General features: G+C 43.2%; 105 protein-coding genes, 1 pseudogene and 2 other annotated features (1 of these 108 cut by a window edge). Of the genes and pseudogenes, 16 read left to right on the top strand and 90 right to left on the bottom strand.

Translation table 11 applies throughout. The annotated features are described in order from the left end of the window. Nucleotides 1-611 precede the first annotated feature (611 nt). From BM003_RS07845 to BM003_RS07635, 42 genes are all read right to left on the bottom strand, one after another. The gene (locus tag BM003_RS07845; protein ID WP_093671811.1) at nt 612-923 is read right to left on the bottom strand and encodes a hypothetical protein; all 312 of its coding nucleotides are present in this window, start codon (nt 921-923) and stop codon (nt 612-614) included. 16 nt (nt 924-939) lie between these two features. Further along, entirely contained in the window at nt 940-1647 is a 708-nt protein-coding gene (locus BM003_RS07840; protein WP_093671809.1) for a VanZ family protein, read from the bottom strand. Between the two features lie 230 nt (nt 1648-1877). Continuing rightward, nucleotides 1878-2549, bottom strand: a complete 672-nt coding sequence (locus tag BM003_RS07835; RefSeq protein ID WP_143128439.1) for a YgjV family protein — start codon at nt 2547-2549, stop codon at nt 1878-1880. 443 nt (nt 2550-2992) lie between these two features. After that, nucleotides 2993-3874 (bottom strand): helix-turn-helix transcriptional regulator, encoded by an 882-nt coding sequence (locus BM003_RS07830; protein ID WP_093671805.1) that lies wholly within the window; start codon nt 3872-3874, stop codon nt 2993-2995. Nucleotides 3875-4353: 479 nt separating this feature from the next. After that, nucleotides 4354-4998 carry an orotate phosphoribosyltransferase gene (pyrE, locus tag BM003_RS07825; RefSeq protein WP_093671803.1) on the bottom strand — a complete coding sequence of 215 codons (645 nt, stop codon included), beginning with the start codon at nt 4996-4998 and terminating at the stop codon, nt 4354-4356. After that, nucleotides 4980-5708: an orotidine-5'-phosphate decarboxylase gene (pyrF, locus tag BM003_RS07820; protein ID WP_093671849.1), complete on the bottom strand. Its 729-nt coding sequence runs from the start codon at nt 5706-5708 to the stop codon at nt 4980-4982. The genes pyrE and pyrF overlap by 19 nt, the downstream gene beginning before the upstream one ends. After that, nucleotides 5705-6613, bottom strand: a complete 909-nt coding sequence (locus BM003_RS07815; protein WP_093671801.1) for a dihydroorotate dehydrogenase — start codon at nt 6611-6613, stop codon at nt 5705-5707. Before BM003_RS07815 ends, pyrF begins: the two co-directional genes overlap by 4 nt. Continuing rightward, the gene (locus tag BM003_RS07810; RefSeq protein WP_093671799.1) at nt 6607-7389 is read right to left on the bottom strand and encodes a dihydroorotate dehydrogenase electron transfer subunit; all 783 of its coding nucleotides are present in this window, start codon (nt 7387-7389) and stop codon (nt 6607-6609) included. Before BM003_RS07810 ends, BM003_RS07815 begins: the two co-directional genes overlap by 7 nt. Next, nucleotides 7386-10628, bottom strand: coding sequence for a carbamoyl-phosphate synthase large subunit (gene carB / locus BM003_RS07805; protein WP_093671797.1), 3243 nt, complete (start codon nt 10626-10628; stop codon nt 7386-7388). The genes BM003_RS07810 and carB overlap by 4 nt, the downstream gene beginning before the upstream one ends. Further along, nucleotides 10621-11712, bottom strand: coding sequence for a glutamine-hydrolyzing carbamoyl-phosphate synthase small subunit (gene carA / locus BM003_RS07800; protein ID WP_093671795.1), 1092 nt, complete (start codon nt 11710-11712; stop codon nt 10621-10623). Before carA ends, carB begins: the two co-directional genes overlap by 8 nt. Before the next feature lie 48 nt (nt 11713-11760). Further along, nucleotides 11761-12684, bottom strand: coding sequence for an aspartate carbamoyltransferase catalytic subunit (locus BM003_RS07795; RefSeq protein WP_093671793.1), 924 nt, complete (start codon nt 12682-12684; stop codon nt 11761-11763). 201 nt (nt 12685-12885) lie between these two features. Then, entirely contained in the window at nt 12886-13422 is a 537-nt protein-coding gene (gene pyrR / locus BM003_RS07790; protein WP_093671847.1) for a bifunctional pyr operon transcriptional regulator/uracil phosphoribosyltransferase PyrR, read from the bottom strand. A 277-nt stretch (nt 13423-13699) separates the two neighbouring features. Beyond that, the gene (locus tag BM003_RS07785) at nt 13700-14620 is read right to left on the bottom strand and encodes an RluA family pseudouridine synthase (protein ID WP_093671791.1); all 921 of its coding nucleotides are present in this window, start codon (nt 14618-14620) and stop codon (nt 13700-13702) included. Further along, nucleotides 14620-15075 (bottom strand): signal peptidase II, encoded by a 456-nt coding sequence (gene lspA / locus BM003_RS07780; protein WP_093671789.1) that lies wholly within the window; start codon nt 15073-15075, stop codon nt 14620-14622. The genes BM003_RS07785 and lspA overlap by 1 nt, the downstream gene beginning before the upstream one ends. 165 nt (nt 15076-15240) lie before the next feature. Beyond that, on the bottom strand, nt 15241-15927 hold the full coding sequence (locus BM003_RS07775) for a TraR/DksA C4-type zinc finger protein (RefSeq protein ID WP_093671787.1): 687 nt from the start codon (nt 15925-15927) through the stop codon (nt 15241-15243). A 119-nt stretch (nt 15928-16046) separates the two neighbouring features. Beyond that, nucleotides 16047-18818, bottom strand: coding sequence for an isoleucine--tRNA ligase (gene ileS / locus BM003_RS07770; protein WP_093671785.1), 2772 nt, complete (start codon nt 18816-18818; stop codon nt 16047-16049). Between the two features lie 68 nt (nt 18819-18886). Continuing rightward, nucleotides 18887-19115, bottom strand: a binding site (T-box leader). Nucleotides 19116-19198: 83 nt separating this feature from the next. Then, a complete protein-coding gene (locus BM003_RS07765) occupies nt 19199-19714 on the bottom strand; it encodes a DivIVA domain-containing protein (protein WP_093671783.1) in 516 nt (171 codons plus the stop codon). Nucleotides 19715-19750: 36 nt separating this feature from the next. Next, entirely contained in the window at nt 19751-20524 is a 774-nt protein-coding gene (locus tag BM003_RS07760; RefSeq protein WP_093671781.1) for a YlmH family RNA-binding protein, read from the bottom strand. A gap of 9 nt (nt 20525-20533) precedes the next feature. Continuing rightward, entirely contained in the window at nt 20534-20800 is a 267-nt protein-coding gene (locus tag BM003_RS07755) for a YggT family protein (RefSeq protein WP_093671779.1), read from the bottom strand. A gap of 16 nt (nt 20801-20816) precedes the next feature. After that, a complete protein-coding gene (locus BM003_RS07750; RefSeq protein ID WP_093671777.1) occupies nt 20817-21242 on the bottom strand; it encodes a cell division protein SepF in 426 nt (141 codons plus the stop codon). 15 nt (nt 21243-21257) lie between these two features. After that, on the bottom strand, nt 21258-21938 hold the full coding sequence (locus tag BM003_RS07745) for a YggS family pyridoxal phosphate-dependent enzyme (protein ID WP_093671775.1): 681 nt from the start codon (nt 21936-21938) through the stop codon (nt 21258-21260). Beyond that, complete coding sequence (gene pgeF / locus BM003_RS07740; protein WP_093671845.1) at nt 21935-22774, bottom strand: peptidoglycan editing factor PgeF; 840 nt, start codon at nt 22772-22774, stop codon at nt 21935-21937. The genes BM003_RS07745 and pgeF overlap by 4 nt, the downstream gene beginning before the upstream one ends. An 80-nt stretch (nt 22775-22854) precedes the next feature. Next, entirely contained in the window at nt 22855-23121 is a 267-nt protein-coding gene (locus tag BM003_RS07735; RefSeq protein ID WP_093671773.1) for a YlmC/YmxH family sporulation protein, read from the bottom strand. A gap of 194 nt (nt 23122-23315) precedes the next feature. Continuing rightward, complete coding sequence (sigG, locus tag BM003_RS07730; protein ID WP_093671771.1) at nt 23316-24095, bottom strand: RNA polymerase sporulation sigma factor SigG; 780 nt, start codon at nt 24093-24095, stop codon at nt 23316-23318. Between the two features lie 167 nt (nt 24096-24262). After that, on the bottom strand, nt 24263-24973 hold the full coding sequence (sigE, locus tag BM003_RS07725) for an RNA polymerase sporulation sigma factor SigE (RefSeq protein WP_093671769.1): 711 nt from the start codon (nt 24971-24973) through the stop codon (nt 24263-24265). Nucleotides 24974-25002: 29 nt separating this feature from the next. Continuing rightward, nucleotides 25003-25935 carry a sigma-E processing peptidase SpoIIGA gene (spoIIGA, locus tag BM003_RS07720; RefSeq protein ID WP_245734149.1) on the bottom strand — a complete coding sequence of 311 codons (933 nt, stop codon included), beginning with the start codon at nt 25933-25935 and terminating at the stop codon, nt 25003-25005. Nucleotides 25936-26305: 370 nt separating this feature from the next. Continuing rightward, complete coding sequence (gene ftsZ / locus BM003_RS07715; protein WP_093671765.1) at nt 26306-27478, bottom strand: cell division protein FtsZ; 1173 nt, start codon at nt 27476-27478, stop codon at nt 26306-26308. 37 nt (nt 27479-27515) lie between these two features. Further along, on the bottom strand, nt 27516-28802 hold the full coding sequence (gene ftsA / locus BM003_RS07710; RefSeq protein WP_093671763.1) for a cell division protein FtsA: 1287 nt from the start codon (nt 28800-28802) through the stop codon (nt 27516-27518). Nucleotides 28803-29211: 409 nt separating this feature from the next. Continuing rightward, on the bottom strand, nt 29212-29982 hold the full coding sequence (locus BM003_RS07705; protein WP_093671761.1) for a cell division protein FtsQ/DivIB: 771 nt from the start codon (nt 29980-29982) through the stop codon (nt 29212-29214). 164 nt (nt 29983-30146) lie between these two features. Beyond that, nucleotides 30147-31244 carry a stage V sporulation protein E gene (spoVE, locus tag BM003_RS07700; protein WP_093671843.1) on the bottom strand — a complete coding sequence of 366 codons (1098 nt, stop codon included), beginning with the start codon at nt 31242-31244 and terminating at the stop codon, nt 30147-30149. A 64-nt stretch (nt 31245-31308) separates the two neighbouring features. Then, a complete protein-coding gene (murD, locus tag BM003_RS07695; RefSeq protein WP_093671759.1) occupies nt 31309-32673 on the bottom strand; it encodes a UDP-N-acetylmuramoyl-L-alanine--D-glutamate ligase in 1365 nt (454 codons plus the stop codon). Then, complete coding sequence (gene mraY, locus BM003_RS07690) at nt 32670-33647, bottom strand: phospho-N-acetylmuramoyl-pentapeptide-transferase (RefSeq protein WP_093671757.1); 978 nt, start codon at nt 33645-33647, stop codon at nt 32670-32672. The genes murD and mraY overlap by 4 nt, the downstream gene beginning before the upstream one ends. 76 nt (nt 33648-33723) lie before the next feature. Beyond that, nucleotides 33724-35112: a UDP-N-acetylmuramoyl-tripeptide--D-alanyl-D-alanine ligase gene (locus BM003_RS07685; protein ID WP_093671755.1), complete on the bottom strand. Its 1389-nt coding sequence runs from the start codon at nt 35110-35112 to the stop codon at nt 33724-33726. Between the two features lie 37 nt (nt 35113-35149). After that, entirely contained in the window at nt 35150-36625 is a 1476-nt protein-coding gene (locus tag BM003_RS07680; RefSeq protein WP_093671753.1) for a UDP-N-acetylmuramoyl-L-alanyl-D-glutamate--2,6-diaminopimelate ligase, read from the bottom strand. Nucleotides 36626-36811: 186 nt separating this feature from the next. After that, nucleotides 36812-38752: a stage V sporulation protein D gene (locus tag BM003_RS07675; protein ID WP_093671751.1), complete on the bottom strand. Its 1941-nt coding sequence runs from the start codon at nt 38750-38752 to the stop codon at nt 36812-36814. 155 nt (nt 38753-38907) lie between these two features. Next, nucleotides 38908-41103, bottom strand: coding sequence for a penicillin-binding protein (locus tag BM003_RS07670; RefSeq protein WP_093671749.1), 2196 nt, complete (start codon nt 41101-41103; stop codon nt 38908-38910). Between the two features lie 14 nt (nt 41104-41117). Continuing rightward, nucleotides 41118-41471, bottom strand: a complete 354-nt coding sequence (ftsL, locus tag BM003_RS07665; protein ID WP_093671747.1) for a cell division protein FtsL — start codon at nt 41469-41471, stop codon at nt 41118-41120. Continuing rightward, nucleotides 41468-42424: a 16S rRNA (cytosine(1402)-N(4))-methyltransferase RsmH gene (gene rsmH / locus BM003_RS07660; protein WP_093671745.1), complete on the bottom strand. Its 957-nt coding sequence runs from the start codon at nt 42422-42424 to the stop codon at nt 41468-41470. The genes ftsL and rsmH overlap by 4 nt, the downstream gene beginning before the upstream one ends. Nucleotides 42425-42662: 238 nt before the next feature. After that, entirely contained in the window at nt 42663-43094 is a 432-nt protein-coding gene (gene mraZ, locus BM003_RS07655; RefSeq protein WP_093671743.1) for a division/cell wall cluster transcriptional repressor MraZ, read from the bottom strand. Between the two features lie 740 nt (nt 43095-43834). Beyond that, entirely contained in the window at nt 43835-44407 is a 573-nt protein-coding gene (locus BM003_RS07650; protein WP_093671741.1) for a hypothetical protein, read from the bottom strand. A 548-nt stretch (nt 44408-44955) separates the two neighbouring features. Beyond that, nucleotides 44956-45129: a 50S ribosomal protein L32 gene (gene rpmF, locus BM003_RS07640; protein ID WP_093671737.1), complete on the bottom strand. Its 174-nt coding sequence runs from the start codon at nt 45127-45129 to the stop codon at nt 44956-44958. Between the two features lie 24 nt (nt 45130-45153). After that, entirely contained in the window at nt 45154-45669 is a 516-nt protein-coding gene (locus BM003_RS07635) for a YceD family protein (protein WP_093671735.1), read from the bottom strand. A 183-nt stretch (nt 45670-45852) separates the two neighbouring features. On the opposite strand from BM003_RS07635, the gene BM003_RS07630 reads away from it, so the two are divergent. Next, the gene (locus tag BM003_RS07630; protein WP_093671733.1) at nt 45853-47100 is read left to right on the top strand and encodes a nucleotidyltransferase; all 1248 of its coding nucleotides are present in this window, start codon (nt 45853-45855) and stop codon (nt 47098-47100) included. A gap of 54 nt (nt 47101-47154) precedes the next feature. Here the strand turns inward: BM003_RS07630 and BM003_RS07625 are convergent, their stop codons facing one another. Continuing rightward, nucleotides 47155-48168, bottom strand: a complete 1014-nt coding sequence (locus tag BM003_RS07625) for a SepM family pheromone-processing serine protease (RefSeq protein WP_177184698.1) — start codon at nt 48166-48168, stop codon at nt 47155-47157. Nucleotides 48169-48355: 187 nt separating this feature from the next. Between BM003_RS07625 and ylbJ the strand changes: the two genes are divergently transcribed. Next, complete coding sequence (gene ylbJ, locus BM003_RS07620; RefSeq protein WP_093671731.1) at nt 48356-49564, top strand: sporulation integral membrane protein YlbJ; 1209 nt, start codon at nt 48356-48358, stop codon at nt 49562-49564. Here ylbJ and coaD read toward each other — a convergent pair. From coaD to cyoE, 10 genes are all read right to left on the bottom strand, one after another. Beyond that, nucleotides 49553-50050 (bottom strand): pantetheine-phosphate adenylyltransferase, encoded by a 498-nt coding sequence (gene coaD / locus BM003_RS07615; RefSeq protein ID WP_093671729.1) that lies wholly within the window; start codon nt 50048-50050, stop codon nt 49553-49555. The genes ylbJ and coaD overlap by 12 nt on opposite strands. After that, the gene (gene rsmD, locus BM003_RS07610) at nt 50043-50627 is read right to left on the bottom strand and encodes a 16S rRNA (guanine(966)-N(2))-methyltransferase RsmD (protein WP_093671727.1); all 585 of its coding nucleotides are present in this window, start codon (nt 50625-50627) and stop codon (nt 50043-50045) included. Before rsmD ends, coaD begins: the two co-directional genes overlap by 8 nt. 459 nt (nt 50628-51086) lie before the next feature. Beyond that, a complete protein-coding gene (locus BM003_RS07605; protein ID WP_093671725.1) occupies nt 51087-51359 on the bottom strand; it encodes a YlbG family protein in 273 nt (90 codons plus the stop codon). A 151-nt stretch (nt 51360-51510) separates the two neighbouring features. Next, on the bottom strand, nt 51511-51951 hold the full coding sequence (locus BM003_RS07600) for a YlbF/YmcA family competence regulator (RefSeq protein WP_093671723.1): 441 nt from the start codon (nt 51949-51951) through the stop codon (nt 51511-51513). A 77-nt stretch (nt 51952-52028) separates the two neighbouring features. Further along, nucleotides 52029-52286: a YlbE-like family protein gene (locus BM003_RS07595; protein ID WP_093671839.1), complete on the bottom strand. Its 258-nt coding sequence runs from the start codon at nt 52284-52286 to the stop codon at nt 52029-52031. Nucleotides 52287-52291: 5 nt separating this feature from the next. Then, entirely contained in the window at nt 52292-52750 is a 459-nt protein-coding gene (gene ylbD, locus BM003_RS07590) for a spore coat protein YlbD (RefSeq protein WP_093671721.1), read from the bottom strand. 107 nt (nt 52751-52857) lie between these two features. Then, nucleotides 52858-53916, bottom strand: a complete 1059-nt coding sequence (locus tag BM003_RS07585; RefSeq protein ID WP_245734147.1) for a CAP domain-containing protein — start codon at nt 53914-53916, stop codon at nt 52858-52860. A gap of 106 nt (nt 53917-54022) precedes the next feature. After that, complete coding sequence (locus BM003_RS07580; protein WP_093671719.1) at nt 54023-54559, bottom strand: spore germination YkwD domain-containing protein; 537 nt, start codon at nt 54557-54559, stop codon at nt 54023-54025. Nucleotides 54560-54659: 100 nt separating this feature from the next. Continuing rightward, nucleotides 54660-55193: a GNAT family N-acetyltransferase gene (locus BM003_RS07575; protein ID WP_093671717.1), complete on the bottom strand. Its 534-nt coding sequence runs from the start codon at nt 55191-55193 to the stop codon at nt 54660-54662. A 163-nt stretch (nt 55194-55356) separates the two neighbouring features. Then, a complete protein-coding gene (gene cyoE, locus BM003_RS07570) occupies nt 55357-56283 on the bottom strand; it encodes a heme o synthase (RefSeq protein WP_093671715.1) in 927 nt (308 codons plus the stop codon). Nucleotides 56284-56619: 336 nt separating this feature from the next. Here cyoE and BM003_RS07565 point away from each other — a divergent pair, with 336 nt between their 5' ends. After that, nucleotides 56620-57543, top strand: coding sequence for a COX15/CtaA family protein (locus BM003_RS07565; RefSeq protein WP_093671713.1), 924 nt, complete (start codon nt 56620-56622; stop codon nt 57541-57543). 97 nt (nt 57544-57640) lie between these two features. On the opposite strand, the gene pyc is transcribed toward BM003_RS07565, so the two are convergent. The 3 genes from pyc to BM003_RS07550 form a co-directional block, all read right to left on the bottom strand. Beyond that, nucleotides 57641-61084: a pyruvate carboxylase gene (gene pyc / locus BM003_RS07560; RefSeq protein ID WP_093671711.1), complete on the bottom strand. Its 3444-nt coding sequence runs from the start codon at nt 61082-61084 to the stop codon at nt 57641-57643. Next, nucleotides 61065-62231: an FtsW/RodA/SpoVE family cell cycle protein gene (locus tag BM003_RS07555; RefSeq protein WP_093671835.1), complete on the bottom strand. Its 1167-nt coding sequence runs from the start codon at nt 62229-62231 to the stop codon at nt 61065-61067. Before BM003_RS07555 ends, pyc begins: the two co-directional genes overlap by 20 nt. Nucleotides 62232-62432: 201 nt before the next feature. Further along, a complete protein-coding gene (locus BM003_RS07550) occupies nt 62433-62714 on the bottom strand; it encodes an Fpa/YlaN family protein (RefSeq protein ID WP_093671709.1) in 282 nt (93 codons plus the stop codon). 178 nt (nt 62715-62892) lie between these two features. Here BM003_RS07550 and BM003_RS07545 point away from each other — a divergent pair, with 178 nt between their 5' ends. Together BM003_RS07545 and BM003_RS07540 are read left to right on the top strand one after the other, a co-directional pair. After that, entirely contained in the window at nt 62893-63105 is a 213-nt protein-coding gene (locus BM003_RS07545; RefSeq protein WP_093671707.1) for a YlaI family protein, read from the top strand. 476 nt (nt 63106-63581) lie between these two features. After that, nucleotides 63582-64184: a helix-turn-helix domain-containing protein gene (locus BM003_RS07540; protein ID WP_093671705.1), complete on the top strand. Its 603-nt coding sequence runs from the start codon at nt 63582-63584 to the stop codon at nt 64182-64184. Nucleotides 64185-65175: 991 nt separating this feature from the next. Here BM003_RS07540 and typA read toward each other — a convergent pair. Next, complete coding sequence (typA, locus tag BM003_RS07535) at nt 65176-67029, bottom strand: translational GTPase TypA (RefSeq protein WP_093671703.1); 1854 nt, start codon at nt 67027-67029, stop codon at nt 65176-65178. Between the two features lie 194 nt (nt 67030-67223). Between typA and BM003_RS07530 the strand changes: the two genes are divergently transcribed. Next, nucleotides 67224-67406 (top strand): hypothetical protein, encoded by a 183-nt coding sequence (locus BM003_RS07530; protein ID WP_093671701.1) that lies wholly within the window; start codon nt 67224-67226, stop codon nt 67404-67406. A 14-nt stretch (nt 67407-67420) separates the two neighbouring features. Here BM003_RS07530 and BM003_RS07525 read toward each other — a convergent pair whose 3' ends face one another. Further along, a complete protein-coding gene (locus tag BM003_RS07525) occupies nt 67421-68251 on the bottom strand; it encodes an inositol monophosphatase family protein (RefSeq protein ID WP_093671699.1) in 831 nt (276 codons plus the stop codon). A 210-nt stretch (nt 68252-68461) separates the two neighbouring features. After that, nucleotides 68462-68650, bottom strand: a complete 189-nt coding sequence (locus tag BM003_RS07520; RefSeq protein WP_093671697.1) for a hypothetical protein — start codon at nt 68648-68650, stop codon at nt 68462-68464. A gap of 218 nt (nt 68651-68868) precedes the next feature. Between BM003_RS07520 and BM003_RS07515 the strand changes: the two genes are divergently transcribed. Next, nucleotides 68869-69528, top strand: coding sequence for a YktB family protein (locus BM003_RS07515; protein WP_177184696.1), 660 nt, complete (start codon nt 68869-68871; stop codon nt 69526-69528). A 60-nt stretch (nt 69529-69588) separates the two neighbouring features. On the opposite strand, the gene lpdA is transcribed toward BM003_RS07515, so the two are convergent. The 4 genes from lpdA to pdhA form a co-directional block, all read right to left on the bottom strand. Beyond that, nucleotides 69589-70998 (bottom strand): dihydrolipoyl dehydrogenase, encoded by a 1410-nt coding sequence (gene lpdA, locus BM003_RS07510; RefSeq protein ID WP_093671693.1) that lies wholly within the window; start codon nt 70996-70998, stop codon nt 69589-69591. A gap of 2 nt (nt 70999-71000) precedes the next feature. Beyond that, nucleotides 71001-72284, bottom strand: coding sequence for a dihydrolipoamide acetyltransferase family protein (locus BM003_RS07505; RefSeq protein WP_093671691.1), 1284 nt, complete (start codon nt 72282-72284; stop codon nt 71001-71003). Between the two features lie 63 nt (nt 72285-72347). After that, on the bottom strand, nt 72348-73325 hold the full coding sequence (locus BM003_RS07500) for an alpha-ketoacid dehydrogenase subunit beta (protein WP_093671689.1): 978 nt from the start codon (nt 73323-73325) through the stop codon (nt 72348-72350). Next, nucleotides 73322-74422: a pyruvate dehydrogenase (acetyl-transferring) E1 component subunit alpha gene (gene pdhA / locus BM003_RS07495; RefSeq protein ID WP_245734145.1), complete on the bottom strand. Its 1101-nt coding sequence runs from the start codon at nt 74420-74422 to the stop codon at nt 73322-73324. Before pdhA ends, BM003_RS07500 begins: the two co-directional genes overlap by 4 nt. Before the next feature lie 379 nt (nt 74423-74801). Here pdhA and def point away from each other — a divergent pair, with 379 nt between their 5' ends. After that, nucleotides 74802-75359 carry a peptide deformylase gene (def, locus tag BM003_RS07490; protein ID WP_093671687.1) on the top strand — a complete coding sequence of 186 codons (558 nt, stop codon included), beginning with the start codon at nt 74802-74804 and terminating at the stop codon, nt 75357-75359. A gap of 280 nt (nt 75360-75639) precedes the next feature. Here def and BM003_RS07485 read toward each other — a convergent pair whose 3' ends face one another. Next, nucleotides 75640-76428 carry a Cof-type HAD-IIB family hydrolase gene (locus tag BM003_RS07485; protein ID WP_093671685.1) on the bottom strand — a complete coding sequence of 263 codons (789 nt, stop codon included), beginning with the start codon at nt 76426-76428 and terminating at the stop codon, nt 75640-75642. Nucleotides 76429-76729: 301 nt separating this feature from the next. Here BM003_RS07485 and BM003_RS07480 point away from each other — a divergent pair, with 301 nt between their 5' ends. Both BM003_RS07480 and rnjA read left to right on the top strand, forming a co-directional pair. Beyond that, nucleotides 76730-76939, top strand: coding sequence for a DNA-dependent RNA polymerase subunit epsilon (locus tag BM003_RS07480; RefSeq protein WP_093671683.1), 210 nt, complete (start codon nt 76730-76732; stop codon nt 76937-76939). 3 nt (nt 76940-76942) lie between these two features. After that, nucleotides 76943-78649 (top strand): ribonuclease J1, encoded by a 1707-nt coding sequence (rnjA, locus tag BM003_RS07475; RefSeq protein ID WP_093671681.1) that lies wholly within the window; start codon nt 76943-76945, stop codon nt 78647-78649. 94 nt (nt 78650-78743) lie between these two features. Here the strand turns inward: rnjA and BM003_RS07470 are convergent, their stop codons facing one another. From BM003_RS07470 to BM003_RS07435, 7 genes are all read right to left on the bottom strand, one after another. Beyond that, a complete protein-coding gene (locus tag BM003_RS07470) occupies nt 78744-79760 on the bottom strand; it encodes a cytochrome d ubiquinol oxidase subunit II (protein WP_093671679.1) in 1017 nt (338 codons plus the stop codon). 161 nt (nt 79761-79921) lie between these two features. After that, on the bottom strand, nt 79922-81733 hold the full coding sequence (locus BM003_RS07465) for an ABC transporter ATP-binding protein (RefSeq protein ID WP_093671677.1): 1812 nt from the start codon (nt 81731-81733) through the stop codon (nt 79922-79924). Next, on the bottom strand, nt 81733-83502 hold the full coding sequence (locus tag BM003_RS07460) for an ABC transporter ATP-binding protein (RefSeq protein WP_093671675.1): 1770 nt from the start codon (nt 83500-83502) through the stop codon (nt 81733-81735). The genes BM003_RS07465 and BM003_RS07460 overlap by 1 nt, the downstream gene beginning before the upstream one ends. Nucleotides 83503-84116: 614 nt before the next feature. Next, nucleotides 84117-84665 carry a peroxiredoxin gene (locus tag BM003_RS07450; RefSeq protein WP_093671671.1) on the bottom strand — a complete coding sequence of 183 codons (549 nt, stop codon included), beginning with the start codon at nt 84663-84665 and terminating at the stop codon, nt 84117-84119. 361 nt (nt 84666-85026) lie between these two features. Beyond that, nucleotides 85027-86136 (bottom strand): N-acetyldiaminopimelate deacetylase, encoded by a 1110-nt coding sequence (locus BM003_RS07445; RefSeq protein WP_093671669.1) that lies wholly within the window; start codon nt 86134-86136, stop codon nt 85027-85029. Between the two features lie 41 nt (nt 86137-86177). Then, nucleotides 86178-86888 (bottom strand): 2,3,4,5-tetrahydropyridine-2,6-dicarboxylate N-acetyltransferase, encoded by a 711-nt coding sequence (gene dapD / locus BM003_RS07440; protein WP_093671668.1) that lies wholly within the window; start codon nt 86886-86888, stop codon nt 86178-86180. A 44-nt stretch (nt 86889-86932) separates the two neighbouring features. After that, entirely contained in the window at nt 86933-87802 is an 870-nt protein-coding gene (locus BM003_RS07435) for a transcriptional regulator CcpC (RefSeq protein ID WP_093671666.1), read from the bottom strand. A 153-nt stretch (nt 87803-87955) separates the two neighbouring features. Between BM003_RS07435 and BM003_RS07430 the strand changes: the two genes are divergently transcribed. Then, on the top strand, nt 87956-88165 hold the full coding sequence (locus tag BM003_RS07430) for an aspartyl-phosphate phosphatase Spo0E family protein (RefSeq protein ID WP_093671664.1): 210 nt from the start codon (nt 87956-87958) through the stop codon (nt 88163-88165). Nucleotides 88166-88497: 332 nt separating this feature from the next. On the opposite strand, the gene BM003_RS07425 is transcribed toward BM003_RS07430, so the two are convergent. Next, nucleotides 88498-89505, bottom strand: coding sequence for an inorganic phosphate transporter (locus BM003_RS07425; protein ID WP_093671662.1), 1008 nt, complete (start codon nt 89503-89505; stop codon nt 88498-88500). A 115-nt stretch (nt 89506-89620) separates the two neighbouring features. Continuing rightward, a complete protein-coding gene (locus tag BM003_RS07420; RefSeq protein ID WP_093671660.1) occupies nt 89621-90241 on the bottom strand; it encodes a DUF47 domain-containing protein in 621 nt (206 codons plus the stop codon). Nucleotides 90242-90522: 281 nt separating this feature from the next. On the opposite strand from BM003_RS07420, the gene BM003_RS07415 reads away from it, so the two are divergent. Both BM003_RS07415 and BM003_RS07410 read left to right on the top strand, forming a co-directional pair. Next, nucleotides 90523-91752 (top strand): MFS transporter, encoded by a 1230-nt coding sequence (locus BM003_RS07415; protein ID WP_093671658.1) that lies wholly within the window; start codon nt 90523-90525, stop codon nt 91750-91752. 88 nt (nt 91753-91840) lie between these two features. Next, complete coding sequence (locus BM003_RS07410) at nt 91841-92440, top strand: TetR family transcriptional regulator (RefSeq protein WP_093671656.1); 600 nt, start codon at nt 91841-91843, stop codon at nt 92438-92440. 65 nt (nt 92441-92505) lie between these two features. Here BM003_RS07410 and yfkAB read toward each other — a convergent pair whose 3' ends face one another. The 12 genes and pseudogenes from yfkAB to BM003_RS07350 form a co-directional block, all read right to left on the bottom strand. Further along, nucleotides 92506-93636 (bottom strand): radical SAM/CxCxxxxC motif protein YfkAB, encoded by a 1131-nt coding sequence (yfkAB, locus tag BM003_RS07405; RefSeq protein ID WP_093671654.1) that lies wholly within the window; start codon nt 93634-93636, stop codon nt 92506-92508. A gap of 115 nt (nt 93637-93751) precedes the next feature. Next, nucleotides 93752-94021 carry a hypothetical protein gene (locus tag BM003_RS07400; RefSeq protein ID WP_093671831.1) on the bottom strand — a complete coding sequence of 90 codons (270 nt, stop codon included), beginning with the start codon at nt 94019-94021 and terminating at the stop codon, nt 93752-93754. A 261-nt stretch (nt 94022-94282) separates the two neighbouring features. Further along, nucleotides 94283-94348 (bottom strand): annotated as a pseudogene (locus tag BM003_RS07395) (YjcZ family sporulation protein); the annotation flags it as partial. 133 nt (nt 94349-94481) lie between these two features. After that, nucleotides 94482-96434 (bottom strand): ABC transporter permease, encoded by a 1953-nt coding sequence (locus BM003_RS07390; RefSeq protein ID WP_093671652.1) that lies wholly within the window; start codon nt 96432-96434, stop codon nt 94482-94484. Then, the gene (locus tag BM003_RS07385) at nt 96421-97182 is read right to left on the bottom strand and encodes an ABC transporter ATP-binding protein (RefSeq protein ID WP_281242878.1); all 762 of its coding nucleotides are present in this window, start codon (nt 97180-97182) and stop codon (nt 96421-96423) included. The genes BM003_RS07390 and BM003_RS07385 overlap by 14 nt, the downstream gene beginning before the upstream one ends. Nucleotides 97183-97294: 112 nt before the next feature. Continuing rightward, nucleotides 97295-98338, bottom strand: coding sequence for a sensor histidine kinase (locus BM003_RS07380; protein WP_177184694.1), 1044 nt, complete (start codon nt 98336-98338; stop codon nt 97295-97297). Continuing rightward, nucleotides 98335-99009: a response regulator transcription factor gene (locus tag BM003_RS07375; protein ID WP_093671646.1), complete on the bottom strand. Its 675-nt coding sequence runs from the start codon at nt 99007-99009 to the stop codon at nt 98335-98337. The genes BM003_RS07380 and BM003_RS07375 overlap by 4 nt, the downstream gene beginning before the upstream one ends. A 17-nt stretch (nt 99010-99026) precedes the next feature. Then, nucleotides 99027-99629, bottom strand: coding sequence for a response regulator transcription factor (locus BM003_RS07370; protein ID WP_093671644.1), 603 nt, complete (start codon nt 99627-99629; stop codon nt 99027-99029). Next, nucleotides 99626-100762 (bottom strand): sensor histidine kinase, encoded by a 1137-nt coding sequence (locus tag BM003_RS07365; RefSeq protein ID WP_093671642.1) that lies wholly within the window; start codon nt 100760-100762, stop codon nt 99626-99628. Before BM003_RS07365 ends, BM003_RS07370 begins: the two co-directional genes overlap by 4 nt. Before the next feature lie 83 nt (nt 100763-100845). Beyond that, on the bottom strand, nt 100846-101574 hold the full coding sequence (locus BM003_RS07360) for an AAA family ATPase (RefSeq protein ID WP_093671640.1): 729 nt from the start codon (nt 101572-101574) through the stop codon (nt 100846-100848). Between the two features lie 10 nt (nt 101575-101584). Next, complete coding sequence (locus BM003_RS07355) at nt 101585-102340, bottom strand: hypothetical protein (RefSeq protein WP_093671638.1); 756 nt, start codon at nt 102338-102340, stop codon at nt 101585-101587. 255 nt (nt 102341-102595) lie between these two features. After that, nucleotides 102596-103855: a coiled-coil domain-containing protein gene (locus BM003_RS07350; RefSeq protein WP_093671636.1), complete on the bottom strand. Its 1260-nt coding sequence runs from the start codon at nt 103853-103855 to the stop codon at nt 102596-102598. Nucleotides 103856-104181: 326 nt separating this feature from the next. On the opposite strand from BM003_RS07350, the gene BM003_RS07345 reads away from it, so the two are divergent. From BM003_RS07345 to BM003_RS07335, 3 genes are all read left to right on the top strand, one after another. Beyond that, the gene (locus tag BM003_RS07345) at nt 104182-104688 is read left to right on the top strand and encodes a hypothetical protein (protein ID WP_093671634.1); all 507 of its coding nucleotides are present in this window, start codon (nt 104182-104184) and stop codon (nt 104686-104688) included. A 406-nt stretch (nt 104689-105094) separates the two neighbouring features. Continuing rightward, on the top strand, nt 105095-107053 hold the full coding sequence (ltaS, locus tag BM003_RS07340) for a lipoteichoic acid synthase (RefSeq protein ID WP_177184703.1): 1959 nt from the start codon (nt 105095-105097) through the stop codon (nt 107051-107053). 137 nt (nt 107054-107190) lie between these two features. Next, nucleotides 107191-107916, top strand: coding sequence for a metallophosphoesterase family protein (locus BM003_RS07335; protein WP_177184693.1), 726 nt, complete (start codon nt 107191-107193; stop codon nt 107914-107916). A gap of 256 nt (nt 107917-108172) precedes the next feature. Here the strand turns inward: BM003_RS07335 and BM003_RS07330 are convergent, their stop codons facing one another. The 5 genes from BM003_RS07330 to BM003_RS18090 all read right to left on the bottom strand — a co-directional run. Beyond that, nucleotides 108173-108406, bottom strand: a complete 234-nt coding sequence (locus BM003_RS07330) for a YtxH domain-containing protein (RefSeq protein WP_093671628.1) — start codon at nt 108404-108406, stop codon at nt 108173-108175. Nucleotides 108407-108576: 170 nt separating this feature from the next. Further along, nucleotides 108577-109827, bottom strand: a complete 1251-nt coding sequence (gene tyrS, locus BM003_RS07325) for a tyrosine--tRNA ligase (RefSeq protein WP_093671626.1) — start codon at nt 109825-109827, stop codon at nt 108577-108579. A gap of 89 nt (nt 109828-109916) precedes the next feature. Then, nucleotides 109917-110134 (bottom strand) — a binding site (T-box leader). Nucleotides 110135-110333: 199 nt separating this feature from the next. Further along, a complete protein-coding gene (locus BM003_RS07320) occupies nt 110334-112535 on the bottom strand; it encodes an ATP-dependent Clp protease ATP-binding subunit (RefSeq protein ID WP_093671624.1) in 2202 nt (733 codons plus the stop codon). Between the two features lie 173 nt (nt 112536-112708). Next, on the bottom strand, nt 112709-113146 hold the full coding sequence (locus tag BM003_RS07315) for a universal stress protein (protein WP_093671622.1): 438 nt from the start codon (nt 113144-113146) through the stop codon (nt 112709-112711). A 595-nt stretch (nt 113147-113741) separates the two neighbouring features. Further along, nucleotides 113742-114528: the 3' portion of a CDP-glycerol glycerophosphotransferase family protein gene (locus tag BM003_RS18090; protein ID WP_281242877.1), read on the bottom strand. The gene runs 1457 nt beyond the window's last position; the window shows 787 of its 2244 coding nt (coding positions 1458-2244); the start codon falls outside the window, past its right edge — the gene reads right to left on this strand; it ends in the stop codon at nt 113742-113744.

Raw genomic sequence — 114528 nt, 5'->3', positions numbered from 1 at the left:
GAAAAGCCGAAGGCTTTTTGAATTCCTGCCTGACGTAAATGTTTTAGAATCCTCAACTCATTAAAATTCACTTTTATTTCTGATGGCAGTTGATTATTTTGACCTTTTTTCGCTATCATATAGAGGGCACCTCTTCTTTTTGGTAGTGTATTTCGTCAAAATCACTATACCAAAAATTGAGGTGTCTTTCTATTTTGTCAAGGAGTGTAATGAATAGGCTACAAAGCACGTTATATCAAGGGCTATTTCGGATTTTTACTCTGCGAAAGTTGAGTATTTTATAACCTACCAAAGATCACTGAACAAACAAACAGAATATTCCTAAAGTCCACATTACTGCCGCACCAACTAACCACAACAATAATTTAGTTTCTTTACTGAAGCAAAAGGTCCCATAGCAAAAATTTCCAATCGTTAAACCTAGTATAAATAGCGAATTAAAGATTATTTCTTTTTGATAAATACTCAATAGCACCAGAACCAGGATTGAGACTAATAAACCAAAAAAAGCTACTTTCACTGAATCATAAAATACTTTTTTTGTCATTTGTGAAACCTACTTTCTCACGTAAGATTATCAAGTGCATGCAGTACATAGCTCATTCTGTACTTCAAAAAATAATATCGTAATTATCTCGATCCTGCCAGTCATCTAATAGGTCAAAAGAAAGAATGATCAGTTCAACCGCCACTGCAATTTGATCAATCGACTTGTTTTCACCTTTAAGAATGTCATGGTGTAACACAGCTAAAGCACCGAACGGAAAATCATTTTTTTCATGGTAAAACGCGTACTCATGTGTCCTTTTTCGCATTTCATCAGAAACGATAGAGTGATCAATCAATTGATGCATTGCGCTTTTTATATGAGGTGAAGCTCGATGAGTTGCGTTGATGTTATCCCACTCCGATCCATATTTCATTCAAACATTGCACAAATCAATTAGCTTCATTTCCTTTAATTGGCGACTCCTTCCGCACAAAACGACGGCAGAGCGCAGCTAATCCAAGATAGAACACGTAAGCTAAAATTCCCAAAGCAACTCCGGCGGTGTTGAGAATCACATCATCAATATCCATGGCGCGAGCCTGAAAAAAGAGCAGATCCGATAAGAATTGCAGTACTTCGATAGATAATGAATAGAGAAAAATGATGAGAAACGCGCTTTTAAATGTAATTCGTCCAAAATAGAGCAGAAAAAAGCAGAACGGAGCCAGTACAATAATATTCCCTATAATTTGATGCGTCGCAATATTGACTGATGGAAACCCGGAAAATTGTGTAATAAGCGTTCGAAAGGGAATCACATTGATCATTGATAGAAAATTTCGTTCAAACTGATGATCAAACAACCCGAACCATAACTGCTGTACATCAATACCCAGCAACAGCAAAAAGGCAATCCACGCGTACAGTTGAAACGCCAAGAAAAACAGCATCTGACTGATCCCGCGAATGACTATTTTCCTTGTAATGAACAAAAAAATCAGCGTGAACATAATGAGATTAAACAAAGTGGCCAGATATTCAATGATCGTATAACGATAAAATCCCTCAGTTAAAATGACAATTAAATAGAACAAGGCAATCGCAACAGAAAATAGACCGATCACTCTAATATTCTTCATTTCAAAATAATTTTTCATAAAAAAATCCTTTCCAACATGATTATTGAAATGAGAGGCAAGTCCATGTGTATCCTCTCGTTCTACTCACCACACTAAAAAAATCCTAATCATCTTTACCAAAGTTTCATACAAATGGCAGCAATCAGTGCCACGAGGCAAAGTAAGAAACCTGTAATGATCCAAGGCATAACATTGGTGATATATATGAGCCAGTTACTCATACTGCATTCACTCCTTTACCTATTTGCTCAATTGATGTCATTAATTTGATACAGACCAAGCGGATGATGTTTGGATTCTAGCCGTTTTTGACGCTGAATGCTTTCGGGCACTGGTTCCTTTGTCCATTTTTTATAATTCTTCGACTCATTTGAGGAATCCTTTTTTAATTGACTGTATTCTCGTTCATTGAACACTTCTCGAATTTTCGCATCTTTATAATCTGCATAGGATCGGTTCTTCGATACCTCAAAGAAAACACCGCTTCTTTGAATCAAGTATCCATACAAATACTTCTTGTCCGTTTTGAATTTCACTTCGTAATAATAACCGTCCATTTTCAGATTGGGAAATGCTCTGTATTTGGCGATGTCTGCTGTCGATTGACCTTGCTCCGCTAAATAGTGAACAAAAACAGGATAGGTCTTAGCTGCAGTCCAAGGATAGAGGTACAACCAGTGACTAAAGGGGAGAGCGGAAAGAATCAAGACAAGCACCCATTTCCACCACTGTTTCCATGTCCGGTAAAAAAAGATTGTTAAGCAATTGAGTAACAAAAAAAGAGCGCTAAAAAGAATGGTTGCAGCGAGCATGCTGTTGAGCGCAGCGGTTAATGACTCTGCACTAAGAAAATGACTAAAATAGATCACATAAATAACGGATACTAAGAACAGAACGATACATTGCTTTACATACTTCATTCCGGACTCCATTCATTACTTTCCCTCTATTGTAAAGCATTTCTTCGCAAATAAACCCGCATACTTTATCGATAAGTCCGCATTTTTTCGTGCGGAGTCACGCACGTTTTAATGCGGGGCATTCGGATAGTTACCTAAAGAAAGCAGCTTTCTCGTGACTAACAGCAGTGGGGCAATCAATCAAACCGATATAATCCATTATTTCGTGGATAATTGTTAAGCTTGATACCAATTAAAAATTAGCGTAAGGAAACACCCTTACAGAGGAATTCCAGAAGGGTGGTATGTAAAAAATGAGCGCAGTAGTATGCAGATAATTGTATGATTATTTTAAAGAGATTATAGAAGAGAGGGTTCGAATACATCCGTCCATCATGGTTAGGTGGCCTCCGTCATGGGCAGGATATTTTTATTACGAATACCTTGTTTGGTCATGCGATAAATCAAATTTCTTCAAATAATGGATTTAAAAGATGGTCGGGAAAAACTTCTTCAGGAACAAATTCGGTTGTTGGCGTATTGTTGTCAACTTCTTGAAAGCTGACATTATCAAGCCATGTTTGCCCTTTTCCATACAACAAGATACCAATGTTAATAATGGCTCCGTTTTCAGGTATATCCAATACACAGGAGTAATTATTCCATTCAGTTGTTCCCGTAATTGACCTACTTTGCATATTATCCAGCTTTAATGTATCTCCTAAAGCGCTGTCTACCCTAAACCATAACCCACACCAGCCTTCCACATCATGAGTTTTTACAAAGCCAGAAAGACGCATTCGTTTACCAATGAAATTTTTTGCGCTCATTTGCTGCATTATGGTACCATATTCACCATTGGAAAATTCGTCTGTAAGGGAGTAAATCGTTGCTGATTTTGAACCCATGTGGTAAATGCTGGTGTCAATTCTAGCTTGGTATTTGTCGGGCGCGGTTCCTGTAATAATCCAGTCTTTTATTTCGTTTTGCTTAGTCACACTGATCCCTCCTGTAATTAGATCCTTAATAGCCGACCGGTATCTACCCGGTGGCAATTGATAAATACTTTTGAAAGCTCGCGTAAAGGATTCCTGAGATTCAAAATGGTAGGTCAAGGCAATATCCAATATCGATATATTTGTGTTTAGCAAAGTAGAAGCAGCGCTAGCGAGTCTTCGTTTTCTAATGAAAGCATAGAGTGAAATGCCGACTTCTCTTTGAAAAGTACGATGAAAATAAAATTTTGAAAATCCCACTACTTTAGAAATTCCATCTAAAGTCAATTGTTCGCATAAATTCATTTCAATGTATTCTAAAGCTGTTTGAATTTCTTTGCTATGCGTCACCAATCTCACCTCCTCGCAATTATTATGACACAAGTTCAAATTTGATTTTTGATGGTTCTTGCCCTTTTTCTAAACCATTGCTTCCCTTCCCCGTCGCCCTTGAGCATTCATCTAAGTAAAAAATAAGCGGAGATATTCCGGTTATTTGCACCCTGGAGCTTGTTTCGCGGGCAAATAAGGGTAATTTCTCCGTCTATGCAAAGCAAAACGCTCCATTTTCACGTTTTTCGATTTGATAAGCGGAATTTTTCCTTCTATTTAAGCTATATTTTCGTTCATTTTCTAATTAAGCGGAGTTTTTCCGTCTATTTTCAGATTAGGCACTTTACCTGATCGCCCAACCGCGATAAGTGCGGATTGTTAATCAGCCTCTTATCGTCGTACCAGCGAGGCGATATCTTAAACTTTCTTAACTTGTAAAAAAAGAGCCTCCAATAAAAAGAGGCTCCTAACGAGAATATAAATTTTATATGTTCCCTTTATTTCTTTTGCGTGCGCCAATCTTCTGATGTTGGATCCGCATACCACAGTTTAAGCTGTTCAAGCTGTGCACCGCTGATTTTGCCCTGCTCTTCCGCCAGATGAATGAGCGTATCAAAATCGGTGAGCGTATTCAGTAGCACGTCCTCATTTTCAAAATTAATGGTTGCTTGCGGTAATTGATATGTAAAAATTGCGGCAACGCCAAGTACTTCTGCTTCCGCTGCTTCAACCGCTTGAACTGCGGTCAATACACTTCCGCCTGTTGAAATCAAATCGTCAATGACAACGACTTTCTGTCCCGGATTAATAATGCCTTCGATTTGTTTCTTACGGCCATGTGATTTAGCTGATGAACGAATATAAGCCATTGGAAGTCCCATTCGTTCCGCGATCAATGCCGCATGTGGGATACCCGCAGTTGCCGTTCCGGCGATGACTTCGGCATTCGGATAAACCTTTTCGATTAAAGCGACGAAGGCATTAATAACATCCTTACGTACATCCGGATAAGCAAGTGTTAATCGATTGTCGCAATAAACCGGGGATTTGATGCCGGATGCCCATGTAAATGGATCGTCCGGACTCAAGACGACAGCGTTTATTTTCAAAAGATCTTGTGCAATTAGTTTATTGTTTTCCATGTTTGGTTCCTCCAATCATCAAGTACCCGCTGATAAGCCTCTGCGGGGTCGGCCGCGGCTGTGATGCTTCTGCCGACAACGATATAGTCGCTTCCAAGGTTTCGTGCCTGCGAAGGTGTCGCGACGCGCTTTTGATCACCTGCATCATCATCGGTCAATCGAATTCCCGGTGTCACCGCGAGAAACTCGGGAGAAGTTTGATTCTTTATCTTTTGTGCTTCCCAAGCCGAGCAGACAACACCGTCCATTCCGGAAGAATAGGCAAGCGAAGCATACTGAGTGATGACCTCGTCAATCGGTCGTTTAATTAACAACTCATTTTCAAGCATTGTCTGATCGGTGCTCGTCAACTGTGTGACTGCGAGGCAGATCGGACGGCCTGATCGTGCGCCTTCGCCGAGTCCTTCAGCAGCTGCGCGCATCATTTCGGCGCCTCCTGCGGCATGGACATTAATCATGTCCGCTCCAAGAAGAGCCAGCCCCTTCATCGCCCGATAAACCGTATGAGGAATGTCATGCAGTTTCAAATCCAGAAAAACTGAATAACCTTCTGATTTAAGTATACGAACGATATCCGCGCCATTTTGAAGATAAAGTTCCATGCCTACCTTTACATAGCAGCCGGGACGATGGATCTTCTTAAGCATTTGCAGCATCTCATCATTCGATGCCACATCCAATGCGACGATCACCTGTTTTTCTTCATTCATTTCTTCCAGCTCCTTCCAACGAGTTCATTGATATCAGAAACTCCCATTGCGTTCAGTTTCTCGGGAAGCTCTGTAATAATTTTCGGGCAGACAAAAGGATCAACGAAATTGGCCGTCCCTACTGCAACGGCGCTCGCTCCCGCTAGGAAGAATTCAATGACATCATCGGCATTCTGAATACCGCCCATGCCGATGATTGGAATCGATACTTTTTGGCTGACTTCATAGATCATGCGTATGGCAACCGGCTTGATTGCCGGACCGCTTAATCCGCCGGTCAGATTAGACAAAACCGGTTTTTGCGTTCTCAAATCGATGCGCATGCCAAGCAGCGTATTGATCATCGACAGCCCGTCTGCCCCTGCCTCTTCAACTGCCTTCGCCATAGCGACAATATCAGTAACATTCGGGGACAATTTTACATAAACAGGCTTTTCCGAAACAGCCTTCACCTTGGCTGTCAGTTCTGCGGCAACTTCCGGAACCGTTCCGAACGTGATCCCGCCGTGCTTCACATTCGGGCAGGAAATGTTCAGTTCCAGTGCATTCACAGCGGATTGCTGCGACATTTTTTCTGCTGTCAAGACGTAATCATCCATCTCACTGCCTGCAATATTCGCAATGACTGGAACTTTATTTTCCTCAAATCGAGGTAATTCTTTTCTAATGATTTCGTCAACCCCAGGATTCTGCAAGCCGATCGCGTTCAGCATCCCCCCGGGTGTCTCAGCAACACGCGGTGTCGGATTTCCATATCTAGGTGCCAAAGTCGCGGCTTTAATCGTTACCGCGCCAAGTACCTTTAGGTCATATAAATTGCTGTATTCCGCGCCAAAAGCGAAGCATCCGGAGGCCGGCATAACCGGATTCTTTAATTTCAGACCGGGCAGATGAACGTCTAGCATAACTCAACCTCCCTCGCTTTGAATACAGGTCCATCGCAGCAAACGCGTCGATAGCCTTTTGCGTCATTGGGATCAGTAGTGTGTGTGACACATGCCATGCATGCACCGATGCCGCAGCCCATACGCTGTTCCAATGAGACAAAGAGCGGTTTTTCAGTAATTGCATGTTCAAGCGCTCTTAACATCGGGATCGGTCCGCATGTATAAGCGGCATCAAAATCGACTGAATCAAGTACATCGGTGACTCTGCCCTGCTTCCCGCTTGTGCCATCCTCGGTCATCACAATTGTTCGTCCCAATTTTTCAAATTCCGCTTGGTAGAAGACATCCTTCGCGGAGCGGAATCCAAGTACATGTGTAACGTGTACTCCTCGTTCAATCAATGCCTGAGAAAGGCCGTAAAGTGGAGGCACACCCACGCCGCCTCCGATAACTAACGCTTTGCCTTTTAAAGGCGTCGCGTCGACAGGAAAACCGTGGCCGAGCGGTCCAAGCACATCAATTTTTTCACCAATCTTGGTCTCAGACAACAGACTGGTTCCTAAACCGCCGCTTCGATAAATCAGCGTCATCGTTTTTGTCGATGGATCAGCCGAACTGATGCTTATCGGTCGCCGCAAGAGCGGCGCAATGGATTGCGATTCTCCGCCCACCCTTATGTGGACAAATTGTCCGGGTTCAGTAATTGTCTGAACCATTTCGCCTTCCAGCTTCAACTTAAAAATTTGATCGGCGATTTCTTCATGCGCGAGTACCCGCATGTCTTCCTGCATCATTGAACGACACCTGCTTTATTGCCGCTCGCTTCCAGGGTCGCCGAACGATCGTCCATCTGTGGCATGCATTCGGTTTGAAAAGCAAGTGATTCAAGAACAGTAAGAAGCGCTTCGGTCGTGTCGAGCGATGTGAGACAAACAACACCGTTCTCAACCGATTCACGTCGAATTCGGAATCCATCTCGAGCGGGACGCTGGCCTCTTGTCAATGTATTGACAACAAATTGCGCACCGCCGTGGCGGATCACATCGAGAAGATTCGGTGATTCCCCTCCGATTTTGTTAACGGTTGTGACCGGAATCTTACGTTCTGCAATCATTGCAGCCGTGCCTTCAGTAGCCAATATGTTGTAGCCAATATCATAGAACCGCTTAACGAGTGCCAGAGCCTCTTCCTTATCTTTATCAGCAATCGTGAAGAGCACAGAACCATGCGCCGGAATTGTCATTCCGCTGGCAAGCAGCCCTTTGTAGAGCGCTTTTTCGAGAGTGACATCCTGTCCCATAACTTCTCCGGTCGATTTCATTTCCGGTCCTAATGTGACATCGACACGGCGCAGCTTAGCGAACGAAAAGACCGGAACTTTGACAAACACGCCTCGTTTCGGCTCAGGATGTATGCCTGTATGATACCCAAGCTTTTCTAGATGTTCTCCAAGAATGAGTTTCGTTGCAACTTTTGCCATCGGCACGCCTGTGATTTTGCTCAAAAATGGAACAGTACGACTTGCTCTAGGATTTACTTCAATAACATACACATGATTATTATGAATGATAAATTGGATATTCATCATACCGACAACCTTGAGCCCTCGAGCAATTTTAATCGCCGTGTCGACAACCTCTTGTTTCACTTCGGCGGTTAAGGTCTGCGCCGGATAGACCGCAATCGAGTCTCCTGAATGGACGCCTGCTCGTTCAATATGTTCCATGATGCCTGGGATATACACATTTTCACCATCTGAAAGCGCATCAAGTTCAATCTCTGTTCCGATCAGGTAACGGTCAACAAGTACCGGATGGTCCGGATTAATCAGAACCGCGTGATCCATATAATGCTTGAGTGAGGTTTCATTATAGACAATTTCCATCGCGCGCCCGCCAAGCACATAAGAAGGTCGTACAAGCACCGGATAGCCGAGTTTATTTGCGATTTTCACCGCTTCTTTCGTTGAGAACGCTGTGGCTCCAGCTGGATGATCAACGTTAAGTTTGAGCAGCAGCTGTTCGAAGCGGTCACGGTCTTCCGCTTGATCCATCGCGTCCAGTGTCGTTCCGAGAATTTTCACACCATTTGCTTCGAGTCCGGAAGCCAGATTAATCGCGGTTTGCCCGCCAAATTGGACGACAACGCCCTTCGGCTTTTCCAAATCAATGACATGCATGACGTCCTCAAGCGTCAGAGGTTCGACATACAACTTATCCGAGATGCTGAAATCTGTAGACACAGTTTCCGGATTGTTATTGATCATGATCGCTTCGTAGCCTTGCTGCTTAATCGCCCATACGGCATGAACCGTCGCATAATCGAATTCGACACCTTGACCGATACGAATTGGTCCGGAGCCGAGCACAATAACACTCTCGCGTTCAGACACAACCGACTCGTTTTCTTCCTCATAACTGCTGTAATAATATGGCGTTTCAGAAGTGAATTCTCCGGCACATGTATCCACCATCTTGTATACAGGGCGAATGCCGAGTTCTTTGCGCCATTCGGAAACTGCCTTGTCAGTTGTTTTCCAGCATTGTGCAATTTTCCAGTCGGAAAAACCGTGCTTTTTGGCATTAAGTAATGCTTTCTCGTTTTGAGGTGCTGCTTCAAGCTCTTTTTCAATTGCGACGATATTGGCGATTTTACTCAAGAAGAAACGATCAATCTGTGTGCAAGCCCAAATTTCTTCAATATCGGCACCGCGTCTCAACGTTTCGGCAATCAGGAATAATCGTCGATCATCTTTTTTCTTTATAATATTGAACAGATCTTCCATGCTCATTTCATCAGTTTCTTTAAGCTCAAGGTGCAAGGTACCATTCTCAAGCGAGCGTACTGCCTTAAGTATCGATTCTTCAAAATTACGGCCCATCGCCAAAACTTCGCCGGTGGCTTTCATTTGTGTACCGAGCGTCCGTTTCGCATCGTCAAATTTATCAAATGGCCAGCGCGGTATTTTCGTTACGACGTAATCTAACGTCGGTTCGAAGCTTGCGTAAGTGGTTCCGGTGACCGCATTCTTAATTTCATCGAGATGATAGCCGACCGCTATTTTCGCTGCTACCTTGGCAATCGGATAACCGGTCGCTTTTGAAGCAAGTGCCGAAGAACGGCTGACACGCGGATTAACTTCAATAATGTAATAGCGGTCGCTGTGCGGATCTTGAGCAAGCTGCACATTGCAGCCGCCTTCGATTTTCAGTGCGCGCACAATCTTTAACGATACGCTTCTGAGATGCTGCAGGTCTCGGTCGCTCAGGGTCTGGCAAGGGGCCGTTACAATTGAGTCACCGGTATGAATGCCGACCGGATCAATATTTTCCATATGGCAGACGGAGATGGCACCATCATTCGCGTCGCGCATGACTTCAAATTCGATTTCTTTGAATCCGGCGATGCTCTTTTCAATGAGTACCTGTGTAACCGGGCTCAGCTTCAATCCATTTTCCGCAATTGTATCCAGTTCTTCATCTGTCGAGGCAATACCGCCGCCTGTTCCTCCTAATGTAAAGGCAGGACGGATAATAACCGGCAAGCCGACTTTGTTTACAAAAGCGCGTGCTTCTTCTAAGCTCGTGACGATTTCACTCGGTGGAACCGGTTCATCAAGCTCAATCATCAAGTTACGAAATTTCTCACGGTCCTCTGCTTTCTCAATCGTATCAAGATTCGTTCCGAGGAACTGAACCTTTAATTCATCCAATATCCCCGATTGATGTAGTTGAACGGCGAGATTCAAGCCGGTTTGCCCGCCTAATGTAGCGAGGAGTCCATCCGGATGCTCCTTACGAATGATCTTGCTGACAAATTCTACGGTCAGCGGTTCAATATAGACGCGATCTGCAATGTCGGTGTCGGTCATGATTGTTGCCGGATTTGAATTGACGAGAACGACTTCATAGCCTTCTTCGCGCAATGATTGACAGGCTTGCGTGCCGGAATAATCAAATTCCGCAGCCTGTCCAATAATAATCGGTCCTGAACCGATAACCAATATTTTCTTTATATCTGTACGCTTAGGCAAGCTCTGCACCCTCTTTCTTGTTCGTTTCCATCATGCTGAGAAATTCATCGAATAGATCCTGGCTGTCATCCGGTCCCGGAGAGGCTTCCGGGTGGTATTGAACACTGAACGCCGGATACTTGGTGTGGCGCAAGCCCTCGATTGTTCCATCGTTAATCGCTACATGGGTGACTTCCAAGTCTGTACTGTTAAGTGATTCTTTTTCCACTGTAAAGCCGTGATTTTGTGATGTAATGACAAATTTTCCAGAACGCAGATTTTTCACCGGATGGTTGACGCCGCGGTGGCCGAAGCGCATTTTAACCGTGTTTGCACCTGCCGCAAGTGCGAACAGCTGATGACCAAGGCAAATACCGAATACCGGGATTTTGCCAAGCAATTCACGAACTGTTTCAACTGCTTCAGGTACTTCTTTAGGGTCCCCAGGGCCGTTACTAAGCAAAACACCATCCGGATGAAGTTTTAAAATATCTTCGGCTGATGTTTGGTAAGGAACGATAACAACATCAAAATTTCGTTTGATGCATTCGCGAAGGATACCTTGTTTCGCGCCAAAGTCGACTAAAACCACGCGCGGTCCTGAGCCTGGGGTGACGTAAGCAGATTTCGTCGAGACACGACTGATCTGGTCGGTTGGCAACGGCCATTTTTTTAATTCCTCTGCTACAACTGCAGGATCCGCGTCAACAGGCACAATCTTGCCGCGCAACGTACCGTATTCACGAATAATTTTGGTCAGTTTGCGCGTGTCGATTCCTTCAATTCCCGGGACATCATAGTCGTCGAGCCATTCACTAAGCGTTTTTTCCTTTTGCCAATGGGAAGGCGCTTTGGCGACTTCTTTTACAATCAATCCGGAGATACTTGGTCGTGCGGATTCGTTATCTGAACGGTTAATTCCATAATTGCCAATGAGTGGATAAGTCATGGTCACAATTTGTCCGCAGTAAGATGGGTCGGTAATGAGTTCCTGGTAACCGGTCATCCCGGTGTTGAAGACGACCTCACCTTTCATCTCAGAGCTGCTACCGAATCCTTCTCCGACGAATGCCGCTCCGTTTTCCAATACAAGCTGTCTTTTCAATTCATTGCCACTCCTTCTATGTCAAATGAGCGATCTCATTTGCTTCTCTTACAACTTTTCTGCGATGCGTTCGTCAGCCAATTGAATAGGTGTTGCACTGAGCGCCCACTCCAGTGCGGCCATGCGCGCGTAGACACCGTTCTTAATTTGCTTGAAATACCTGGAACGGCCGCATTCTACGAGCTCGTCATCAAGCTCGACACCGCGGTTAATTGGACCGGGGTGCATGATGATGCTTTCCGGTTTCATACGAAGCGCGCGTTCATGTGTCAATCCGTAACGTTCATGATACGCTTCCTTTGTCATGTTCATCGCCTGTTCATGACGCTCGTGCTGAATCCGCAGCATGATTACCGCATCCGCTGCTTCAATTGCTTCATCAACGGTCACATAAGTTCCGGGAAGCGACGCGTTCTGCCATTCTTTCGGTCCGGAAAGCAGCACACGGCAGCCCAAACGATTTAGAATTTCTGCATCTGATTTTGCCACTCTGCTGTAACGTAAGTCACCGATGATTGCGACCGTTAATCCATGAAACATCATAAATTCTTGGCGGAGCGTCAGGAGATCAAGCAGTGCTTGAGTCGGATGATCCCCCGCTCCATCACCGGCATTAATTATGGATACACCGACACCTTCAAGCGCTCGATAATAACCGACATCTTGATGGCGAATAACCGCCGCTTTCGCACCGAGAGACTCCATCGTTCGTACCGTGTCATAAAGGGACTCGCCCTTCAGCGCGCTCGATGTCTTACTGCTGAAGTTAAGCACTTGATAGCCGAGTCTCTTCTCAGCCGTCTCAAAGCTGAAGCGCGTCCGGGTACTCGGTTCATAGAACAGATTCGCGACCAAGGTATGATTCGGAGCAAACCAGCCTTCTTCGTTCATTTCATGTATTTGTTCCGCACGATCAAGAATCGTATTCATTTCTGTTACCGATAGATCATTCAAGCTGAGCAGATTGGCCATCGAAAATCCTCCTCTAATCGTTAATGTGCGCCTTAATCGCGCCGCCTTTGCATGTTTTTAATAACTTTTTTCTGCATTTAAAAAACCTCTTCGCCAGAATTCTGACAAAGAGGTTGTGTAAAAAACCGCACTGCACTAAATCACTCTTTATCAGTCTCACTGGACTGCCTTTAAAAGGTGTTATACGTTAGTTTCCAATTATTAACTTGTCGCTCGAATAGTCACTGTGTCCATGCCATCAATCTCGGTTAATTGAACAGCAATTTGTTCTTCTTTAGAAGTTGGAACATTTTTTCCAATGTAGTCGGGACGGATTGGCAATTCGCGATGCCCGCGATCAATCAGTACCGCTAGTTGGATACGCTGCGGGCGGCCAACGTCCATCAATGCGTCCATCGCCGCACGGATCGTACGTCCGGTGTAAAGTACATCATCGACCAAAATCACCGTTTTCGATTCGATCGACATTGGGAGGATACTCCCAATCAATTCCGGTTCATCTGTTTTTTGTTTTAAGTCGTCTCGGTAAAGGGTGATGTCCAATTCCCCTACTGCAACATCCTTGTTTTCGATTGATTTGATACGATCGGCAAGCCGTTTTGCCAGATAAATGCCTCGTGTCTTAATGCCGACCAATACAACCGAATCCACACCCTCGTTACGCTCGATCACTTCATGTGCAAGTCGTGTCAGCGCTCGTCCGATCGCTTTTTCATCCAATATTTCTTTTTCTTCCAAAAGCTCTTCACCCGCCGTTTTGCTGCGGCCAATTGTTTGATCATTTATTAATGATTTCTTGCTGACGGCATAAAAAAAGTCTTGCCGTTTCGAGCAAGAGACCGCAGTGTTGCCAATAGTCATTGACAATCATCACCCTTCTTAGTCTCTCGGGACTAAATTTAAAAGGAATTCATTTGGTTCATTTTTAAGCTATACTAAGTATGCCAAACAGAGTCTGTTTTGTCAATTGCAAACAGACGATTGACACCACTTTTCCGGAAATCTTTTCGCTATATTATTGATAGTGATTTTCACGCAGTCCTTCAAGAAGGCGTTCCATGTCAACCGGCAGAGGAGCGCGAAAAAGCATAAATTTCTTAGTCACAGGATGCACGAACCCAAGTTCAGCCGCATGCAATGCCTGTCCTTGAATAGGCAACGTCTTACGCGGACCATATTTCGGATCGCCGGCAAGCGGATGACCAATAAACGCCATATGGACGCGAATCTGATGCGTCCGTCCGGTTTCCAAACGGCAAGCGACAAAGGTAAACTTTGAGAAACGTTCCAGCACCTTAAAATGGGTGACCGCCTGCTTGCTGTTCTTGTCCGTCACGGCCATTTTCTTTCGATCCTTGTCCGCACGACCAATCGGTGCATTAATCGTGCCTTCATCGTGAGGAAGACTGCCGTGAACAATGGCAAGGTATAATCGCTTCGTTGTCTTATCCTTCAGCTGCGCGGCAAGCGAATGATGCGCCTCATCGGTTTTCGCCACCATCAAAAGTCCGGACGTTTCCTTATCAATTCGATGCACAATACCGGGACGCATCACACCGTTGATACCCGATAAATCATGACAATGCCCAAGCAATGCATTGACCAGAGTGCCGCTCATATGTCCCGGAGCTGGGTGAACAACCATCCCTCTAGGTTTGTTCACCACAATGACTGACGAATCTTCATAGACAATGTCTAAAGGGATATTTTCGGGAGTAACATCGAGCGGTTCCGCTTCCGGCATATGAACGCATACCTCATCACCTGTTTTCATTCGGTAGCTTGTTTTAACACTTAATCCATTAACCAAGATGTTCCCACTCTTAATTAATTGCTGAAGTCTGCTTCTTGATTCTTTCGAAATCTCATCGCTTACCCAACGATCAATTCGTTTTCCATCATCTATTATCTCAATCGTTCGAACAATAGTCGGCATTACTGTTCCTTCTTTCCGTCAAGAAACAAATAAATAACAAGAAGAACAACACCGATAAAAAGTGATGAATCAGCAATGTTAAACACCGGAAAACTATAATTGATAATGTAGACGTGAATGAAATCGACGACTTCTCCACGTATCAGCCGATCCGCAAAATTCCCCAATGTCCCGCCAATAATAAATCCCAATGATATGCCGAGGAGCGGCTGTTTTCTCCCTAATTTCTGCATGTAATAAACAACAACCGCTAGGACGACAACGGTAATAATGAAAAAGAAAATAAATTGTCCTTCCAGCATACTCCAGGCGGCGCCATTATTTCGGACTGAGGTAAAATAAAAAATGCCGGGGATAATCGGAATACTTTGTCCCAATTCCATATTATGTACGACCATCCATTTGGAGCATTGGTCAATAATTAATAGCAGAACTGCCAGTGCATAGTAAATCATTAATAAATTCCTCCAACACACGTTGATTTCCGAGTGACGCATGGAAACAAAGCTATTGTTTCTCGAATCAACCCGATCATGTTTTATCTTTTTAAATTCTAGCATAAATTTTCTAAAAAAAATATGTATGCAGCGGGTTCGTTTACACCCGCTGCACAAAGTGAATTAACGTTCTATGGGATCTAAGTAGTCATCTTCATTCTTTGCCGACCAATGATCATAGTGATGATTTTTCAACACGTGAATCTCGTCATCACCCGAGAATCCACCAATATCTGTGGCAGCAAAGGACTCGTACTCCTCCACAAAGCCAATGCCTTCTTCGTCATCACTATACGGCGCATCCTCATAGATACCTTCCTGATCATTATACTGCGAAACAAGATCGAAAGCGTTTTGCTCATTAAAACCGTCACTTTCAAAATCCGTAACACCTTGTTCCTCCAAATCGATGATGACTGATTCTTCAACAGGACGCAAATTGTGGTGATGCACTGTCTCTGATTGACACACCACAGTTCGTGCCGTCGGCAAAGCATTTAAGCGCGCGCGGGGTATTTTCTCGCCGGTTTTCTCATCGTACCCGTAACTGCCATCTCTCATTTTTTCTAAGGCGTGATTAATTTCTTCGAGTTCATTTTGTTCCAACTTGTGAAAAGCTAAGTCTTTTTCCCGATCATACAACTGTGTCGCTGATTCAGCCGGGTGATTATCATAAGACGACAATTCCCCAGATGCAATATCAGATACAGAACCAAGCTCTGCAGCTGTTTCCATATCGCTTTTCAGCTTTCGTTCGAGATCCAGTTTGCGGCTGAGCAGCCTCTTTTTGATTTTCCTATAACCCCACATCTATATAAAAATCCCCCTTATTGCTCCCGCGCACATTAATTAGTGTGGGATAAAGGGGGATTTTTAGACTGCGTAATATTTACGCAATATGGGAATCATTTTCTTGGTGAATCGCAATATCAGTCGAGCGTTACATCTGCGTAATCATGACGTACGGTTTCCGCACAGTGCGCGCACAATGTCGGGTGTTCCTTGTCTTCTCCAACGCTTGGCAGAATCGACCAGCATCGTTCACATTTTTCACCCTTAGCAGGCTCAACCGAAACGGCCAGCCGCGCGTACTGATCTGCCGCTTCCGGAACCTCACCGTCTTCTACAACCGTAACTTGAGATACAATCAGCAATTTGTCGAGATCAGCTGTATCTTTTAAGAAAGCTGTTTCCGGTTTAACATAGAGCGTTACGGCCGCTTCAAGTGATTTACCAATCAGCTTCGCATCACGCGCTTTTTCGAGTGACTTTAGTACATCGTCACGAACCGCGATCAGTGATGACCATTTCTGTTCCAGTGCATCGGAATCAGCAATTTTCTCGAGTTTCGGCATATCCGTTAACTGGACATAAGATGCGATCTTATCCGTACCCGGAATATGCTGCCAAATTTCTTCAGTTGTATGCGGGACAATTGGCGACAAAATTTTGGTTAACGCAACTACCGTCTTATACAGAACGGTTTGCGCGGAACGGCGAATCAGCGAATCCTTCGGTTGAACGTAGAGCGCATCTTTCGCGATGTCCATGTAGAAAGCACTCAAATCGAGCGAGCAATAATTCTGTAACGCTTTGTAAACGTTCAAGAACTGGAATTCTTCATAATTTTTCAGGCATGTGTCGATGAAGCCATTGAGCTTCACAAGCATATAACGTTCAAGTTCCGGCATATCTTCTGTAGGAACAATCTTATCGACAGTAAAATCATTAAGATTTCCGAGTATAAAGCGTACCGTATTGCGGATCTTGCGATATACTTCGGCGACCTGTCCGAGAATTTCATTGGATACTCTGGCATCAGCTTGATAGTCAACCGAAGCCACCCATAAACGGATAATGTCCGCACCATACTGCTGCATGACCTTCATCGGATCAATGACGTTTCCTACGGATTTGCTCATTTTCAAACCTTTTCCATCAAGAGTAAAACCATGACTCAATACTTGTTTGTAGGGCGCGTGACCCGTTACGGCAACAGATGTGGCTAGTGACGAATTAAACCATCCACGATATTGATCCGATCCTTCAAGATACATATCCGCCGGGCGGCGTAACCCTTCACGCGTGGTCAATACGCCTTGGTGGGATGAACCAGAGTCGAACCAAACATCCATGATATCGGTTTCCTTCTTAAAGGTACCGTTCGGGCTATGCTCCGAAGTAAAGCCCTCAGGCAGCAAGTCTTTGGCATCCCATTGGAACCAAATGTTCGAGCCGTGTTCGCGGAACAGATCCGCTACATGCTGAATCGTTGCATCCGTGATGATCGGTTCGCCGTCTTCACCATAGAATACCGGAATCGGAACACCCCATGCACGTTGACGCGAGATACACCAGTCTTCACGATCCTTGATCATATTCGTCATGCGGACATCGCCCCATGATGGAACCCAACGCACTTCATGAATTGCTTTTAAGATATCGTCCCGATAAGCTTTGATCGACGCGAACCATTGTTTTGTCGCTCTCCAAATCACCGGTTTTTTCGTACGCCAATCATGCGGGTAGGAGTGAGTAAACGTGCCGACTTTAAGTAATGCGCCGACCTCTTTCAATTTCTCGATTACCGGTTCATTAGCCTTTTCATAAAACATACCTTCAAAACCTGGTGCTTCGTCGGTCATGCAGCCGCGGTCGTCCACTGGGCAAAGGATATCGAGACCATATTTTTTACCTACATAAAAGTCATCGGCACCAAAGCCCGGGGCAGTATGGACGCATCCTGTACCGGCATCCAAAGTGACATGGTCTCCAAGAATCATCACGGACGCACGATCATAGAATGGATGGCGGCAAACAACATGTTCCAGGTCTTTACCGTTCACATTGCGCAGTACCTGTGGATTTTCCCATTCGAATGTTTTTGTCAAGGATTCAACCAAATCGGCAGCTACAACAAATTTGTGACCCGCCACTTGAACAACACTATAGTCAAATTTCGGATTGACAGCAATCGCAAGGTTCGCCGGCATCGTCCATGGCGTCGTCGTCCAGATGATGACCTCTTCATCCGAATTCAATACCCCTTTTCCGTCTATCACATGGAAAGAAACGAAAATGGAATACGACTTAACATCTTTATATTCGATTTCCGCTTCAGCAAGTGCAGATTCAGAGGAAGGCGACCAATAAACCGTCTTTTTGTCTTTATAGATATAACCTTTCTTTGCCATTTCACCAAAAACTTCAATTTGTTCAGCCTCGTACTCTTTGTGCAAGGTCAGATACGGATGATCCCAATCCCCACGAACGCCTAGCCTTTTAAATTGTTTCTTCTGATGTTCTACTTGTCCGAGCGCGTATTCTTTACATTTTTCACGTAGATCGGCAACCGACATTTTTTTTCGATCGATCCCTTGCTTTGCGAGCTGCTGTTCAATTGGGAGTCCGTGTGTATCCCAACCCGGTACATAATAAGCTTTATAGCCGGTCATCGACTTAAAGCGAGTAATCATATCTTTTAATACCTTGTTTTCCGCATGTCCAATATGGATGTTTCCATTAGCATACGGTGGGCCATCGTGAAGGATAAATGTTGGTTTCCCCTCGTTGACCTTTAATGACTGTTCATAAATATGCTCCTGATCCCATTGTTCTTGCATACGTGGTTCTTTCGTTGGAAGACCGCCGCGCATTTTAAAATCTGTTTTCGGCATCAGTAGTGTCTTCTTGTAATCCATTGAAAAACGCCTCCATCATCTTTCTGTTTTATTTCTTTTCTGACCTATATAAAAAGGTCCTTCTATCCCAAAGGGACGGAAGGACCGCGGTACCACCCTAATAGCAGAGCAAATCTGCCACTCATGATTTTCTTAACGCGAATCAACGTTGGTTCTTACTTAACTCCTGTCATGCAGGAGTCGTTCGGAATCAAACTCAAGGGTGATTTTCCTTACCGCCGTCCGCACCGGGCTCGCACCGTATCCCGGCTCGCTGCGCGACCTTGCGGCGAGTACTTTCCCTCTCATAGTATTTAAAAATATGATTTCATTTTAAATGTCTGTACATTATGGCGCAAGCATCTTATGTATGCACAGTATATGCAATAAGAGTCTCCGCGTCAAGCTTGCGTACGAATCATTCCATCGTTTTGTTCACTATCTGCGTCTTCATCGCCCACAGACATGCTTTTCCAATCATCACTCTTTAACAATTCCAATTGCGCTTCAATCAGCATCTGGAAGCGTGTCCGGTATACATTGGCTTCTTTTTTCAATTCTTCAATATTCAAGGTTACCTTGCGTGATTTCTCAAGCGCTTCATTGATAATGCGATCAGCGTTTTTCTTTGCTTCCATTACAATCAGTTTAGCTTCTTTATTCGCGTTCTGCTTCACTTCCTCAGCTGTTTCCTGAGCGACAAGAATACTCTTGTTCAGAGTTGTCTCAATATTAGAGAAGTGATTAAGCTTTTCATCTGAATTCTTGTTCTTTTGTTCAAGATCCTTTTTCTCGCGAATAAGCGCTTCATAATCCTTGATCACCTGGTCAAGAAAATCATTCACTTCATCTTCATCATACCCACGAAATCCTCGTGAGAACGATTTATTATGAATATCCAAGGGTGTCAATGGCATCCCGGTCACCTCCAAGTCATTTTACAAACAATTCGTTTAGTTAAGTTTACCATATTGTATACGGATTTTGTTCTTTTTTGTCAAGCCGCTGTTCGATATTATTTTACTGCGGCCATATCCGCGGAGAGAAAGACAATCGCCTTCATGTATCTCGTAGTCACGTTTCTCAACAAGTTCCCAATTTACTTTTGCAAGCCCGCGTGAAATAGCCTCTGAAGCCTTCGTTCTTGGCAAATGATAGATTTCTGACAAAACTGTATCTAGCCTCATAGAGGAAATTGTCCCATCACTCTCTTGCCATTCATCGTCACTATGTATTAAAGCTTGCTGATCAACCGACTCGCAGGAGACACCCATTCTCCCTACGGAACTTAAATTAAGCATAAAATAAGGCTCAAGCTCTTTCACACAAATAAATTGAGCACGTCCCTCACCGATCAGCAAATCACCGATTTTGCTTCTTGACACGCCAGAACCGACAAGTGATCCGAGCAGTTGGGGATGTGCAATGGATCCGAACTTGGACGGATACCGAACTTCTAGGTAAGCGAGTTGAAACGGATCTTCGTCCGCTTCAACATACGGTGGAAGTAACAGCGCGCGCGCCCGTTCAGCTTGAGCATAGCCGCCGGAAAAGGACAGACGAATTTCCTCGTTATTTCCTATCAGTGATTTTAGGATTATCTGCTGCCTGGGATCGAGAAAATCGGTCAGTTTCGGTATATAATTTACGACAACTTGATCTTTCAAATCAAGAAAGTGATCGACCAGTGCATGCTCTTCAGGTCTGAAATGTTCATAGAGTGACATATGCCAGCCTCAGACAAATCTCAAGAGAATACTTTGAATACCAATTTGGGCAAACCAAAGAACGACAAAAGCAACCATCGGAGATATGTCGATCACGCCGCCAATTGGGGGTATGATTTTTCGAAAAGGGGACAAAAACGGCTCACATACTCGTTCAAAGAGCCTGCCGATTGATGAATCCTGTACGCTTGGTACCCAAGACATCAAAATATAAATTATTAATATCCATTTATAAATATTGATAGCCTCTGATACGATGAATGCAATCAAATACATAATTTCACCTCTGTAATTAATCTTCCGGCCAATTGCTGATCATGCCGGATATGTCCACTTGTTCCGGTGCGAAAAGAAATGTGTTCTTTCCAATTTTACGAATCTGCCCATTCAGCGCGAAGGATGTGCCGCCAATAAAATCAAGAATTCTCTGTCCTTGATCCTTGCTTGTCCCTTGGAGGCTACAAATAATCGTCTGTTTATTTTTCAAATAACCGACGATTTCCTCGACCTCTTCAAAACGCTTCGGCTCAACCAGAACAACTTTATTTTGCTGATGAACATTTTTAATGGCGACAATTCTGCCGCTTTTCTCCAGTCTGTGCTGACCCTGTACCGGTTTGCCGGTTTCCTCATCATGTGATACCGGCAGGTGGTTTTCTGAGCTGTTCACGGTCTCCTCAAGATCAAAGAATCGTTTCAATGTGCCTTTAAGACCCATGATTCCGTTCTCCTTTCATTCATTACCTACGAGTGACGTGCCAATTCTCACAAATGTTGCTCCTTCTTCAACAGCGATTTCATAATCATGCGACATACCCATGGAGAGCTCTGTGCATGGCGCATAGTCGATGTTTCGATCACGAATTCGGTCGCGTAGAATGCGCAACCGATGAAACACATGGCGAATCACATCTCGATCTTCTGTATTCGGTGCCATCGTCATCAAACCGACAATGCGAAGATGCTCAAATTCGGCTAATGCATCAATGAAAGAATCAAGTTTCTCTTCAGTAATGCCATGTTTGGATTCCTCGCCAGAGATATTCATTTCGACAAAACAATTTAAAGTTCCTTTTTTCATGCGTTTATTTAGTTCATTTGCCAATTTGAGACGGTCCAGGGCGTGAAAATAGTCTACTTTTCCAACAATATCTTTCACTTTTCTCGTCTGCAAGGTCCCAATCAGATGCCATGTCACACGGTCATCATGAATGAACGCCAGTTTCTCCAGCAAACCTTCTTTCCGATTTTCAGCGAGATGCGTAATCCCACTGTCTACAGCCTCCTGAGCGCGTTCGGCGGAAACGTATTTTGTAACGGCAATTATGGTAACGTCTTCGGAGTGCCGTCCTGAGCGTTCACATGCGTCCTCAATGAGGGACTGTACTTGTCTAAGATTATCCGCAACTTTCACGATTCATTGCTCTCCTTTTTCTTCATTCCGATATACCCCATCATCCGCCCTGTTTTTCCATGATCATGTCGAAAAGAAAAAAACAGATCGGGACGTGCGTACGTACTATAGCCGGTTATTTGTATCTGACGTTCAGGTACACCGCTCGCAACAAGAATTGATCGGTTCAAAGTTCGTAAATCAAGCAGATAGCTTCCGGAACCTTTGGAAACTACGGACTGCTCCCAAAGCGAATGGTCAAGCGTGCATACCTGATCAATCACTTTTTGATCAACCTCATAATCCTCGCCGCTTATTGATGGACCAATGACAACATGCAATGCTTCAGGTGTAATGTCAAGGTCACGCGTCATGCGTTCAATCATATGCGCAGCACCTCGGGCAACGGTTCCACGCCATCCGGCATGCATGATTCCAATCGCGTTAGGATTTTGCGCCTGATAAAAAATGGGAACGCAATCGGCGAAGCAAAGAGCGAGCAATATGTCCGGGTCAGTTGTAAACAAACCATCCACACCCTTGACAACCGAATCAAAGGACATTGCGCCTAATCCTGCAGATTTGTGCGTTACCCGGGCAATTTCCGTGCGATGCACTTGCTCCGCGCACACCCAGCGTTCAAGTGGAATGCCTATTCTCTGCGCGACAAGATGTCGATTTTCGAGTACATCGTCCGAACGATCACCGACATGAAGACCCAAGTTCATTGATGTGAAAGGTCCTTGACTCGTACCCTCCGTTCGAAGTGTAAATCCTGAATGGATTTCTAGATCGCCGGCATCGATTGTTTTCAAGCGCAACAAAGGTCCGCTTCGAAATGAAAAGGGTTCACTCACCGTTCTCATCCTTTCCTCATCAAAATGACCGGACTTTTCTTTTTATTTTACCATAATCATCGAGAAAACTCCTTAATTAGTTAATCTTCGCTCTTAATCGTCGAATCATGTTCGTTATAAAACCGGACAAGAATGACGTCAGCTCCAATTCTCACAATATTGTTCCATGGGACAACAATATCGTCCTCTTTCCCAAACAAGCCCATAATTTTTCCCGCTCCAGGTATAATCAAGTGATCAATTTTGCCCGAAGACAGATTCACATCAAGATCACCGATATGTCCCAATCGCTTTCCATTTTCGACATTCACAACTTCTTTGGTCTGAAAATCAGAAATTCTTGGCATTCATACCCCTCCTCGTACTGTCCCTTAATATATATGGGCGGAAGCAGGCGTTGAGAAGTATAAAATTGATCCTTTCCATTACCCCGGAAATAATCACTATGACATTAAAGAGCTCATCAGCTAGCTGTGTGCGGCGAACGCGTATCTGCCATCTTATTTTTCTGCGCAAAAAGAAACACTTGCAAGTGCAAGTGTTAGGGACCGATATCCTGATTCATTTCCTTTATGGCCATTTTCTCCAATCTTGATACTTGAGCCTGTGAAATGCCAATTTCTTGTGCGACTTCCATTTGCGTTTTCCCATAAAAAAAGCGCATCGCGACAATTCGCTTTTCACGGTCATGAAGTTTGTTCATCGCTTCTTTAAGTGAAATATTATCAACCCAATCCTTGTCTTTATGCTTATCATCACTAATTTGATCCATGATGAATATTGGATCCCCGCCATCACTGTAGATCGGTTCAAACAATGAAACCGGATCCTGTATCGCATCCATTGCGAACACAACATCTTCCACCGGTAAATCAAGCATTTTCGCCAGCTCAGCGGTTGTCGGTTCAGTTGAATGTTTCGCTATGTAACGCTCTTTGGCCTGAAGTGCTTTATAGGCCATATCCCGCAAAGATCGAGAAACACGAATTGGATTATTATCTCTTAAGTAACGACGAATTTCACCAATGATCATGGGAACGGCGTAGGTTGAAAACCGAACATTTTGACCCAAATCAAAATTGTCGATAGATTTCATTAAACCAATACAACCGACTTGAAATAAGTCGTCAACGGATTCCCCGCGGTGATAAAAGCGCTGAATGACACTCAGAACAAGGCGGAGATTCCCATTCACTAGCTTTTCTCTGGCCTCGAGCTTGCCTGATTGAAGTTCCGCGAAAAGCTTTCGCATTTCCACATTGGTCAGGACAGGAAGCTTCGACGTGTCCACTCCGCAGATTTCCACTTTATGCCGTGCCATATAAGATGACCCCCCATTGTCGAAAACTTGCGTTAGCGGGCTGATGAAAGAAAACACCGTGATCCATTTAAACGGCTTCTTTTTCAACCTCTGCTATATGGTCAAGTATCTCCGTAGGCAACCATTTTATGCACAGCAAAAAAGTGGAGATTTGCGAACACGTACCACTAAGCCATTTTGCTGAATTCTTTTTTTAGGCGTTTTATTATTCTTTTCTCAAGCCTGGAAATATACGATTGGGAAATGCCCAACTCATCGGCCACATCTTTTTGCGTTTTTTCCTTGCCTCCTGATAACCCAAATCTTAGTGTCATAATCTCTTTTTCACGATCATTGAGCATCAGCATTGCCTTCTTCAAAAGTGTGCGCTCAACTTTCCGCTCCATATTTTTCGTTGTTATGTCATTTTCCGTGCCTAGTACATCGGACAGGAGCAATTCATTGCCGTCCCAATCCACATTCAGAGGCTCATCTAACGAGACTTCAGAGCGTGTTCGACTGTTTCTGCGTAAATACATGAGTATCTCATTTTCAATGCAGCGTGAAGCATATGTGGCAAGCTTTATTTTCTTCTCCGGATTGAACGTGTTCACAGCTTTGATGAGCCCAATAGTACCTATGCTGATCAGATCTTCAATATTGATCCGTGTATTATCAAATTTACGAGCAATGTAGACGACCAAACGAAGATTTCGTTCGATAAGAGTCGCTCGCACTTTGGGGTCTCCTAAGGGAAGCATTTTCATTAATTCGGCCTCTTCTTCTTTTGACAAAGGCGAAGGAAGTCCTTCACTCCCACCGATATAATAAATTTCCTTTGGTTTCACACCAAGTTTAATAAGTACCCAACGCCATAGCTTCAAAAAAGTGGTTTTCATCCGGAATCAACCTCCCTATTTTTTTCATGTCATGAAGCCGTTTCAATGATCTTTCCATGCAGCAGCATGTCCGGGTTCAGAATACTGTTGAAGTCGCCGGAAGAACTCAGTGAATGATCGACAAATGCCACAAGTGATTTCGTACATTCGATCTGCTTGCCGTCAAGAAGGATTAGTACTTGATCAGGCCGCGCCGCGAGGGTTAACTGACCGGTACCATCAACAGCGCGATATGGAACCCATGCAATTCGGTTTCTCCAGTCATCCGGAATCCCCTCTAAGTTCAAAGAGGGCGATGATGCATTGTCTTTTTGAAACAACTCTTCCGGCACTCTCCCGGCACAAACGCTTTTTTCAAGAAACATCACAGGCGCTCGCGTCAACGGATCAACTAATTTATTCCCGCTATCAATCATCGCTTTTGTCTCAATGCAAACATCTAAGAAACGCACCGTGACATCCGCAAGTGTTGTACTGTTCCACTTTCTTACAACTGTCTGATCAAGACGCTTCTTCGAAAAGTACCAGAGAGCGGGAAAACCTACGATCACTGTGATCCAACTAATCGGATCACCATAATTCATAGTATTTAAAAAGCGGCTGTTCGCATAAAATGAACCGTCCTGAAAAAAGTAATGAACAGCGAATAATCCGCCTCCAATCGCAAAAGAAGTGAAATAAAATGCAGCAAGGTTTTGAAGAAAAACAGAAATTCGATGAAATCCGAACGCGACAAAAATAATCATGGCAGAATATAGCAATTTGCCAAACGGACCATCAACTACGAACGCGGCTGGTGTAAAAAGAATAAGCACAATTGCTGAAGCAATAAACGCCCCGGACCAAAATCGAAGCCGACTCGTCTGTCTTTTAAGCATGAGCGCAGTTAATTTTAATAGACAAGCATCAATAAATAGATTGAGCGCCCAAACAGCATCCAGATAGACGACCAACGCTCCCACCTTCTTTGCGTGTTTAGGAATAGTATACGGGCCATCTGAAGGAAAGTCTGTCGCTCTGTGGGTGGGATTTTGCAGTTTTTTTGGCTGCTTTTGTCGCAATTTTGATTTAAAAAATCTTTGAATCTTACTGTGATAGACTGACATTCGCAATACGTACTGACGTAAGCATCTTAGCGGGTCGTTCTGTCTGATGAGCTAACGGAGGGATAGTGGAAATGTCTTATTGTCTGTCCATTCATACCAAAATGTGCAATTTACTTTTATCTACGAAAAAAAGCCCGAAAACAGGAAATGAATCATTTCTGCTCTCGAGCTTGTTTTTTTATGGATCGTTCTGGGAGAAAATAACCAAGTCTAACAAATCAAGTCATTAGTCGTTTTTCCTGCGCCGATTACGCAAAAAGGTTGGAATATCAAGCGTGTCTTCATCTTCAACAATACTATGAGATCTGCGGACAGGCTTCTGAACGGGGTTCACCGCTTCCTCACGATGCTGTTCACGCAGTTTCGAAGTGTTCAAGCCTTCAGAGCTTTGTCTTCTGCGTAGAAAAAGATCCTGCTCTGCCTGCGGGGCTTCTCCGACCTTTTCACGTTCCTCAAAGCCGGTAGCAATCACCGTGACAACAATTTCATCATCCAGCTCTTCTCTGATGACAGAACCGAAGATCATATTTACTTCCTCATCCGCAGCTGTCGCGACAATATCTGCCGCCTCATTTACTTCATAAAGGCTCAGATTCGTGCCTCCGGTAATGTTCATCAGCACGCCTTTCGCTCCATCAATCGACTTTTCAAGAAGCGGACTCGAGATGGCCTTTTTCGCCGCGTCGGCAGCGCGATTCTCGCCTGATGCGACACCGATCGCCATGAGCGCCGATCCGCCTTCGGTCATGATCGTTTTTACATCCGCGAAATCAAGGTTGATCAAACCGGGAACAGAAATAAGATCCGAAATGCCTTGCACACCTTGGCGGAGCACATTGTCAGCTTCTCTAAAAGCGTCGAGCATCGGTGTGTTTTTGTCTACAATTTCAAGCAGACGATCGTTAGGAATAACGATCAATGTATCAACTTTTTCTTTAAGATTGGCGATACCGCTTTGCGCCTGCTTCGCCCGTTTTCTTCCTTCAAAAGTGAACGGACGTGTGACTACACCGACAGTTAAAGCGCCAACTTCCTTCGCAACTTCCGCGATAACAGGTGCAGCACCTGTTCCGGTGCCGCCACCCATACCGGCAGTGACAAAGACCATATCTGCCCCTTTAAGGATCTCTTCAACCTGATCATGACTTTCCTCAGCAGCTTTTTTTCCAACTTCAGGGTTAGCGCCGGCACCTAAGCCGCGTGTCAGTTTCTCGCCAAGTTGAAGCTTAACATCCGCCTTAGAAAGCTTTAGTGCCTGAGCATCAGTATTCGCACAAACAAATTCAACACCTTGAATACCGCTTTCGATCATTCGGTTAACCGCATTATTCCCGCCGCCGCCAACGCCAATGACTTTAATTTTGGCTAGATTTTCCGTGTCCGTATCGTGATCATACATTGTTCATTTCCTCCCATTTAATCATTCCGCAGCCCGATCAGTCAAAGAACAGATTAAACCAATTTTTCACTTTGGTTGTGACGCCTTCATGATCTTTAGGGGCTTGTTTTGATTTTTTCTTTTTCTGCTGTTTCTGTACAGCTTCATAACGGTCATTCTCGGGTGCAATCGCCGCTGCGATTTCCTTACCTTGTATTTTAACGTTGTGATAAGCAAATTGAATCAAACCGATGCATGCTGTATACTTCGGCTCACGCACACCAATATAGTCCGGTGATGCGATACGCACACTAGAGTTCAAGTGATGTGACGCAAGATCTGCCAAACCAGGCATCGCCGTAACCCCACCGGTTAAGACAAATCCCCCCGGCAAGTCATAGACCCCAATGCGACGCAGTTCTTCTTGAATAATGTCAAACATTTCTTCCATGCGTGCCTGGATGATCTCAGCCAAATCCTCTTGAGTCATCGTTTGTTTCTTGTCGCTTCCAATTTGTGATACGCTGAACGTATCTTCATCAGACGCCGCCCCTAAATAAGCAACGCCATGTTTGATTTTGGTCTGCTCCGCTTCATCCATTGGTATCTTCTGTATGATGGAAATATCCTTCGTCACATGATTGCCGCCAATCGGAAGCTCAAAAGTAGAAACTAAGGAGCCTTGATCAAATACGGCAACGCTCGTTGACCCGCCGCCAATATCCACCAATGCCACGCCTAAATTCTGTTCGTCTTCTGAGAGCGCAACCGATCCCAACGCAAGCGGTTGGAGACAAACATCCGATATCGTCAATCCTGCGCGTTCGACACATCGCAGAAGATTATGCAGCAAAGTCTTTGAACCGGTAATCAACGTCCCTTCCATTTCGAGACGAACACCGATCATGCCTCTTGGATCATGAATTTCATCAACACCATCAACAATGAACTGCTCTGGAATCACATCGACAATCTCGCGCTCAGGAGGAATTGACATGACCTGTGCGGCGTCAATCACCCTTGCGATATCTTCATCGCCAATTTCATGCGTTTCACCAGAAACAGCCACGACACCATGGCACCGCCGAAGCTGGATGTGATTCCCGGAAATGCCGACAATCACACTCTTAATATTAATACCGACCATCCGCTCCGCTTGTTCAACAGCGTTGCCAATTGAACGAACTGTCGCATCGATATCGACAATCGAACCTTTTTTAATCCCGTATGAGACCGCTTCTCCAACACCGACAACATTAAGCCTTCCATCGGCCATCTCTCCGATTACGGTCTTTATACTGGACGTGCCGATATCCAGACTGACAAAAACATCCTCACTGTTCATTCTGTGGCACCCCCTTTTTCTTGAATATCTTTGATGATTTCTCTATTCAGGGATGATTGGATCGAGTCAACCGACATTGAATAGTTACGACTTGTTTTAAAAGACACTATATTCAACCCAACACTTTCTTTGTTCCTGTTAGATAGAAACAAACCCTACTGTTTGTATTCTACAAATTGGAGCAATTCCCTTTTAAAATTTCATTCATATAAAAACACATTATATTTCATAGTTATATCGGCAAATTTCTAGGTAAAATAAATAGATAATTAGACCTATCCCTTAAAATAGCTAAAAAAATGCCTCATACAAAAGAATCTTAACTATTTAATAGTCTACACCAACTTGAATCACTAGAAAAGACAAAAATACATGATAAGCAAAATGTGCGAGGAGCGTTTTCATTCGTTTACTTCTGGGTATCTTCTTGTTCTGTATCGCTAGGAATAAAATAGGTGCCGACACTTAGATGAATTGTGCCGTGTTTTCCATTTGGAAGATTGGCAGCAATTTCAGGATACAGTTTAATATTCTTGGCAAACGTTTGTGTGCTTGCAATAACCTTATTCCCATCATTCATATACAATACAAGGTCATCCTCGCTTCCTGATTTCCCTATGTAATGAATATCAGAAATGTTATGTGTCATTTGTCTTGAAATCTTAGCGAGTCCTTCGGCAACCTTCTTAAGCGGCTCTGTCTTTGAAAATCCAAAAAGTATCGGTGCATCAACGGGAAGCTTTCCGCTTTGAAGCTTGCTTAGCGTCGTTCCATTTTGCAGAATAGGATAGAAGTTGCCGTTTCTCTGTATATAAGCTTTACGGGTATATTCTTTAATCGTGATTCTGACTTGATTCGGAAATTTCTTTTTCACAGAAACCGTCTGCACGGTCGGCAATTTTTTGATCTGGCTCATTACCGCCTTTTTACGAATATCCCATATATGTGTTTTATTCGAAATGCCGCTTGCTTTTATGACTTTATCGCTGCTCACAAGTTGCTGGCCCACTACTGAAATCGTTCGAACTCTGCTTAAGGGCGATTGAAAGTAAACGACAATAAGAATCAAGAGGAAAAAGACAGTGGCGTAAAAAGCAAAGCGCCGATTGGCCTTCTGTTTCCGCTCCTTTTTTAATTGGGGCAGACGATCCTCAAGCGCAACGACTTTCTTCTTATCCATAATACTCTCTCCTTTTTCCATCATCTTCTGGGCTTCGGCAAACTGTTTTCATCGCCGCAATCTATTATCCGGCATATTCTATTGTATTTTTTTTTTAATAAAACAGCAAACCCTGTTTTTATAACAGGGTTTTAGAATCTTCGTATTAAATTTACTGTTCTCACTCAATTCGTATGATTGCTGACGTTAAGCAAGATGCCAATTGATACAAGCATTAACGTCAATGAAGAGCCACCATAACTAAGAAAGGGCAGCGTGATGCCGGTGACAGGAATTAGCCCGGTGACAACCGCAATGTTGATCATAATCTGGATCGCAATCATGCCTGTAATACCAACTGCAAGCAGTGTTCCGAAAAGATCCGGTGCCTTGATGGCGATTAGTATGCCTCGCCAAAGCAACAAGCAGAAAAGAACAAGTACAAATGTCGCCCCGATAAAGCCAAGTTCCTCTGAGACAATGGAAAAAATAAAATCCGTTTCCGGTTCGGGCAGATATTGATACTTCTGTCTGCTTTGCCCTAATCCGAACCCAAGTAAACCGCCGGGACCTATAGCGAGTAAGGACTGTGTGATTTGAAAGCCTTTATCCCGAGGATCTTGCCAAGGATCAATAAAGCCTGTTAATCGTTTTATTCGATACGGAGCTGAAATTATCAAACCCGCAAAGCCAAGTAGTCCGAGCGAACCCATAGCGACAAAGTGTTTGATACGTGCGCCGGCGATAAAAATCATGATCACACAGGTGAGGACCAGCACCATACCTGTTCCAAAATCAGGCTGAAGCATGATTAGACCAAATGCGAGTAAAACAGGCATGAGCGATGGGATAAGTCCCTTTTTGAAAGATGTCAGATTTGATTGATGCTCTGAAATATATTTTGCCAGAAACACGATCAGCGCAACCTTAGTGAATTCTGAAGGTTGAATGGAAAAAGCGCCAACACCCAGCCAGCTGCTCGCTCCGCCTCTTACAAGTCCGACTCCAGGTATTAAGACAATGACGAGCAAAAAATAACAGCCGATCAAACCAACTTTCGCCCACGCTCTCCAAAAATGATAGTCGATGCGCATGACGGCGAACATCAAACCAACACCAACTGCAGCAAAGAGCAGCTGCCGTTTCAGAAAATAAAACGAATCACCAAAGTTCTCTGCCGCCTTGACCGCACTCGCACTGTACACCATCGTTAAACCGATTGCGAGCAGCGTGCATGTGATCACAAGCAAAAGGATATCCGGTGATTGACGATACTTGCGCATGAGCAACACTCCGTTCAGATCCAGGACATAGATTGCCGGATCATTCATCATCCGGCCTGTCCTCTTATCTAAACTTATTCACTTCTGCGATAAAAATGTCACCGCGTTGCTCGAAAGATTTATATTGATCCCAACTTGCGCATGCCGGTGAGAGAAGAATGACATCACCGGGTTGAGACAAGGCAAAAGCTTCAGGAACAGCCGACTCCACATTTTCAACTTCCTTGATTACTGGAATCTGCGCCTTAACACATGCATCCAGCAATTTCTTTTGGGTCTGACCGAAAAGAAGAACAGCCTTAACCGGTGCCTTCTTTAATTCAGGGATCAGCGCGTCAAATGTGTTGCCGCGATCCAGGCCCCCCGCAAGCAGAACGATCTCTTTTCCCGGGAACGCATGCAACGCCTTGGATGTCGCAATGATATTTGTTGCTTTAGAATCATTATAAATCGTTCGTCCCTGCACAACAGCCACATATTCAAGACGATGACGCGCACCTTTAAAAGAACGAAGCACCTCCGCCATATGCTCCACGCTGACACCATAAACACCTGCGGCAGCCACAGCTGCAAGTGCATTGAGCAGATTATGCTCACCCGGCAGACCCATCTCTTCAACCTTTAAAATCGGCTGATCCTTGAAATAAATAACTCCGTTCGAGACATAGGCCCCATTCGTTTCTTTGCGTGCAAGTGAAAATGGCACCTTCTGCGCTTTTGACTTTTCAGCGACATAGTTAACGACACGTTCACTGTCGCTATTGTAGACTAACGCGTCCTCAGAGGTTTGATTTACTGTAATCTGCGCTTTCGCTCTTGCGTAATTTTCTACTGTGCCGTGATAATCCAGATGATGATCGAAGATGTTCAGAACAACCGAGACATGCGGATGAAACCTTCTCGTCCCTTGAAGCTGGAAACTTGAAAGTTCGGCGACAATCGCATTTTTCTTTGTTGCAGTCTGAATAACGGCGGTAAGCGCAGTACCAATATTGCCTGCGACAATCGGTTCTAATGAGGACCCTTTCATCATCTCACCAATCAGCATCGTCGTTGTGGTCTTTCCATTAGATCCGGTTATACCAATGAATGGGGCATCCGACAGGAGTCCGGCTATCTCCACTTCTGTAACAACAGGTACGTTTTGTTCAAGAGCTTTCTTGATTAGCGGATTCGTATACGGGATACCCGGATTTTTGATCATTAAGGCGACATCACTATTTATAAGTTCCAGCGGATGACCGCCGTCAACAATATGCACGCCGATTGCTTTCAGACTGCGCGCATGTTCATTCGTACTCAGATCATTGCGGTCATTGACCGTCACGTTAGCACCCAAACTTTTCATGAGTTTCGCAGCCGCAAAACCGCTCTTACCAAGTCCTAAAACAAGAACCTTTTTGTTTGCATACTCAGTCAATGGTTTCAACTGACAACCCCCACTTTCAAATAAATTCCAATAACAGCGAGCATCAGTCCAACGAGCCAGAACACTGTGACCACTTTCCATTCCGACCAGCCTGATAATTCAAAGTGATGATGAATCGGGCTCATTTTAAAGACTCTGCGCCCTGTCGTTTTAAAAGAAATAACTTGAATGATTACTGATAGTGTCTCTATGGCAAAGACACCGCCGATCACAGCAAGCAAAATTTCCGTATTTGTAAGAATGGCCATGCCTGCGAGAGCTCCGCCGATAGCCAGAGAGCCGGTGTCACCCATGAACACACGTGCGGGATGTGCATTAAAAATTAAAAATCCGAGTAGTGCACCGAGCATGACCATCGCAAAAACAGCAACGCCAAGATTCATTGTAAACCATGCGATCACCGCGTAAGCCGCAAAAGCAATCACAGCTAAGCCAGAGAGCAAGCCGTCCATGCCGTCAGTAAGGTTCGTTGCGTTCGGAACACCTACCAGAAGAAAAATAACGAATAATGGATAGAACCAGTGTAAATTAAGCATTAAATTAGTGCCTGGAAATGAGAGATAGGTTGAATAATCATAACGTGTAATAATGAACCAAAAGATAAGCGAAATAATGATTTGAGCGGCCATCTTCTGCTTTGATGTGAGGCCCATGTTTCGCTTCATTGAAATTTTAATAAAATCGTCCAGCAGACCAATAAATCCAAATCCAAACGTGACAAACAGAAGCATATAGGTGTCCGGTGTCGTTACATGATATCTTAAACCCATGACGAGAATGCCCGCCAAGAGACCGATCAGAAAAATGACACCGCCCATCGTCGGGGTTCCGCTTTTTTTCTGATGGCTTTTTGGACCTTCTTCGCGAATGTACTGCCCAAAATGCAACTTCCGCAAGAATGGGATAAAAAAAGGTGCAAAAATAAGTGTCACAAGAAAAGAAATGGCTAATCCAAATAATAAAGTCAATGTCATGAATCCTTTCGCTCCTTTAAATACGCAGCTTACATTTATTAATTACTTTAATAATTTACTAGTTACACTGCATCGCTCACTGATTAGTTGATTCTTTTGCTCTCAGCTTGCCTGATAGTTCTTCCAGAGCAAGCAGTCGGGACGCTTTGAAAAGCATTACGGTCTTATCATTCAAAAGCGATTCAAGGTAAGGCTGGGCAGCTGCTTTTGTCGGGTATACGTGCACTTCCAGTGTTTCATCACCACCGATTTCTTGAAGTCCCTTCGCTATCCATGCACCTTTGTCGCCAATCGTGACCAAATGAGTCAGCGGCGCTTTCACAATCTCAGCGACACTTTTGTGAAGTGCTTCTTCATTTCTGCCCAATTCATACATGTCACCAAGCACAGCCACCCTCTGCTCAAAGCCGGGTAATGTCTTCAGGGTTTCAAGAGATGCCCTCATCGACGAAGGGCTGGCATTGTAACAATCATTAATCAGAACGGAGCCATTCAGTCCTTTGACTTTTTCAAAGCGCAATTTTGTCAGGCTCAAGTGTTCCAGCCCGTAGCGAATCTTCTCAATAGCCACACCAAGAATACGTGCTGCCGCAAAGCTGAGTACAGCATTCTTCACATTGTGCCTGCCAAGAACCGGTACATGAAACGATTCTGTCTGCTTGTTTAGTGTAAAACGACTTCCAGTCACAGATTCGTCAACATCTGTAATTCGCCAATTGTTTTGATCTCCAAAGCCGCAACGTACAATTTGAAAAACATTTGTTTGAATATTGTCGAGGAGCGGTTCATCTCCATCAATAATCAGTGTTCCGCGTTTTTTCAATCCATTGACAATTTCGAGCTTCGCCTTAGCGATTCCTTCTCTGCTGCCAAGATATTCAATATGCGACTCACCAATATTAGTGATTATCGCAAGATCCGGCCTCGCCATTTGGCTTAAATAAGTAAGTTCTCCGAAATGATTCATACCCATTTCCAGCACAAGAACATCGGTATTCTCTGGCATTGATAGAATCGTCAGTGGAACACCGATGTGGTTGTTCAGATTGCCCTGCGTCTTAAAGGTCCTGTAAGACTGGCTTAAAATGCTGTAAATCATATCTTTCGTCGTTGTTTTTCCATTCGATCCCGTGACGGCAATTATTTTAGGATGGACTTGATTCAGGTAGCTTTTTGCCATATTTTGAAGTGCCGCTAGTGTGTCACGAACAAAAAAAACAGGAAATCCGTCAGGAATCTTATCGGGAAGCGGTTCTCTCTCCATCCAGATTGCCGCTTCAGCCCCATGCTCAATTGCTTGCTTCAAATAGTGGTGACCATTGAAGTTTTCCCCCACCAAAGGCACAAAGAGACTGTCTGCCGCAGCTTTGCGACTGTCCGTCATGATATTCAGACGTTCTAAATGTCCCGCATCCCCGATTGTCTGAATCGCCTGGCCTCTGATTATATCTACTCCAATACCCATCGATTACTCTCCCTTAATGCGAACAGTTGCTGTCCGATCATTTATTTATATTATATCGTTCAAGGATAGCTGAACGTGCTTCTTCACGATCATCAAAATGATGCTTTTGCGTGCCGATAATCTGATAATCCTCATGACCTTTTCCTGCAATCAGAACAATATCCCCGCTATTGGCATGCTGCATCGCAAAGCGAATCGCCTGACGGCGGTCGGTAATTTTTCGGTAAGCGCGATTCGTTACACCGGTCTCCATTTCCTGAAGAATCGAATCAGGATCTTCAGTACGCGGATTGTCTGATGTTAGAATAGCAAGGTCGCTTTTGTCAACGGCAATTTTAGCCATGATCGGCCGTTTTCCGCGTTCACGGTCTCCACCGCACCCCACAATGGTAATCACTCTTTTTTCAGCGAATTCTCGGATCGTACTAAGCGCGTTATCGAGACTGTCCGGTGTGTGCGAATAGTCTACAATCACCGTGAAATCCTGTCCGGCGTCAACGGGTTCAAAACGTCCCGGAACCCCCTTTATCTGCTCCACCGTCTGAATCATTTCCGCTAGATCAAGTCCTTGTACTGAGCAGGCGGCGAGTGCAGCAAGCACGTTATACACACTGAACTTGCCGATCAGCTTCATTGAAACAGGGTAACTCTTCTCTCGGGTGTTCAAAATAAATTGTGTGCCCGCAGGCATTATTTGAATCGATGACGCATAGAAATCAGCGGGCTTATTGATCCCGTAAGTAATAACATGAGCCGCGGTCATGTGCTTATACACATCGGAAGCGGGATCATCCACATTCAGAACTGCTGCTTTTACTTGACCGGTACCATAGCTGTTGCCAAGCTGAGAAAAAAGTAAACTTTTAGCATACATATAATCTTTCATCGTTCCATGTAAATCCAGATGGTCTTCCGTTAAATTGGTAAAGATACCGACATTAAAGTCACAACCGTGTACTCTGCCGTCATAAAGCGCGTTTGAAGAAGTTTCCATCACTACAGAGGAAGCGCCCTGTGCTTTCATTTTCGCAAGACTTTTGTGAATCAAATGAACCTCAGGTGTTGTATTTTGAACAGGGATAAATTCATTCTTATAACGCATTCCCATCGTCCCAATCAACCCGGTATTGATTCCTGAAGCTTCCTGAATGGACTGGACGAGGTATGTGATGGTTGTCTTTCCATTTGTGCCTGTGACACCAACCATATGAAGATCATGACTTGGGTATCCGTAGAAGTGATCGGCGATCATTGCTAAAGCTCGATGCGTGTCCCCTACATAGATTACCGGAATTGAAACGTCAACACTGTCCTGAGCGATGATTGCGGCTGCACCGCTCTTTTCCGCTTGAATCGCAAAACGATGACCATCCACATGATGACCTTTGATGCATACAAATAGAGATCCAGGCTTCACAAGCCGTGAATCGATAATGAGATCGTTAATCTCTGGATTTCCCATTCCTTCCTGCCGAAAATTGGCAAGTGCCTTCAGGCAATCCGAAAGTTTCATTACTTGACACGTCCCTTGTCAACTTAATATGGAGCACTCACATAATTAACATGTGATCATTTCCAGCTATAATTCAGATAACATGGCGCGGGAATTGATCGAATACAACCCGTTTTTTTCCGCGCTTTATGTATGAGCGGGGGCCGGTTTAAAAAATACCGTGCTCCCTTTCGTCCATTGCTTATTTTAATCGTCTGCCTTCTTTTTGTCACCTAAGTATATCATTATTGTTGAACCTTGTTTGACCTTAATTCCAGGCTTAGGCGACTGCATGGTAACCACGTCGCCGTCCCCTTCGGTCTTCAGCTTCAGGTCGATGAGCGTATTTCTCAAATCGTTTTTATCCATGCCTTTTAAATTCGGTATTGTGATGAGCGGCTGATCCGGCCAGCGTAATTCTTTCTCCAACCCGCCGCTCTGCTTCTTGACACCCATCGCACTCAAGCTGTCTGATATGATCCGGCCCGCTATTGGCGCGGCTACAGTACCGCCGAATTGAACGGTATCTTTAGGATGATCGACGGCTACATAAACGACAATCTTCGGATTATTCGCCGGAGCGAATCCCATAAATGAGACAATATAATTGTTGCTCATATAGCGCCCTGTTTTTGGATCGACTTTCTGTGCTGTTCCTGTTTTTCCGCCGATACGATAGTTTTGAACATAGGCGTTGCGCCCCGTCCCTTGAGCGACAACACTTTCCAATGTGCTGCGAACTTCTTTGGAAGTCGCTTCTGATATGACACGGCGCTTCATCACCGGCTCAATTCGATTGATCGTTTTTCCTGTATCGGTGTCAATCCAAGCCTTTGCTAGATGCGGTTGATAGAGATAACCTCCATTGACTGCGGCTGATACAGCAGTGATCTGCTGAATGGGCGTAACAGAAACACCTTGACCAAATGCCGTCGTTGCTGCTTCAAGCGGTCCGATTTTATTTTTATTAAACAGAATACCTTTCGCTTCACCTTGTAGATCAATGCCCGTCTTGTCACCAAAACCAAATTTATCAATATAGGAGAAAAGTTTGTCTTTTCCGAGGCGCTCGCCTAGCGCGACAAAACCAGGGTTGCATGAATTCTGCACAACTTGTAGGAAGGTCTCCGATCCGTGACCGCCTTTTTTCCAGCAATGCAGCTTCGCCCCTCCTACTTCAATCGCGCCTGAATCGAAGAAATGATCTTTTTTTAAATCGACCGCTTTTTCTTGAAGTGCCGCTGCAAGCGTAATGACTTTGAACGTTGATCCAGGTTCATACGTTTTCCAAATAGGCAAGTTGTGATTGTATACTTCCGGGGAGACATTTTTGTAGTTCTCCGGATTAAAATCCGGTTTAGACGACATGCCAAGGATCGCGCCGGTGTTCGGATCCATAGCAATCGCTACCGCACTCTCGGGATGATAGGCGGCAACTGTATTATTCAGTTCACGCTCAATGATCGATTGCACACGTGAATCAATAGTCAATTTGAGACTGGAGCCGCTTGTTGGCGGAACGTACTGATCCTTCAAATTGGACATTCGATTACCGTTAACATCGGAGAAGAAATCGACATGGCCGTCCTCACCTTGCAAACCTTCGTTATAGTATGATTCAAGACCGGTGAGTCCTTGATTATCGATCCCTGCAAATCCAAGAACATGAGCCAAGTAATTTCCCTTTGGATAATCACGTTTGAAGTCTTCCGCGACAAAGACACCTGGAAGGCCAAGCGATTTAACTTGCGCTGCTTTCTCATTCGAAATTTTTCGGCCTTCGGGTGTAATGCGCACAATGGACTCTTTTTTCGTAATCTTTTCAAAGGCTTTCTCACGGCTCATATTAAGCACGGTTGCGAGTTTATCAGCAGTCTTATCCTTATCTTTGACTTGCCGTGGCACGACAAGAACAGATGGGCTGCTAATATTAGTCGCCAGAATCTTCCCACGGCTGTCCAAAATTTTGCCCCGTTCCGCTTCATAAGGAATTTCTCTGCTCCATGATTTAAGCGCATAATTCATCAGCCAATTATTTTCAAAAAGTTGCAGATAAGCCATTCTGAAAATGAAAACAGCAAAAACAACAAGCCCTGCCGACAGGAAAAACAACAGCCGTCTTTTGACGGTCACTTTCGACACACGCACACGTAAGCCCCCTCCTATCTTTCCTTGTCCTACCCATATGAGTGAGCACGAAAAAATAGAACAAGCCCCTCATGCATTAGAACGTATTCGAAAAGATCCATACGGAATGTATGGATCTTTTGCGCGCAGTAAATGGGGGCTTTTGAACAGTTTTGTTAAGGATTGCTTGAGCCGGACTCAGCCGTCGATTCCGAGGCGTTTGAAGAAGCGCTTGTTTTTTGCCCTTGCAAGGTAACGGTCAGTACCCCCCCCGATTTTAAGTCGGCACCTGCTGCGATGCTTTGTTGCGTAACAAAACCGTTTCCTTTTGCAACGAGCTTGAGTTCTTCCATCTCTGCCAGTTTCATTACGTCTGCAAGTGACCACCCGGTTAGAGTTGGCATTTTTTTCTGTCCACTACCGGACAAAATAACTTTGTTTCCTGTAAAAAGCTTTTCCTCCGGATAAGGCAGTTGCTTCTGAATTGTTCCCGATCCTATCGTTATTGGAACAATTCCTTTCTGTTTCAATTCTTGTACGGTCGCATTCATATCTGCTCCTGTATAGTTCTCAAACTTAACAGATGGCAATTGCAATTTCTCAACCGATTCAGTTGCCTTTTTATCTACTTGAAGATATTGCAATGCGCTCGTCATTACCGGGCGTACAATGTCCACTACCGGTTCCGGTCCGAGTTCTGTGGCTTTGAGCTGGGGCTGTTTAACTGCCACATAAACAATCAGCTTCGGATCTTTCTCAGGGGCCATGCCGAGGAATGAGTAGACATAGTTGTTTTTTCCAAACATGTATTGCCCGTTAAGAGAAATCTGCGCCGTACCTGTTTTCCCAATCACGCTGTATCCTGGGAGATCATAAGCGAGACCTGTAGCACTCGAACCGTTAACGACATCTTTATCTGTAACCACTTTACGCATGAGCGCGCGCGTTTGTTTTGCAGCTGATGCCGAAATTGGATGACCGGCAACAACTGGATGATGTTTTAAAAGAGTTTTCTTTGTTTTCGGGTTCACAATACGGTCGACAACATATGGTCGCATCATTTTTCCATCGTTGCCGATTGCCGTTGCCGCCTGTACAATTTGCATTGCCGTAAAGGCGGATGCTTGTCCAAATGAGGCTTCAAGCTTGTCAAGTTTCCATTGCCAGTTAACTATTCCCGCACGTTCACCAGGCAAATCAATGCCCGTTTTTTGCATAAACCCAAATTTCCGTAAATAGTCTCCTAATTTATTTACACCAAGATATTTATCCGTGAGAACAGACATTCCGACATTTGAGGACAATTCAAAGCCTTGATCAAATGTTATTGCCCCCCATCCTTGACGCCTCCAATCATGGATCGTTCCGCCATCCGTTTTATAATCACCGGACTGATATGTATCTGATCCTTTGTATACGCCCGCGTCAATTGCAGAGGCAACTGTGAATGTTTTCATAACCGACCCAGGCTCGTACGGCTCAGAGATTGCCGCGTTACTGAATTGCTTGATATCACGATTATTGGGATTAAAGCCCGGGGACGTAGACATCGCAAGAATCTTTCCTGTTTTCGGATCCGCGACAATCCCAATCATGCTGTCGGGCTTGTATTCTTCACTTGCTCTGGACATCGCTTGATCCAATACCGTTTGAATCCGTGTGTTAAGCGTCAAATAGACATCTTTTCCTGGAGAGGCTTTCTTTATTTTTTGCTTCTCATCCGGGATCGGTACACCGGAAAGGCTGCGGTAATACCGAACAGATCCGTCCTTCTCAGTTAGATACTGATCCAGCGATTGCTCAATACCGAACACACCTTTTTGCTGATTGTTCTGAGGATTAGTCTGAGTAAATCCAAGTGTATAAGCGGCGCTTGACTGATCCGGATAATAACGCTTCGACTCGGTAAGATAGCCGATTCCCGGTAGTTTCAAACGATCGATTTGCTTCTTCTTTGAATAGCTCAGCATCTTTCCTTTTGTGCCGAACTCAACTTGGTATGCTTTTCGATTGAGGATTTTTAGGACATCTTCTGTCTTCATATCGAGTATAGGTGCCAGAGCCTCAGCGGTTTTTTGCTTGTTTTTCACATGATTATCACTATCAGGGCTAACGATTGCATAAAGTGTGTAGGCGGGGACATCTTCCGCAAGAATGCGTCCATTCTCCGAATAAACGGTTCCCCGTTTTTCATCGATAATTTTATACTGTGACCATTGTTTTTTTCCAACGCTTAATAATTGATGATTGTCAATTTCCTTACCTTGTGCGATATAAACAAACCGCCCAATAATGACAAAAAAGGCCAGCAAAAAAAGCCCGCCGACCAACCCTGCCCAAAAACTTATTAATCTTCTTTTGCGTTGGAACATGGGAACAAACCACCTTAAGGAAGTACTTTGATATTTTCAATGTCGAGTTTCAGGCCGAGTTCCTTTTCTGCAAACCGAACAATTCGGTCGGGTGAGCTTAATCGATCTGATTCTGCCTTGAGCTGTTGTGTCACTTTTGATTGATCATCAATTTTTGACTGTAGAGAAGTGACATCTTGTGATGCCATATATAGGTTGGCTTGATTTGCAACGATACAGAGCGACAGCAGAAAGATAACAACGCCTGCAACAATCCAGAGCGTTTTTTCTCCTTTAGTCACTCGTCTGGTAATAACAACTTGCCCTTCACGCGGTGCTTGTTCAAGATGCTCCTGTCTTTGTACCTTATATGCTTGACTCTGATTCATTGCTCCTCATCCTCCTTAATTTCTCTGACTTTCTCTGCAATCCTCAATTTTGCCGATCGCGAACGATTATTGGCTTTAACTTCACCTGAAGACGGCACGATCGGTTTCCTGCTGATTTTATTTAATACAGGTAAAAAGGCTTCCGGAACAACGGGTAATCCTGGAGGTAATTCCGGGGGTTCACTATATTTTTTGAAAAATTGCTTACAAAGCTTGTCTTCTAGTGACTGAAACGTAATGACAGCAATGCGCCCGCCGACCTTCAACATGCGAAGTGATTGGGTCAGGGCATCATCAAAGCTTCCCAACTCGTCATTCACTGCGACACGTAAGGCTTGGAAAACACGTTTTGCCGGATGTCCTCCTTTCCTTCGCGCGGGAGCAGGAATCGCATCCTTGATAATTTCAGCAAGCATTTCTGTAGTATTAATCGGTTGCTGCTCTCGAAACTTCTCGATTTTTCTGGCAATGGATTTTGAAAAACGTTCTTCACCATACATAAAAAAGATTCGCGCCAATTGTTCAAATGACCACTCATTAACAATTGTGGCGGCTGTTAGTGTCTGTTGCTGATCCATTCGCATATCAAGCGGACCATTATGTTGATAGCTGAATCCTCGATCCGCGTGGTCGAATTGCGGGGAAGATACACCGAGATCAAAGAGAATCCCGTCAACCTGAGATACCCCGCGTTGACGAAGCGCATCTTCCAAATATCTAAAGTTTGATTTTATGAATGTTATTTTCTCTGAATAAGCCTTTAACCGAACAGACGCGGCATGCAGCGCTTCATCATCCTGATCGAATGCGTAGAGATGACCCTGATCAAGCTGCGCGGCGATCACTTCACTATGACCGCCGCCGCCTAGCGTACAATCCACATAGATTCCATTAGGGTTGAGATCAAGTCCCTCTATCGCTTCTTTCTTTAACACGGTAACATGTTCAAACATAATAACCGACTCCTGTCTCACATTAGAAAACTTGGCTTTGCCAAGCCTCTGGCGAGGGCAAAGTATTAGTTGCGACGGCCATGGACGGCCTAGTGTCCAATGAGCCGTAGGACGCACTTCCGCACGATGCGGTGGCTTCAACGTTGCTCACGGGAAGTGAGCGTCGTTAGTCGAGGATCTCTTATTAATCGGACCGCTATCTTCCTTATCAGTGGAACAAATTCAATTTGTGTCCTGATTAAAGGTCTAGATCGAGCAGGCTCTCCGAGATGTCATTGAATGATTCTTCTGATTGTGCGAAATAACGACCCCATGTTTCTTGATCCCAAATCTCAAGGCGTGTGGACACACCAATAACAACACAGTCCTTCATCAGTTTCGCATACTCGCGAAGACCATTGCTGATCGACACTCGCCCCTGCTTGTCCAATGCGCACTCACTCGCTCCCGAGAAGAAGAAACGAGTAAACGCGCGCGCATCTTTTTTTGTAAAAGGGAGCGTCTTGAGCTTCTCTTCTATTCTGTGCCATTCATTCATTGGGTAAACAAAAAGGCATTGATCAAGACCGCGGGTAACCACAAATTCGGATCCAAGCTCTTCGCGAAATTTAGATGGAATGATGAGACGTCCCTTTATGTCTATGCTGTGATTAAATTCCCCCATAAACATTAGAGCCGCCTCCTCTTTTGTTTTACTTTACCACAATCCCCCACTTTCCACCACTCTATTTTCTAAATTCGCCCTTACATCGCACCATTCCTTCTAAATCAAAAAAAGATAGTTAACAGAGGCATTCCATCTAGGCTTTTTCATGAGAAAACTTGGCTTTGCCAAGCCTCTGTCGAGAGCAAAGTCTTAGTTGTGCCAGCCACGGATGGGGTAAATGTCGAATGTGCCACCGGACGTACTTCCGCAGGATGCGGTGGCTTTCGCGTTGCTTGCAGGACATTTCTATTTCATAAATCATTTGGATCCTTAATTCAGTATCGCCGGAGTAAAATAAGCGGAGATTTTCCGGTTATATGCATCCTGGCGCTTGGTTCACAGGTAAATAAGGGTAATTTTTCCGCTTATGCACAGCAAAACCCTCCATTTTCATGTTTTTCGATTCGATAATCGGAATTTCTCCGTCTATTTAAGCAATTTTTTCACTCATTTTCTAATTAAGCGGAATTTTTCCGTTTATTTCTCAGATTGGGCGCTTACCTGATCGCCCAGCGGAATCTTATGACGTTTATCGTCGTACCGGCGGCAAAACGATAAACTTTCTTTACTTGTTAGAATAACCGGGCAAAGAGCGCTCGGTCCCTACTCACCGACACATGGCATTGATTTGTAGTTGTCAAAACTCATACTCTGCTGATTTTTATCTTTTTCCACAACGCAAAAAGATGCCCTGTTCGGGCACCTCACCGCACTGACTCTTTTATTGATGGAAAATCTTTTCTCGCTTGATCAACCACTTTCAGCACGTTAAGCAGCGATTCATAATTGCTTTTTACACGAGAATAATCTTTTTGAAGCTTCTGATAGGCTTCATCTAATAATTTGTTTTCAATTCGTAAATTCTCCAGTTGTTCATTTGCGATTTGGGAATCGGCTCCATTGTATTGTTTCTTTAATTCACCTAAGAAATGGATCATTTGATCGATGTCCGGCTCCGAAACAGGCACTTGAGGAATTTGATCCGACACAGTTGCGGAAAAAACCGGATCTTCCTGCTTTGTTTGATGTAACGCCTTTTTCACTTTATTCTTGTTCTGTTTACGGATTGTTTTTGCTTCCTTCAACGCTTCTTCATTAACCTTTCGGATAGCGGAATTCCAGCGAAACCCACATGCAGCAGGTGTACGAGACAGCCGGCTCCCGGCTTCGGTGAAACCTGCGAGCTGAGTGCTTCCTTCTTTAATGTGACGAAGAATGACGTCTGCAAGTTCGGCATCTTCAGCGTGCGTCCACGCGTCTTGTCTTATTGATGGCATTATCTTCCCTCTTTTCTCTCAAATTCTAATTCGAGCGAAGCTCTTATTCCATACCATATGCCGTTGATAGGGTCGGTAGAAGAGAACCCGCTCATTTCTTTTCAGATGTGAGAAAAAAGGTTAGAAAATTTAGCTTTGCAAAGCTTTTAGCGAAAGGCGAAGCCGCCATTGCAATGGTCACAGACGGCCCAAGTGTCCGGTTGACCGCAGGATGTGATGACTTCAACATTGCTCATAGGAAGTGAGCATCGCTGCTCGAAGCTCCTTTATTTCAGGTAAAGAAGTATATGATTTTGCCCTGTATCCAACCAATAAACCAGTGTCTTGGCCGGGAATTAAAGCGGGGATGCGAGGGCGCCTGCGGGAGTGTCTCTGTTGATCGCGTGCAGCGAGAACGCAGATTCCTGCCTGTCCTGAGGAGGCTCGCGGTGCGCCCTTGGCAAGCGAGTAACCGAAGCGACGATTCAGTATCAAATTTATTGTTTCTTGTACTTTCTTACCGGTGCAAAAAAAAAGAGAAGCCATAGGCTCCTCATCAATAAAAATAATTATTTCGCAACAACTTCTTCACCTTTGTATGAGCCACATGATGGGCACACCCGGTGAGCTAATTTATATTCACCACAGTTATCACATTTAACCATGCCTGGAACGGCCAGTTTGAAATGTGTACGCCGCTTGTTTTTGCGAGTAGTTGACGTTCTTCTTTTCGGTACTGCCACGGTTGACACCTCCTCGGACAATAATTAATCGTCAAAAAACTTTCTCAGTTTTTCTAACCTTGGATCAATCTTCTGCTTCGACGTTTCCTCATCTACAAGCGTCCAACCGTTTCCGGAACTCTTGCTCTGGGCGCTAGCTTTTTCACTGACAACGCGCATTGGTTTCTCAACCAAAATCGCTTCAACGAGATACGGGATCAAATCGATCTTCTCATCCTCGACATGATGAACAAATTCTCCCTCAATCTCGTTCTCGGTTCCCGCCGACAGTAGAAATGTCTCTGCGGTATTGATTTGAAAGGGATAATCGACATCTTCCAAAGTTACAGCGCACGGCAACACCATATTGCCGGCAAGCCGTAAATGAAAAGTCAGCGATTGTTTAGAAAATTCCACGATACCCTTAACGTCAACAGGTGATATGCTTCGTATTTCAGGATCCACGCGAAACATTTCCAGAGGTAATACAACTTCTTCGTGAATACTCAGTCCCTCTTCTCTGAATTGCATCAATTCAGGAATAGACCATGATAAAGACATACTGAACCACCTCTAGACAACAAATGTTATTATAAGCCCCGTCAAACGGAATGTCAATCCGTCGCGTTGCCGCCAATTTAAGATTATCACAGCAGATGAGCCGTTGGCAATTTCTCTTTCTTACAAAGAATATGATAAAATGGGTGCATTCATGATTTCGATTTCAAAAAGGGTGAACTCACTATGATTATTGCCGGAATTATCGCTGAATATAACCCGTTTCACAATGGTCACCTCTATCAGTTGGAAACGATGCGTGAGCAAATACGACCAGACGTTGTTGTGGTTGTTGTGAGCGGTGATTTTCTGCAGCGGGGCGAACCCGCACTTGTCTCTAAATGGGCGCGAACACGTATGGCACTTCAAGCGGGTGTTGATTTGGTCGTTGAGCTTCCCTATGTGTTCGCTGTTGGCAAAGCCGATGTATTCGCTAGAGGTGCCGTTGCTATTCTTAATCGACTGGGCGTCAATCGACTCTTCTTCGGTAGTGAATGCGGACGAATCGAGCCATTTCTCAATACATTTTCCTTGATAAACGAAAATCAAGAGGTATACGACACCCAATTAGCCCAAGCGATGGCGCGTGGAATCAGCTATCCTAATGCTCACGCAGCTGCATACCGCTTCATCTCAAAGAAACACACGCAAGAGCTTGTCGATCTTACATTACCAAATAACAGTCTTGCCTTTCAATACATCAGGGCGATTCATCAATGCGACAGTGACATGATCCCGATGACCTTACGTCGCAAGCAATCTGAGCACAACGATCAAAGCTTTACAAAAAACGCGCCAATAGCCAGCGCGTCAAGCATCCGGCTCCATCTTTTGAAAGGCCAATCTCTATTCGAGATCGCTGACAAACTTCCTGAGTACGTCATTGCAGAATTGAATTCTGTGAAAGAGGCCCACGACTTTGCTAGTTGGGAACGTTTTTTCCCATTTTTGAAATATAAGCTGCTCTCGTCAAGTTCTAAGCAACTGGCTCAAATTTATGAGATGGAGGAAGGTATTGAGCATCGTCTGCTCTCAAGCATTCGCGTATCACGTTCGTTTAATGAATTTATTTCATTGGTTAAAACAAAACGTTATACATGGGCAAGACTGCAGCGCCTCGCTGCCCATACTCTGACCAACACATTAAAAGAGCAAGCAAAACAAATAGCCCTGCATGGTGAACCCGACTCAATCCGGCTGCTCGGAATGAACCTTAAGGGACAAGCCTATTTAGCCGATATTCGCAAGAAAGTGGAGATTCCGCTGCTGTCAAAAATAAGGATTCATCGGTCGATGATGCTTGATATTGATGTTAAAGCCTCACAAATTTACGATTATTTAACGAACACAAATCATTTACCCATGAATTTCACAGAAACGAGTCATCCGCCAATACGTTACGATGAAAAAAACAGACGTTTTCTTAATGAGTAAAGTCCCTCATATAGAAAACGTCTGTTTTACATTATTCGCAGCTAAATTCTGCGATTAGTGTTTGAGATAATCAATCGCATCGTCTAATGATTTAACCGATACAATTTTCATTTTTGTTCCAATTTCTTTTGCCGTTTTCTGCGCTGTCTGATCTTCGTGATCGGCAGCAGGCGCGAAGAAGATATCTGCCCCGGATTTGCTTGCACCGACTACTTTCTCGGCAATTCCTCCGATTGGTCCAACTGTTCCGTTCATCTCAATGGTTCCCGTTCCGGCAATATCCCTGCCTTTCGCTAAGTTTTGCTGATCTAGCTGATCATAAATCTCCAGGGACATCATCAGCCCTGCCGAAGGTCCTCCAATATTTTGTATATCAAATGTAACGCGAGGATGTACATCTACCTTGACATGATTATCCTGATATATGCCAATTCCCCACCCTCTGCCCGAGCCGGCATAGGCTTTCGGAAATTTTGCGGCCTGAACCGTTACCTGTTTCACTTGGTTCTTACGAAGAAGCGTGAGACGAAAACGGTCGCCCACTGTCTTTTGTTTAATCCATCGGTTCATATCATCAATTGTTGCCACTTTGTGGTTATCCATCCCGATTATCAAATCACCGGTTTTGAGGACATTGCTATTGGGCATGGATTTCATCACACCCAGAATAAGCACACCCTCTTCGAGCAATTGTGGTTTTTTCCCCGCGGCTTTATAGGCGACATACGCGGCAGATTGCTGCGCACTGCTCATATAATTTTCCTGACGCAGATTGTAATCTTGTTCATCTTCATCAGGCATCTTGACCTGATTCTCTTTTACCAATGTTGTATATTTATTCCCATCATACTTCGCCCATAAATATTGATAGATGTTTGCTTGGCCTAAATATATGTAAACAAGTCGATAATTCCCGTCAATTCGCGCAGCACTTCTAACCTTAACCATTCCTGACATTGATACGGCTTTCCCAGGACGTTGCACGTAATATGGGGTTTTATAAAAATTTAAGGCAATTAATAGTACTACAACTACAACCAATGCCCACTGAATTATTTTCTTGCGCAATAACGTTCGCCTCCTTCAGTTAGACCATTATATAAATAAGCTCCGCGTCTAACATTTTTGATTATATGTAATTGGCCTTTATTTATTTCAAAATGGTAAGGTGGTCTATCTGCCAGCTCACTGCCGTATAGTGGAAATAACGGACAGGTTTCTACACCCGTGTAAAGATGGTAGGTGAGATGAATCAATGGATCGTTCAAAAAGCTTAACCTATCTGCTTGCAGCAGGCTCAATTGCGACAGCTTTTCTTATGGTACGCTACCCCAGCGTCGCAGTTGACGGTTCACTAACAGGATTAACCATTTGGTGGAAAAATGTATTTCCCGCTCTATTTCCATTTTTTGTACTTGCCGAACTGATGATTGGGTTCGGTGTTGTCAACTTCGCAGGTGTGCTTATGGAACCGGCGATGCGTCCACTGTTCCGACTGCCAGGCGTCGGGGGGTTCGTGTTTATTATGGGGCTTGTCTCTGGCTTCCCCGCCGGATCTCGTATTACTGCTGATCTCTATAAAGAAAAGCAAATCACTAAGGCTGAAGCGGAGCGCCTTGCGAGTTTCACAAACTTCAGCAACCCGCTTTTTATCTTTAGCGTAACTGCCGTAGGATTCTTTCATCAAGCATCGTTGGGAATCATTTTCGCACTTTCACACTACATTGGCAATATCTGCGTCGGATTGACGATGCGATTCTTAGGCGATAAAAAGAAAAAGACGAAGGATTCTTCGTCTCGTTTGCTCCTCGTTCATGCATTAAACAGCATGCATCAAGAACGAATTTCACGAAATCAGCCTTTCGGGAAAAAAATGGGTGACGCCGTCATCGCATCTGTAAATACGCTGCTAGCGATCGGCGGCTTCATCGCTTTGTTCTCAATGCTTTACCAACTGCTGGGCAAGATCGGCGTGACAGACCTGCTAAGCAGTGGATTGAGTTCATTTTTCCAAGCGATTGGCTTTAATCCCAAGTTAGGCTCAGCCGTAATTCCAGGATTGTTCGAGCTAACCTTAGGTGATAATAAGGTTGCAGGATCAGATTCTGTTCCGCTTATTGAGCGTGTCATTGTTGTCAGCGGCATGCTTGGCTTTTGCGGTTTCTCTATACAAGCACAGGCAGTAAGCATTCTATCACAAGCCGGTCTTAGTTCACGACTGTTTTTGATCGGCCGACTTTTGCAAATGATTTTCTCTTCGATATCTGCATTTTTTCTTTTTCATCTATTCCAAGCGGGCAACCCGTCCGCTGTACAGGCCGCGTTTGCTATGGGGCAGCCATTTGAGACGCTGACCCGTCATACAGCTTCCATAGGGCCAATGATTACTTTTACCACACTGATCATTTTCATTCTGATCTTACTGAGACGTATCGGCAAGCGTGATCATCGCTTAAACGGATGATTTCCCGCTGAATTTCTTTTTGAGTGCTGCCTCAACCTGTGCAGGCACAAGTTCATGCACCGTCCCGCCGTACATGGCTGCCTCTTTAACCATGCTTGAACTGAGAAAAGAGTAATGATTGCTCGTCATCATAAAACACGTTTCAATTTTTGGATTAAGGCTTTTATTGATCGCCGCAATCTGCAATTCATACTCGAAATCAGAGATCGCGCGCAGTCCTCTTAGAACAATGTTCACTTTTTTCCTTTGAACATAATCAACCAGTAATCCTTCAAAGGAATCAACTGTCACCGAATCTATGTGGGCGGTGGCTTCTTTTAACAGTGCCACGCGCTCCTCTACTGAAAAAAGCGGGTTCTTCGATGAATTATTGAGCACGGCAATAATAATATGATCAAAAACGGACAACCCGCGTTGAAGAATATCCAGGTGGCCGTACGTCACCGGATCGAAGCTGCCTGGATAAACCGCAATACGTTCACTCAACCGAATCACTTCCCTGTTCAGGCTGGTAATAGTAGATGGATACCGCCGTCTGTCCCTGATACGTTCGATATTTCTCGCGAAAAAGACCGCCATCGAACGAATCCGGAAGCATAACCGTTTCCTCATGTTCGATAACAACTATAGCACGATCAGTAAGCATCTCTTTTTCGAGCAATGTCTTGATGTCTTGTACGATATGCTGCTTTGCATAAGGAGGATCAAGAAACACTAGTTCAAAATGTGATCCGTTCTCATGCAAGTGATCAAGCGCCCGCGATGCCTCGAGTTGAATAACTTTTGCGCGGCTGCCATAGCCGCAAAGGTTGATATTCTCGCGGATTGTTTGACACGCGGCACTCGCTCGGTCGACAAACACAGAAAAGTCTGCACCACGGCTGAGCGCTTCAATACCGAGTCCACCGCTCCCGCCATACAGATCGAGTACCGTTCCGCCATCAAAAAAGGGGCCAATCATATTAAAAATAGTTTCCTTGACTTTATCTGTCGTCGGCCTCGTCATTCTTCCATTGACCGCCTTCAATTTTCGTCCTCTATTTTCTCCCGAGATGACTCTCAATAACCGACCCCTCCCTAATAGAGGTATCCAAGTAACGCTCTTTCGAACATCATAACCAAATACAACTCAAAAAAGACTAAACGTTAGACTCCGAACCAACGCGAATACCTTTTATAATTTAAATTGACTTTACATGTATAGAGATCAAAAGATTCGTGAATACTAGGTTTTGGCAACATCCTTTTGAGATGTTGGCCCAACCGCGGAGACTTACGTTTCCCCATAAGTTTTCCGCCGGTTTCTCCTCTCCCATTGTCTTGCATCTTTTGATGCGTAAAGACGACCCGCAGTTTGTCTGCGGGTTTTTTTGCGTAGCACAGCACGTACAATCGGCTGAAGTTTCGCCAAGTGAGCTAAACAATCTAACAGATCAGCCTATGGCTAAAGGCCTGTCCGTTAGCGAACATGATTTTTGCCATTTAGAGCAGCCGATGTTAATGTCAAAAGCAGCATCGTCCGTCAACTAAAAACTTCGTCTTTTTCTTCTGCCTTCGACTTTCCTTTTTCATAAGTCTTTTTTACTTCCTGCAAATGCGACACATCAACAGCTTTAATGAATTTCAGCTTTGAAAGCTGGTTAAGCGTTCCTTCAGTCTGTTCATGGTCGCAATAGAGGATTGCGTATTTCATCCGTTTCGATATATAGTGCACGTACCCATAACGCCTGAGCACACGCAAATATTTTGTGTTATACATCCATACAATGATTCCATCTCTACGCTGAGCGTCCACCGAACCACACCACCCCTTTAATTCCGTTCTGTCTGTCATATTGGCGAACAAAAATAGAGCCTATTGATGCTTGATTAAATGATTTCTATTAATACTCATTTCGAAAAAAGTGGTGACATCTAGGACACGGATCAATCACCCAATTTCTGAATCACGAGTGACAGCCGCATTTACCGCCTGAACCGCATCCGGTCCCGCATGAACGCTCAAAAAAAGGATCCCCGTTCGGTACCTTAATTGATTCTGAAACCGCTCGTGCGAGCACCATGCTAAGCTCACCAAGCAGATCACTCAACTGTTTTTCATGTTTTTTATAATCGGCAATTAAAGGATGGGTATCAAGCTCGCGTTTGCATTCCATCATTTTTTTAATTACCGACTTGTAATCAGGATGGTACCTGCCGAAGCGCTGCACTTCGTCGTACCGTTCTCTGACCTGTAAAAACTTACCGATTAATTGCTGTACGTGTTCATCGCGATCAACGCTTTGTTTACTCGCCATGTACTCTGCATACAGACTTGAATGAACAACCATGGAAGCCAGCTCATCCGCGTCATCTAAAAGAGAGGCGTTTTCTAATGTTCCAATCATCTCATCACCCCCAGTTCTATTAAAATATACAACAAATAATAGCAAAGCGCCATTATTCCAGTTAGTGCAGACTATAATTAATTGTTCCGTTCTCCTGATTTTTGCTCGCTCATTGCTTGCGCCATCCCAACGAGCATCGACATCATCGTTGCGCGTTGATTAAAGCGGTCAAGGCGTTGGCTGAATGTGCGGCCATAAAAAAGATCCGCCGCTGGTTTAAGACGATTTAACTCCCACGGGGATCTGCTTAATCTACGGTACCATTCCGGATGCATGCGCACAAACAGTTTCTCATCCGGCCGGCGATCCAAGTACTCCTGAATTTCTATTCTCACCTTTTTCAATCCCTTCGAAAGAAAAATGGGTTCTGATTGCGTGGGCCGCCGATTGGTTGCGTTGGAGACGATTGTTCCGTTCTATTTTGAGTATCCGGGTTATTTTGTGTGCTCTGATCATTATTTTGGCGGAATTGTCCGATGAACGATTGGATGCCTGTTAACGCTCCACTAATCGTCTCTAATCGTTCTTGCCATTGTTTTGTATCAATATTGTCGACTACATTCAACACTTTATTAAATGAGAATGACGAACTTTTTTTTGACTTTTCCGTTGTATCTTGATTTGTTTCCTTAATACCGTATTTTTCCCAAACATCATGAGATTCTCCAAAAATCACCCAGTCATCGAAAACATCATTCCATCTTATGCCGTTCTCATGAACATATTCAACAATTTCAGGATGGCTGCGCAGAAAGACTTTAAACCTCTTGATCGCAGCACTTGTTTTTTCCTCTGTCAAAAAGACGCACCTCCACTTAACGTTCTACCTGTGATTATCATAATCACGAGTTGGGTTGGATGTGCGCCTCACGCAAAAAAATTCACAATCTGCGGTTCAAATTTCAGTTAGGGTATCATTGGTTTGACAAAATCCTGCGTATAATAATTTTGATATGAACCAACCCCCAGTTCGGTAAACTCTTCATTTAATAAATTTTTGCGATGATCGACACTATTCAACCATCCAAGGCTTACAGCGATCGCATCCGGATATTTAGCAGCAATATTCTCTCCGGCAGTCTGAAAATTAATCTTCTCCCTCTCCAAGCGCGCTTTAAGATCACCTGACCATTTAGAATCATGTGAAAAATAGTCTTTAACTTTCATCTCTTTGCTGTGTTGATAAGCAGCCTCATGTGCATCCTTATTCCATGTCAGCATTTTCTTCGTGAATCGCATGCGAAGCACGTTGCTGATATCAAATATTTCCTGATCTTCTGCTTGATTCACTGCTGTCCATTCTGCATCTGACAGAGATTGTGCCTCAGGCAACTCACCTTGGTAAGTCATGGAATATGGATGCTGCACTGCCAATACGTCAGATGTCATGTAGCGAACGCCGATTAAGCGATCTGAGAGATGATCAAAATTCAACTGCGCCCAAATTTTTCCGAATTTCATCAAAGGGCGTATCATCATATCTTCTTCATTCAGTTCAAAATCAATTTTTGTCCCGCGATAGTTCATCGAGACTTCATCGGAAATCGGTACCTTTTCATAAATCTTCTGGGATTCTGCGCCAATGGTAAATGGATTGGTTTTCAGTTTCTTACCAAGCGCATAAATGGTTGTGACCCGATTTGTTGACTCATCAATACCCACCTGTAAATATTTTTCAGTTGCGCTTCCGTAAATAAACCAGCGATAACCAAATTTAGTCGGATCGATACGTTCAGGCTTCCCCAGAGTGCTCCGTATCTGTTTCTCAGTCTTTCCCATCAATGTGTGTATACCGCTGTCCGGAACCTTAAATGTCGAATGAGAGGACATTGTCAATGGATGAAACTTATTATCATCGGCTGAACGGCTGCTATTGCCGGAGGGGAAACTGATAAGACTGATTAAGAATGTGCCCGCGAAAACAATCACAGCAATAAAAAAAATGATTATATTCGTTTTTCTCAACCGCTTCTCCTCCCTTTTGAATCGTTAGTACTCTCTTCCATTATACCAAGCCTTCCATGGCGCGGATAGATACCTCTTGTTGCTTTAGTTACCTAGTCTCCGCGCTCTATTCGCGCGTACTTGTCTCAGTCGATAACAGTACCACCCATACCCTTCCGTTTTTCCCAGAGGCATAACCCGTACCAATACGACGCGGAGCTTTAATCTTGCCGAGCGATTCTGCTTGATGAGACTTTCGCCAAAGTTCGCTCACGGATTCCGCTTTCTTCTTCGTGTGTAGTGTAAACACTTGACTATCGTTTCCCTCGTATCCAAGAGAATTCAGCATCTTGCTAATAGTTGCAGGCTGCTCAGAATTTAGTGACGCAATGCGTTTCGCTTCGATCCTCGCGACGCGGAATAAGTTCCAGTCTGGGTCAAAGCTTTGCAAATGGATGCCTTTTCTTTGCTGATTAATTATTTCGAACAGTTCTCTTTCTGACTGATCAACAGGAGAGAGCTGGCGTTCTGTTTGTAAGTTCGTGTTTTTTTTCGCCGATGCCTGATGCCAAATGCCGGCATAGAGAACAATTCCGGCAACTAAAAAAAATGAGAGAATGATAAGTACTATGCGATTCCTGTTAAACGAGACTGGTAGTTTCATCGAATCGAATTCCTCCTTGACTATCCAGTCCCATCTTAACCAAAACCTTATCTTCATAAACCCGTAAAATCCTATTCTTTCTTAATACATTTACTGAACTTCAGCATAAAAGTTCCTTAATTCTAGTATCTTCTTCATTTTCTTTCAGAATTTTGGCCATGTAAAAACCATCCGTCATCATTCCATCCTTAATAAAAGCAGATTTGCGGATCCCTTCGACTCGATATCCCGAAGCACCAAATAAAAACAGTGCCGGTCGATTATCTAACCCAATACAAGCTTCAATTCTGCGCAACTGATGTGCCAAGGCCCATTTTTCCACGGAATTGAGCATCTTCTTACCGTAACCCTTGCCACGCCAATCCCTGCACAAACCGATGCTGATATGAGCCAGATGCGCCATTTCACGTGACGTATGCCCTTTGAGGACAGCAAACCCGATATCCGCGCGCTCAAGCATGCCGATAAAATAAGCGCTTTTGCTTTGCGTTGTCCGATGTAGTTCCGATGCAAGCGTCTCAACACGTCCATTTCCGGGCTCAAAGCCCAGTTCATATGTTTCCGTGTGTATTTCATGATACAGATTAGAAAGTCTCTCCGCTTCTTGCTCATGAATTTCCCTTATCTTCAGCATGACATGCCCCCTCTAACAACAGTCAAGATAAGTGTATGGTTCGTCCTTTGGAGATATGTCAAACATAGTCTCGTTCTCGCTGTTACAAAGCGGATGATCGAGACATTTCGTACTAACTAAAGAAAAAGCCAGAGGACTAATTTCCTCGGCTTTTCTTTGTTGATTAATTAAAAAAGGTTGAGATGATCATGATTAAAAACAATAAGGTCATATAGTTTAATGAGTAGACAAACATTATTCTTGCCCACTTGATCGTATCCTTGATTAGCAATCCATAAATGGCAAGCCCTAGCCAAGTAAAGCTCAATATTAGAGCGCCTGCCATGTATACCGGTCCAATTGAGTAAAGGAGCAGTGAGGTTGGAACAAGTACGGCTACATAGAATATCATTTGCCGTTTCGTAACTTCAAAGCCTGCAATAACCGGTAGCATTGGAATTCCGGCGCATCTGTACTCCTCCACACGCTTCATTGCGAGCGCTAGGAAGTGTGGTGGCTGCCAAAGAAACAAAACAAGAAACATAATCCATGGGACCGGTGAATTTAGTGAAGGATCGATAGCCGCCCATCCAATGATTGGTGGTACAGCGCCAGCAATACTGCCTACTACAGTGTTCATTGAGTAACTTCTTTTCAACCACATCGTGTAAACAAGAACATACACAAGAAGCCCCAATAAGCCAAATGCCGCTGCAGTAGCTGAAGCCGCCAATAACGAAATCAAACCGGCGACCGATAACGCGAGGCCCATAATCAGCACAGTTTTTCCTCTCATTGTCCCCGTAGCAGAAGGCCGCTCTTGCGTTCGGTTCATTAAAGGATCGATATCCCGATCTATAAAATTATTTAACGAACACCCACCCGCTATAACCAGCGCTGTGCCGAGCATGACAAAAAGGACCGGTGTAATCGAAGTCCATAGACTTTCCCCATTAAACGATAAAGCAAGCCAAACGCCGGTAAACGCTGTCATTAAATTAGAATTTACAATTCCAATTTTTACAGTTGTTAATACATCCTGAACGTTTCTTCTCCACGGCGCTGCGGCACTTGATTCTAATACCTGTTCGCTCGATCCGATTCCTCTCATAGGTACAAAGCCTTCTTTCTTAATAGTCGCTATTTATAAATTTTATATTGTAAAGGAAACACTTTTTGCTTCTTAAGCAACGAGCCGCTTTTAGCGGTGTTGCACTAACAATTCATATTATATATGATCAATCCACATTTGTCTTACGATTAACTCAATGATATTGATCACACAATAAGTGATGATGTGTTTCGTTTTGTGGATATTACGTGTTATTTTTTTGCTTGCTTGATACAAAATGAGCGAAGTATAAGATAAAATTTTTTTATTCTGCTAAAATAGTGAATGCGGTGCCAGGCATTCAGCAAGACTCAAATCAGAAATCAGGTGATACATATGAAAAACCGTATTTTAAAAATTTTAAGCGTCGCCGGCATGCTCTCAGTGCTCATCGTTGTTCTCATGGGCGCACTAGTGACCAATACAGGTTCAGAATATGGCTGTGGAAATAATTGGCCGCTGTGTAACGGTCAAGTCATTCCAAATGCTAAAGCACATCAAACATGGATTGAGTACAGCCATCGCTTGGTTTCAGGAATCGCCTCCATACTTGTAGTAACGCAAGCTGTTTGGTTATGGATTCGATTCAAGAAAGTATGGTGCGGTCGTTTCCTCGTCGCTGCCTCCGTTTTTTTTATTTTTTTGCAAGCCTTCTTGGGTATGGCTGCTGTCTTGTGGGGACAATCATCAATCGTACTCGCCCTCCATTTCGGAATCTCTCTGTTATCATTCGCCAGCATGGTATTACTCACTTGTCTCGTTTTCGAGGATGCCGACCCGGATCGGCACTTGTTCCGTATTTCAGTGCGGAGACCGATGAAGTGGAATTTCGTATTACTTGGCATCTATTCGTATCTTCTTATTTATTCCGGTGCTTTTGTGCGTCACACAGAGTCAAGTCTTGGGTGTACTGACTTCCCGCTTTGCAATGGCCGTCTGCTTCCCGATCCTTTGATCAGCAAAGCCGGCGTAAACTATTTGCATCGCGTTCTCGCGTTCATTCTGCTTGCATGGTTGATTGGCACTTTGATTGTTTCAATCAGAAAATATAAAAATGAAGTACAGCTTTCGAATTTGCTTTTTCTGGCACTTATTTCTGTTTCATTGCAGGCAGTATCCGGTATTTTTATTATTACGACAAGGATGAATTTGCTGTTTCTTCTTCTACACGCGCTATTTGTCACCGCCTTCTTTGGTATATTAACAATTTTGATTCTTTTTGGTTGGCGCCCCAAATCCGGAGCATCACTCAACAGATAGTCACTTACTCCCATATTAGAAAATCAGTAAAAAAAGAGACCCAAAATGGAGAACTTTCCACTTTGGGTCTCTTTCCTTTTCTCTCAGTTAAACAGGATCAATTGAGTTCGATCATCAAATCCCCTGTTTCAATGACATCATTTTCATTAACAAAAACCTTTTTGATCGTTCCGTCAACAGGAGACTGAACGGTTGTCTCCATTTTCATCGCTTCAGTGACAAGCAGATGATCACCTTTCTTAACCCGTTCACCTGAGGAGACCAAAATTTTAACAACAGTTCCGGGCATTGATGCACCGATCTGATGCGGATTATCCTTCTCTGCTTTCGCGTGAGCGACTTCAGAAGACTCAACATTCATATCTTTAATTGAAACCTCTCGCGGTTGACCATTTAATTCATAGTACAATGTCCGCGTGCCATCCTTCTGAGGATGACCGATCGAGATTAGCTTCACTACCAGCATTTTACCTTCTTCAATCGTAACGGAGACCTCTTCCCCAAGGCGCAATCCATAGAAAAAGGTCGGCGTGCCCAATACAGTTGTCTCACCAAATGTGTCGATAAAATGCAGATAGTCAGTATAAACCTTCGGGTAGAGCGCCGCAGACAGTACTTCATGATCTTTAAATTTGCGTTCGAATTTTTCTTCCAAACGCGCTTGAATGTCTGAGAAATTCACCGGTTCAAGATGTTTGCCCGGGCGATCAAACAACGGCTTTCTGCCTTTGAGAATAATACTCTGCAACTCTTTCGGGAATCCCTGGTAGGGCTGACCTAACTCACCCATAAAGAAGTTGACGACGGAATCAGGAAAGTCGAGTGACTGACCTTTTTCGTAGATATTGTCTTCGGTCAAATTGTTCTGAACCATGTATAGAGTCATATCGCCGACAACTTTTGAGGATGGCGTCACCTTAACAATATCGCCAAACAGAAGGTTGACGCGACGGTACATGTCTTTAACTTCTTCAAATCGTTCGCCTAGCCCGACAGCGATCGCCTGCTGGCGCAGATTGCTGTATTGGCCGCCTGGCATCTCAAGTTTATAAATTTCAGCATTAGATGTCTTCATGCCGCTCTCAAACGGGAAGTAATACTGACGTACTTTCTCCCAATAGTGGCTCAGTGATTCAAGCGCGTTTATATCGACATCCGGCTTGCGATCGCTGGCACTGAGTGCATAGTATAACGAGTTTACACTCGGTTGAGAAGTCATACCGGCCATCGCTTCAACGGCGACATCAACAATATCGACACCAGCTTCAATCGCGCGTACATACGTATAAATTCCATTACCGCTTGTATCATGTGTATGCAGATGAATCGGCAAAGAAACCGTATCCTTCAGCTCGGAAATCAACCGATAAGCTGCCTCAGGTTTGAGCAAACCTGCCATATCCTTTATTCCCAGAATATGAGCGCCAGCGTTTTCCAACTCTTTCGCCATTTTTTTATAATAATCTAAATTGTACTTTGTCCGTGATCCATCCAAAATATCGCCGGTATAACATAAAGTCCCCTCAGCAATCTTTCCGCTTTCGATCACCGCGTCAAGAGCGACACGCATCCCTTCAAGCCAGTTCAAGCTGTCAAATACCCGGAAGACATCAACGCCATGCTTTGCCGCTTCTTTAACAAAAGCCTTTATTAGATTATCCGGATAATTTTTATACCCTACCGCATTTGAGCCTCGGAGCAGCATCTGCAACAAAACATTTGGCATTTCCGCTCTGATTTTGTGCAAACGTTCCCAAGGATCTTCTCTTAAAAATCGATAACACGTATCAAAAGTCGCGCCGCCCCAAGCTTCTTCTGAAAATAAATTAGGAAGCAAGTGAGCCGTTTGCGACGCAACCCGAATAATGTCTTTTGTCCTCATGCGCGTTGCGAGCAGACTTTGATGCGCGTCTCGGAACGTTGTATCCGTAAGGAGTACCTGTTTCTGTGCTTTGATCCATTCTGAAACGCCTTGCGCGCCATGTTGTTCCAGAATCTGTTTCGTCCCTCCCGGATAAGGTTCGGAAAGGCGAACATCAGGAATCGGCGGCACATCAAAAACCGGCTTTTTATTTTTCGGGATACCCGGATAACCGTTAATTGTTATGTTGCCGATATAAGTCAGCATCTTAGTACCGCGGTCAAGAATTCGATCAAAGACAAAAAGTTCCGGTGTCGTATCGATAAACGTTGTGGAAACATTGCCCTCAAGAAAATCAGGATGCTGAACCACATTGATTAAGAACGGGATATTCGTCTTAATACCCCTGATCCGGAATTCCTTCAAGTTGCGCAACATTTTTACTGCCGCACTCTTGAACGTGCGTGCGGAAGTAGAAAGCTTTACAAGCAGCGAATCGTAATATGGCGTGATTACGGAACCCGTGAAGGCATTGCCAGCATCAAGTCGAACGCCAAAGCCGCCACCGCTGCGGTAAGCGACGATTTTTCCAGTGTCCGGCATAAACTGATTGCTTGGATCTTCCGTCGTCACACGACATTGAATGGCGAATCCATAGGTACGAATGTCCTTTTGTTCCGGAATCAAGACGGGATCCTCGTGTAATCCGTAACCCTCGGCAATCAGAATTTGAGAAGAAACAATATCAATCCCTGTAACTAATTCTGTAATTGTATGTTCGACCTGAACCCGTGGGTTGACCTCAATAAAATAAAAATCTCCCGACGGTGTCACAAGAAATTCTACTGTTCCTGCATTTAGATAATTTACGCTTTTCATCAAACGAATGGCTGCGTCACATATTTCATGACGTAATTTCTCACCTAGCCCGCGACTCGGCGCGACTTCAACTACCTTTTGATGGCGGCGCTGCACAGAGCAATCGCGTTCATACAAATGAACAATATCACCAGATTGATCCGCCATAATTTGCACTTCAATATGGCGCGGATGATCCAGATACTTTTCAACGTATACGTCTTCCTTGCCAAATGTCTGCTTCGCTTCTGAAGTCGCTCGCGCATAGGCTTCATCAACACCTTGCGCACTGCGGACAATCCGCATTCCACGTCCGCCGCCGCCAAGAACTGCTTTTATAATAATTGGATAACCGTGAGTTGCTCCAAATTCTTTAACATCATTAACCGAAGAGACAGGACCGCCTGACCCTGGAATAACCGGTATATTAGCTTTTATTGCCGCTTCCCTTGCTGCTGCTTTATCGCCAAAGGTGTCAAGATGCTCTGGCCTTGGTCCGACAAAAATGATACCTTCCTCAGCGCAACGTCGTGCAAAGTCGGCATTTTCAGAAAGAAAGCCATAGCCGGGATGAATGGCATCGATGTGATGCGCCTTGGCAACTTCAATAATACTTTCAATGTCCAGATATGCATCAATAGGATTTTTCCCCTGGCCGACCAAATAGGATTCGTCTGCTTTATAACGATGATAGGAGCTGATGTCTTCCTTGGAATAAATGGCAACTGTCCGAATGCCTAGTTCCGTGCAGGCACGGCAAATTCTAATTGCAATTTCGCCACGGTTGGCGATCAACAATCGTTTAATCTTTTGCTTTAACAATCTCTCTCTTCCCTTCTATTTTGCTGTTCGACCTTTTCATATTAACAAATGCAGATATGTTCATTAATACACATACAGAAAAAATCATCATTATTAATGATGAACCACCATAACTAACAAACGGCAGCGTGACACCCGTAATCGGCAGCAGTCCCGTAGCCGCTCCCAAATTGACAAATGTTTGTATGGCCAACATGCTTGAAATACCAATCGCAAGCAGGCTGCCGAACACATCCTTACATCGAATCGCCGTTACAAAACCCCTAAGTACAAGATAAGCCAAACAGAGAATAACGAACAAAATACCGAGCAGACCCAGTTCTTCACCTATTACTGAAATAATAAAATCTGTTTGTGGTTCGGGCAGAAAGCCTGTTTTCTCGATACTTTGCCCTAGACCTCTCCCGGTTAGTCCGCCCGAGGCGATAGCGATATATGAATTAATCAGCTGACGACCTGTGGAATCTGCAACTGAAAAGGGATCGTATGCAGCGGTAAAACGCCCCAATTGGTTACTGCTCAGAAATTTGTTGTAAAAGATCATAACGAAAAGCAGGGCAAATCCGCCTAAAAACAAAAGATGTTTTGTCCTAAGGCCTGCGCAAAGAACCATAATCGTTGAGATGCTGATCAGAATCATTGCTGTACCAAAATCCGGTTGAACAGCGATCAAAGTGAAAAAGATCATAACAACGATGAGCGGCGGAAGAACCGACGTTTTAAAGTCGGCGATCGCATTCTGCTTATTAGAAAAAGTAGATGCTAAATATAAAATAACCGTAATTTTTACAAGCTCCGCAGGCTGAATATTAAACGAACCTAGATGAAACCAAGATTGTGCATTGTTGACAGTGTTTCCTAATCCAAAAAGCATTAAAAGTAAAAACAGTGATACAATAATCAGCGGTTTGACCAGTTTCCGATACGCTTGATAGGGAAGCAGTAAGCCTACAAGTGCTGCAGGCATTGCTGCTACTACCCACATCAGCTGATGAAGAAAAAAGTAACTAGGTGGCTGTGGCTGCTCAAAAAATAGACCCGCCCAAACAGAACCGGCGCTATAAATCATTATTAAACCGAAGCCAACCAGTAGCACCATAACCACAAGAAAAGAATAATCATAATGATGCAACAGCTTTTTCAACATGAGATTCACCTGTCTGATCCATAATCGTTACATCCCGGGAAACCTCCAGAGATCATTGTTACACGTATTGATTGGTTCTGTTCGCTTTCAAATCAGCAACCAGCTCAACACATCTGGTACCTGGCACTATTTCAATGTTCGGCAGACAAAAAAGCCCAAACTACACCCAACGATTTGGCTGCAAGTTTGAGCAATTTGATATTATTTCTGTGTCGATGCTTCGTGAAGCGCGGAAACCTGTCGCTCAAGTGAGCTCAACAATTCTCTGCCTTCATCTGCACGCACAAGACCGAGGCGAACCGCGAAGTCAATCTCCCGGGACAAACCGAACATTTGAGTATCCAATACTTCTTCATACAGGGGGCATTGGGGCATAGTCAAATTATCCATCTGCACTCCTATCAGCTTCAGAATTTTCTGTGCGTCGGCCTGCAACAATTCATAGGCTTTTTCTCGTTTGCCTATCTTTATTTCGACTGACATTCTGCTCCCCCCTTGTCTCAATTGCTTGCCTAAATTTTATCTTACCCTCTGTTATGCTAAAATGCAAGATTAATCACAATTCACCTTTGTATATGATCAACTAGTCACACGGCTCTAGCCTGCCGTACTTCACTAACTATACCAAAACCTGCTATACTATCTCCAAGGAGGTTTTTTCATGCAAGTTAAATGCGCTCTATGTGAAAAGCTCTGTCAAATCGATAATCAATCCGCGATCGCTAAGCGGCTCAAAAATCGGCCGATTCATACGTATCTCTGTGATTCGTGCAACAAAAGAATTGGCGAACGGACCCGCGCTCGTTGGGCGACCGGAAAGTTTACGTTGCACCTTCCTATAAGCGAAGAGAAAAAGAAAAGCAAACGTTCCTGATTAAAGAACAGTCAATTATGATGAGAACAGAAAAAGTTTGCGCTATAAGCTACGTCCACAATAAAGAAGTATTTGTTCAGCATACGCCATAGTCAATTGGGTCTATGGCGTATGCTGTTTCTTTCGTTCATTTCCAGAAGTACAATCACACCAATACAGCTATAATAGACTTCTACCTGCTGCACTTAATTTCGGCTGCCCTTGTCTGGAGCGTGAACAATGACTCATTGATTTCGGTAGGTGTTTTCCCCGTGGTAAGGAAACAGTCGACGCCAGAGCCTGTTCTTCGTGCCCAGTCAGTTCTGCCATGCCGCCACCTTTCACCTTTGCGTAGGCATCCAAATATTAATTTTGGAATGCTACGCAACGTTGCAAAGATGATACAAAGCGTTTCTTAATAAAAATTAATTCCATAGTACAATGAACGTGTAGCAAGTTAAATGCTCGAATCGTTCGATTTAAGGAGGTAGTACTTTATGACTTTAGGTGAAAAAATTAAAGAGGCAAGAGCAGCGGGTGGACTTACTCAAGAGGAATTGGCAAGCAAGCTGATGGTATCTCGCCAGGCTGTTACAAAATGGGAAACAGACAAAGGCATTCCAGATGTTGAAAACTTAAAATTAATTTCAAACTTACTTGGCATTAGTGTTGATTATTTATTAGACGATAAAGAACGTTTGGAAAAATCCATAATTAGGGAATCAATTACCCTGTCTCAATACGGCAGGAAGAGAAAAAAAGTAATAAAAGATAAGGTTGTGCGGGAAAAATATCCAAATGCCGTAATTCATACGTTGATGGGAATTCAGAAGAATACGAAACAGGAAAAAATAATTGATAACTTAGTAGGATTTTTGACTGATGCGCCATTCGGAATCCCTAACATAATCAACAACGTGAAAAATATAGATAAGGAATTTTATTTGGTGTTGAAAGGAGACAAGCAATTTTTTGTGATCGTTACCGATGAATTTATCGAAAGCAGACAAATGGTTCACAAAGTTATAAATCAAAAGAATGAAAAGTTTGAAATTGATCATTTTCAATTCACAAATTGCGGACCAATTGTAAATGCATAATATAGAAAAGAAATAATAGAGGCAGTCACCCTTACAGCTTAATCCTCCCCTCATTAGAAAAACCGGACAGAAATCGCCCGGTTTTTACTGTGCTTGAACAGACATTTCTATTTCACACTGGTAGGAAAGTATAAGTCAACATTTAAAAGAAACGAGCGTAAGCGTAACCAAGCCTCTGTCTGCGCCAAGGCTTGCCAATCGGCAAGTTTTCTAACAAATCATTTTGAACCTTAATTAACTAATCGAGTAGGAGGAGATAATTTCTCCGACCTCTCACACCACCGTACGTACGGATCCGTATACGGCGGTTCCTTAGCTTGCGTGCAGACGCTCATACTGTTGAAGCCAATCTTTCATACCCCAACAAGTGAGCTTTTTGTTCGTCACAGCCCGGTGCATCGTTTTTCTGAGAAAGACGCCAGTATCCCTTTCGGCTCGCCGCCAGTTTCAAGGATTCATCATGATCAATGCCTAGCTTTGCCTCCGGCTTCCTTCAGATTCCTCCTCACAATGGACCCCTTACCTTTAGCTAACAGTCCCTACTGCCAAGCCTATAGCGGACTTTCACCGCCAAGCTGTCGTCCATGCCGGGCGCACACGAGTAAAATAAGCGGAGATTTTCCGCTTATTTGCATCATGGCGCCTGTTTTACAGGTAAATAAGGGTAATTTTTCCGCTTATGCACAGAAAAGCCCTCCATTTTCACGTTTTTCGATTCGATAAGCGGAATTTTTCCGTTTATTTCTCAGATTGGCCTCTAACCTGATCACCCAATCGCGGATCTTATGACCTTAATGTCGTACCAGCAAGGCAAAACGCTAAATTTTCTTCGCCTGAAAAAAAAGCGGACAAACAGCTTTACGCCGATTGTCCGTTTTTTTTATACGTTCCTTGACATTTGCCGACTGCCCAATCTGAATGTTCCTTGATGCTTCTTTGTTGGGTGCCGACTAAAAGTCGCAGCCGTTTTTTATGTTTTAAGTTTTGAAGATCAGCCGTTGAACTTAGGAATTTTACTTCCGCGTCTTTCGAAACGCTCACGTTCACCCTTATTTAAGATCTTCTTGCGCATACGAACGCTCTTCGGTGTGATTTCACAATATTCATCATCGTTCAAATAGGATAGTGAATCTTCAAGAGACAATTTACGTGCTTCTTTCAACGTCACCGTTTGATCCTTATTCGACGAACGTACGTTCGATGCATGTTTAGCCTTTGTTACGTTTACCGTCAAATCATTTTCGCGGTTATGTTCACCAACGATCATTCCTTCGTAGACGTTGACGCCAGGACCAACAAACATTTCACCGCGATCTTCAAGAGCCGCTAAGGAATAAGCAGTTGTTTGACCCTGATCCATAGAAATGAGCACTCCGTTGCGGCGTCCGCCGATTTCTTCTTTGATGAACGGAGCGAAGTGATCAAATGTATGGTTCAGAATTCCATAACCGCGTGTGTCCGCCATGAACTGACGGTTATAACCAATCAAACCACGAGAAGGAATCATGAACGTCAGACGTGTCTGTCCCGGTTGTTCCTGCCTCATATCTTTCAACTCGGCCTTACGTTTCCCCATTGATTCAATAACTGCGCCCAAATAATCTTCAGGCACATCAATTTGGACGGCTTCATAAGGTTCGCACAGCTTTCCGTCAACTTCTTTTGTGATAACACTTGGTTTCGACACAGACAATTCATAGCCTTCACGACGCATCGTTTCAATCAGAATCGACAAGTGAAGTTCGCCACGTCCGGACACTATCCAAGAATCATGCGAGATTGAGTCCGATTCAACCTTCAAGCTGACGTCACGTTCCATCTCGGAAAGAAGACGATCTTCAATCTTTCGGCTCGTGACATGGTCACCTTCCTGTCCCGCAAACGGGCTCGTATTCGGAAGGAATGTCATCTTCAAGGTCGGTTCGTCGATACGCAATGGAGCAAGCGGATCCACATGGTCAACATCATTGATTGTGTCACCAATATCAATATCCGAAACGCCGGTAATCGCAATAATATCACCTGAGTACGCTTCTTCAATTTCTGTTCTCTTCAGAGCATGATAACCAAACAGCTTAGTGATCCGGAACTTTTCTACGCTCTTTCCGCCGTCTTTAACCAAAACCGCTTCTTCGCCAAGCTTAATCTTGCCACGATAAATGCGACCGATACCGATACGGCCAACATAGTCATTATAGTCGAGCATCGTAACTTGGAACTGCAAGCTTTCGTCACGATTTTCAACAGGGGCAGGAGCGTATTTCAGAATCATATCCAAAACAACGCTCATATCCTGATCAACGTGTTCCGGATCCGTACCCGCAACGCCATTCACCGCTGAAGTGTACACAACAGGGAATTCGAGCTGATCTTCGTCGGCACCAAGGTCAATAAATAAGTCAATAACTTCATCGACAACTTCCGCAGGTCTTGCCATTGGCTTGTCGATTTTATTGACGACAACAATCGGCTTCAGGTGTTCTTCCAAGGCTTTCTTCAATACAAACCGTGTTTGCGGCATGCATCCTTCATAAGCATCGACAAGCAAAAGAACGCTGTCTACCATCTTCATGATGCGTTCAACTTCACCACCAAAATCGGCGTGTCCGGGCGTATCCACAATATTTATTGTATGGTCTTTATAAGAAAGACTCGTATTCTTCGCCAATATTGTAATGCCGCGTTCCCGTTCAATTGCGTTTGAGTCCATTGCGCGTTCGTTAATGTGTTGATTCTTACGGAAAGTACCCGATTGCATCAACAATTTGTCAACCAAAGTTGTTTTGCCGTGGTCGACGTGTGCGATAATCGCGATATTCCGCAATTCTTCCCTAAATTTTGTCATTTATTCTTTACTCTCCTCATAATATCCAATCGCTTCGCGTGAGATAGCCGAAACATACACATGCAAATTATTCTCTCACAATAAACTGTAAGTTGTCAATTTTTTCTGCAGCCGTCGAAAAAAATTTTGTGGGAATTGCGTATCCTTTGTGCTTTATTATTATTCGTTTTATTCTAGCTTAAGGAGATGATATTATGTTCCGCCGATTTCTTTATTTGATTATTTTCATCGTCGCTGTTTGTCTTGCAGGAATTGCTGCAGGTATGATTTTCTCGCGCCCGCTGCTCACTTTGCTCTCGGCATTTGCTGTCATTATATTCATGTGGCTAGGCTTCATGGTAAAGGCGATGGAGCAGAAAAGGAAACTTCACAAGTAATTTTCTATGATGGCTTACTTCGGCTCGCTGATAATTTTTCCTTTTTTGACCTGTTTCTGAATATGATCGACTATATAGGCATGAAGACCGGGGCGTGCGGCTAATACAGATGTTTTTTCTAGAATGTCAATAGGCGTTCCATCGGCTCTTGAATAACAGCCGCCGACTTCACTTAAGAGGATTAACCCTGCCCCATAATCCCATGGTGAGAGCCGCATTGTGAAATACGCGTCCAGATAACCGGCGGCAACATAGGCAAGTTCTAGCGATGCCGCTCCATAGGCACGCGTTCCGCTGCTGCGCCTTACAATGTCTGTCATGATTTCTTCATCAATTCTGCGATTGGGCTTTAACCATGTCGCACTCAGGTCAATCAGCGCGTTCTCGATCGTCACTTCTGTTAGTTTAGGCAGTTTTTTGGCATTCTGGTAGGCACCGTGACCCGTCAAACAATGAAACAATTCGTCCCCCATGACATCATAGATGAACGCCGCCTTGCCCTTACCATTTTCATAAATGCCAATGGATATCGCAAAAAAGCGCTTTTGCATGACAAAGTTCAAGGTTCCGTCAATTGGATCGAGCAGCCAGAGAACTCCTGTTTTATCCTTAACCCCATCGCCGTAACCTTCTTCTGATATAATTTTATCATCAGGATATGCTGTTCTGATTTTCTCGACAAGGTATCGTTCAATCGAACGATCCATATTTGTCACTAAATCATTGTGTGCGCTTTTTTCACTGATTTCAAGCGGCAGAGATAACGAGTCTCTCAATTGATCCGCTGCTTCTTTGATCCAATCGCTTACTTGTTTTCCAAGAACCATCCAATCTCTATGTTCCATTCATCGCTCACTCCGATCCCGCATCATCCAGTCAGTTCTCAAATAACTTTCCAAGTTCTGCCACTGCAACTTATCTCATTAAAAATAATAGTACATCATTTTGAAGCAAAAAGAAAAACCACCGCCTGGGGTTAACGGTGATCGAGATACTTAGACACTGCTCTATTTACCATTTTAAAAAGATGAAACTTACAATACTAAAGTGCGATCCTAGATTTCGAGAAGCAGCATTTCACGACGCAACGCTTCCAGTCTTTTCTTACATTGATCAATGGTTTTGTAATCTTTTTTTATTAGTGCCTGGTGCAGTGTCGTAAGCTCTGTGTCAATTGCGACGCGTACTTGAGGAATTCTCTTTTCCGCATCCTTCCTGTTCAGAGTCTGATTAATCTGTTTCATGGCGGATGCCACATCCCTTCACTTTTATTTCCAAAAAGGGTTAACGAACAGGATACTAATTAACTACCCGATTTTTTTCTAATTGTTCTTCTAGTTTATGCGAATACATCATGCGTATTGCCATAAAAAGCACCGTTTTTAAAAAGAACCGAACCTAAATTTTTGATTCGAGCTGTGATAAACTATAAATGATATTGCCTGAAGAAAGGATGGACAAAATGTCACAAAGCGGTTTCACAGAACACGATTTCGAATTAATGCGTTTGCCTGGTTTAGAAAATCGGATGCACGCGATTCGTGAGCAGATACAGCCGAAGTTCAGTCGTTTGGCTGATCATTTGGCTTCTTTTTTAAATGAGCGTGCCGAGATGCCTTTTTATCCCCATATCGCCCGCCACGCGCGTCGTACCGTCAATCCTCCGGATAGCACTTGGCTGGCGATTGCTCAGGACAAAAGAGGCTATAAAAAATATCCGCATTTTCAATTTGGCATTTGGCCAACACATTTATTTTTCTGGTTGGCGATTATTGAAGAATATCCAGACAAAAAAAACTTTGGCGATGCTCTGCTTGGACGCCTTCCGGAGATCTTCCAGTCAACACCTCCCTATTTTTCGTGGTCTGCGGATCATATGAAGGATGAAACTATGCTTCATCACGATCTTGATGAACACCAATTAGAGCAATTATTTTTGCGCTTGACAAAGATAAAAAAAGCAGAGTTGCTTTGCGGTGTCGTTATTTCCAAACAGGAAGCGATCACTAAAACTGAAAATGATCTTACCTCTTATTTGGAAGAACAAGTGACAAGATTACTCCCCCTATACACATTAGCCCGTTCATGTTCCGGATTATCTGTAACTGGAATGAACGTTTAAGATCTAAACCCAAACACCCTGAGCGAGAGAAGCACTCAGGGTGTTTGGGTTATTCACTTTTTATTTCGCTATATGAATTGGGTGACCGAGAACCACGTCAGCTGCTTCCATCGCGATTTCACCTAGTGTTGGATGCGCATGTATCGTTAACGCAATGTCCTCAACAGTCATACCGGATTCTATGGCCAAACCAAATTCCGCAATCATGTCACTGGCACTGGTACCGACAATTTGCGCACCAAGAACCAACCCATCTGAAGCGCGGGATACTATTTTTAAAAAGCCGTCTGACTCGCCAAGGGAAAGCGCACGTCCGTTTGCCGCAAATGGGAACTGGCCGGTTTTCACTTCATACCCTTCTTTGACCGCTTCTTCTTCGGATAATCCAACGGACGCAATTTCAGGATCTGAGAAAACTACGGCAGGCATCGCCCGATAATCGACTTCCGACGCTTCGCCGCTAATCGCTTCTGCGGCAATTTTCCCTTCATAGGAAGCCTTGTGAGCGAGCGCGAGACCGGGCACAATATCGCCAATTGCGTAAATCTTATCGTTTGATGTCTTACCTTGTTTGTCGACATTGATAAGGCCACGTTCGGCGAGCTCGACACCCGCTAAATCCAGACCGAGGTCTTTGGTATTTGATCGGCGTCCAACGGTAACCATGACGTAATCCGCATCAAAAACTTGTGCTTTTCCTTTGACTTCAGCAGTCACAGCAACACCTGTCTCCGATTCCTCAACACCCTTTGCCAAGGCGTTCGTATAAATGGTAACACCTTTTGCCTTGAGCTTCTTTTTCACGGGAGCAATTAACCGCTTTTCAAAAGCAGGCAAAATAGAAGGTGTTCCCTCCAGGATCACGACTTCGGTACCAAATCCCGCGAACGCTGAGCTTAATTCAATACCGATGTATCCGCCGCCGATTACTACCATTTTCTTAGGTACTTCTTTTAATGCAAGGGCGCCGGTTGAAGACAGAACACGATTGCTCCACTTAAACCCGGGAATTTCAATGGGACTTGAACCCGTCGCAATGATGCAATGATTGAATTTATAGCGTGATGATTCATAGCCATGATTGACACGAACAACATCTGTATCAACGAATAAAGCTTCACCTTCAACAAGTTCAATACCATGGGCTTTGAAAAGACCTTTTACGCCTCCGGTCAGGCGCTCAACGACTTGACCTTTCCATTCTTGAACCTTCAGAAAGTCAATAGTCACGTTCTCAGCTTTAACTCCAAAAGCTTCAGAATGATTCATCTGCTCAAAACGATGGCTTGCTGAGATCAGAGCTTTTGAAGGAATACAGCCTACATTGAGACAGACACCTCCGACATGCTCTTTTTCAATGACGATTACGCTTTGCCCTAGCTGCGCTGCGCGAATTGCGGCAACATAGCCACCAGGTCCGGCTCCAATGACGACAGTATCTACTTCTGTGGTAAATTCTCCTACTACCATCTCTACCCCTCCAAGATAAGGCGTTGTGGATCAATTAACAACCTTTTTATTTTGTTCATTGCCCTCTGAGCTGTCGCACCGTCGATCAGACGGTGATCGAAGCTCATAGACAGAGCAAGCATAGGTGCAGCGACAATCTCTCCATCACGAATGATGGCCTTTTCCGAGATCCTTCCGACTCCTAGAATGGCGGACTCAGGCTGATTAATCACAGGGGTAAACCATTGGCCGCCTTCAGAGCCAATATTCGAAATTGTACACGTTCCGCCTTTCATATCCTCTGGAGTCAGTTTACCTGTACGCGCTTTTTCCGCTAAGTGTTGAATTTCAGTGGCGATCGCGTACATAGACTTTGATTCCGCACGTTTAACTACCGGCACTACCAGTCCTGCATCCGTATTTGCCGCAATGCCGATATTATAATAATGTTTATAAATTATTTCCTGATTCTCTTCATCAAGGGAAGCATTAAGCATTGGGAACTCCTTAAGTGCTGAAACGAGCGCTTTTACAATATACGGAAGATAGGTCAACTTTACGCCAATCTCTTGTGCTTCCTGCTTAAAACGTTTTCGATGAGCCACAAGTTTCGTCACATCCACATCATCCATTAGTGTGACATGTGGCGCAGTTTGCATCGAATGAGACGTAGCTCGCGCAATTGCTCGTCTCATGCCGATAAATTTTTCACGACTCTCTGTTCCGCTTTCTTGAAAAATTTGAAGAGCATCTTCATTCTCTGCCGTCTTCTCTGTCAATTTCTCCGATGCTTCCTGATTCGCGTCATGCTTCTCTTCAGGCGCAGTCAGGAAATGGTCAATATCTTCTTTCAGGATACGTCCGTTTCGACCGGTTCCCGATATGAGTTTAATGTTGACTCCATGGTCTCTAGCATATTTTCGTACAGATGGCATAGCAATTACACTTGCGGATTGGGTCTCTCCACGAGAGTCATCCTCTGTTGGTATCACCGTCGAATTTTCCTGTTCCGCCGCGGCAAATTGACTAGCTTCCTCTTGCGGCGCATGATCGGCTTCGTTGTCTGCCTCATCTGATTGAAGTGTAATGACCACTGTTCCTACTTCAACGACTTGACCTTCCTCAGCATTCAGTTCCAGAACTGTCCCGTTTACAGGGGAAGGGATTTCGACAACCGCTTTATCATTTTGAACCTCTGCCAACGGATCATCCTCATGGACGGTATCCCCTGGTTTCACAAACCATTTCAGAATTTCACCTTCGTGGATTCCTTCACCAATGTCCGGCAGTTTAAACAAATAGGCCAATGGCACTCACTCCTTCACGTCCTTGAACAAAGTCTGTTCATCTGATCATTGATACTGCTCTCATCAAAAGTTCATGGTTTCTTTTACTTTGTTCACAATGTCTTTCTCATTCGGAAGCCATACATCTTCTGCCGCAGCAAACGGAAAGACCGAGTCCGGCGCAGTCACTCTTCCTACCGGCGCCTCAAGATAAAGCAACGCTCGATCGTTAATTTCCGCAATGATTTGAGCGCCAATACCCGCTTGTTTTTGCGCTTCCTGAACAACAACTGCATGATTTGTTTTCTTAATTGACGCTGTTATCGTATCAGTATCTAACGGACTGATTGTCCTGAGATCAATGACTTCACAATCAATGCTCTCTTTTTTTAATTGATCAGCCGCTTTCAAAGCAGTTCGAACCATTGCTCCATACGTAATAATCGATAAATCTTTTCCCGCACGAGCAATTTTGGCCTTCCCAATTTCTATTTTATAAGCTTCTTCCGGAACTTCTTCTCTAAATGAACGATACAGCTTCATATGTTCGAGAAAAACTACTGGATCATTGTCTCTAATCGCGGCGATCAACAAGCCTTTTGCATCATACGGATTAGACGGTATCACAACCTTAAGCCCAGGACACTGTGCGAAAAGTCCTTCAAGGTTATCTGCGTGAAGCTCGGGAGTTTTTACACCGCCGCCAAATGGTGATCGAATCGTGACCGGCGCATGATACACTCCGCCGGACCGATATCTCAGTCTGGCAAGCTGCGAGGCAACACTATCCATTGCTTCAAACACAAATCCGAAGAATTGAATCTCCATCACCGGTCTATAGTTTTGTAATGCAAGACCAAGCGCAAGTCCGCCTATACCCGATTCAGCGAGTGGTGTATCAAATACACGTTCCTCACCGAATTCATCATAGAGTCCTTCCGTGGCGCGGAACACGCCTCCGTTTTTTGCGACATCCTCACCAAAAACAAGCACGTTTTCATCACTTCTAAGCTCGGTTCGCATTGCATCAGTAATTGCCTGGATCATCGTCAATTGTGTCATCGCTGATCCCCTTCCCGCGTACTGTATTCCTTCAGCTGCTCTTTAATGTTCTGTGTCGGCTTTTCGTACATATTGCCAAGTAGATCGGTAACCTTTTGCTTTGGGACACCATCCGCCTGTTTTAGAGCTTTTGCTACATCCGCTTTTGCTTGTTCCGCTGCTTGTTCCTCATCGTCATGTGACCAAAGTCCAAGCTGTTCCAAATAGAGGCGGAATCGAATGAGCGGATCCTTTTTCTCCCATTCGCCTGTTAACTCCTCTGTCCGATAACGTGTCGGATCATCTCCGGCCATCGTGTGTGGTCCATATCTATAGGTCAAGGTTTCGATCAACGTCGGTCCTTTTCCGGCAAGAGCGTGATCACGCGCCTCTTTGGCAGCTGCATACACAGCGAGTGGATCCATGCCGTCAACTCGAATGCCATTAATTCCAGCGGCTGCCGCTTTTTGCGCCAACGTTTCCGCAGCCGTTTGTTTTTCAACAGGCACAGATATAGCAAATCGATTATTTTGGCAAATAAAGATTGCGGGAGCCTTATACACACCGGCAAAATTCATCGCCTCGTAAAAATCTCCTTGCGAAGTCGCACCGTCTCCGAAGTAGCAAAATGCGACTTGCGACTTGCCTCTTTTCTTCAATCCGAGCGCAACTCCCGCAGTCTGCGTACATTGCGCTCCAATAATAATCTGCGGCATCACCGCGTTAAGTTCTTTAGGATATTGTCCGCCTTCAAAATGTCCTCTTGAGTAGAGAAATGCTTTATATAGTGGGAGTCCATGCCAAACAAGCTGTGGAATATCTCTATATGAAGGCAGCAGCCAGTCTTTTTTGTCCATAGCGAATTCACTGGCAACCATTGATGCTTCCTGACCGGCAACCGGTGCGTAAAAGCCCAACCTGCCTTGTCGATTTAACGAAAGCGCGCGCTGATCCCAAATTCTTGTATAGACCATGCGCCGCATTAGTTCTCTTAATTGATCATTCGTCATTTCAGGATTCTTTTGATCGTTCACAACATGACCTTGTGAATCAAGAATACGTAACGTTGGAAAAAAGTTTTCAATCTGTCCAGAATAGTTCACAGGCAAGTCCCTCACCTCTTCCCACAAGTATGCGTGTTTGTTTATATTTTTAGTAAAGAGACATATGTCACTTAAGCGCTTTCAATAAAAAAGGGACACTCAAAAACAGCTCGATACAGAAAATACGTTTTTTGTATCCTTTTCCATTCTAAACGTCCGCAAATAGATATGCTGCGTGATCAAAGACGTTTAAATGACCTTTACTGATTTTAGTTTATAATACCTCATTCAATGAAGTCAAACGTTAGAACCTGGCTGTCATCGTTATCATCGTTTATTTCAAACAGGACAGTAAACATTGCGTTATTTTAATGATACACTAGAGTAAGAGAAGAGATAAAGCGAACTGCATCACCAGTTACTTTATTGAATGGTTGAAGGAGTGACTCAATACATGATTACAATGGACGATATTATTCGAGAAGGAAATCCGATACTGAGACAAGTAGCTAAGGAAGTTCCATTACCGGCTTCGGATGAAGAAAAGAGCACATTAAAAAAGATGCTTGAATTCCTCAAAAACAGCCAAGATGAGGAGGTCGCAAAGAAATTAAACCTGCGCGCAGGTATAGGACTTGCAGCCCCTCAGATTGCACTAAGCAAACGAATGATTGCACTATATTTGGATGATGAGAATGACAAGCATTATGAATACATGCTATTCAATCCCAAAATAATCAGCCATTCAGTTGAAAACACCTATCTTGAAGGCGGGGAAGGCTGTCTGTCTGTAGACAGAGAGGTTCCAGGCTTCGTTCCTCGTCACGCCCGCGTTAAAGTAAAAGCATTTGATATAGACGGAAGACCAGTGACCCTACGCCTGAAAGGTTATCCGGCGATTGCCATTCAGCATGAGATTGATCACCTGGATGGTATTCTCTTTTATGATCACATCAATAAACAAGATCCCTTTAAAATACCGGATAATGTAATGGAAAAAGATACCTACTAAACCACCAAGAAACTGTCCCAAAAAGGGCTCAGCGGTAAACTTATTCTGTGCTTCGGCTGCTCGAAATCAAATGGGCTGCTCCCCAGAATACCGTACCTGCATTTGCCTTATCATTATGCCGTTGTTCTTTTTTCTCAACTCATAAAAAGGGTGCCTCAAAATGGAGTTTGAGGCACCCTTTTTACATGTAAATGTGTAGATTCAAAGAGAGTTTACTCCCTCGACTAAGGATTCACGATATCAAGAATCCAGGCCAAATTTCTAACAGGCTGCGTTAAAGTTACAACAGACCTATATGCTTTAAACCATTGTAAATTCCATCTTGGTGTACAGGAGTCGTCACAAAATCAGCTGTTTTTTTCGCTTCATCAACCGCGTTCCCCATTGCCACTCCGGTACCGACATAGGAAAGCATTTCAATATCATTATTTCCATCTCCAAAGGCGCAAGCATCATCCGGTGTGAGACCCATTTTTTTCAGGAGCTGCTTGATTCCCTCTGCCTTTGATCCACGGTTAGGAATCACATCTACACCGTAATCATGCCAGCGCACGTACCTGAACTCATCGAATGGCGATTGCTGAAGAAAACGTGCATCGTCATGCTTTCCATAAAAAACCAAACCTTGGTATACCTCATGGTTTTCAATGAAATGCGCGTCACTTTCCGGAAATGGCATGGGCAGTTTCAGACTTTCAATACTTTCCTTTGCCTTCTCATCTGCTTGCCCATCTAATTTAATCAATTGATCGTTTACAAAAGCAAACGACCAGCCCAACTCCCTTGTTCGCGTAACAAGCGCGTGCAAGGTGCTGTCGTTTAGCGGGTTCGTGTACACCGTTGAATCTTCATAAACAACATAAGAACCGTTGAAACTGACAAATGAATGAATGCCAAGATGATTTCTTAAATTGCGGAACATAAACGGTGAACGCCCGGTAGCGATCGCTGTCAGCACACCTTTATCCTGTAACCTATGTATCGCTTCTTCAGTTGAGGCCGGAATTAATTTGTTCTGATCATACAAGGTATCATCAATATCAAAAAAAACGATCTTCGGTTTTGCCAATCGTTACATCCTCCCTTAGTTGAACGTCACTGATCAACCCTGCCGCTTGTTATTTTCACGGCATTATCCTATAACCTTCATACTATCTATTATATCAGTTCTATCGATTTATTTGGTTGTTCAGGTATTAATTTTTACTGTTTGTTAAAGCTAAATTTGATCTTTTGAGAACTATAGCACATTACAACTCTTAGCAGACAAATCTTATGAATTCATCCGGAAACAGATCTTGGACAGTGAAAAAGCACGCCATTTCATATATAATGATCTGTAGAACATTTTTTTGGAAGGAGTTTGGAACATGATTTATAAAGTATTGTACCAACCATCAAGAGACGAGGTTCCGGTACGTGAGCAAACGGGGGCTCTTTATCTTGAAGCAAACGACGTTCGTGACGTTCGCAAAAAACTTGCAGACAAACCCTATAATGTTGAGTTTATTCAACCGCTGACCGGTAAATTCCTCGATTATGAGCAAAAGTCTGCCGAATTCAAACTGGAGAAGCTGTAACGTATGAAATTTGTGAAAAACCATCAAACGGCCGTTTTCTCTCTCGGCGGGCTTGGAGAAATCGGCAAAAACACCTATGCGGTTCAGTTTCAGGATGAGATCATCGTAATTGATGCCGGCATTAAGTTTCCGGAGGATGAACTACTTGGCATTGATTACGTCATTCCGGATTACAGCTATTTAGTAAAGAACGCTGATAAAATTAAGGGTTTAATCATTACGCACGGCCATGAGGATCATATCGGCGGCGTTCCCTATTTATTACGCGCGGTTAATGTGCCGATCTACGCCGGAAAATTGGCAGCTGGTCTAATCCGTAACAAACTTGACGAACACAATCTTCTGCGCACCACGGTCATTCATGAGATCACTGAGGACGACGTCATCAAATTCCAGAAGACATCGGTTAGTTTCTTTAGAACGACGCATAGTATTCCTGATTCATATGGTGTCGTTGTTAAGACACCCCAAGGAAATATTGTTGAAACAGGGGACTTTAAGTTTGATTTCACACCTGTTGGCGGACAGATAGCCAACCTCACAAAAATGGCTGAAATCGGTAAAGAAGGCGTCCTTTGCCTCATGTCGGACAGCACAAATGCTGAGGTTCCCGGTTTTACAATGACCGAGCGTGAAGTTGGCGAAAACATTAAAGATATTTTCCGTAAAGTGGACGGACGGATTATTTTCGCTACATTCGCTTCTAATATCCATCGTCTCCAGCAAGTTGTGGATGCCGCAGTAGCTACCGGGCGTAAAATTGCCGTTTTCGGAAGAAGCATGGAAGCTGCAATAACAATCGGAGAAGAACTCGGATATGTTAACGCACCGCAGGACACATTTATTGACCACCAACAGATCAATCACTTGCCCAATCAACAAGTGACCATTCTGTGTACCGGAAGTCAGGGTGAACCAATGGCCGCATTATCTCGAATTGCCAATGGCACCCATCGTCAAATTCAAGTACACCCTGGTGATACGGTAATCTTCTCCTCATCCCCTATTCCGGGAAATAAGGTCAGCATTAACCGTACAATCAATCAGCTTTATCGCGCCGGAGCGGATGTCATTCATGGCAAATTGAGCAACATCCATACGTCCGGACATGGTGGTCAAGAGGAAGAAAAACTAATGCTCCGTTTGCTAAAACCGAAATTTTTTATGCCCATCCATGGTGAATACCGGATGCTTAAAAAACATGTCGAGACTGCACACGCATGTGGGATTCCATACGATCACTCATTTATCATGAATATCGGTGACGTTTTGGCGCTCGATCAAAACTCAGCGAAAGTCACCGGTAAGATTCCATCTGGATCTGTTTATATTGACGGAAGCGGAATTGGCGACATTGGTAATATCGTTCTCCGCGATCGGAAGATTCTTTCCGAAGAAGGATTGGTTATTGTGGTCGTCAGTGCGGACATTGACGCACACAAGTTATTAGCCGGTCCGGATATCATTTCACGTGGATTCGTCTATATGCGTGAATCAGGGGATCTCATTAACGAAGCACAAACTTTGCTCGCTTCTCGTCTCCAGGAAGTTATCCAGCGGGATTCCTTACAGTGGTCGGAAATCAAGGGTGAGGTAACAAATATTCTTGCACCATTCCTTTATGAACGGACACGCCGCAGACCAATGATTCTTCCAATCATAATGGAAGTTGATGAAAAAGCGAACAAACAAGTGGAAAATAGTAAATAAGCGCAAATACCCCAAATCAAAAGCACAGCGAGCCCATGAACGGTTCGTTGTGCTTTTACTTTTTTATACAGCAGAGAAACAATAGACACGTTTTCTAATTAGATTTTCGAAATGCTGCATTTCGCAACACGCCACGTCTCCTCATTAAGAGGAGAAGCGATAGTAACGTAGGTGCGGTAATTAACGTAATCAGGAAAAACCACCCTGACTGACCCCAGTTGGATAGTTGTGAATCAATCACTATATCCGGATAAATGAGAAACGGGAGATGTGTAACCGTATACCCGAAAAAAGCGAAAAAATATTGCAACATGACCAAAGTGAAAACAAACCGATATTTTCTCAAGAATACGAGTGTCACAGCGACTAGCAAACAAATAAGCGAGAACATGAACAACCATGAATCGCCGAGCATCGCAAGAAAATGATCCGGATTCTGAAGCTCAATCCCCAGAAAAACAAAGCCACTTGCCAGCACCGTCGGCATACTCATAAAGAGTGCGATCGTTCTAAAATGATCCGTTAATTTCCGATTTCCGATCAATGAGGCAAAACAAACAAGATGCATCGCACCTATGTAAAAAATACTGACAATAGCAATGACCATTACAGACCAAAAGTATAAATTAGAAAACATGTACGTAAGAAAATCGAAAAGGCCTCCCGCCCCATAAATAGAAAAGCCGCCTTCACTAATCACCAGCGTGATACTGAGCACCGTTGGAATAAAGATCCCCAATACACCGTTTCCGGCAAAAAAGAATTTGCTTGCCTTTCTTCCTTTTGGCAGAAGCTCGGCCATCGCAAAGAAAGCACCTTTGAGAACTGTGAGAAGGATCGCGAGTACAGCACAGAACACCAATGGCGTTTGAAAGTTAAGAACAATCTCGGGAGATAAACCGATCACAGCTGTAAAAATAAGAACAAAGCCAATATTTATAAGCTCTGAGACTGGTGACAGCCAATTTTGAAGCGGCATATAAAGACGCTCTTGTTTTATAAGAAGTTGTCCATAAAACAAATAGAAACCCGTTCCGAATTCAATTGATGCCGTGATCATATACCCGTAAATAATAATCCACAGGGTGATCATAATCAATTGTTGCACCATGACCTGCTCTCTCCAATCTGCGGGCTCTCCGCACTATTGCGGCACGCATAACTATTATACCAAAGAACCATCCGGCAATCTTAACTCAATGAATGATACAAAGTACTGCAATGATAAAAACATCAATTCTTGTTCAGCCGTGTGCTCAATAGAAAGATTAATTATGATACTCCGTCGAGAGCATTGTACTGACTGAGCACCAAATCAAAATACCTGCCTTGCAGCTCCATTAGTTGCTGGTGAGTACCTTTTTCAACAATATCTCCCTCGTTCAGTACAACAATTTGGTCTGCATCTCGTATCGTGGATAAACGATGAGCGATGATTATGGATGTTCTCCCTCTCAATAATTGTTTCAGCGCTGTTTGAATAACTGCTTCCGTCTCTGTGTCTATGCTTGCCGTTGCTTCATCAAGAATGAGAATTTTCGGATCTGAGAGCAAGGCTCGTGCGAAAGAAATGAGCTGCCGCTCACCAACAGAAAGAATATTGCCTCGTTCTTCTACCTCAGTAAGATAGCCATTCGGAAGACTTTGAATGAATGTGTCTGAGCCAATTGCCTTTGCCGCCTGAATAACCTCCGCATCAGTCGCGTCCGGGTTACCAAAGCGAATATTATCCATGATTGTTCCAGAGAAAACATAGGTCTCCTGAATCACTGTTCCCACACTTGCGCGCAATTCACGCAAATCAAGATCGCGCACATCGATACCATCAAAACGAACGGTACCCGCAGTCACATCGTAGAAGCGACTAATCAGGTTGGCAATCGTCGTTTTTCCTGACCCTGTGTGTCCAACCAGAGCCCAAGTCTCTCCTGCCGGAATATGAAATGAAATTCCTTTGAGTGCTTTTCGTTTGCCGGTATAGCTGAATTCCACGTGATCAAAATCGATCGTACCGCGCACATTTTTCATGCTCGTTCCATCTTTTTTATTTGGAACACTTGGCTGTTCATCCAGAAATTCAAAAATTCGTTCCGATGATGCCATAGCAACAAGTAGTTGATTATACACTTGACCAAGACGTGAAATCGGCCCCCAAAACATACCAAGATAAAAAGCGAAGGACACAAAAGTTCCGATTTCAATCGAGTTCTGATGGATAAGAAATGAGCCAAACCAGATTAAAATTGCTGATCCAACTGCATTGGATAGATCGACAAATGGCCGAAACATCGCATTTTTTCGTGAAGCCTCTTTCCATGCTAAAAAGTTCTCCGTGTTGACTCCGTTAAAATAAGCTCTGTTCTCTTCTTCTTGAGTAAACGATTGTGTCACACGTATTCCTTGAATACTCTCATTTAAATGGGAATTCAACTTTGACATTTTCATACGCACTTTTTGCCATGCACGGCGAATACTGCGCCGCAACTTCGTTGAGATAAAGAACATCAACGGAATGACAATCAAAACTGCGATTGCAAGAGGTGGACTGAGCACAAACAAAATCACAAAAATACCGATCAAGGTAACAATATCCATCAGAGTATTGATAACCCCGTTGGTAAACAAGTCTTGCATTGAGTTGACATCGTTAATGATACGAACAAGAATTGAACCAGCCGACCTCGAGTCAAAAAATCGGTGAGACAGATATTGAATGTGATTAAATAAACTCTCCCGCAAATCATGAATCACATACTGACCGAGTTGGTTTGTCGTCCGAATTCTGTACCAATTGCTGACAAATGACAGTCCATATAACAAAGCGGTTATTGCGACTAGCCAGTAAAGCATGTTGTAATTTTTTCCGTCAATCGCCTGATCAAACGCATAAACGCCAATTATAATCGGAATAATGAGTCGAATAACTGTCGTAACAACCATAGCCGCGACTGCCTTCGGAATCAGCGTCTTTACATAGGGACCTAAATAGTTAAAAAGTCGAAGCAGCTGCTTCCAATTGAATGGTTTTTCAATCACCCGGTCCTCAGGATAGAAAAATCGTTCTTTTCCCATTTCGCTCTTCATCACCGATTCCTCCCCGGACGTGCGACTTGCTGCTTTATAAGATCACGATCCTTAAATTGAATATCATAGATTCTTCGATAAACACCATCATGGCGGACTAATTCATCATGGTTTCCACGTTCTTTAATTCGGCCATGTTCAAGTACAAGGATTTGATCCGCCATCTGCAAGGATGAGATTCGATGGGCAATGATGAATGTTGTTCTGCCCTTCATCAATTCTTTAAATGCCTTTTGTATTAATCCTTCAGTACGCATGTCAACTGCACTTGTTGCGTCATCCAAAATTAAGATGCTTGGGTTGACAAGCAGAGCTCGAGCAATCGAAATGCGCTGCTTCTGACCACCTGATAGTCCCATTCCTCGCTCACCAAGAACCGTATCATAGCCGTTCGGCAGCGTACGAATGAATTCATCTGCTTCAGCACGTTTTGCCGCCTGCACCACTTCTTCCATCGTGGCTTTCGGATTTCCATAAGCAATATTATCCCGAATGGTTGATGAGAAAAGGAAATTTTCTTGCAATACATATCCGATATTCTTCCTAAGAGACTTCAAGTCGTAAGATTTAACCGGGCAGCCATCGATGCGAACTTCGCCGCCAGTCACATCATAAAAACGTCCGATAAGCTGAGTAATACTTGATTTTCCTGAACCTGTAGCTCCCATTAAACCGATAACATTCCCCGGTTTTGCTTCAAAGCTAATCTGTTCAAGTGCAGGCACTTTTTCATTTGGATAAAGAAGAGATACTTTTTGAAAAACAACATCTCCGTCAAGACGCTCCTTTTGAAACGCATCTTTTGGAGTCGCAATGTCACTTTTTTCGTCAAGAATTTGAAGCAGGCGCTCTCCGGAAGCCTTCGATTGTGAAAAAGTATTGATCATAAATCCAAGACTCATTAAAGGATCCATAATATACCAGACAAGGCTGAAAAAAGCGACCAGTGCCCCTGGTGCTAGATGTCCGGATATAACAAAATAGCCGCCAAGTGCTAGTATGAAGACCGTACTTATGTTTCCAATAAGTTCCATTAGTGGAAAATATTTTGCCCATATATCAGCGGTTACCAAGTTTCTCGTTCTGTATGTTTGATTACTCTCTGAGAAACGGTTTATTTCAAAATTTTCTCTGCCTAGCGATTTAATCGTGTTCATGCCGCTAATATTTTCTTGGACACGTGTATTCATGCTTGCCAGTGACAGCCGAATTTTACGAAATGCAGGGTGAACTCGCCTGTCAAAGCGAAAAACACTCACACAAAGAAAAGGAGGCATCGCCAATGTGACAAGTGCCAGTTCCCAAGAATAATAAAACATGAGTGCAATGCTGAATCCAACCAAGACAACAAAATTAACAAGTTGCGTAAATCCTGCAGACAGAAAAAAACGGAATCCTTCAACATCGGCTGTCAGTCGCGACATCAAATCTCCGGTTTTCGCACTGTCATAATAGTGATAAGGAAGATATTGTAGTTTCTTATAAAGTGCCTCTCTCAAGTGAAAAACTGAGCTGACACCGAACATATCGCCCCAATATTGACTATAGTAACTTGAGAATCCTTTAACAGCCATTATAAGTACAAAGCCAATAGATAAAATCGGAATAAGCGAAATGTTCCGACGGATAATTGCTTGATCAATGGTCAGTTGCAAAACAATCGGATACACGATTGTGATTGCACTGCTGAGAATGAGAAATAACAGAGATCCAAACAAATACTTCCTATCTGGCCAATAGAATGGTTTCAGTCTTTTGAATATATTCACTATGCAGCCCCTTCCCCTATTGTTCCGCTTTTAGAAGGTGTTCAAAAAGTCCGGGATAAATAATAAGGATCTTTCACTAAGAGGAGATAGGTTCTTTCGCTAAGAACATGCACGTCCTGTACATAACGCGAAAGTCACCGCATCCTGCGGAAGTTCTGCGTCAGCTTGTTTCTCCTCTCCTCACGTATCATTTGCATCCGCTCAGGACGAGCTAGTGTCAGGCGTGCCACAAGGACGTGGTGATTTGCCTGAACTCGGCTCTTTTTTTCCTCCTTTTTGAACAGACTCTTATAGAATGTGGAACAATTCTTTATGTATGATCTTGCAGTACCCCCCATTTTAACAGATTGAATGCAGACAACAAGTCTTTCGCTCCTCGCATGACAGATCTTATCTGTGATCATTTTTAATTTTCATCCAGAGTTATTGATTTAAACTGATCAAAAAAACTGTCTTTACGAAGTCTTGGGCAAAGGCAAGTAACAGAGGTGTCTCTAATCATTCCACCGAAAATTTTACCTTCCTTCACATATGAAAAAACAGGACAAATTGTCCTGTTTATCAAAAGCAGTTATTCTGCCGATATTTATTATTTGGTTCTGATATTTTCCGAATCACACGTGCAGTGTTTCATCACCAGGGTGCCAGTTTGCTGGGCATAGTCCACCGGATTGAAGCGCTTGAAGAACACGCAATGTTTCGTCAACATCACGACCGATATTGTTGTCATTGACAACTGAGTAACGAAGATCACCTTCAGGACTTATGATAAACAAGCCTCGAAGTGCAACACCTTCTTCAGGAATAAGTACACCGTACTTTTCTGCAACTTCGTGAGTGTGGTCAGCCGCAAGACTGAAGTTAATTTTGCCAATGCCGCCTTCTCTTCTCGAAGTCTTCATCCAAGCTTGGTGTGTGTAGATTGTGTCACAGGAACAACCAATGATTTCCGCACCAATATCTTGAAATTCTTCATAACGGTCACTAAATGCCGTGATTTCAGTCGGACATACAAAAGTGAAATCCATTGGATAGAAGAAAAAAACTGTCCACTTTCCAGCTTTAATGTTCTCTTCCAAATTCGCTTTACCGAATGAACCATCCGCATTGACACTGTCAAGGTTAAATAAAGGGGCCTTTGCACTTACAAGACGTTCTACCATATTTCGATAATACCTCCCAAAAATTAGCTTCTTTCCTCATGGATCATGAGGCTATGTCACTAATTATAGTATTGCAATTAATTTAAGTCAATATTAAATGATAATTAATTTAAATTAATTATAAATACTGATGCAAAAGAATATTAACCATAAAAACGGGTCGCTATATTATCATTTAGAACTAATTTTATCAAATAATATGCTTATTAAATTTTTCATTCCGCTGTCACTTATTAATGATAGCACGTAACTACCTGATCTCCCATTAATACGCTTATAAGCAATTCATACACAAAAAAAAAGAAACCGGAACGAAAAATTCTTTTCGTTCCGGTTGATTGACTCATTCATTCTATTTTGTTTAAATGCCTTCTCTAATATACGTGCTAACCACCTTAACTCCTTGAGCGAGTGCTGCTTCATCAGGCTTAAAATCCGCCGAGTGTAAGCTGGACGTTTTACCGATTCCTAACCAGAACATGAATCCGGGTAATTCTTTCAAGAAATAGCCAAAGTCCTCGCCTGCCATCGCATCATCACAAATGATATATGGGAAATCTTTACCCTTACAAAAGAGTATGAATGGATCAATATATTCTTTACGATTGAATACTTGGTAATAATTGGCTCCATAATCAATTGTTCCCTTACATTGGTAGGCAATTTCAATCGCTTTAACTTGCCGTTCTATATCATCTTTAATCAGCGCCATAGTATCTTGCCGTAGTGTCCTTATTGTTCCTTCAACACGAGCATGCTCAGCAATGATATTTTGCTTAAATCCACCGGTGATTTTTCCAATCGTGAGTACGGCGGAATGCAGCGGATTAACCCGGCGCGCGACAATTGTCTGAAGCCCGACTATAAAATGGCTGGCGGCGACAATTGTATCATGAGTTAAATGAGGACTTGCAGCATGACCGCCTTTACCATTGAAGTCAATGAAGAGCTCAGATGTATTCGCGAAAAGAATCCCTTCTTTTGTGGCGACCGTACCCGCAGGAAACTCCGGTGACACATGCAGCGCAAAGATTAGATCCGGTTTCCATGATTTGAATTCGTCACTTGCCATCATTGGCAATGCCCCGCCAGGTCCTTCTTCAGCTGGTTGGAAAATGAATAGTGTATCTTCTTTTACCGGATGCAGCACAATATTCTCAAGAGTGCCCAGCGCAATTGTCATATGAAAGTCATGACCGCACGCATGCATTTTTCCTTCATGCTTGGATTGAAAATCGTATCCAGTATTTTCTTTGACCGGAAGTGCGTCAATATCTGTACGAAATCCAATGAGCTTTGAAGGATCAGTACCTGACACACGAACAAGCAATCCGGTCTTCCACTTTTTCATTTGAATCCGATCTTGGGGCAGCCGCTGAATCTGTTCTAATAGAAACGCCTGTGTGTCCACTTCTTCAAAGCCGAGCTCCGGAATCTGATGCAAAGCACGTCTGATCCCAATATAGTCCATGATTGATCCCTTCCCATTTTGCGAGCAATCACCCGTATTTATTATAGCTGACGCAGTTCTTGCATAATTTCTGTTTTCGAACGCGTCTTCTCATCAATCTTCTTAAGGACACGGGCCGGTGCGCCAACGACAACTGTGTATTCCGGAACGTCCTTGGTGACAATCGCTCCGGCGGCAACAACCGCACCTTTTCCAATATGTACACCTTCTAGAACAACTGCGTTAGCACCAACAAGAACATCATCCTCAATAACAACCGGTTGTGCAGATGGTGGTTCGACAACACCAGCAAGTACCGCGCCAGCACCGATATGGCAGTTTTTTCCTACCGTCGCGCGTCCGCCAAGCACTGCGTTCATGTCGATCATCGTTCCCTCGCCTACAACAGCGCCAATATTAATAACAGCCCCCATCATGATCACCGCTTGCTTACCAATCTCAACCTTCTCACGGATCAGCGCCCCCGGTTCAATACGCGCTTCAATGCCTTTCAAATCAAGTAATGGCACCGCAGAATTTCTGGCGTTGTTTTCAACTACATAATCGCTAATTTTATCTTTGTTTGCTGCAAGAACCGGTTCAATTTCTTGCCAATCGCCAAACAGGGTACCCGCTTGTCCACTAATAAACGTGTGAACATCTTCACCGAATGATAAAGATGTCAACTCACCCTTTATGTAAACTTTTACCGGTGTTTTCTTAACACTGTTTTGCAAAAATGAAATAATTTCATACGCATCCATCTGCTTCATGAACGTTCCTCCTAATTGTCATTTCATTGCTATATTATCTAATTTCACGAGAAAAGTCTATGTTTCACCAGGTTTACAAACGCAAGAACTTGATCAAGATGAAGTGCCTCTCGATCGTATAAAAGCCAATTTTCGCGAACAATCGGCTGATTTTGATGATCCAGCAGTAAAATCTTGTTCACCGTATCTCGTTCTGTGAGACTGATCGACGGCAGAACCGCGTAACCAATTCCGTGCGTGACCATCTGTTTACACGTCTCAATCTGATCCACCATAATCGTGCGAACAGGCAATCTTAAATTTTGCGAATGCCACCAATTTTGAATGATTTGATCGTATGACGAGTCACTGCGAAACTGAATATAAGGACGTTCCTCATTCTTCAGTTCTTCTAATGTGGAGATCTTCGAATCCACAAAATTTAGCGGGTCGGAAAACAGATATACCTTTCCTCCACCCCACTTTGGCGTACCGCGTACGATCGCAGCATGGCAATCCGCCCGATACATCTGCTTCAAAATTTCGCTCGACCAACCCGTTGTCAGCGAAATCTTTACGAGCGGATGAGATTCAACAAAAGTTTTCAGAACATCAGGAAGCCAGTATTGACCATTCACTGATGAGACCGCGAGTTTCAGTGTCCCATGGATTTCCGACTCATGTGCCTGGAGCTCAGCGCGAGTCTCTGCCGCCCGTTCCAGCGTTTCACGCGCGAAACGTTCAACGAGTTCACCTTCTGCAGTTAATGCTACGCCGCGCTTTGAACGGACAAATAATTGAGTATTCCATTCACGTTCAATATATTGGAGCCTCTGGCTTAGGGCAGGTTGAGATACAAAGAGCCGTTCAGAGGCTTTTCGCATATTACCTTCGTCGGATAATATAGTGATCAATTCCAGGTCTGATAGCTTCATTCATCTTCCCCCCTGTGTTTCATTATAAATTGTAATACGCAAAACGACTACTTTTGATAGAGCCTTCGTTCATTTAGTAGACAAAAAAAAAGGACATGCTATAATAGATTTAATATCGGTAGTTTATACAGTGTCGGGAGGGGCTATGTGTTCATGTCTGAATTTCCAGCGGTATGTATATCCCAGGAAATTAGTACCGTTTATTCAAAAAATATAGAGAAGAAAAGACAGGAATTATTAAATACTGCGAAACGTTATGGTCTGTATGCCGAGCAAACATTGCGGTGTAGTCAAGAACTCGATCTATTGATTATTGAAGTACAGGAAAAGCATTCACCATCACTTGAGAGTGCGCAAATATAACGAAGTTATTACACACCTATTGATCAATAATGTTTCCGGCCAGTGGCCGGTCATCATTTTATTATTTTTTATCCCCCTGCTTGTAACCGCTTTTATGCAAAACTTTCACCACTAACTGTTAGAGATCTTGGGGTCGACAAGTCTCTAGCACAGGCGAACCCTTAATTGCATGTTCACTTCACTTATTCTTTTATTTTCTTACCAGAGTATTGAACTTGTACCGATTTCAGCTAATCCATAATTAATTAAACGTTCATGCATCCGTAGAATTGCGTCAGAACTATGTGTACTCAATCCAGTAAATAAAAAAAAAGCCCGTATAAGCGAGCTCATTAAAGGATCCAATTTAATAAACGATAAATGACAGCAGAGACAAGTGCAGTAAAAGGCAGGGTAATCACCCATGTAATCAGAATATTTATAGCCATTCCCCAATTCACGCCTTTGACACGTTCCGCTGAGCCAACGCCCAAGATCGATGAAGTGATCACGTGTGTCGTACTGACAGGAAAATGGATAAAGGTAAAACCAAAAATGATCGTAGCTGAAGATAGGTCAGCTGCCGCTCCATTAATCGGTTGAATCTTCATGATTTTGCTGCCTACCGTATGAATAATTCGCCATCCGCCAACAGATGTACCCATCGCCATAGCCAATCCGGCAGCGATACGCACCCACATTGGTATTTCAACCGCTGTGAGATAATTCGATGCTACTAATGCCATAGTGATAATACCCATCGTTTTCTGTGCATCGTTCGTGCCGTGTGCGAATGATTGAAGGGCAGCGGTAAATATTTGAAATATTCTAAAATGCCTATTGGTCTTCGTCAAAGAAAAATTGTGAAAAAGGAGTGTAAAAAGCTTCATTACTATGAAGCCAATTGTTATCGCGGCAATTGGTGAAAAAATTAAAGCCTCGAAAATCTCAATAAATCCTTCATAATTTAACGCGCCAAAGCCAAGTGCCGATATACCTGAGCCGGCCAGTGAACCGATGATCGCATGCGATGAACTGCTCGGCACTCCCAAAAACCACGTGGCAAGGTTCCACAGGATCGCTGTTATCAGTGCAGCCATCACAATAATTAATCCCGTCGTTTCATCTTTAATAGAAAAAGGATCAATGACTCCTTTACTAATTGTCTGAGCAACTCCGGTAAATGTAATTGCCCCCAGAAAGTTCATTGTTCCTGCCAGTATAATAGCAGCTCGAGGCCGCAACGCACGGGTAGAAACAGATGTGGCAATGGTATTGGCTGTGTCATGAAAGCCATTAATAAAGTCGAACATAAACGCCAAAAATACAATCATCAGCGTCAACGCAAACAAACTTTCCATGATTATAAAACCCTTTCCGCGTAAAAATGAATGCGTGAATTCTGTATTGCTTGCCTATTCTTCATTAAGAATAACCGATACAAAAAGATAGTCGCACCAAGATTCGTTAATACTGTCAAGCGTTACGCATCATGATTGTTTCAAGAGTATCTGCGACATCTTCACAACTGTCCGCAACACTTTCAAGCATTTCGTATAATTCTTTGTACTGAATGATTTTAATTGCATCTTTTTCATTTTTAAAGAGACTTGTAATGCACTTCACAAGTAAATCATCGCATTGCGTTTCGTAATCATTTATTTTGATCACACTATTGCGAATGCCGGAAAGATTTTTTTTACTCATCAGCGTAATCGCTTGATTAATTTCTTTACATGATTCATAGAGGATACCAACAAATTCAACCATGAATTCATCCGCGTGAGAGATACCATATATTTCGAGCCTCATCGACCATTCTTCAAAGCCATCTAATACATTGTCCATTTTCATTGCCAGTTCAAGAATATCCTCACGCTGCAGTGGTGTGACAAAGGTTTTGTTCAAGGCAATAATGAGTTCGTGAACATAAGAGTCACCCTTACGTTCATAATTTTTCATTTTTCGGGAAAATTCGTGTAGGTCGTCTTCATTCTTAATTTTGCTTTCATCAAAGAATTTTGCAGCATCCTCCAAATTTAGTGAGATAATTGAAAGCATATTCAAAAACTTGTCATTTTTCGACAAAAAGTGCACAAAGTCCACCTCTCCATATCATAATCAAAATTCTTTTGTCAGCCGAAACAAATATGAGTCTAAGCCTTGTTCAACTGAAAAAGAGCCCAAACTCCATTCTAACAGAACGCAGTAGATTTACAATCTGTTTTCAACTTGTTAAAAAAAGATTAACATATTTTTCGACTCGTTTCACATGCATAGTCACAAAAATTTATTTGAGTGAAAGCTGTTGATAATGACACCAATGTCGTTTATAATAACGACATTGGTGTCATTATACTTTTTTGGAGATGAATGATATGTCGGCTAATTTTTGGAAACTCCTTTCAGGGCGCGCACTCAGCACAATTGGAATGAGCCTGTACAACGTTTCACTGATTTGGTACATTTACCACCTTACTCAAGATACTTTTTACACTGGCTTAGTTGGTTTTCTTGCACTCGCCCCCATGATGTTTCAATTTCTGGTCGGTCCGCTCGTTGATCGAATGAATAAAAAGAGATTGCTTTGGACGACCGAACTCGGTCAAATCGTTTCGGTGGTCATCACTTACATTATGTTTACTACGTTTTGGCACTCTGCCGCAGCGCTCATCGTACTCACGCCGATCGTGGCTGTTTTAGGTATGTTCAGTAACCCTGCGGAAATGTCCTTGATTCCGGAATTTGTTCAAGAAGGACAGTACGCCGCAGCAAATGCTCTGATGAACGTGAGTTATCAAGCATTCACCATCATTTTCACTAGTCTGGCAGGAATTCTGATCGTCTTTATTTCACCCTTAACGCTCTATCTTTTGTCAATTCTTTTCAATGGTTGCAGTATCGTCTGCTTTCTTCTGATTATAAGAACAATGAAAGTCCAAAAGGAACCTGATAAACCAACAGATCTGAAGAAAAAATTCAAAGAATATTGGAATAATCTCACTTCCGGATTAAAAATAGTATCTGGTTCCTTTATTATCCAATTTATACCGGCGACTATTATCGCCAATCTGGTCTTCGGAATGCTCAACGCCACATTACCCGCTTATGCAGCAGGACGCGGCGGCGCGCAATGGTACGGCTTTTATCAATCAGCGGAAACAATCGGAATACTTATCGGCGCAGCTGCAGCCCCATTAGTAAAAAAATTTATGTTAGGAAGGTTGGTTATTTGCGGGTTTTTCTTATCTGGAATCTCATGGCTGATCTCTTATTTTACATCACTGAACAGTCTGTCGCTTATCCTATACGCGGCTAGTCTGGTTCCAACTGGCATGACAAATATTCTTTTTGTTTCAGCGTTGCAGAAGGCTGTTCCGCAAGAACATTTGGCACAAATCTATACCATTATGATCAGTGCCGGCGGATGTGCCATGCCGCTTGGATCATTATTTGGCGGACAAATCGCACATCTATGGGGTGTCGGTCCTATTTTCATCAGTATTGGGGCAAGTCTCTTATTTGTTTCTTTATATTGGCTCGCTCTGCCGATTTTGCGCCGGATGCCTGAACCAGACAGACTCGGCGCGGGAACATATAGCCTTTAATTGAGCGAAACGCGTACCGGTGATATGCAAAGCTCATGATCGATGGAGAATTGATTGTGATATACTGGAAAAAACAGGAGGTATGACGATGCCAAAGGTGAGTGAAGCTCATTTCGCGCAACGAAGAAAGCAAATCCTTCAAGCCGCCCAGAGTGTTTTTTCCAGCAAGGGCTTTGAACCGGCCACGATGCAGGACATTGTGAATGAAGCCGGAATGAGCCGCGGCGGTGTCTATCAGTATTTCTCAAGCACCGAAGAAATGATGCGCGCATTATTGGAAGACAATAATATGGAATTTGAGAAGTTTATTCATTCGCTTATTGAGAAACACACAAGCATGTGGAACGCGGTTCAAGATTATTTAGAGGCATTAGCGCATGAAGCTGGTACTCCTTTTTCCATAGCCGTCTATGAATACTTTGTCACCGGATGGCGCAATGAGGAACGAAAAACGTATTTAAGAAATCGTTATCTGAAAGGGCAATCCATTTTTTTACGTCTTTTCCAAGAAGGCGTTCGCCGTGGCGAATTTAGTCCACAGCAGCCTATTGAAGCAATTACACGTTTTTTTATTAACACGAGCGATGGAATTGCTCTAGAAGCGGCACTACTGGGGCACGAAGCGGTTGGTGCCGCAACTCAAATTGATGCCCTAAAGCTCTATCTCAAAGCGGCTTTAGATATTTAATAGATTAAAAGGTCCTTTGCAAAAAAAAGCAGAGGACCTTTTAATTTATTATAAATAGTTGTGAATCACCGTGCAATCAGCGCTTTTCGCTGCATAAAATCAACGTCTTTATAATAAGTATTTTTGACAAGTACATTGGGCCCGAGACACTTGACCGCGGGACAATGACAATTCAGCGATTTTGCGAGCGGGGTCATCAACCAGTGTTGATAAGCATCTTCAAGTGCTGTTGTTTTAATGTTGCCCAGTGCCGGCGCATCGCCAAAATCAGTCACGATAATATTGCCATCAAAAATGTTAACATTAAGCCGAGAACGGCCATCCGGGTCATTACGAACCGTTACATTTTTCTCATGATACAGACGTTCAAGCAATGCCAGATCCTTCTCATTTTTATTGCAAGGATAAAATGGCAGGGTACCGAACAGCATCCACACGTTCTGGTCACGACAATCAAGCAAACGATGAATACCGGATCGAATCTCATCAAGTGAGGCGACTTGTAACGCGCTGGCAAAATCGCTCGGATACATCGGATGTACTTCGTGCCGTTGACACCCCATCGCTACCACTTGTTCGTGAATCCGTTCGAGATGCGGCAATGTCCGCTTATTGATCATCGTTTCCGCTGAAACGATGACGCCACGTGCTGTCAGTTCCCGCGCGTTTTCAATCATGCGATCAAAAAACAGCCGTTGTGCTTCTATTTTCGGTTTCTTCTCCATTATAGCGAAACCAATAGTGGAATAATCTTCGAAGCTTCCATAGTTAAACGAAATATGAAGTACGTCAAGATATGGAATAATCAGTTCATATCGCGCAAGATCAAGCGTCAGATTCGAATTGATCTGGGTTCTCAATCCGCGTTCACGCGCATACTTTAAGATGGGTACCACATACTCTTTCACCGACTTGAGTGACAGCATCGGTTCGCCGCCTGTGATACTTAAAGCGTGAAGATCTTTCGCTTCGTCAAGCCGTTTGAAAATCAAGTCTAATGGAAGGGCATCCGGATCACGTTTCTGCAAGGTATAGCCCACCGCGCAATGCTCACACCTCATGTTGCAGAGCGTGGTTGTGGTAAACTCCACATTCGTCAGTGTTAAATGTCCATAGTGCTCCACATCAAAATAGGCTTCCCACGGATCATTTTCAGGACTGATCGGCGCTGTCCTTATGCGTTCAATTGTTGTCATGCAACTCCTACCCTTTCAATATGAATTTACGCTATTCATACTATACCATATTGAAAAGATAATTCACGGATTTGTCACATTTTAGATTGGGCATCACACTATACGCAAACCCTACTTAGGCTGTCTGAACACCACCAACTAAGTGTTTGGTAATATAGTCTTTTGTTTCATCAATTCCACTACCCTCAATAACGATCAGGCATTCATGATCATGAGAAAACAAAATAAAGGAAAGAAGTTCAGAAAGACGATGAACCTTTTGCGATTCATTTTTACCATATACATAAATATTTTGATTCCATTGCGTGCAGTAACCATAGAAATCAATGAATTTGTTTAGTTTCAGTTCCGCTGGGTTGAATTTGAAAGAAACGATGTTTGGCATCGCTGCAGGCACTTCCTTTCGCATAATTAAGATACCTTTATTGTCACACATTTCCGGCAAATTCTGAACGGGGTTTTTTTGTCGACTAAACACTAGTTTGGAAGAAGCAGTTCACAAAAAATTGTTTGACACTTTTATTTTGATTTTTGGATGAACGTCCGGATAGTTTTCCTTAAATTCTTAACTTTTATATTTTCTTGCCTGTGCAAAAAACCGGATTTCATTTATGACCTGAAAACCGGTTGACATCGGGATCATTTGTCAATAGAAAAGACCCACAATGATAAGGAGAATAAACATCACAACGATGAGAATAAACATACTGCATCCTCCTCTATTTTTCTATATCTTATGCAGTCATGTCCCCATTTGTATCAGCACGCGCACATTTTCGACAAAGAATCAATGTGCATTTGTGAATTGCTCGCTCCAAGTATTGATTGGGTTTGTTGCTCTTGTTTTATGAGGTGACCATCTTTGTATACGCGCGCACGGTAAACAAATAGTAAATAAAATAGATGAGCGCATAGATTCCCATACAAATCACAGCTGGAACGGTCAGATCATCGTCAATCATACGTGATAGCGCTCCTAACGCGATCGTACTATGCAAAACACCCATTACAAGCGGCAGAACAAAGATAAAGGCTGCTTGTTTCGCGATTGTTCCTCTAATCTCTCTGTTTGTCAGGCCCACTTTTCTCAGAATTGCATACTGCGGCTTTTCCTGCGCAGCTTCGTTCAGCTGTTTGAAATAAATAATGCTGCCGGTCGCCAGCAGGAAAACAAGGCCAAGAAAAGCACCCAAGAACATGATCAATCCGTAGGCTGTCATGGTCGAATGGTAGATGCCATAGAAACTGAATACACCGTAATAGTGAGCATTCCTTTCTTTGATTTTTTTTTCAAGATTATTCATGGCAATCAAAAATTGGTCATCCACTTTTCCTAAATGTTCCTGACCGGAGACATCAATTTGGTTCAAAATCAATGGTTTGCTCACCCTTGCTAGTTTCTGAAACATTGTGTCACTCACCACGACCGTCGTTGACTGCAAAAATTTCGTGCGCTCATAGCTAACGTAATGGACAAACGTTTTCTTTCCGCCATTTTCATAACTCTCGACTGATCCTATCTTGCCATTGTGACCAATATAACTTTTCTTAAATTTTTTCTCATAAAATTTTGCCAGCATTGTTGCTTCATTTCCGATGAGATGAATTCGATCCTTCTGCCCGTAACGCGCCGCCACTTGGTTATAAACAGCTTCAGAAATGATGTCGAATTCTGCTGATCCGCCATCATATTCCAACATTTGCACGTCTAAGTTGAGCGCAGGGACAGACACGTGAGAGGTAACTTTATGCTGCTCTCCATCTGCCCGCAATGCTTTGTAGAGTAACTGTTCTGCCTTATCCTGCTGATCCACTGGAATGACGTACTTATAGCTATGCGGAAAATTATTTTTAGTCCACTCGCCCGCATTGTAATAAAAACTATAGCTAGTTCCCACAGACACCAGGGTCACCGCGCTCATCGCTGCAATCACCGTCAGCACGCGCGCGTTTCCTCTCATCCGATACAAAAGCTGCGAGATACCAATTACATTTGTCCCTTTATAATAGACATTTTTTCGCTTGCGCATTTGTTTGAGAATAAAAACTGTCAATGAGCGAAAGAGCAGATAGGTGCCGGCAATGATGCATAAGAGCATCATAAGCGCGACAATAGGCAGTCGCCAAAGCGGTGGTTTCAAATCTTGAAGTACGAGAAAGTAACCGGTACCAATGAGTGCAACGGCAAGAAGCGCCTGAAAAATGGATACTTTTGGCTCACGATCGCCTTTCTTCTCATCACGAAAGAGTTCCACAAGTTGAAAACCATAGATCAAGCGGTAGCCATAGAACGAGGCCGTCACGATGATAACGAGAAAGACAATAATCGTCTCAAGAATAGCGGGCAATGAAATGGAAAAATGAACCGCCACAGTGATGTGCATCAATTTCATCAGAATCATAATAAAAAATTTTGAAAGCAGCATACCTATGAACATACCGACGGCAAGTGACATCAGACCAAGAATTAAGTTCTCAAAGAAAAGCATCCAACCGATCTGTTTTTTGCGCAAACCCATCAGTGCATACAAACCGATTTCTTTCTTGCGTCTTTTTGTGAAAAAGCTGTTGGAGTACCAGATGAATAGAGCAACAAAGATCAGCAGAACAATCGAAGCCGCTTGAAATGCGGTGTTGATTTTAACAGAATCCGCGGCAGCCGCTTGCGCCTCGTCATTATATTGAATAGACACAAAGATGAAGAAAATCAGCACACTGATGATCATTGAACCGAAATAGAGAAAATACTGAATGAAATTTCGTGCCATATTTCGGCGGGCAAGCTCAAATAAGGTCACTTGCCTCACCCCCTAAAACGGAGAGTACATCGAGGATCTTCTGAAAAAATTCCTTTCTTGAGAAACGGCCACGATCAAGCTGGGTGAAGATCTCCCCGTCCTTGATGAATAGGATTCGATGACAGTAGCTCGCAGAGAACGCATCATGCGTTACCATTAGTAAAGTTGCCATCTCTTCTTCGTTAAGTCGTGTCAACATTCGCAACAAGGTTGTAGCTGATTTTGAATCAAGCGCGCCTGTCGGTTCATCCGCAAAGATAATATCCGGTTTGAAAATGGTCGCACGTGCTACGGCTGTTCGCTGCTTTTGACCACCTGAGACTTCATATGGATACTTATTAAGCAGTTCCTTCAGCCCCAAAAAGTCGGCTGTTTCATGTACTCTTCGCTCAATCTCATTCGCGTTCACTTTCGCCAAGGCTAAGGGGAGTACAATATTTTCTTCAACAGTCAGCGTATCGAGCAGGTTATAGTCTTGGAAGATAAAGCCCAAATGCTCTCTTCTGAAAATCGCGAGTTCTTTTTCGTTCATTGTGTTCATATTCCGACCGTTAATTTCAACCGTTCCATCAGAAGGTTGGTCAATCGTCGACATGATGTTCAGCAGCGTTGTTTTCCCCGAACCGGATGGCCCCATTACTCCAACAAACTCGCCTTTGTCAATCGATAGATCAAGACTTCGAATGGCCGTATACGTTTGTCCTTTTCTTCCATAGACTTTCTGTAATCCTTTTGCATTCAGCAGCATCATAAACAGCCCCTTTATTATCGTTTCGTCCATTACTTTTTCATTGTAAATGACAACGTGCCGGGGTTCCCTCGAAATAGCTTACAGTTTAAGCAGCAAGCTTACACTTTCGTCACGTTGCTGCTCTGCGCCCAACTTCCGTGTAATCAACATGATCTGGAAACTCCAAAATGACTTCCGTTCCCTCGCCCTGCGCCGACGTTATGGATACATGATGGCCAAGCTTCTTAGCCAACGTTTGGACAAGATAAAGTCCGATCCCTGTGGCATGCTTTGTTTCTCTTCCGAGCGATCCGGTAAAACCCTTTTCAAATACGCGTCGCAAATCTTGCGGCGCAATACCGCATCCATTATCTTTAATACGTAATCGACTGCCTCGTTCTAATCGTTCACCCGTAATCGACAATGTTCCATGAACATCCATATATTTCAATGCGTTGGATATGATCTGATCAATAATAAACTGCAGCCATTTTTTATCTGTCAGCACTTGAATCTGCAGACCACGCCTATCTACCTTAATCTTTTTAGCGATAAACAGCTTCGCATTTTTCTTAAGCAAGTAGTCAATGATCGACTGCATTTTATACTCACTGATTAAATAATCGTTGGAAAAACCTTCTGTTCGTGAATAATAAAGTGCTCGCTCCACATCACGATCAATCGCATCAAGTTCATCTTCAAACTTATCAACGAGCTCATCTTTGCTTTTGTCCACGCTCGCGGCGATCAGCATCTTTCCTGCCGCAATCGGTGTTTTCACTTCATGAACCCAGGCAAGAATAAAATCTTTATTCTCATTGATATCCGATTGTAATTGATGCATATGCTGCCGATGATTCTTGTCTATTTTACTCAATAGATGAGCCATCGCTCTCTGTTCGTGCGTCTTGAAGTCAGGGATGGTAAATAATCGGTCCCTCTCATAGCGTTCAGCCACTTGTTTCAGCACTGACAGATAACGCGCTTTTCGATAATAATCAATGAGTAAAAAAACGATAAAGAAAAAGAACAGCACTCCATGCAGATACAGAAGATCGCCGAGTTTCAGTCGCAATGAAGGTACGACAGTCAGAAAGATTGTAAGAAAAGCACTAGAAGTTATATAATAAACGAACCATAATCTTTGATCGCACAAATAGTTAGTTATTTTCATTGCAACTGATAACCTTGCCCTTTTTTCGTTTTGATCCATTCTTTCATACCAAGCGTATCAAGCTTTTTACGCAGCCGTACCATGTTTACTGTCAACGTGTTGTCATCAACAAAGCTTTCATTTTCCCACAAATCGCGCATGATCTGATCTCTGGAGATAATTGATCCTGCGTGTTTCATGAACGTGTGCATCATTCTGAACTCATTTTTTGTCAGTTCAATTGACTGGTCATGGTACATGAGTACATTCTCTGTGAGCTGAAGCATCGCGCCATGATATTCCAAAACTTGAAGACTGCTCTCCATATACGAATAGGTCCTTCGGAGCAGCGCGTTAATTTTTGCTGTCAATACATCCAAATTGATTGGTTTGGTGATGTAATCATCTCCGCCCATATTCATCGACATGATTTTGTCCATTACCGTATCACGTGATGAAATAAAGATAATCGGTACATTTGATAGTGTGCGAATCTTCTGGCACCAATAAAACCCATCAAATACAGGAAGATTGATGTCAAGCAAAATCAGCTCGGGTTGATAGCTGATAAAGCACGCAACAACCTGCTCAAAATCAATTACAGATTTAGTATCGAACTTCCATTTTTCCAATGTTTCTGCAATCATCTCACGCATTGTTGAATCATCTTCTACGATCATTATCTTAAACATTCATAGGCTCCTCTCACCTAGATCCATCCGTTGTCTTTCGCCTTTTTTGCCGCCTCTTGTCTCGAATGTGCATCCATCTTTTGAATGGCCGTTGACAAATAGTTGCGTACCGTGCCTCGTGTTAGATGAAAATGATCCGCGATCTGTTGTGTCCCGCAACCCGAATAAGCCTGACGCAACACATCCTGTTCTCTCTCAGTCAGCGGATTTTCTTTGGCAAAATAGAACGCTGTCGCCAGCTCAGGACTAATAAACCTGCCTCCATTGTTTATGAGTCTCAAATGCGCGATTAAGTTATTTATCGGTTCATCTTTCAGTATGTATCCGGATGCGCCCGCTTTCATCGCGCGTTCGAGGTATCCGGGACGTGCGAATGTTGTCACGATCACTACTTTACAACTGGAGCATGATCGTTTTATTTCTTCAGCAACCTCTAAACCGGTCATTCCAGGCATTTCAATATCCGCAATTAAAAGATCAGGCGTTTGTTTTTTAATTAACTCAACTGCATCTCTGCCGTTTCCAGTCTGACCAATGACCTCAATATCATCTTCCATTTCAAGCAACTGGGCAAGTGCTCCGCGCAGCATGCCTTGGTCCTCGGCAATCACCAGTCTCATAGACCCACACCAGCTTTCTTCTCATTCAGAGGTAATGAAAAACAAAGGGTTGTACCGCTCTCTTCAGTTAAAAAATCAACTGTGCCACCGACTAACTGCATACGTTCACGCATGGTATGCATACCGCTTCCCCCTGAAAGCTCTTTGCCAATTCCAACCCCATCATCTTTAACTTCCAGAACCAATTTTGGGTACTCAACTCTTGCATCAATGCGACAATGCTCTGCCGCACTGTGTCTTGCTACATTTGTGATTCCTTCTCGCAGAGCGAGGCTCAGCATCGTCTCATCAGACGACTGCTGAATCTGAGGCCATGTCTCCGGAGAACATATTGTGACAGAGATGCCCTTCATTTCGAGAAAACGTTTTGATTCATTAAGTTCCTCCGTCAACGAATGATGCCTGTTCGAGGAAACAATCTCCCGAGTCTGACGCAATGCTGATCGGGTTATTTGTTCAATTTCGCCGATTTCTCTTCTCACTTTGTCCCGGTCCTGATCTATGAGCCGCAGAGCAAGTTCACTTTTGAGAACGATCATGGTCAATGTATGCCCTAACGTGTCGTGCAGATCACGCGCGAGACGATCGCGCTCCTGTTCCTTTACCAGCGTCACAATCTGTTCATTCGCGTGATCCAATTGATGGTGCAGGTTTTTGGTTCGTTCGTGCATAAAAACAGCTGTCGGAATTACCGCTTCTACCAGTAAAAAGACAACCTGGTACGGGTTATCAAATGCAAGCGGATCTCCATTAACAACCAAAGCTACAGTCAAATATGCAATAATGAGTCCAGCAATACCAATTACTAGATTCCTTACGTGTTCAATATAACCAAACAGAAACACCAAGCCAATAGCATAAAACATCATGGACGGATCCACAACAATAGAAACAGCGGTTAACGCTGCAATCCCGAGCAAGAAATGAAGGAGTAGTGCCAGATAACCCAGCCAATACATCTGCCGAAACACATAAATGAGTATAATACCCGTGATTAAAGCGGTGACTTTGCTTGTTAGATTGTCATCTTGCAAAGCATTGATGAAATATTGAGGAAAAATGATCAGTATCCATAGATAGGGGTAAGGACCTGTCGATTTTGGAAACAGCTTCACACCCACACTTCCTTTCATACATACCGTGCATCCCTTTCTCTAGAATACGCACAAATCGTCATTCCGTAAATCATCCAAAGCTATTCTATTCAATCATTTTTTCAATTATCATTTATCCAAGCGTCAGCAAATACATTTAGAAAAGGTAAGTTAACCCTTTTGGCAGCCTGAATCCAATTTCGTTCATTCTCATTTAACACAATCTTCCCATGAGACAGAACATGAATGTGAAAATGCGAAAAATGCCTGAGATCATCAATCCGATGTGTCGCAATGAATATGGTTTTCCCTTCTTTTTCCTGAAGCAAATTGATTTGCTCTATAATTTGTCTTGCAGCGTAAGAATCTACTCCGGCCGTCGGCTCATCAAAAATATAAAGCGTTTTATCAATTAGACAGTACAGCAGAATGGTAAACCAGCGGCGCTCCCCCGGAGACATTTTGCCGTATTGCATTTTCCAGAGATACTGGACCTTCTTGAATGAGTCCCTATCATTCTCCATTCTTTTCTCAAACAAATGAGGATTCATATCTCCGAATCGATATTGTCCACTGGAACAGAGAATCAGTTCTGCCAAATCCTTGCCACAAAGCGTACTTAAAATCGGCACGCCTTGGATTTGGTATATAAGATCCTTTTCCGGCACTTTATCATGGATCTGAGCGTCGGTACGAATCAATCCGGATACCACATCGAAAAGTGTCGTTTTTCCTTCTCCATTCTCACCGAGCAGAACATTTATAGATTTTGGCATGATGTTTATGGATAGATCGTCAAAGATGATTTTGTGATTCTTAGGGTAATGGTATGACAGATGATTAATCAACAACAAGAGCACCTCAATTTCGAAAAATCGGTAATATTTTCATACGTTTTATAGAAAAAAGTCCGATCATTAAATAGATACAGGTTGCTAATACCATTACAGACGGTGGTGAAAAAATGACATTAGGAAAGATACGAGACAGAAGCGCCCGGCCAACCTGTGACGCATAGTCAATTGGATTGATAATCGTAATAATATGGTCAACAGTGGCTATTCCAGAAAAATCATTCCATGTTAGCGCAATAAAAAAGAATATAAGTATGTTCATGATTGGTTGAATCGTTTCTTGGCGGACGTTCAATGCGACGAAAAACAAGAAAAGCGCATAAATCGGAAGCTCGCAAATGAAAATCATGGCGAGCGTAATCCAAAGAAGCGTGATGAACGGGAGAGAAAAAAATACACTGCACACTATATCGAGCACCCAGGTGGAAACAAGAAGTACTATTAACTGTGAACTATACTTGGCTGCGATAACTGTCCATCGATTGCCTGAAATAAAAACAAACTGCTTCAGAAATTGATCCTCGCGCAACATAACGATTGCCGGTCCACTGCCTAACAACGCATAGAGCACAATCATGTATCCAGTCCAGAAAAGAATCATTTCCATGGTGGGTAATGGTTGAGGTTGTTGAAAAATTTTACTTCTCATAGTGTAACTAATCGAAAAAAGCGGCACACCAAAGGTAAAAATGAAATTGATTTTATAATAAAACATCACACGCAGAAAATGCTTAATCAGAGGAATACATTTTATAATCAGCAATAGCCCCACCTCCTAAAGAAAAACGATAAAAGTTATCTACGTTATCCGTTTTCTCCTCTATAAGAAGTGTAGGCGGTCTGATGCATCAGTGCCAGTTCCAACAATCATAAAAAAAACATGACAGGTGTCATAAACGTCACAAATAACTCAGGCAGCGTTGATAAAAATTTTAGTTTCTCTAAGATTAATATAAAATAAAGAGGTACGGGAGCTCTTTCTCCCGTACCTCTTTATTTTACATAAGAACAAAACCAATTAATTCAAGATTCTACGAACCACACCGCGGAAATGGGAACTCCAATATGAGTTGCTCATGCTGACAACAGCAACCCCTGAGCTGCTTTGAGATCCGATAAAACGTCCGCCACCAAGATAAATGCCGACATGTCCATTTGTTTTATATGTATCAAAGAAAACAAGATCACCAGGTTGCGCTGATGCGTAGCTTACCGCCCTGCCTTGGCTTACCAATGCACCAGTGCTTCGTCCGACACCGATACCATTAGCGGCAAATGCTGCATGAACAAATCCTGAGCAGTCAAATTGTCCGGTTGACGGATTCGAAGCGCCAAACACATAAGTTGACCGACCAATATATTTATTGCCGTATCCGACGATACCCGAAATACCACCAGTTGCAACAGATGCTGACAGCCCAACGGATTGAGTGTCTGAATTACTTGACGCACCACCATTGTTCGATGGTGCAGCCTTCGTATTTGAGCTGCTCGAATTACTCGAATTGCTTGATTGATTCGACTCACTGGATTGGTTCGGATTATTCGAAGGATTATAGGAAACCGGCTTAATTGATGCGCGTTTCAGATCGTCTGCCGCACTCGCTAGAGAGGCAAGCTGAGCAGATACACTATCCTGCTTATTATCCAACGCCTTCGAAGCGATTCTCTTCTTCTCCTGAAGAGCAACAACTTCTGACAGTGTCTTTTTCAGCTTTTCCAAGCTCGCCACATTAGCAGCTTGTTTTCTTTCGACGCTTGCCTTCTTCGTCTTCACCGCAAGCTGGTCATTTTTCTGATCTGTAATTATTTTTTGGTCTTGATTTGTAATCGTCGTGAGTGCGAACGTACGATCAATAAAATCACCGAAGTTCTTAGCGCCAAGCAGGACATCCAAATAATTAACGGATCCACCATTCTTATAGATGGAAACCAACCGATCATTAAGTAACGCTTTACGATCTTCAATACGTTTATTAATTTCTGTAATTTCCGCTTTCAGTCCGTTGATCTTATCGTTCGTTCGATTTATATCGGATTGGCCATCACTGATCTCACTTGTCAATTGCAACTGTTTCTTGTTCATGTCATCCATTTCATTTTGAATCGCTTGCTGCTGCTTTGTCAGCTGATCCTTCAATGATTTTTGTGCGGCGGTTTTGCTATTGATTTCGCTTAATGATGGTGATGCGTATGTAACAGATGGAGCTACGGAAGTGTATGTCAGTCCAAACGTCAGTGCCAATGTCACGGTTGCTTTTTTCTTATTAATTTTCATGATCGGCCTAGTTCCTCCCAAAAACAATCATTCTCTTTTTTTAGTGTTTCCTCTATGACTTTTCTATTATTTTCTTTTTATCGACCTTTTTATTATAGCACCCTATCTTTTGCAGCTGATATTAAGCTTATATGTCTTTATGAAACATAATTGTAATATTAGCTCGATATTTCACGAATAGAATCGTTTATCTTTTGTAATTATTTTGTAATATAATTATTCTTTTGATAATTTTGGTTTATTTCGTAAATAAATGCTAGGAATAGGACAATTTGATTGATACATACATTAGCCATGTGAAACAAAATGAGTGTGGAGGTGAGACCATGTTCCTTGTCGCGGGATCGGTTATGCTGACTCTCGTCCTCTTTAATCAGCTCAGGGAAAAGCCTTTAACCGGGAGACTGTACCGACAGCCTCTTGCCCTGCTAATATGCGCAAGCTGCGCGCTTTCCACCATGCACGCACTGCCTCTCATCGATTGGTGTATGATCGTGGCGACACTCTTGTTTTCCTTTGGTCTAGGCTTGATTCAAGGTCGGTTCACCCCACTTCTGAACCATGATGGTGCATGGTATTTAGCAGGATCCATCATGTCGGTACTGATATGGTTTCTTTCAATACCCATTCGCTTTGCGCTTAAATACGTTTCCATACACTACCTGGCGTCAACACCTTCGTTAAATGGATCCTCAAGCTTTATTATTTATTTCATTTTTGTTGCAGGATTTTTATTAGGTCGCTACAGCATGCTGCTGCTCAGATATCCTTCTTTGCTAAAGAATGTAGGTCAAAACGAGCAGAAATTGAAGCGTCTCCGCGAAGTACGCTGAAATCAGCCAAATAAACCATACTTTCCAAACTACAGAGCAGCTTATTTAAGCGCCGCTCTGTTTATTTGCGTCCAATAGTTAGCAGTGCATAGTTAATTAAAATTCCACTTACTTCCTATATAATTGTCAAATTTCAACATAAAACGAACTTTATCTTATTGAATGAACATCTTAAAAACGAAGAAGTGTGCCTGTATCTTGACTTTTATTTAAATTGAATTAGAATAGTTGAAGGTTTCAAGTGTCTTTTTTTTTACACAATAGTAACATGAATTAATCTGCTTCTGTATGATATAATTTAGAATTATTGTGATCTCTAAAAACTGAGAGTAATACTCTATACGATCAATTTTCGTTTCCAGGAGGTTGAACAAACGTGAGGCATTTGTACGCTGCAAGTCAACGTATGCTATCAAAAAAATATACACTCTTCTCGCTCACGGTTATCTTATTTTGGCTGAAAACTTATTTTGTCTATTTGACCCAATTTAACCTTGGTGTAACCGACAAGATGCAGCACTTTCTGCTCTTCATTAATCCGATAAGTTCTGCACTTTTGTTTTTAGGAATTGCCGTCATTTTTAAAGGACGATTGCAGCAATGGCTTCTAATTATCATTAGTTTCCTGCTTTCGTTTTGGCTTTATGCAAATATTGTTTACTATCGCTTTTTCAATGATTTCATTACCTTCTCGACAATGACCCAATCGACTGGAAATGCTGGTGATTTAGGCGGCAGCGTTGTTTCGCTTATGAGTGGGCTCGACGTATTTTTCTTTTCGGATACGCTGATTATTCTCTTACTCGTTCTCTTTAAAGTGACCCGCCCTTTTACTGCGCGCTGGAATATTCGCGCGATCTTTACCGTATTTGTGTCTGCTGTCATGATTTTTATCGTTAATTTAAGCTTAGCTGAAACAGATCGTCCGGAATTGCTCAGTAGAACATTTGATCGAAACTATATTGTCAAATATTTAGGTGCTTATAACTTCGCTATCTATGACGCAATTCAGAATGCACGCTCAAATGCGCAACGAGCAATGGCGGACAGCAGCGACATTAATGATATTCAAAACTTTACAAAATCAAATTTCGCGGCACCTAATCCGGAGTACTACGCGAAGGCAAAAGGGATGAATGTGATTTATATTTCCCTTGAATCTCTGCAAAGTTTTATTATTAACTACAAAATGCCCGATGGAACAGAGGTCACTCCTTTTCTAAATAAGCTGGCTACAGGTGTCGACAATACGACTTATTTCAAAAATTTCTTTCATCAAACCGGATCAGGAAAGACATCCGATGCCGAATTCATGATGGAAAATTCTCTCTTTCCTCTTTCTCAGGGCCCTGTTTTTCAAATGAAGGGATTTAATGCGTATCAGGCTGCTCCCGCAATGATGAATCAGCGCGGATACGAAACAGCCGCATTTCATGGTAACGTTAAATCGTTCTGGAATCGCGACCAAATGTATAAATCACTCGGTTACGAACGGTTCTTCGACTCAAAATATTACGATATGAGCGCAGAGAATACTAAAAATTATGGAATGAAGGATAAGCCCTTTCTTAAGGAAACGATGCCTTATCTGACTAATTTAAAGCAGCCTTTTTATAGCAAACTGATTCTATTGTCCAACCACTTTCCATTCGGGATGGATAAAGAAGATACAACGTTTAAACCTGGGGATTTTGGAGATAGCGTCGTCAATAATTATTTTCAATCGGCTAATTACATGGATCAAGCCATCGAGCAATTCTTCACAGATTTGAAGAAATCCGGTCTTTTTGATAAGACAGTTATTGTCATGTATGGTGATCACTATGGTCTTTCTGAAAATCACAATGACGCTATGGCTAAAGTGCTGGGTAAAGATCAGATCACACCATTTGATAACGCTCAACTCCAGCGCGTGCCACTGTTCATTCATATTCCAAAAGTAGCTGGCGGCACCGTATCTACTTACGGTGGCGAGGTAGATGTTCGTCCAACATTAATGAGTCTTCTTGGTATCAACACGAAGAATTACATCCAGTTTGGCACCGATTTATTTTCCAAACAGCATCACCAGATCATTCCTTTCCGCAACGGTGATGTCATTACCAATAAATACTCCATTGTTGGCGGTGATGTTTACGACAATAGCAGCGGTCAGAAGGTTGAGGCCTCGCTAGGAAAGCCCTATGAAGATGTTGCTAAAAAGATGCTTGATTACTCGGATAAGGTTATCTATGGTGATCTGCTTCGCTTCTACCATCCGAAAGGATTCGTCCCGCCGGATGTGTCAAAGATTAATTACAACACGGATCAGAAGATTCCACCTGATTCTAATTATGGTATCTCTTCCAACGGTACAAAAAAATGACGAAAAAGCCCTTAACCGGGCTTTTTCTTTTGCCTTCATCAATGGATCACAGCAAGTTAAGTAAATAAATTGTGATTCGTTCCATATATTTTTTCTTTGTTTCTACTAATGGTTGCATAATAGAATGTAACTTGTCTATGATAGTTATAGAAAGAGAGGTTATCGGTTTGCAAACAGTCAAACGGTTGCTTGTGATCAGTGATATGCATGGCCAAATCGATGCGTTTAACGCGTTGTTGGATAAAGTAAACTATACAATGGAGGAGGATCTTCTCTTCTTACTCGGGGACTACGTCGACCGAGGAAATAATCCTAAAGCAGTCATAAAAAAAGCGCGTGAGCTTGAAAAACAAGGTGCCGTTACGCTTAAAGGGAATCATGAGGCTATGATGGAAAAAGCCCTCGTCGATCGGGATCTCCTAGCCGTCTCACACTGGGCCCAGAACGGCGGCGCGCAAACATTGTCAAGTTATGGACTGTCTATTGAGAACGTATATAAGGAAATCCAAGACGGAACCTTAACCCTTCCTGATGCGCTTCAGGATGATTTAGAATGGATCCAACAATTAAATGTGTATGCAGAAACTGAACATTATTTCTTTGTTCACGCCGGGGTCGATCCTGAAAAAGAGATCAGTCAAACCGATCAGGAAACCTTTTTATGGATTCGAACGCCTTTTTTTGAAGGATATTGTGGCGAAAAAACAGTGATTTTTGGGCATACGCCCACCATGAATCTTCATGATTCAAGCGCAGTTTTCTTCGGTGAAAACAATATCATCGGCATCGATGGCGGTTGCGTATTCGGCGGACAGTTAAACTGTCTGGAATTGCCCTCAAAAGCAACCTATAGCGTAAACTAATAATCCTTCCAGCCCCGCACCAAATTAAGTCTTTTCGAATTTATCTAATCGGCTTATAGGGCGGCTTGCGAATGTTTACTTAACACAGCGCACTGCGGAAAAAAGCTCTTCATACAGAGAATAATCTGTATGAAGAGCTTTTTTACTTTCTTAAGGAAACCCCTGTGGCGGACCTAGACATGACCGTCGCGACGGCGCCTTCGCCTGAGCCAAAGGCTTGACAAAGATAAGTATTCTAAACGTTTACGATTTCCAATCAACTATATGGTTCATTATCCTTATTTAGAAGACTTGTTGTTGCCTGCTTCACTTTCCCAACACCATTGTCTACAAATTCCTTCACGGAAAAATCTTTGCGAATTTCCGCTCCTGATTTTGGGGCAAAAAGCAATGCAATGGAAGCGCCAATCGCACCGCCGACAACTCCGCCAATCACCAGCTCTTTAAAACCGAGGCTGCTGCATGAACATTTCTCGTTTTCCGAACCCATTATTACAGACCCCCTTAGTGGCTCAAGCCAATTTGGCACCTTCCACATTTGTCAAAATTATAACTACTACCGTACGTATAGTATACCATGCGGCATCATCCTACTGCTGTTTTCCCAAATTTAATTTGAACAATCCATAATCAGTTGCTCATGCCTCAATCATAAAATTATTAGAATTGAATCAATGTGTACTTCTTTTTACCGCGACGCACAATCAAGTATTCATCATCAATACGGTCATCCTGCGTTAATAAATCGTTCAGATCGGTTCGTCGGTCCCCATTTACATAGATTGCCCCATTGGAAATATCTTCACGCGCTTGGCGCTTGGAAGTCACAACACCCGCATCAACAAGTAGATCAAGCAATTTAACCGGTTCTTTTGAAGGCGCATTGAATGTCGGTACATCCCTGAACCCTTGTCTAATCTCCTCACCGCTAAGCTGAGAAACCTCACCGCTAAACAACGCTTTTGAGATATGCTCCGCCTGTTTTAATGCATGTTCACCGTGAACCAGAACAGTCATCTCTTTTGCAAGAGTTTTTTGCGCCTTGCGTTCTTCCGGATGTTCCTCAACTTCCTTTGCCAGTGCCTCAATTTCATCCTTCGTTAGGAATGTAAAATATTTCAAGAAATTCACAACGTCATCATCTGAAGCGTTGAACCAGAACTGATACCATTCATACGGCGTTGTTTTTTCGGGATCAAGCCAAATGGCACCACCCATCGATTTGCCAAATTTTGTGCCGTCACTCTTCGTAATCAGCGGAAAAGTCATCGCAAATGCCTGTTCTTCATGACCACGCTTGCGAATCAGTTCCAAACCAGCCGTAATGTTGCCCCATTGGTCACTGCCTCCGACTTGCATTCGGCAATTGTTTTTTTCATAGAGGTTGAGGAAGTCATAGGATTGCAGCAGCATATAAGAGAATTCAGTAAACGAGATACCTGCTTCAAGTCTTGTCTGAACAGAGTCTTTCGACAGCATGTAGTTCAGCGTAAAATACTTGCCGACATCACGAAGAAACTCAATTGCGGACAGTGGGTTCAGCCATTCCGCATTATTAACAAAGGTCGCCCTGTCATCTTCAAAATGAAGAAAGCGATTCAATTGATTTTTCAAGCTCTCCGCGTAGCTGGAAACAACATCTTTCGTATTTAACTGACGTTCTGTTGAACGGCCACTTGGATCACCAATCATACCGGTTCCGCCGCCGACAACTGCGATCGGATGATGGCCCGCCTTCTGCAAGCGCATCATGATCACAATGACGAGTAAATTTCCCGCATGCAGGCTGTTGGCCGTCGGATCAAAGCCGCAGTAGAACGACATTGGCTTCTTAAGTGCTTCTCGTAATGCCTCTTCATCCGAAACCTGATTAATCAAACCTCGGTACTTAAGATCATCAATAATATCCATATCTGAAACACCCTTCCACAGTTAACTTGAGATTTTGCCGATTAATAACCGACTGCTTAAAAAAGTGAAGACATAAAAAGCGCTCCTCAAAAAGGAGCGCTTATCGCACGGTACCATCCTCATTGACTGCAAAAGAAATACAGTCACTTAATTGAACATTAACGGCTGCAGCCGTCTTCTGTTACTCGTCTTCACAGAAGATACTCAGGGAGGTAATTCGCTGCGCCGTTTGCTGCAAGGCTCTCACCAACCGCCTGCTCTCTGAAATACAAATTCGACCGCTACTTGTTCCCATCATCGTTTATCGCTATATAGTGTATTGCCATTTTGCCACTTTTTTCGACTCATGTCAAACATTAGAAAAAACAATCAACTGCCCAATGAATCGATTGGACTTTTTCAGTGGCTTCTCGCTAATCCCGCAGAGATTTCGCACCTGTGCGTTTTTATAAAGAAAGGCACTTGCGACATGAGTTGCTCGCAAGTGCCTCTTCTTACTCATTCACTTATTCTGTTGTAACTTTGATTTCTCCATCTACTTCATCAACGTTCATTTTCTTCGCGTTGTCATGATCGAGAAGCAAGTCGGAAATTTTATCCTCGACTTTTTCTTCAAGTACCCGGCGCAGCGGACGTGCGCCAAACTCAGGATTGTATCCAAGATCGGCAAGTTTCTTCTTCGCCGCATCTGTAACCATCAACTCGATGCCCTGTTCAGAAGCAGCTGCGCGAATATCGCCAAGCATCAGATTGACAATTGAGAGCAGGTCGTTTTTCTTCAAGGAATTGAATTTGACAATCGCATCCAATCGGTTGAGAAACTCAGGTTGGAAGTAGTCTTCGAGCTGTTTAATCATGTCTTCTTGGCTGCTTGTTGCTCCAAAGCCGACCGATGCGGATTTGTTCTTAATTCCGGCATTGCTCGTCATAATAATTACTGTATCTTTGAAGCTAACTGTTCTGCCTTGGCTATCGGTCAAACGGCCATCGTCGAGAATCTGCAGAAAGATGTGCATGACATCCGGATGCGCCTTTTCAATCTCATCCAACAAGATAATACTGTATGGTTTACGACGTACTTTTTCAGTCAGCTGTCCGGCTTCGTCATGACCAACATAGCCCGGAGGCGCCCCAATGAGACGAGACACAGAATGTTTCTCCATATATTCACTCATATCAAGCCGAATCATGGAGTTGCGGTCACCAAACATTTCTTCAGCCAATGTCTTAGCAAGCTCTGTTTTTCCAACACCAGTAGGTCCAACAAAGAGGAATGAGCCAATCGGGCGCGTAGTTTTACGGAAGCCCGTACGGTTACGCCGGATTGCGCGTGACACCTTTTCCACTGCTTCATGCTGAGCGATTACTTTGGCGTTAAGTCGGTCAGCCAAATTACGCATTTTATTCTGTTCATCAGATTGCAATTTACGTACCGGAATGCCTGTACGTGTCTCAACAATTTGTTGAATAAGTTCAGCGTCAACAATTGCATCTTTACCTGTAACCGGCAACTCAGAACCATTTGATTTGATCTTTTCCAACTGTTCGAGCTGTTTCTGGTATGCATGCTCCTGATCACGCAAACGTGCTGCTGTTTCAAATTGTTCATTTTTGGTTGCTTCAGCTTTGGCAGCAGAAATTTCATCGATTTTTTTCTTGACGCTCTCTGTATCTACCGGAGTCAGATTTAAGTTGACCTTGGATCCTGACTCATCCATTAGGTCAATCGCTTTATCCGGTAAAAAGCGATCCTGTATATAGCGCGCTGACAGTGCGACACAGGCCTGAATCGCTTCATCTGTATAGTGGACATGATGATAATTCTCATATTTTGACTGGATACCCTTCAAAATTTGAATGGTCTGTTCCTGAGTCGGTTCATTGACCAGTACCGGTTGAAAACGACGTTCCAAAGCAGCATCTTTTTCAATTTTACGGTATTCATTCAATGTTGTAGCGCCAATGATTTGCAACTCGCCACGAGCGAGGGCCGGTTTCAAAATATTACCTGCATCCATAGTGCTTCCTTCTGCTGAGCCGGCGCCAACAAGTAAATGAACTTCATCAATGAATACAATACAGTTCTTCCGTTTTTGAAGTTCTGCCATTAACTGCTTCATTCGCTGTTCAAATTGACCTCTAATCCCCGTCCCTGCAACAAGAGAAGCGATATCGATCAGATATATTTCCTTATTCGCTAGCTTTGCAGGTACTTTTCCTTCAATAATTTTCAATGCGAGTCCTTCAGCGATTGCCGTTTTACCAACACCAGGTTCGCCAATAAGAACCGGATTATTTTTATTCCGTCGATTCAACGTTTCAATGACAAGTTGGACTTCCCGTTCACGACCAATAACAGGATCTATTTTTCCCTGTCGCGCTTCTTCAGTCAAGTTCTGTCCGATTTTATCAAGAAAACCTCCCCGACGACCACCGTTGCCGCCACCAGGTGTTTTTTCATGCAACCCATTGAAATTCATTCCATTTTCCTGCGCTGTCTTTTCACCGGAGGCCATTGATGGTTGAATCAAGTTTCGAAATAAATCATCAAACGGTGACGCGCCTCCCTGAAAAAATGAAGGCATATTAAAGTTATTTTTCATTTTCGAATAGCACTCCTCACATAGATGAAGGTGTTTTTGTTGTCCATTGATAATGACATTCATCTCTACCACCGCTTGGTTTACTTTACATTCATCACAAAACATAAGATCAAACCTCCTTCAGTTTGATGTACTGTCAATTTAGATCTAAATTATTTTGACCTTTTCTGACCTTATGACTATATTATAGTCTGACCTTCTTTGACTTTCAAGTATAAAATAAAAAACCTTTGCGAAGTTTTCACTCGCAAAGGTTTTCACATATCACTATTGCATTATTATTTCACGATCATAACTGGGCATTTTGCGAGTTGAAGCACTTTATTGCTGACACTCCCAAGAATCATTTGTCCAAAAGCACCCATTCCTCTATTTCCCATAATAATCAGATCTTTTTTGGTATCGTTCGCATAGTCGCAAATTTCTTGTGCCGCAATGCCATAAAGGTGCTTTTTGCGAAAAACAGCAGATGTACCCTTAGTTGCTTTTTCGATGGTGTTGTCCAGCATCTGATTTCCTTCTCTTTCTTCAACCTCTTTAACATCCGCATCCAAAGACGGACCTACCATGGAATAGAAAGGGAAGTAGACCGGAGAAGGGCTCACGTAAAGTAATGTAATCTCAACATCTTTCTTTCCGGAAGCGATCGAGACTGCTTCCTGAACCGCACGAGCGGCAGGTTCAGAACCATCAACAGGAACAAGAATCTTAAACATACTCACCACCAACCTTTCCAAACTCATTAGATCAATCATTAACTACACTTATACTATACCACTTATCAATTAAATGTAAGCGCATTTTCGCATGAAATCACACCATTTTATGACATTTTTTCTACTTTTTCAGAATTGAACAAACAGTTTCGACTGGTTCACTGAACAAAGAAGCTCTAAGTTAGAAAAACCGAACATAAAGCGCACGGTCCTTACTTCCGCAGGATGTGATAACTTTCGCGTTGCATATAGGACGTACTTCCACAGGATGTGGTGGCGGAGATTTTCCGGTTATATGCATCCTGGCGCTTGTTTCACAGGTAAATAAGGGTAATTTTTCCGCTTATACACAGAAAAACCCTCCATTTTCACGTTTTTCGATGCGATAAGCGGAATTTTTCCGTCTATTTAAGCTATTTTTTCGTTCATTTTTCAAAATAAGCGGAATTTTTCCGTTTATTTCTCAGATTGGGCGCTTACCTACCGCCCAACCGAATCTTATGACCCGCTTCGATCCTTAGCCAAGACACTTGTTTATCGGTTTGATCTTGTAAAAAAAAAACCTTCGCCTGAAGTCAGACGGAGGTTTCGATAATTATTTAAAAACAGTTTTAACGACCTTTTCTGAGGAATGGCCGCTCTCAAGCGAGCAGAATTTCTGGAAAAAAGCGTCGAATCGATCTGATACGGTGAATCCTGAAGCAGCAATGTTTCGAATTGCTTGAATCACTTCTTCTGATGTCAAAACAATTGGGCCTGGAGCCTTTTGTTCAAACTCAAAATAAAATCCGCGCAAATGATCGCGATAATCCTCGATATCATAGGTGAAGAAAATCATCGGACGCCTTAAGTTGGCGAAATCGAAGAACACTGATGAATAGTCCGTAATTAGCAGATCGGAAATCAGATACAGCTCGCTGATATCTTCGTGATGTGAATAATCATACGCAAATCCCTCAAATTCAGACAGATCTAGATTGTCAGCAATTAAATAGTGCATGCGCATGATAATAACGTAGTCTTTGCCAAGTTCTTCCTGCATGCGATGAAGATCAAGATCTAACTCAAAACGGTAGCGACCTTTACCGTAAAACTGATTGTCTCGCCACGTCGGCGCGTAAAGAATAACTTTCTTATCCTTAGGTAATCCAATTCGTTCCTTAATCATGTCAATTGTTTCCTGATTATTCTTCTGATATAAGAAATCGTTGCGCGGATATCCGGATTCAATCATTGTATTTTCAAATCCAAACGCACGGGCAAAAATTTCTGATGAATAAGCATTCGGTGAGATCAGGTAATCCCATCTGGCGGATTCAGCAAGAAAATTATGTTTATATTTTTCAGTATTGGTACCAGGCATATGCACTTCTTCCATATCA

The organism is Sporolactobacillus nakayamae, from assembly GCF_900113325.1.
GTDB lineage: Bacteria > Bacillota > Bacilli > Bacillales > Sporolactobacillaceae > Sporolactobacillus > Sporolactobacillus nakayamae.
Note: the sequence above shows the minus strand (reverse complement) of the source record. Positions and strands in the feature narration are given on the sequence as shown.

Bases quoted from the DNA above. Each gene is read 5' to 3' on its own strand.
- BM003_RS07380 (WP_177184694.1), bottom strand. From the start codon at position 98,338: ATGAAAATAACTAACTATTTGTGCGATCAAAGATTATGGTTCGTTTAT.
- BM003_RS07650 (WP_093671741.1), bottom strand. From the start codon at position 44,407: ATGCCATCAATAAGACAAGACGCGTGGACGCACGCTGAAGATGCCGAA.
- BM003_RS07375 (WP_093671646.1), bottom strand. From the start codon at position 99,009: ATGTTTAAGATAATGATCGTAGAAGATGATTCAACAATGCGTGAGATG.
- BM003_RS07410 (WP_093671656.1), top strand. From the start codon at position 91,841: ATGCCAAAGGTGAGTGAAGCTCATTTCGCGCAACGAAGAAAGCAAATC.
- BM003_RS07705 (WP_093671761.1), bottom strand. From the start codon at position 29,982: ATGGATAAGAAGAAAGTCGTTGCGCTTGAGGATCGTCTGCCCCAATTA.
- BM003_RS07465 (WP_093671677.1), bottom strand. From the start codon at position 81,733: ATGAAGAGCGAAATGGGAAAAGAACGATTTTTCTATCCTGAGGACCGG.
- typA (WP_093671703.1), bottom strand. From the start codon at position 67,029: ATGACAAAATTTAGGGAAGAATTGCGGAATATCGCGATTATCGCACAC.
- sigE (WP_093671769.1), bottom strand. From the start codon at position 24,973: ATGAAAACCACTTTTTTGAAGCTATGGCGTTGGGTACTTATTAAACTT.
- BM003_RS07835 (WP_143128439.1), bottom strand. From the start codon at position 2,549: ATGAAGTATGTAAAGCAATGTATCGTTCTGTTCTTAGTATCCGTTATT.
- BM003_RS07530 (WP_093671701.1), top strand. From the start codon at position 67,224: ATGTTCCGCCGATTTCTTTATTTGATTATTTTCATCGTCGCTGTTTGT.
- BM003_RS07350 (WP_093671636.1), bottom strand. From the start codon at position 103,855: ATGAAAATTAATAAGAAAAAAGCAACCGTGACATTGGCACTGACGTTT.
- BM003_RS07515 (WP_177184696.1), top strand. From the start codon at position 68,869: ATGTCACAAAGCGGTTTCACAGAACACGATTTCGAATTAATGCGTTTG.
- dapD (WP_093671668.1), bottom strand. From the start codon at position 86,888: ATGAAGCAGATGGATGCGTATGAAATTATTTCATTTTTGCAAAACAGT.
- ftsL (WP_093671747.1), bottom strand. From the start codon at position 41,471: ATGAATCAGAGTCAAGCATATAAGGTACAAAGACAGGAGCATCTTGAA.
- BM003_RS07750 (WP_093671777.1), bottom strand. From the start codon at position 21,242: ATGGGTCTTAAAGGCACATTGAAACGATTCTTTGATCTTGAGGAGACC.
- BM003_RS07840 (WP_093671809.1), bottom strand. From the start codon at position 1,647: ATGAAAAATTATTTTGAAATGAAGAATATTAGAGTGATCGGTCTATTT.
- BM003_RS07500 (WP_093671689.1), bottom strand. From the start codon at position 73,325: ATGACACAATTGACGATGATCCAGGCAATTACTGATGCAATGCGAACC.
- rnjA (WP_093671681.1), top strand. From the start codon at position 76,943: ATGAAATTTGTGAAAAACCATCAAACGGCCGTTTTCTCTCTCGGCGGG.
- BM003_RS07575 (WP_093671717.1), bottom strand. From the start codon at position 55,193: ATGCTGAAGATAAGGGAAATTCATGAGCAAGAAGCGGAGAGACTTTCT.
- mraZ (WP_093671743.1), bottom strand. From the start codon at position 43,094: ATGTTTATGGGGGAATTTAATCACAGCATAGACATAAAGGGACGTCTC.
- pyrE (WP_093671803.1), bottom strand. From the start codon at position 4,998: ATGGAAAACAATAAACTAATTGCACAAGATCTTTTGAAAATAAACGCT.
- BM003_RS07810 (WP_093671799.1), bottom strand. From the start codon at position 7,389: ATGATGCAGGAAGACATGCGGGTACTCGCGCATGAAGAAATCGCCGAT.
- BM003_RS07385 (WP_281242878.1), bottom strand. From the start codon at position 97,182: ATGCTGCTGAATGCAAAAGGATTACAGAAAGTCTATGGAAGAAAAGGA.
- BM003_RS07415 (WP_093671658.1), top strand. From the start codon at position 90,523: ATGTCGGCTAATTTTTGGAAACTCCTTTCAGGGCGCGCACTCAGCACA.
- BM003_RS07600 (WP_093671723.1), bottom strand. From the start codon at position 51,951: ATGATTGGAACATTAGAAAACGCCTCTCTTTTAGATGACGCGGATGAG.
- ltaS (WP_177184703.1), top strand. From the start codon at position 105,095: ATGCTATCAAAAAAATATACACTCTTCTCGCTCACGGTTATCTTATTT.
- BM003_RS07635 (WP_093671735.1), bottom strand. From the start codon at position 45,669: ATGTCTTTATCATGGTCTATTCCTGAATTGATGCAATTCAGAGAAGAG.
- BM003_RS07400 (WP_093671831.1), bottom strand. From the start codon at position 94,021: ATGCCAAACATCGTTTCTTTCAAATTCAACCCAGCGGAACTGAAACTA.
- BM003_RS07435 (WP_093671666.1), bottom strand. From the start codon at position 87,802: ATGAAGCTATCAGACCTGGAATTGATCACTATATTATCCGACGAAGGT.
- BM003_RS07845 (WP_093671811.1), bottom strand. From the start codon at position 923: ATGAAATATGGATCGGAGTGGGATAACATCAACGCAACTCATCGAGCT.
- BM003_RS07555 (WP_093671835.1), bottom strand. From the start codon at position 62,231: ATGTTGAAAAAGCTGTTGCATCATTATGATTATTCTTTTCTTGTGGTT.
- BM003_RS07755 (WP_093671779.1), bottom strand. From the start codon at position 20,800: ATGTATTTGATTGCATTCATCGTATCAGAGGCTATCAATATTTATAAA.
- BM003_RS07520 (WP_093671697.1), bottom strand. From the start codon at position 68,650: ATGAAACAGATTAATCAGACTCTGAACAGGAAGGATGCGGAAAAGAGA.
- BM003_RS07760 (WP_093671781.1), bottom strand. From the start codon at position 20,524: ATGTCACTCTATGAACATTTCAGACCTGAAGAGCATGCACTGGTCGAT.
- BM003_RS07525 (WP_093671699.1), bottom strand. From the start codon at position 68,251: ATGGAACATAGAGATTGGATGGTTCTTGGAAAACAAGTAAGCGATTGG.
- lpdA (WP_093671693.1), bottom strand. From the start codon at position 70,998: ATGGTAGTAGGAGAATTTACCACAGAAGTAGATACTGTCGTCATTGGA.
- BM003_RS07320 (WP_093671624.1), bottom strand. From the start codon at position 112,535: ATGTTTTGTGATGAATGTAAAGTAAACCAAGCGGTGGTAGAGATGAAT.
- BM003_RS07670 (WP_093671749.1), bottom strand. From the start codon at position 41,103: ATGTTCCAACGCAAAAGAAGATTAATAAGTTTTTGGGCAGGGTTGGTC.
- BM003_RS07450 (WP_093671671.1), bottom strand. From the start codon at position 84,665: ATGGTAGAACGTCTTGTAAGTGCAAAGGCCCCTTTATTTAACCTTGAC.
- BM003_RS07580 (WP_093671719.1), bottom strand. From the start codon at position 54,559: ATGAAACTACCAGTCTCGTTTAACAGGAATCGCATAGTACTTATCATT.
- BM003_RS07630 (WP_093671733.1), top strand. From the start codon at position 45,853: ATGATTATTGCCGGAATTATCGCTGAATATAACCCGTTTCACAATGGT.
- def (WP_093671687.1), top strand. From the start codon at position 74,802: ATGATTACAATGGACGATATTATTCGAGAAGGAAATCCGATACTGAGA.
- BM003_RS07345 (WP_093671634.1), top strand. From the start codon at position 104,182: ATGTTCCTTGTCGCGGGATCGGTTATGCTGACTCTCGTCCTCTTTAAT.
- BM003_RS07480 (WP_093671683.1), top strand. From the start codon at position 76,730: ATGATTTATAAAGTATTGTACCAACCATCAAGAGACGAGGTTCCGGTA.
- BM003_RS07545 (WP_093671707.1), top strand. From the start codon at position 62,893: ATGCAAGTTAAATGCGCTCTATGTGAAAAGCTCTGTCAAATCGATAAT.
- BM003_RS07430 (WP_093671664.1), top strand. From the start codon at position 87,956: ATGTCTGAATTTCCAGCGGTATGTATATCCCAGGAAATTAGTACCGTT.
- BM003_RS07795 (WP_093671793.1), bottom strand. From the start codon at position 12,684: ATGGCCAATCTGCTCAGCTTGAATGATCTATCGGTAACAGAAATGAAT.
- BM003_RS07470 (WP_093671679.1), bottom strand. From the start codon at position 79,760: ATGGTGCAACAATTGATTATGATCACCCTGTGGATTATTATTTACGGG.
- BM003_RS07815 (WP_093671801.1), bottom strand. From the start codon at position 6,613: ATGCTAGACGTTCATCTGCCCGGTCTGAAATTAAAGAATCCGGTTATG.
- tyrS (WP_093671626.1), bottom strand. From the start codon at position 109,827: ATGGATATTATTGATGATCTTAAGTACCGAGGTTTGATTAATCAGGTT.
- lspA (WP_093671789.1), bottom strand. From the start codon at position 15,075: ATGATTTACTATGCACTGGCAGTTCTGCTATTAATTATTGACCAATGC.
- BM003_RS07550 (WP_093671709.1), bottom strand. From the start codon at position 62,714: ATGTCAGTCGAAATAAAGATAGGCAAACGAGAAAAAGCCTATGAATTG.
- pyrF (WP_093671849.1), bottom strand. From the start codon at position 5,708: ATGAATGAAGAAAAACAGGTGATCGTCGCATTGGATGTGGCATCGAAT.
- BM003_RS07365 (WP_093671642.1), bottom strand. From the start codon at position 100,762: ATGAAAGGAAGTGTGGGTGTGAAGCTGTTTCCAAAATCGACAGGTCCT.
- ftsA (WP_093671763.1), bottom strand. From the start codon at position 28,802: ATGAACAGTGAGGATGTTTTTGTCAGTCTGGATATCGGCACGTCCAGT.
- rsmH (WP_093671745.1), bottom strand. From the start codon at position 42,424: ATGTTTGAACATGTTACCGTGTTAAAGAAAGAAGCGATAGAGGGACTT.
- ylbJ (WP_093671731.1), top strand. From the start codon at position 48,356: ATGGATCGTTCAAAAAGCTTAACCTATCTGCTTGCAGCAGGCTCAATT.
- yfkAB (WP_093671654.1), bottom strand. From the start codon at position 93,636: ATGACAACAATTGAACGCATAAGGACAGCGCCGATCAGTCCTGAAAAT.
- BM003_RS07775 (WP_093671787.1), bottom strand. From the start codon at position 15,927: ATGTGGGGTTATAGGAAAATCAAAAAGAGGCTGCTCAGCCGCAAACTG.
- BM003_RS07370 (WP_093671644.1), bottom strand. From the start codon at position 99,629: ATGAGACTGGTGATTGCCGAGGACCAAGGCATGCTGCGCGGAGCACTT.
- BM003_RS07335 (WP_177184693.1), top strand. From the start codon at position 107,191: ATGATAGTTATAGAAAGAGAGGTTATCGGTTTGCAAACAGTCAAACGG.
- mraY (WP_093671757.1), bottom strand. From the start codon at position 33,647: ATGACATTGACTTTATTATTTGGATTAGCCATTTCTTTTCTTGTGACA.
- ileS (WP_093671785.1), bottom strand. From the start codon at position 18,818: ATGGATTACAAGAAGACACTACTGATGCCGAAAACAGATTTTAAAATG.
- BM003_RS07785 (WP_093671791.1), bottom strand. From the start codon at position 14,620: ATGCCGACTATTGTTCGAACGATTGAGATAATAGATGATGGAAAACGA.
- sigG (WP_093671771.1), bottom strand. From the start codon at position 24,095: ATGGCACGGCATAAAGTGGAAATCTGCGGAGTGGACACGTCGAAGCTT.
- spoVE (WP_093671843.1), bottom strand. From the start codon at position 31,244: ATGCGCAAGTATCGTCAATCACCGGATATCCTTTTGCTTGTGATCACA.
- BM003_RS07315 (WP_093671622.1), bottom strand. From the start codon at position 113,146: ATGTTTAAGATTCTTGTTCCTGTTGATGGTTCTGAACCTGCCGCTCGT.
- BM003_RS07765 (WP_093671783.1), bottom strand. From the start codon at position 19,714: ATGCCATTGACACCCTTGGATATTCATAATAAATCGTTCTCACGAGGA.
- cyoE (WP_093671715.1), bottom strand. From the start codon at position 56,283: ATGAGAGGAATCGGATCGAGCGAACAGGTATTAGAATCAAGTGCCGCA.
- BM003_RS07685 (WP_093671755.1), bottom strand. From the start codon at position 35,112: ATGGGTATTGGAGTAGATATAATCAGAGGCCAGGCGATTCAGACAATC.
- BM003_RS07445 (WP_093671669.1), bottom strand. From the start codon at position 86,136: ATGGACTATATTGGGATCAGACGTGCTTTGCATCAGATTCCGGAGCTC.
- BM003_RS07680 (WP_093671753.1), bottom strand. From the start codon at position 36,625: ATGAAACTTTCGGATTGCCTGAAGGCACTTGCCAATTTTCGGCAGGAA.
- BM003_RS07565 (WP_093671713.1), top strand. From the start codon at position 56,620: ATGAAAAACCGTATTTTAAAAATTTTAAGCGTCGCCGGCATGCTCTCA.
- BM003_RS07425 (WP_093671662.1), bottom strand. From the start codon at position 89,505: ATGGAAAGTTTGTTTGCGTTGACGCTGATGATTGTATTTTTGGCGTTT.
- ftsZ (WP_093671765.1), bottom strand. From the start codon at position 27,478: ATGTATGATCACGATACGGACACGGAAAATCTAGCCAAAATTAAAGTC.
- BM003_RS07330 (WP_093671628.1), bottom strand. From the start codon at position 108,406: ATGGGTTCGGAAAACGAGAAATGTTCATGCAGCAGCCTCGGTTTTAAA.
- BM003_RS07540 (WP_093671705.1), top strand. From the start codon at position 63,582: ATGACTTTAGGTGAAAAAATTAAAGAGGCAAGAGCAGCGGGTGGACTT.
- BM003_RS07735 (WP_093671773.1), bottom strand. From the start codon at position 23,121: ATGCCAAGAATTTCTGATTTTCAGACCAAAGAAGTTGTGAATGTCGAA.